This is a genomic window from Shimia sp. SK013 (assembly GCF_001292625.1).
Taxonomy (GTDB): Bacteria; Pseudomonadota; Alphaproteobacteria; order Rhodobacterales; family Rhodobacteraceae; genus Shimia.
Genome location: NZ_LAJH01000016.1, coordinates 1 through 94,204, shown reverse-complemented (window position 1 = coordinate 94,204; position 94,204 = coordinate 1). Strand labels below are relative to the sequence as shown.

Annotated in this window: 110 protein-coding genes and 1 tRNA gene; 78 read left to right on the top strand and 33 right to left on the bottom strand. The window is 55.8% G+C overall.

What is annotated here, in order from left to right; all coding sequences use genetic code 11:
- Positions 1-129: 129 nt before the first annotated feature.
- Positions 130-1,101 (bottom strand): NAD-dependent epimerase/dehydratase family protein, encoded by a 972-nt coding sequence (locus SHIM_RS15140; protein WP_054003517.1) that lies wholly within the window; start codon positions 1,099-1,101, stop codon positions 130-132.
- Positions 992-1,939 carry a hypothetical protein gene (locus SHIM_RS15135; RefSeq protein WP_054003516.1) on the bottom strand — a complete coding sequence of 316 codons (948 nt, stop codon included), beginning with the start codon at positions 1,937-1,939 and terminating at the stop codon, positions 992-994. Before SHIM_RS15135 ends, SHIM_RS15140 begins: the two co-directional genes overlap by 110 nt.
- 395 nt (positions 1,940-2,334) lie before the next feature.
- On the opposite strand from SHIM_RS15135, the gene SHIM_RS15130 reads away from it, so the two are divergent.
- From SHIM_RS15130 to SHIM_RS15075, 12 genes are all read left to right on the top strand, one after another.
- A complete protein-coding gene (locus tag SHIM_RS15130) occupies positions 2,335-2,886 on the top strand; it encodes a hypothetical protein (RefSeq protein WP_206541367.1) in 552 nt (183 codons plus the stop codon).
- Positions 2,887-3,065: 179 nt separating this feature from the next.
- The gene (rpsJ, locus tag SHIM_RS15125; protein ID WP_054003514.1) at positions 3,066-3,374 is read left to right on the top strand and encodes a 30S ribosomal protein S10; all 309 of its coding nucleotides are present in this window, start codon (positions 3,066-3,068) and stop codon (positions 3,372-3,374) included.
- A gap of 12 nt (positions 3,375-3,386) precedes the next feature.
- Entirely contained in the window at positions 3,387-4,112 is a 726-nt protein-coding gene (gene rplC / locus SHIM_RS15120) for a 50S ribosomal protein L3 (RefSeq protein WP_054003524.1), read from the top strand.
- Positions 4,109-4,726 carry a 50S ribosomal protein L4 gene (rplD, locus tag SHIM_RS15115; protein ID WP_054003513.1) on the top strand — a complete coding sequence of 206 codons (618 nt, stop codon included), beginning with the start codon at positions 4,109-4,111 and terminating at the stop codon, positions 4,724-4,726. Before rplC ends, rplD begins: the two co-directional genes overlap by 4 nt.
- Positions 4,723-5,019 carry a 50S ribosomal protein L23 gene (locus tag SHIM_RS15110; RefSeq protein WP_054003512.1) on the top strand — a complete coding sequence of 99 codons (297 nt, stop codon included), beginning with the start codon at positions 4,723-4,725 and terminating at the stop codon, positions 5,017-5,019. Before rplD ends, SHIM_RS15110 begins: the two co-directional genes overlap by 4 nt.
- 163 nt (positions 5,020-5,182) lie before the next feature.
- On the top strand, positions 5,183-6,751 hold the full coding sequence (locus SHIM_RS15105) for an alpha/beta hydrolase (RefSeq protein WP_054003511.1): 1,569 nt from the start codon (positions 5,183-5,185) through the stop codon (positions 6,749-6,751).
- 283 nt (positions 6,752-7,034) lie between these two features.
- Complete coding sequence (rplB, locus tag SHIM_RS15100; protein ID WP_054003510.1) at positions 7,035-7,877, top strand: 50S ribosomal protein L2; 843 nt, start codon at positions 7,035-7,037, stop codon at positions 7,875-7,877.
- A 3-nt stretch (positions 7,878-7,880) separates the two neighbouring features.
- Complete coding sequence (gene rpsS / locus SHIM_RS15095) at positions 7,881-8,159, top strand: 30S ribosomal protein S19 (protein ID WP_054003509.1); 279 nt, start codon at positions 7,881-7,883, stop codon at positions 8,157-8,159.
- Positions 8,160-8,162: 3 nt separating this feature from the next.
- Positions 8,163-8,543, top strand: a complete 381-nt coding sequence (gene rplV, locus SHIM_RS15090; RefSeq protein ID WP_054003508.1) for a 50S ribosomal protein L22 — start codon at positions 8,163-8,165, stop codon at positions 8,541-8,543.
- A complete protein-coding gene (gene rpsC, locus SHIM_RS15085) occupies positions 8,543-9,250 on the top strand; it encodes a 30S ribosomal protein S3 (protein ID WP_054003507.1) in 708 nt (235 codons plus the stop codon). The genes rplV and rpsC overlap by 1 nt, the downstream gene beginning before the upstream one ends.
- Before the next feature lie 13 nt (positions 9,251-9,263).
- On the top strand, positions 9,264-9,677 hold the full coding sequence (gene rplP, locus SHIM_RS15080) for a 50S ribosomal protein L16 (protein ID WP_054003506.1): 414 nt from the start codon (positions 9,264-9,266) through the stop codon (positions 9,675-9,677).
- A 189-nt stretch (positions 9,678-9,866) separates the two neighbouring features.
- On the top strand, positions 9,867-10,067 hold the full coding sequence (locus SHIM_RS15075; protein ID WP_054003505.1) for a hypothetical protein: 201 nt from the start codon (positions 9,867-9,869) through the stop codon (positions 10,065-10,067).
- A 76-nt stretch (positions 10,068-10,143) separates the two neighbouring features.
- Here the strand turns inward: SHIM_RS15075 and SHIM_RS15070 are convergent, their stop codons facing one another.
- Positions 10,144-12,243, bottom strand: a complete 2,100-nt coding sequence (locus tag SHIM_RS15070) for a methyl-accepting chemotaxis protein (protein ID WP_193749937.1) — start codon at positions 12,241-12,243, stop codon at positions 10,144-10,146.
- Positions 12,244-12,561: 318 nt separating this feature from the next.
- On the opposite strand from SHIM_RS15070, the gene SHIM_RS15065 reads away from it, so the two are divergent.
- The 15 genes from SHIM_RS15065 (at position 12,562) to SHIM_RS20030 (ending at position 20,240) form a co-directional block, all read left to right on the top strand.
- Positions 12,562-13,182, top strand: a complete 621-nt coding sequence (locus SHIM_RS15065) for a 2OG-Fe(II) oxygenase family protein (protein ID WP_054003503.1) — start codon at positions 12,562-12,564, stop codon at positions 13,180-13,182.
- A gap of 138 nt (positions 13,183-13,320) precedes the next feature.
- Entirely contained in the window at positions 13,321-14,931 is a 1,611-nt protein-coding gene (locus SHIM_RS15060) for a BCCT family transporter (RefSeq protein WP_054003502.1), read from the top strand.
- Between the two features lie 256 nt (positions 14,932-15,187).
- Positions 15,188-15,388 (top strand): 50S ribosomal protein L29, encoded by a 201-nt coding sequence (gene rpmC / locus SHIM_RS15055; protein WP_054003523.1) that lies wholly within the window; start codon positions 15,188-15,190, stop codon positions 15,386-15,388.
- 14 nt (positions 15,389-15,402) lie between these two features.
- Positions 15,403-15,633: a 30S ribosomal protein S17 gene (gene rpsQ / locus SHIM_RS15050; protein ID WP_054003501.1), complete on the top strand. Its 231-nt coding sequence runs from the start codon at positions 15,403-15,405 to the stop codon at positions 15,631-15,633.
- A gap of 96 nt (positions 15,634-15,729) precedes the next feature.
- Positions 15,730-16,098 carry a 50S ribosomal protein L14 gene (gene rplN / locus SHIM_RS15045; protein WP_048863755.1) on the top strand — a complete coding sequence of 123 codons (369 nt, stop codon included), beginning with the start codon at positions 15,730-15,732 and terminating at the stop codon, positions 16,096-16,098.
- A 1-nt stretch (position 16,099) separates the two neighbouring features.
- Positions 16,100-16,411: a 50S ribosomal protein L24 gene (rplX, locus tag SHIM_RS15040; protein WP_054003500.1), complete on the top strand. Its 312-nt coding sequence runs from the start codon at positions 16,100-16,102 to the stop codon at positions 16,409-16,411.
- On the top strand, positions 16,404-16,964 hold the full coding sequence (rplE, locus tag SHIM_RS15035; protein WP_054003499.1) for a 50S ribosomal protein L5: 561 nt from the start codon (positions 16,404-16,406) through the stop codon (positions 16,962-16,964). Before rplX ends, rplE begins: the two co-directional genes overlap by 8 nt.
- Positions 16,965-16,982: 18 nt before the next feature.
- Positions 16,983-17,288: a 30S ribosomal protein S14 gene (rpsN, locus tag SHIM_RS15030; protein ID WP_054003498.1), complete on the top strand. Its 306-nt coding sequence runs from the start codon at positions 16,983-16,985 to the stop codon at positions 17,286-17,288.
- 12 nt (positions 17,289-17,300) lie between these two features.
- A complete protein-coding gene (gene rpsH / locus SHIM_RS15025; RefSeq protein ID WP_054003497.1) occupies positions 17,301-17,690 on the top strand; it encodes a 30S ribosomal protein S8 in 390 nt (129 codons plus the stop codon).
- A gap of 11 nt (positions 17,691-17,701) precedes the next feature.
- Positions 17,702-18,235 (top strand): 50S ribosomal protein L6, encoded by a 534-nt coding sequence (gene rplF, locus SHIM_RS15020; protein ID WP_054003496.1) that lies wholly within the window; start codon positions 17,702-17,704, stop codon positions 18,233-18,235.
- Positions 18,236-18,246: 11 nt separating this feature from the next.
- Positions 18,247-18,609, top strand: a complete 363-nt coding sequence (rplR, locus tag SHIM_RS15015; protein ID WP_054003495.1) for a 50S ribosomal protein L18 — start codon at positions 18,247-18,249, stop codon at positions 18,607-18,609.
- A 115-nt stretch (positions 18,610-18,724) separates the two neighbouring features.
- Positions 18,725-19,291 (top strand): 30S ribosomal protein S5, encoded by a 567-nt coding sequence (gene rpsE / locus SHIM_RS15010; protein ID WP_054003494.1) that lies wholly within the window; start codon positions 18,725-18,727, stop codon positions 19,289-19,291.
- A 12-nt stretch (positions 19,292-19,303) separates the two neighbouring features.
- Positions 19,304-19,492 (top strand): 50S ribosomal protein L30, encoded by a 189-nt coding sequence (rpmD, locus tag SHIM_RS15005; RefSeq protein WP_054003493.1) that lies wholly within the window; start codon positions 19,304-19,306, stop codon positions 19,490-19,492.
- Positions 19,493-19,710: 218 nt separating this feature from the next.
- Positions 19,711-19,920 (top strand): DUF1127 domain-containing protein, encoded by a 210-nt coding sequence (locus tag SHIM_RS15000; RefSeq protein ID WP_054003492.1) that lies wholly within the window; start codon positions 19,711-19,713, stop codon positions 19,918-19,920.
- A gap of 104 nt (positions 19,921-20,024) precedes the next feature.
- On the top strand, positions 20,025-20,240 hold the full coding sequence (locus tag SHIM_RS20030) for a DUF1127 domain-containing protein (protein ID WP_082358416.1): 216 nt from the start codon (positions 20,025-20,027) through the stop codon (positions 20,238-20,240).
- Positions 20,241-20,304: 64 nt separating this feature from the next.
- Here SHIM_RS20030 and SHIM_RS14995 read toward each other — a convergent pair whose 3' ends face one another.
- Positions 20,305-20,808, bottom strand: a complete 504-nt coding sequence (locus SHIM_RS14995) for an SMI1/KNR4 family protein (protein ID WP_054003491.1) — start codon at positions 20,806-20,808, stop codon at positions 20,305-20,307.
- Between the two features lie 191 nt (positions 20,809-20,999).
- On the opposite strand from SHIM_RS14995, the gene rplO reads away from it, so the two are divergent.
- The 23 genes from rplO (at position 21,000) to SHIM_RS14875 (ending at position 40,847) form a co-directional block, all read left to right on the top strand.
- Positions 21,000-21,473 (top strand): 50S ribosomal protein L15, encoded by a 474-nt coding sequence (gene rplO / locus SHIM_RS14990; RefSeq protein WP_054003490.1) that lies wholly within the window; start codon positions 21,000-21,002, stop codon positions 21,471-21,473.
- A 107-nt stretch (positions 21,474-21,580) separates the two neighbouring features.
- Positions 21,581-22,945, top strand: coding sequence for a preprotein translocase subunit SecY (gene secY / locus SHIM_RS14985; protein ID WP_054003489.1), 1,365 nt, complete (start codon positions 21,581-21,583; stop codon positions 22,943-22,945).
- The gene (locus SHIM_RS14980; RefSeq protein ID WP_054003488.1) at positions 22,942-23,517 is read left to right on the top strand and encodes an adenylate kinase; all 576 of its coding nucleotides are present in this window, start codon (positions 22,942-22,944) and stop codon (positions 23,515-23,517) included. The genes secY and SHIM_RS14980 overlap by 4 nt, the downstream gene beginning before the upstream one ends.
- 72 nt (positions 23,518-23,589) lie before the next feature.
- Positions 23,590-23,961, top strand: a complete 372-nt coding sequence (locus SHIM_RS14975; protein WP_054003487.1) for a hypothetical protein — start codon at positions 23,590-23,592, stop codon at positions 23,959-23,961.
- 817 nt (positions 23,962-24,778) lie between these two features.
- Positions 24,779-25,006: a hypothetical protein gene (locus tag SHIM_RS14965; protein ID WP_152926565.1), complete on the top strand. Its 228-nt coding sequence runs from the start codon at positions 24,779-24,781 to the stop codon at positions 25,004-25,006.
- 156 nt (positions 25,007-25,162) lie between these two features.
- Complete coding sequence (locus tag SHIM_RS14960; protein ID WP_152926564.1) at positions 25,163-25,564, top strand: hypothetical protein; 402 nt, start codon at positions 25,163-25,165, stop codon at positions 25,562-25,564.
- A gap of 125 nt (positions 25,565-25,689) precedes the next feature.
- On the top strand, positions 25,690-25,929 hold the full coding sequence (locus SHIM_RS14955; RefSeq protein WP_152926563.1) for a hypothetical protein: 240 nt from the start codon (positions 25,690-25,692) through the stop codon (positions 25,927-25,929).
- A 108-nt stretch (positions 25,930-26,037) separates the two neighbouring features.
- Complete coding sequence (locus SHIM_RS20205; protein ID WP_152926562.1) at positions 26,038-26,724, top strand: hypothetical protein; 687 nt, start codon at positions 26,038-26,040, stop codon at positions 26,722-26,724.
- A 221-nt stretch (positions 26,725-26,945) separates the two neighbouring features.
- Complete coding sequence (gene rpsM, locus SHIM_RS14945; protein WP_054003481.1) at positions 26,946-27,314, top strand: 30S ribosomal protein S13; 369 nt, start codon at positions 26,946-26,948, stop codon at positions 27,312-27,314.
- A 15-nt stretch (positions 27,315-27,329) separates the two neighbouring features.
- Positions 27,330-27,719, top strand: coding sequence for a 30S ribosomal protein S11 (rpsK, locus tag SHIM_RS14940; RefSeq protein WP_054003480.1), 390 nt, complete (start codon positions 27,330-27,332; stop codon positions 27,717-27,719).
- 114 nt (positions 27,720-27,833) lie between these two features.
- Positions 27,834-28,850 (top strand): DNA-directed RNA polymerase subunit alpha, encoded by a 1,017-nt coding sequence (locus SHIM_RS14935; protein ID WP_054003479.1) that lies wholly within the window; start codon positions 27,834-27,836, stop codon positions 28,848-28,850.
- Positions 28,851-28,989: 139 nt separating this feature from the next.
- Positions 28,990-29,409 carry a 50S ribosomal protein L17 gene (gene rplQ / locus SHIM_RS14930; protein WP_054003478.1) on the top strand — a complete coding sequence of 140 codons (420 nt, stop codon included), beginning with the start codon at positions 28,990-28,992 and terminating at the stop codon, positions 29,407-29,409.
- Between the two features lie 157 nt (positions 29,410-29,566).
- Positions 29,567-30,949 (top strand): trypsin-like peptidase domain-containing protein, encoded by a 1,383-nt coding sequence (locus tag SHIM_RS14925; protein ID WP_054003477.1) that lies wholly within the window; start codon positions 29,567-29,569, stop codon positions 30,947-30,949.
- A gap of 5 nt (positions 30,950-30,954) precedes the next feature.
- Positions 30,955-32,286 carry a replication-associated recombination protein A gene (locus tag SHIM_RS14920; protein ID WP_054003476.1) on the top strand — a complete coding sequence of 444 codons (1,332 nt, stop codon included), beginning with the start codon at positions 30,955-30,957 and terminating at the stop codon, positions 32,284-32,286.
- 7 nt (positions 32,287-32,293) lie between these two features.
- Positions 32,294-32,683, top strand: coding sequence for a fluoride efflux transporter CrcB (gene crcB, locus SHIM_RS14915; protein ID WP_054003475.1), 390 nt, complete (start codon positions 32,294-32,296; stop codon positions 32,681-32,683).
- Positions 32,680-33,726: an RluA family pseudouridine synthase gene (locus SHIM_RS14910; RefSeq protein ID WP_054003474.1), complete on the top strand. Its 1,047-nt coding sequence runs from the start codon at positions 32,680-32,682 to the stop codon at positions 33,724-33,726. The genes crcB and SHIM_RS14910 overlap by 4 nt, the downstream gene beginning before the upstream one ends.
- Positions 33,727-33,903: 177 nt before the next feature.
- Positions 33,904-34,581: an HAD-IA family hydrolase gene (locus SHIM_RS14905; protein ID WP_054003473.1), complete on the top strand. Its 678-nt coding sequence runs from the start codon at positions 33,904-33,906 to the stop codon at positions 34,579-34,581.
- Positions 34,578-35,288, top strand: a complete 711-nt coding sequence (locus SHIM_RS14900; RefSeq protein WP_054003472.1) for an ATP12 family chaperone protein — start codon at positions 34,578-34,580, stop codon at positions 35,286-35,288. The genes SHIM_RS14905 and SHIM_RS14900 overlap by 4 nt, the downstream gene beginning before the upstream one ends.
- A gap of 201 nt (positions 35,289-35,489) precedes the next feature.
- Positions 35,490-36,506 (top strand): amino acid ABC transporter substrate-binding protein, encoded by a 1,017-nt coding sequence (locus SHIM_RS14895; RefSeq protein WP_054003471.1) that lies wholly within the window; start codon positions 35,490-35,492, stop codon positions 36,504-36,506.
- Between the two features lie 124 nt (positions 36,507-36,630).
- Entirely contained in the window at positions 36,631-37,863 is a 1,233-nt protein-coding gene (locus SHIM_RS14890) for an amino acid ABC transporter permease (RefSeq protein ID WP_054003470.1), read from the top strand.
- Position 37,864: 1 nt separating this feature from the next.
- Positions 37,865-39,160, top strand: coding sequence for an amino acid ABC transporter permease (locus SHIM_RS14885; RefSeq protein WP_054003469.1), 1,296 nt, complete (start codon positions 37,865-37,867; stop codon positions 39,158-39,160).
- A gap of 15 nt (positions 39,161-39,175) precedes the next feature.
- Positions 39,176-39,967, top strand: coding sequence for an amino acid ABC transporter ATP-binding protein (locus SHIM_RS14880; protein WP_054003468.1), 792 nt, complete (start codon positions 39,176-39,178; stop codon positions 39,965-39,967).
- 94 nt (positions 39,968-40,061) lie between these two features.
- On the top strand, positions 40,062-40,847 hold the full coding sequence (locus SHIM_RS14875; protein WP_054003467.1) for an SDR family NAD(P)-dependent oxidoreductase: 786 nt from the start codon (positions 40,062-40,064) through the stop codon (positions 40,845-40,847).
- Between the two features lie 6 nt (positions 40,848-40,853).
- Here SHIM_RS14875 and SHIM_RS14870 read toward each other — a convergent pair whose 3' ends face one another.
- The 6 genes from SHIM_RS14870 to SHIM_RS14845 form a co-directional block, all read right to left on the bottom strand.
- Positions 40,854-41,363, bottom strand: a complete 510-nt coding sequence (locus tag SHIM_RS14870; protein ID WP_054003466.1) for a SixA phosphatase family protein — start codon at positions 41,361-41,363, stop codon at positions 40,854-40,856.
- A complete protein-coding gene (locus SHIM_RS14865) occupies positions 41,360-42,010 on the bottom strand; it encodes a hypothetical protein (RefSeq protein WP_054003465.1) in 651 nt (216 codons plus the stop codon). Before SHIM_RS14865 ends, SHIM_RS14870 begins: the two co-directional genes overlap by 4 nt.
- Positions 42,007-42,801, bottom strand: a complete 795-nt coding sequence (locus tag SHIM_RS14860) for a sterol desaturase family protein (protein WP_054003464.1) — start codon at positions 42,799-42,801, stop codon at positions 42,007-42,009. Before SHIM_RS14860 ends, SHIM_RS14865 begins: the two co-directional genes overlap by 4 nt.
- Positions 42,802-42,861: 60 nt before the next feature.
- Entirely contained in the window at positions 42,862-43,725 is an 864-nt protein-coding gene (gene argB / locus SHIM_RS14855) for an acetylglutamate kinase (protein WP_054003463.1), read from the bottom strand.
- 257 nt (positions 43,726-43,982) lie between these two features.
- Positions 43,983-44,996, bottom strand: a complete 1,014-nt coding sequence (locus SHIM_RS14850) for a zinc-binding alcohol dehydrogenase family protein (RefSeq protein ID WP_054003462.1) — start codon at positions 44,994-44,996, stop codon at positions 43,983-43,985.
- A 61-nt stretch (positions 44,997-45,057) separates the two neighbouring features.
- Positions 45,058-45,345 (bottom strand): putative quinol monooxygenase, encoded by a 288-nt coding sequence (locus SHIM_RS14845; RefSeq protein ID WP_054003461.1) that lies wholly within the window; start codon positions 45,343-45,345, stop codon positions 45,058-45,060.
- Between the two features lie 129 nt (positions 45,346-45,474).
- Here SHIM_RS14845 and SHIM_RS14840 point away from each other — a divergent pair, with 129 nt between their 5' ends.
- Positions 45,475-45,834 carry a winged helix-turn-helix transcriptional regulator gene (locus tag SHIM_RS14840; protein ID WP_054003460.1) on the top strand — a complete coding sequence of 120 codons (360 nt, stop codon included), beginning with the start codon at positions 45,475-45,477 and terminating at the stop codon, positions 45,832-45,834.
- A 20-nt stretch (positions 45,835-45,854) separates the two neighbouring features.
- Here SHIM_RS14840 and rnpA read toward each other — a convergent pair whose 3' ends face one another.
- Entirely contained in the window at positions 45,855-46,271 is a 417-nt protein-coding gene (rnpA, locus tag SHIM_RS14835; protein ID WP_054003459.1) for a ribonuclease P protein component, read from the bottom strand.
- Between the two features lie 22 nt (positions 46,272-46,293).
- Positions 46,294-46,428, bottom strand: a complete 135-nt coding sequence (rpmH, locus tag SHIM_RS20025) for a 50S ribosomal protein L34 (RefSeq protein ID WP_048599009.1) — start codon at positions 46,426-46,428, stop codon at positions 46,294-46,296.
- 363 nt (positions 46,429-46,791) lie between these two features.
- Here rpmH and SHIM_RS14830 point away from each other — a divergent pair, with 363 nt between their 5' ends.
- The 4 genes from SHIM_RS14830 (at position 46,792) to SHIM_RS14815 (ending at position 50,493) form a co-directional block, all read left to right on the top strand.
- Positions 46,792-47,523, top strand: coding sequence for a TVP38/TMEM64 family protein (locus SHIM_RS14830; RefSeq protein WP_193749936.1), 732 nt, complete (start codon positions 46,792-46,794; stop codon positions 47,521-47,523).
- On the top strand, positions 47,523-48,941 hold the full coding sequence (locus SHIM_RS14825; protein WP_054003458.1) for a dihydrolipoyl dehydrogenase family protein: 1,419 nt from the start codon (positions 47,523-47,525) through the stop codon (positions 48,939-48,941). Before SHIM_RS14830 ends, SHIM_RS14825 begins: the two co-directional genes overlap by 1 nt.
- A 27-nt stretch (positions 48,942-48,968) precedes the next feature.
- Positions 48,969-50,357, top strand: a complete 1,389-nt coding sequence (locus SHIM_RS14820; protein ID WP_054003457.1) for a sensor histidine kinase — start codon at positions 48,969-48,971, stop codon at positions 50,355-50,357.
- 59 nt (positions 50,358-50,416) lie between these two features.
- Positions 50,417-50,493 (top strand) — tRNA-Arg (locus tag SHIM_RS14815).
- Positions 50,494-50,753: 260 nt separating this feature from the next.
- Here SHIM_RS14815 and SHIM_RS14810 read toward each other — a convergent pair.
- The 17 genes from SHIM_RS14810 to SHIM_RS14730 all read right to left on the bottom strand — a co-directional run bounded on the left by SHIM_RS14810 (position 50,754) and on the right by SHIM_RS14730 (position 69,313).
- Positions 50,754-52,262, bottom strand: coding sequence for an aldehyde dehydrogenase (NADP(+)) (locus SHIM_RS14810; protein ID WP_054003456.1), 1,509 nt, complete (start codon positions 52,260-52,262; stop codon positions 50,754-50,756).
- A 78-nt stretch (positions 52,263-52,340) separates the two neighbouring features.
- Positions 52,341-53,021 carry a GntR family transcriptional regulator gene (locus tag SHIM_RS14805; protein WP_054003455.1) on the bottom strand — a complete coding sequence of 227 codons (681 nt, stop codon included), beginning with the start codon at positions 53,019-53,021 and terminating at the stop codon, positions 52,341-52,343.
- Positions 53,022-53,128: 107 nt separating this feature from the next.
- Positions 53,129-54,160: a trans-3-hydroxy-L-proline dehydratase gene (locus SHIM_RS14800; protein WP_054003454.1), complete on the bottom strand. Its 1,032-nt coding sequence runs from the start codon at positions 54,158-54,160 to the stop codon at positions 53,129-53,131.
- Positions 54,161-54,169: 9 nt separating this feature from the next.
- Positions 54,170-55,273: a cis-3-hydroxy-L-proline dehydratase gene (locus SHIM_RS14795; RefSeq protein ID WP_054003453.1), complete on the bottom strand. Its 1,104-nt coding sequence runs from the start codon at positions 55,271-55,273 to the stop codon at positions 54,170-54,172.
- Between the two features lie 12 nt (positions 55,274-55,285).
- On the bottom strand, positions 55,286-56,545 hold the full coding sequence (locus tag SHIM_RS14790; protein ID WP_054003452.1) for an NAD(P)/FAD-dependent oxidoreductase: 1,260 nt from the start codon (positions 56,543-56,545) through the stop codon (positions 55,286-55,288).
- Complete coding sequence (locus SHIM_RS14785) at positions 56,542-57,474, bottom strand: 4-hydroxyproline epimerase (protein WP_054003451.1); 933 nt, start codon at positions 57,472-57,474, stop codon at positions 56,542-56,544. Before SHIM_RS14785 ends, SHIM_RS14790 begins: the two co-directional genes overlap by 4 nt.
- On the bottom strand, positions 57,465-58,424 hold the full coding sequence (locus SHIM_RS14780; RefSeq protein WP_054003450.1) for a dihydrodipicolinate synthase family protein: 960 nt from the start codon (positions 58,422-58,424) through the stop codon (positions 57,465-57,467). The genes SHIM_RS14785 and SHIM_RS14780 overlap by 10 nt, the downstream gene beginning before the upstream one ends.
- A gap of 36 nt (positions 58,425-58,460) precedes the next feature.
- Positions 58,461-59,183 carry an amino acid ABC transporter ATP-binding protein gene (locus SHIM_RS14775; protein ID WP_054003521.1) on the bottom strand — a complete coding sequence of 241 codons (723 nt, stop codon included), beginning with the start codon at positions 59,181-59,183 and terminating at the stop codon, positions 58,461-58,463.
- A complete protein-coding gene (locus tag SHIM_RS14770; protein WP_054003449.1) occupies positions 59,180-59,842 on the bottom strand; it encodes an amino acid ABC transporter permease in 663 nt (220 codons plus the stop codon). Before SHIM_RS14770 ends, SHIM_RS14775 begins: the two co-directional genes overlap by 4 nt.
- 11 nt (positions 59,843-59,853) lie before the next feature.
- The gene (locus tag SHIM_RS14765) at positions 59,854-60,516 is read right to left on the bottom strand and encodes an amino acid ABC transporter permease (protein WP_054003520.1); all 663 of its coding nucleotides are present in this window, start codon (positions 60,514-60,516) and stop codon (positions 59,854-59,856) included.
- A gap of 59 nt (positions 60,517-60,575) precedes the next feature.
- On the bottom strand, positions 60,576-61,376 hold the full coding sequence (locus tag SHIM_RS14760) for a transporter substrate-binding domain-containing protein (RefSeq protein WP_054003519.1): 801 nt from the start codon (positions 61,374-61,376) through the stop codon (positions 60,576-60,578).
- Between the two features lie 284 nt (positions 61,377-61,660).
- Complete coding sequence (locus tag SHIM_RS14755) at positions 61,661-63,496, bottom strand: BCCT family transporter (protein WP_054003448.1); 1,836 nt, start codon at positions 63,494-63,496, stop codon at positions 61,661-61,663.
- 60 nt (positions 63,497-63,556) lie between these two features.
- Positions 63,557-64,567 (bottom strand): Ldh family oxidoreductase, encoded by a 1,011-nt coding sequence (locus tag SHIM_RS14750; protein ID WP_054003447.1) that lies wholly within the window; start codon positions 64,565-64,567, stop codon positions 63,557-63,559.
- 12 nt (positions 64,568-64,579) lie between these two features.
- On the bottom strand, positions 64,580-65,206 hold the full coding sequence (locus SHIM_RS14745) for a DUF3726 domain-containing protein (protein ID WP_054003446.1): 627 nt from the start codon (positions 65,204-65,206) through the stop codon (positions 64,580-64,582).
- The gene (locus tag SHIM_RS14740) at positions 65,203-66,888 is read right to left on the bottom strand and encodes a hypothetical protein (protein ID WP_054003445.1); all 1,686 of its coding nucleotides are present in this window, start codon (positions 66,886-66,888) and stop codon (positions 65,203-65,205) included. The genes SHIM_RS14745 and SHIM_RS14740 overlap by 4 nt, the downstream gene beginning before the upstream one ends.
- Positions 66,885-67,862, bottom strand: a complete 978-nt coding sequence (locus SHIM_RS14735; protein WP_054003444.1) for a membrane dipeptidase — start codon at positions 67,860-67,862, stop codon at positions 66,885-66,887. Before SHIM_RS14735 ends, SHIM_RS14740 begins: the two co-directional genes overlap by 4 nt.
- Entirely contained in the window at positions 67,862-69,313 is a 1,452-nt protein-coding gene (locus SHIM_RS14730) for an aldehyde dehydrogenase family protein (protein ID WP_054003443.1), read from the bottom strand. The genes SHIM_RS14735 and SHIM_RS14730 overlap by 1 nt, the downstream gene beginning before the upstream one ends.
- 116 nt (positions 69,314-69,429) lie before the next feature.
- Here SHIM_RS14730 and SHIM_RS14725 point away from each other — a divergent pair, with 116 nt between their 5' ends.
- From SHIM_RS14725 to SHIM_RS14705, 5 genes are all read left to right on the top strand, one after another.
- On the top strand, positions 69,430-70,299 hold the full coding sequence (locus SHIM_RS14725; RefSeq protein WP_054003442.1) for a LysR family transcriptional regulator: 870 nt from the start codon (positions 69,430-69,432) through the stop codon (positions 70,297-70,299).
- Positions 70,300-70,547: 248 nt separating this feature from the next.
- Positions 70,548-72,332, top strand: coding sequence for an alpha/beta fold hydrolase (locus SHIM_RS14720; RefSeq protein ID WP_054003441.1), 1,785 nt, complete (start codon positions 70,548-70,550; stop codon positions 72,330-72,332).
- A gap of 167 nt (positions 72,333-72,499) precedes the next feature.
- Positions 72,500-74,047 (top strand): trimethylamine methyltransferase family protein, encoded by a 1,548-nt coding sequence (locus tag SHIM_RS14715; protein ID WP_054003440.1) that lies wholly within the window; start codon positions 72,500-72,502, stop codon positions 74,045-74,047.
- Positions 74,048-74,112: 65 nt separating this feature from the next.
- Positions 74,113-75,090: an ATP-grasp fold amidoligase family protein gene (locus tag SHIM_RS14710; protein WP_054003439.1), complete on the top strand. Its 978-nt coding sequence runs from the start codon at positions 74,113-74,115 to the stop codon at positions 75,088-75,090.
- Positions 75,091-75,238: 148 nt separating this feature from the next.
- Complete coding sequence (locus SHIM_RS14705) at positions 75,239-77,488, top strand: ATP-binding protein (protein ID WP_054003438.1); 2,250 nt, start codon at positions 75,239-75,241, stop codon at positions 77,486-77,488.
- Between the two features lie 9 nt (positions 77,489-77,497).
- Here the strand turns inward: SHIM_RS14705 and SHIM_RS14700 are convergent, their stop codons facing one another.
- Positions 77,498-78,424 (bottom strand): carbohydrate kinase family protein, encoded by a 927-nt coding sequence (locus tag SHIM_RS14700; protein ID WP_054003437.1) that lies wholly within the window; start codon positions 78,422-78,424, stop codon positions 77,498-77,500.
- A gap of 125 nt (positions 78,425-78,549) precedes the next feature.
- Positions 78,550-79,464, bottom strand: coding sequence for a pca operon transcription factor PcaQ (gene pcaQ, locus SHIM_RS14695; protein ID WP_054003436.1), 915 nt, complete (start codon positions 79,462-79,464; stop codon positions 78,550-78,552).
- 92 nt (positions 79,465-79,556) lie between these two features.
- On the opposite strand from pcaQ, the gene pobA reads away from it, so the two are divergent.
- From pobA to SHIM_RS14635, 12 genes are all read left to right on the top strand, one after another.
- Positions 79,557-80,726: a 4-hydroxybenzoate 3-monooxygenase gene (gene pobA / locus SHIM_RS14690; RefSeq protein ID WP_054003435.1), complete on the top strand. Its 1,170-nt coding sequence runs from the start codon at positions 79,557-79,559 to the stop codon at positions 80,724-80,726.
- Complete coding sequence (gene pcaD, locus SHIM_RS14685; protein WP_054003434.1) at positions 80,726-81,514, top strand: 3-oxoadipate enol-lactonase; 789 nt, start codon at positions 80,726-80,728, stop codon at positions 81,512-81,514. Before pobA ends, pcaD begins: the two co-directional genes overlap by 1 nt.
- Entirely contained in the window at positions 81,507-81,917 is a 411-nt protein-coding gene (pcaC, locus tag SHIM_RS14680; RefSeq protein ID WP_054003433.1) for a 4-carboxymuconolactone decarboxylase, read from the top strand. The genes pcaD and pcaC overlap by 8 nt, the downstream gene beginning before the upstream one ends.
- Positions 81,914-82,642, top strand: coding sequence for a protocatechuate 3,4-dioxygenase subunit beta (gene pcaH, locus SHIM_RS14675; protein ID WP_054003432.1), 729 nt, complete (start codon positions 81,914-81,916; stop codon positions 82,640-82,642). Before pcaC ends, pcaH begins: the two co-directional genes overlap by 4 nt.
- A 2-nt stretch (positions 82,643-82,644) precedes the next feature.
- A complete protein-coding gene (gene pcaG / locus SHIM_RS14670) occupies positions 82,645-83,265 on the top strand; it encodes a protocatechuate 3,4-dioxygenase subunit alpha (RefSeq protein ID WP_054003431.1) in 621 nt (206 codons plus the stop codon).
- Between the two features lie 50 nt (positions 83,266-83,315).
- Positions 83,316-84,149 carry a 3-keto-5-aminohexanoate cleavage protein gene (locus SHIM_RS14665; protein WP_054003430.1) on the top strand — a complete coding sequence of 278 codons (834 nt, stop codon included), beginning with the start codon at positions 83,316-83,318 and terminating at the stop codon, positions 84,147-84,149.
- Positions 84,150-84,231: 82 nt separating this feature from the next.
- Positions 84,232-85,299 (top strand): 3-carboxy-cis,cis-muconate cycloisomerase, encoded by a 1,068-nt coding sequence (locus SHIM_RS14660; RefSeq protein WP_054003429.1) that lies wholly within the window; start codon positions 84,232-84,234, stop codon positions 85,297-85,299.
- Positions 85,300-85,353: 54 nt separating this feature from the next.
- On the top strand, positions 85,354-85,779 hold the full coding sequence (locus SHIM_RS14655; RefSeq protein WP_054003428.1) for a hypothetical protein: 426 nt from the start codon (positions 85,354-85,356) through the stop codon (positions 85,777-85,779).
- Complete coding sequence (locus tag SHIM_RS14650) at positions 85,776-86,639, top strand: hypothetical protein (protein WP_054003427.1); 864 nt, start codon at positions 85,776-85,778, stop codon at positions 86,637-86,639. Before SHIM_RS14655 ends, SHIM_RS14650 begins: the two co-directional genes overlap by 4 nt.
- Before the next feature lie 138 nt (positions 86,640-86,777).
- A complete protein-coding gene (locus tag SHIM_RS14645; protein ID WP_054003426.1) occupies positions 86,778-87,029 on the top strand; it encodes a helix-turn-helix domain-containing protein in 252 nt (83 codons plus the stop codon).
- 1 nt (position 87,030) lies between these two features.
- Entirely contained in the window at positions 87,031-88,332 is a 1,302-nt protein-coding gene (locus SHIM_RS14640; protein ID WP_054003425.1) for a type II toxin-antitoxin system HipA family toxin, read from the top strand.
- A gap of 270 nt (positions 88,333-88,602) precedes the next feature.
- A complete protein-coding gene (locus SHIM_RS14635) occupies positions 88,603-88,800 on the top strand; it encodes a hypothetical protein (protein ID WP_024096524.1) in 198 nt (65 codons plus the stop codon).
- A gap of 215 nt (positions 88,801-89,015) precedes the next feature.
- Here SHIM_RS14635 and SHIM_RS14630 read toward each other — a convergent pair whose 3' ends face one another.
- Together SHIM_RS14630 and SHIM_RS14625 are read right to left on the bottom strand one after the other, a co-directional pair.
- Positions 89,016-89,729, bottom strand: a complete 714-nt coding sequence (locus SHIM_RS14630) for a metallophosphoesterase family protein (protein WP_054003424.1) — start codon at positions 89,727-89,729, stop codon at positions 89,016-89,018.
- Between the two features lie 308 nt (positions 89,730-90,037).
- Positions 90,038-90,922: a LysR family transcriptional regulator gene (locus SHIM_RS14625; protein ID WP_054003423.1), complete on the bottom strand. Its 885-nt coding sequence runs from the start codon at positions 90,920-90,922 to the stop codon at positions 90,038-90,040.
- Positions 90,923-91,017: 95 nt separating this feature from the next.
- Between SHIM_RS14625 and SHIM_RS14620 the strand changes: the two genes are divergently transcribed.
- From SHIM_RS14620 to SHIM_RS14595, 6 genes are all read left to right on the top strand, one after another.
- Positions 91,018-91,332, top strand: coding sequence for a DUF2218 domain-containing protein (locus SHIM_RS14620; RefSeq protein ID WP_082358415.1), 315 nt, complete (start codon positions 91,018-91,020; stop codon positions 91,330-91,332).
- A gap of 21 nt (positions 91,333-91,353) precedes the next feature.
- Complete coding sequence (locus SHIM_RS14615; RefSeq protein ID WP_054003421.1) at positions 91,354-91,824, top strand: ester cyclase; 471 nt, start codon at positions 91,354-91,356, stop codon at positions 91,822-91,824.
- A gap of 28 nt (positions 91,825-91,852) precedes the next feature.
- Positions 91,853-92,344, top strand: a complete 492-nt coding sequence (locus tag SHIM_RS14610) for a nuclear transport factor 2 family protein (RefSeq protein ID WP_241488883.1) — start codon at positions 91,853-91,855, stop codon at positions 92,342-92,344.
- A gap of 23 nt (positions 92,345-92,367) precedes the next feature.
- Complete coding sequence (locus SHIM_RS14605; RefSeq protein WP_054003420.1) at positions 92,368-92,910, top strand: luciferase domain-containing protein; 543 nt, start codon at positions 92,368-92,370, stop codon at positions 92,908-92,910.
- Positions 92,911-93,109: 199 nt separating this feature from the next.
- Positions 93,110-93,595, top strand: coding sequence for a sulfite oxidase heme-binding subunit YedZ (locus SHIM_RS14600; protein WP_241488881.1), 486 nt, complete (start codon positions 93,110-93,112; stop codon positions 93,593-93,595).
- 15 nt (positions 93,596-93,610) lie between these two features.
- Entirely contained in the window at positions 93,611-93,904 is a 294-nt protein-coding gene (locus SHIM_RS14595) for a PepSY domain-containing protein (protein ID WP_193749935.1), read from the top strand.
- Positions 93,905-94,204: the final 300 nt, after the last annotated feature.

Here is a 94,204-nt window from a genome sequence, read left to right as displayed (position 1 = left end):
CGATCCGCGAAGGCGGCCGCACTGTTGGTTCCGGCGTTGTGTCCAAAATTGTTGAATAATTAGCTCACGCTGATTGCAGACTAGAATAGGGCGTCCTTCGGGGCGCCCTTTTTGCTTGCCGTGGGGGAGTTATCCTACAGCGGTGGTTTCGACCTGTTGCGCAACCCAGTTGTAGGTCTGCTCCATCCCGAGCCGAAGCGGTTGGGTCGGCGCCCAGCCAAGTTTAGCCCGGATCATGGCGTTATCGGAATTCCGCCCACGCACGCCCTCGGGGCCGGGGATGTTGTCGATGGCAAGGTTTTTACCAGAGATGTCGATGGCCATACGCGCAAGGTCGTTGATCGACACCATTTCGTCCGATCCGATGTTCACAGGTCCTGCAAAGTCGGAACGCATCAGGCGCATAACAGCCTCGACCGCTTCGTCGACATAGAGGAAAGAGCGGGTTTGATCACCAGCGCCCCAGACTTCGACGGTGCCACCGTCCGCGGCTTGCGCCACCTTGCGGCAGATCGCAGCCGGTGCCTTCTCACGCCCACCCTGATACGTGCCTAAGGGACCAAAGACATTGTGGAAGCGGGCGGTTTTCACATTCAGACCATGATTCCGATTGTAGCTTTCATAAAGCCGTTCCGAGAAGAGTTTCTCCCAACCGTATTCACTGTCTGGATCGGCGGGATAAGCGGAGGCTTCGGCGCAGTTCGGGTTCTGCGGGTCGGTCTGATTTTCTTTGGGATAGATGCAGGCCGAAGAGGAGTAGAAGATGTTGCGATTGTCAGTTTGGCGTGCGGTTTCCGCGACGTTGAGGTTCACTTGTGCTGAGTTGCGCATCACCTCGGCGTCGTTCTCGCCGGTGAACAGATACCCTGCGCCGCCCATGTCGGCGGCGAGTTGGTAGACCGCGTCAAATTGGCGGTCCATGGCGCGTCGCATGACTGTGAGGTCTTTGAGATCACCGAGGAAAAAGTCATCAGCCGGACAGCCTGCGAAATCATGCGGTTTCAGGTCGACCCCGCGCACCCAATAGCCGTCCGATTGCAGACGTTTCACCAAGTGTCCACCGATGAAGCCGCCGGCCCCCAAAACCAAGGCTGTTTTCATGTAAGTCGCTTTCTCGTCCAAGTTCATAAAGGCAATGCCGCCCGCGTTGCGGCGTATCAAACCACATGCGTTCCGTTTCGCATGTCGTGAGGTAGATCGTACCATCCTGCACATAGAGCGCTGTCGGGTCCACGATCTTATAAGTGTCGGGGAAATCGAAGGGGAATGCGTCGATAGAGAGTGCCTTGCCCGGTTCGTAAGTGAAGACAAAAGGCCGGTGCTCGATGGAGATGCGGCTGTTTTCCGGTGCATTATTGCTGTGGCCGATACCGATCACGCGGTCGCCCGTCCAGAGCGCATTGGCTCCGCCGCGGAAAATAGAAAACTTGTCGATTGTCTTGGGCGTGCGGGTTTTGAAGTTTTCGACGATGTCCAGAAGCATGAAGTTGTCATTCTCATGCTCCAAACGCCCGCGCAACACAATGAACGGATCAAACCCGTGGATGAAATAGAGTGTGTCGTCACGCACGAAGGGCATCCAGTTTTTGCCCTTGCGAATGGAGTGTGGTGGGATCAGTTGAATCCAGCGATCTTCGCGGGCGACATAGATCTTGTTGATAAAGCCAAAGCCCGGAAAGAAGGACTGTGCCGTGATGCACGGGCTGTCGCGCCAAATGAAAGGACGGGGATCTTCGCCTGTGCCGACGACGGTGTCGCCGTTCATTAGGATTGTGTTGTTCAGCCAAGCTTCCGACATTTTGGGGATGTGGCGGCCAAAGCGTGTGATCCCGAGATCAGGGTGAAAGGTTTGGCTTTCGAAAACGAGGTGATCGGCGCCGGCTGGAGCGTCTTCGAGGACGGAGAATTCGCGGAGAACGGAATTGAGTTTGGGGGGCATTGTTTGTCTTCAAATGGTTGCCGGAGATTTTTGCAGACTTTAACGTGTCGCCGACATCCTTGCACGCACTAGGTTTTGCACTTGAAATTGATTATTCGCCCCATTCCTTGCCGCTTCGTCCGCCTTGCCCTGAGTTTTGGGGCAACGAGAGCGTAGTGACACGGCGAAGCGACATTCCGAAAAATCGTAGGTTTGACCATTTAGGACTGTCTGGAGCGCGGCTCCTATTGGTCAAAGTGGCTAGATTTGCCGTCGTGCTTGCCCTACCTTTGTGGGCGTTTTTTCTGCTGCCCTTAATGCGCTGGGTGCCTTGGTAGGCCTTTTTTGTGCTCAGATATCATTTTGCAAACCAAGGCTTTCAAGAGTGGGGGGCGCAACGCGCGATGCGGGTGGCCATGGCAATGGCAGAAGTCAACGGGCCATCGCCCGCTGTCGCGTTGAAGCGGTTTGGTGCCTCAACGCAAGTGGAACGCAGGTCTGAAGTGGCCGTACGGGGCGTGCCTTTAAGAGGTGGCGTGGTCTATCAGGTCAAAGGCGAAAAGGTCATGCATTATGCATTTGTGCCATTCTCCGAAACGGCCGATGGGGACGTTCAGCTCATCGCGATTGACGTGGCTTATGATGGCGCTGCAATGCAGGCGTGGGTGAGCGGATTGGACGCTGTGGAGGGTGCGGTGACGGTTCGCGGCGAATTCGACCCGGCAACACCCTGGTTAAGCAACGCGGATTTGATCCGTGTGCTTGAGGCGGATGGCCACCGCGTTGCCGAACAGTTTCATTTGGTCGCGCCGTTTCTGGAGGGCAGGCTGGCCTGGTGGCAGGAAAAGCTTTCGCTGGGGTGGTGGTTTGTATTCATGTTCTTGAGCTTTGCGGTTACCTTTTTGTGGGTGGGTGTGCGAAAGCTCTGGATGTGGCTGTCGAGGATACAGTCAGCGCAGTTGCGGTAAGTACCGGTTTCTATCCCGCCGCGATTAATCCCTTGCCACCTGACCGAACCCCCGATATATCGCGCGGGTTCTCATTGAGAATCTCAAGGCGGGGTGATTCCCGCCTTTTGGGTTCGATGAGGGTTTGCGGTGGTCGCAGGTCCTCCTCTCAACTCCCACGCCTATAAAAGGCTGACGTAATGCAAAGTCAAAACATTCGCATTCGGCTGAAGGCTTTTGATTACCGTGTCCTGGATGCCAGCACACAGGAAATCGTAGCAACCGCAAAGCGCACTGGCGCAACGGTTCGCGGCCCGATCCCGCTTCCGAACAAAATCGAGAAGTTCACCGTTCTGCGTGGTCCCCACGTTGACAAAAAATCCCGCGATCAGTTCGAGATCCGTACGCACAAGCGTCTGCTCGACATCGTAGATCCGACCCCGCAGACCGTGGACGCGCTGATGAAGCTCGACCTCGCGGCCGGCGTGGACGTCCAGATCTCGGTTTAAGGAGAGTATATGATGCGCTCCGGTATTATCGCGAAAAAAGTGGGCATGACCCGCTTGTTCATGGAAGACGGTAAACAGATTCCTGTCACCGTTCTCCAACTCGACGGCCTTCAGGTTGTTGCACAGCGTACAATTGAGAAGGATGGCTACACTGCTGTTCAGCTCGGTGCTGGTGCAGCCAAGGCCAAACGCACCTCCCAAGCCATGCGTGGCCACTTCGCAGCAGCGAAAGTGGAACCTAAGCGCAAGCTGGCCGAGTTCCGCGTGTCCGAAGAAGGTCTGATCGAAGTGGGTGCGGAAATCTCCGCAGAGCACTTCCTTGAAGGCCAGAAAGTGGACGTTGCGGGCACATCGATCGGTAAAGGTTTTGCCGGTGCTATGAAACGCCACAACTTCAGCGGTTTGCGCGCGACACACGGTGTCTCGATCAGCCACCGTTCGCACGGCTCGACTGGTCAGTGTCAGGATCCCGGTAAGGTTTTCAAAGGCAAGAAGATGGCCGGTCACATGGGCGCAGTCCGCGTGACCACGCAGAACCTGGAAGTCGTCAAAACTGACGCCGACCGTGGTCTGCTGTTCATCAAAGGCGCCGTCCCTGGCCCGAAATCCGGTTGGGTTTCTGTCAAAGACGCTGTGAAGAAAAAAGCTCCTGAAGGTCTGCCTTTCCCGGCTGGTCTGAAGTCAGCTGCAACTGAAGCACCTGCGGAAGAAGTTGCCGCGGAAGGTGGTGAAGCATGAAACTTGACGTGATCAAACTTGACGGCTCCAAAGCCGGTTCAGTTGAACTGTCTGAAGACCTGTTCGGTCAGGAGCCCCGCGCGGACATCCTGCACCGTGTGGTTCGCTGGCAGCGCAACAACGCTCAGGCGGGTACTCACAAAGTGAAAACCCGTTCGGAAGTGTCCTACTCCACCAAGAAGATCTATCGCCAAAAAGGCACCGGTGGCGCACGCCACGGCGCTCGCTCGGCACCGATCTTCCGCGGGGGTGGCGTCTACAAAGGTCCAGTTGTGCGTTCGCACGGCCACGACCTGACAAAGAAGTTCCGCAAACTTGGCCTGAAGCACGCTCTGTCTGCTAAAGCCAAAGCTGGTGAACTGGTTGTCATTGAGGACGCTGCAACAGAAGGCAAGACTGCCGCTCTGGCCAAACAGGTTGCAAACCTGGGCTGGAAACGCGCTCTGGTCATCGATGGCGCATCCGTTAACGAGGCGTTCCTGAATGCATCGCGTAACATCGAAGGTTTGGATATCCTGCCAACGATGGGTGCTAACGTTTATGATATCCTCAAGCGTGACACTCTGGTGATCACCAAAGCGGGTATCGAAGCTCTGGAGGCTCGTTTGAAATGAGTGCGAAGGCAGAACATTACGACGTGATCCGCAAGCCGATCATCACCGAGAAATCCACAATGGCGTCCGAGAACGGTGCCGTGGTTTTTGAAGTGGCGATCGACAGCAACAAACCGATGATCAAAGAAGCTGTTGAAGCGCTCTTTGGTGTAAAGGTCAAAGCGGTCAACACCACAATCACCAAGGGTAAAGTCAAACGTTTCCGCGGCCAGCTTGGCAAGCGTAAAGACGTTAAAAAGGCTTACGTGACCTTGGAAGAAGGCAACACAATCGACGTGTCCACCGGTCTGTAAAGACTGCTTTCTTTGAGAAATTGAAAAGCCCCCTGCCAGTGATGGTGGGGGGCTTTTTGCCGTGAAATTCTTTTGGTAAATACAACTATGTGTTGACTTTTTTTGTGCTCATTCATTTTAGTTTATTCTATTGTATGGAAAAATCTGGATGGTGACCTGACGAATGGCAAATTCTTGGCATGTAGATTGGTTGAAGGAAGGTGTGGCCAATTGGAACAAGCGTCGCAAGCGTGTTTCATTTGAACCTGACTTGGCAGGCCTGAATTTTTTTGAAGTTCTTCCTCCGGACTTCCGAGATGAACCGAAAACGTCGAGGTACTTCGAAAAGATTGATCTATCAGGAGCAAACTTACGTGGCGCGGACCTTTCCCGGCTGAATTTTTCTAGGGCAAAATTTGATCATGCGCAGCTTTCAGAAGCGGATCTCACTCGCTCAAATTTCGAGCAGGCGAAATTCGTTGGTGCCGATCTAAGTGGTGTTAGTTTTGAGGGCTCTTATTTGACGTCCGTAGAATTCGAGTTATCCAATCTAACAGAGACTTCTTTTGCTGGCGCGGATTGTGACCAAATAACCGTCATTGGTATTCAGTTGACCTCTACTCAACGCAATCAGATTGGGCCGCAGGCAGTTCGAGAATACAGCTCTCGGGCGTTGTATCGTAAGGCGATGTATCTTGAACCCTCCACGAGATATTCAAGGACTGCTGCGGTTGCCGATGAAGCTGTAGTCGCCGATGAAAAGGATGAGCGCACCAAAAAGAACGCCTATGAGGTCTTTTTTGGAACAACTCGGAATCCAATTTTCCGGCAGGGTAAGATAGACGACTTCGGAACGGAGCAAGGGAGCAGTACACGCTACGGAATTGCTAAAGTGATTGTTCCTGAAGGTCACAGGTTGGGTGGAATTGGGCGCCGGCTGTGGAGGTCGTTACTCAACAAGAAAAGTACCAGCCTGAGATTAGAAGATCTTATGGCACTCAATTCCGATTTGTTTTTTTTGACTTTGTCGGAAGTGAGCCGCGCAGGAGGAAGGAACCAGCGCCCGACTATTTTTGTGCATGGTTTTAACACCTCATTCGAAGCGGCCGTCCTTCGCGCGGCTCAATTTGGGCACGACCTTGGTGTAGCTCAGGGAATAGGTTTGTTTAGCTGGCCCTCAATGGGCAAAAAGCGGGGGTATGCTTCAGATGAGGCTGCTGCGGAGAGAAACAAGTATGCGTTATCAGAATTCATAGAGGGGTTTGTGGATGCGTTTCCCGAAAACGGCGTGAACCTAGTTGCGCATAGCATGGGGTGTCGGTGTCTGTTGGGGGCAATCGAAAACTTGGAGAGTAGAAACCCGAAAGCGGCAAAATCTATTCATCAAGTGATTCTTGCCGCTGCAGACGTTGACGTTGGGATTATGCCTAGACAGGGCACATTCGCTGTGTCCAGTGCTGATCGAGCTACGTCTTACGTCGGCGATAAGGATATAGCGCTCAGGTTATCTGGCTTACTCCATGGTTTCGACCGCGTCGGTCTTGTGCCTCCAGCATTTACAATGCCGGGTCTTGATACTGTGTTAGTCAATGACACTGATTTGGGTCCGCTAGCGCATGGCTACATTGCGCAAAGCCGTGCAGTTTTAGCCGACATTCACGCGTTGCTAAGCAGTAATGATCCGCCTGAAATTCGCTTTTCCTTGGGTGAGCACGTGATCGGGGGAACGCGCATATGGAAAATCGCCGACTGAGAACTTCCCAGGTGCGCGGCTTACGGCTTGGCTGGACTATGCGCCAACAAAAACAGCCCTTCCACTTGCCACCACCCACCAACCAAGCTATATCGCGCAAGTCGTGTGGCCTCAGATTCGTTCTGGGGCTATTCACATTTTGAACCGGGCACCTACGGGGGCCTAAACACTTGGCACCTTAGTAGTCGGTTTTCATTGAGAAACCAGCGAGCGGGGGCCTTACACATAGCGGGCCTTGGGACACAAACCTTAGGCTCTGCACGCTAAACGGAAGACAGAAAGCATGGCACTTAAGTCGTATAAGCCGACGACGCCGGGCCAACGTGGATTGGTGCTGATCGACCGTTCGGAGCTCTGGAAAGGACGCCCCGTCAAAGCCCTCACTGAGGGTCTGACGAAATCGGGTGGCCGGAACAACACCGGACGGATCACATCGCGTCGCCGCGGTGGTGGGGCGAAACGCCTTTACCGTATCGTTGATTTCAAACGTAACAAAGTAGATGTCGCGGCAACCGTCGAACGGATCGAATATGACCCGAACCGGACCGCCTTCATCGCACTGATCAAATATGATGACGGTGAGCAGGCATACATCCTTGCGCCTCAGCGTTTGGCCATTGGTGACAAAGTTGTCGCTTCAGCCAAAGCCGACATCAAGCCGGGCAACGCAATGCCGTTCTCGGGCATGCCAATCGGTACGATCATTCACAACATCGAGCTGAAGCCAGGCAAAGGCGGCCAGATCGCCCGTGCTGCTGGTACTTACGCTCAGTTTGTGGGTCGTGACGGTGGGTACGCTCAGATCCGCTTGTCGTCTGGTGAACTGCGCCTCGTGCGTCAGGAATGCATGGCCACCGTTGGTGCCGTGTCGAACCCCGACAACAGCAACCAGAACTACGGTAAAGCCGGTCGTATGCGCCACAAAGGCAAACGTCCGTCGGTTCGTGGTGTTGTTATGAACCCGATCGATCACCCACACGGTGGTGGTGAAGGTCGTACGTCTGGTGGTCGTCACCCGGTTACTCCTTGGGGTAAGCCGACCAAAGGTGCACGCACTCGCAATAAAAACAAAGCGTCGCAGAAGCTTATTATCCGCTCGCGTCACGCCAAGAAGAAGGGACGTTAATCTATGTCTCGCTCTGTATGGAAAGGCCCCTTTGTTGACGCTTACGTCCTGAAGAAGGCCGAAGCGACACGTGAAAGTGGCCGCAACGAAGTGATCAAGATCTGGTCGCGTCGCTCCACCATCCTGCCCCAGTTCGTGGGCCTGACTTTTGGCGTTTACAACGGTCAGAAACACGTTCCGGTGCTGGTATCCGAAGACATGATCGGTCAGAAATTCGGTGAATATTCGCCGACCCGTAACTACTACGGGCATGCTGCCGACAAAAAAGCGAAACGGAAGTAAGTCATGGGCAAGGCAAAGAACCCCCGCCGCGTGGCTGAAAACGAAGCAATGGCGAAAGTCCGCATGCTTCGCACCAGCCCGCAGAAACTGAACCTCGTGGCCGGCATGATCCGCGGCAAGAAAGTCGAGAAGGCGTTGACCGACCTGACTTTCTCCAACAAGCGGATCGCAGCAGATGTGAAGAAATGTCTTCAGTCCGCAATTGCCAACGCTGAGAACAACCACAACCTGGACGTCGACGAGCTGATCGTTGCCGAAGCCTATGTGGGTAAAAACCTGACTCTGAAACGCGGTCGTCCGCGGGCACGGGGTCGCTTCGGCAAGATCCTGAAGCCGTTCTCGGAGCTCACGATCAAGGTGCGTCAAGTTGAGGAGCAAGCCTAATGGGTAATAAAGTCAATCCGATTGGCATGCGCCTTCAGGTGAACCGCACCTGGGACAGCCGCTGGTATGCAGACACCAAAGACTATGGTGACCTGCTTCTTGAAGATCTCAAAATTCGTGAGTTCATCAAGACCGAGTGTAAGCAAGCCGGTATCGCACGCGTGATCATCGAGCGCCCACACAAGAAATGCCGTGTGACTGTTCACACTGCACGTCCGGGCGTGATCATCGGTAAGAAAGGCGCAGACATCGAAACACTTCGTAAGAAGATCGCTTCGATGACTGACAGCGAGCTGCACCTCAACATCGTTGAAGTGCGCAAGCCTGAGCTCGACGCAACGCTGGTTGGCGAGTCCATCGCTCAGCAGCTGGAGCGCCGTGTGTCTTTCCGTCGCGCGATGAAGCGCGCCGTTCAGAACGCTATGCGCATGGGCGCCCTGGGTATCCGGGTGAACGTCGCTGGCCGTCTGGGTGGAGCCGAGATCGCACGTACCGAATGGTATCGTGAAGGTCGCGTTCCGCTGCACACACTGCGTGCCGACATCGACTACGCACACGTGGAAGCCACGACCGCTTATGGGATCATTGGTATCAAAACCTGGATCTTCAAAGGCGAGATCATGGAACACGATCCACAAGCGCGTGACCGTCGTTCGCAAGAAGTCCAGGATGGCCCAGCACCTCGCGGTGCAGGCGGTCGTCGCTAAGGGAGACTGATCAATGCTGCAACCAAAGCGTACAAAATTCCGCAAACAGCACAAAGGCCGTATCAAAGGTCTTGCTAAAGGCGGTTCGGATCTGAACTTCGGTTCTTATGGTCTGAAAGCAACCACACCTGAGCGTGTGACTGCTCGTCAAATCGAAGCGGCGCGTCGTGCTATGACCCGTCACATGAAACGTCAGGGTCGGGTATGGATCCGTATCTTCCCAGACGTGCCTGTGACCGCCAAGCCGATCGAAGTTCGTATGGGTAAAGGTAAGGGTTCCGTGGACCGTTGGGTCTGCAAGGTGAAGCCTGGCCGTGTACTGTTCGAAATCGACGGTGTGTCCGACGATGTCGCACGTGAGGCCCTGCGTCTTGCTGCCATGAAGCTGCCGGTGAAAACCCGCGTCGTGGTTCGCGAAGACTGGTAAGTCTTTGACGGAGTAACCCGTTTGAAAACCTAAAAGCCCCCGTCGAGAAATCGGCGGGGGCTTTTTGTTTCAAACCTATGTAAAAAGCCCGCTAAATAGATGGGTCATCGGCGGGCGCGTCGGCAATTTCGCCTTTTGAGGAAAACACTCTTTGTGTTAACCTTTGTTAATTCAAAAGGCTGATTGCTCATGACACCAGACGGTTTGAAAGTTTCCGACATCCTTCAGGACTTCCCTGATTGCCCGCAAAGAGAGATGGCGTTGCGTGCATTGCGCAAAGGCCATGAGGATCTGGCGGGTGAATGGCTGAAAGCTCTAACGGATATGGTTAGCGAAGGGCGTGCCCGCATAGAGGCTGACCGGCTGGTAGATCAAAAGCGCCGAGCCTGACGGCCAAGGCTAATCGAAAAACAAAAAGCCCCGACACATTGCTGTGTGGGGCTTTTGTGTTGTCATGACGTCGGTATCAGGCGGCGCGGATGGTTGACCGCTTGGCCGACTGGATCGGCGTTTTTGGGCTGGCTTTTTCGCGCAAACGGAAGCGGGACATGGCCTCAACCAGGTTTTGGGCCTCGGTGCGCAACACCTGTCCGGCGGCCGAGGTTTCTTCGAGCATTGCCGCGCTGTTTTGGCCGTCGCGGTCCAGCGACTCGACAGAACCGTTGACCTCGGTGAGGCTGGCTGATTGCTCAACAGTGTTCTCCGCGATGTCTTTGACCTTGCCCACAACCTTTTCGACAGCACCGACGATGTCTTCCAGTGCATTGCCGGTTTGATCCATCAATGCGACGCCGTTGGTGACTTCTGAGGTCGAGCTTGCGATCAGTTCGCTGATATCATGCGCGGCGCCGGAAGAGCGTTGCGCCAGCGCGCGGACCTCGGAGGCGACGACGGCAAAGCCACGCCCTGCATCGCCAGCTCGCGCGGCCTCGACACCGGCGTTGAGGGCCAGCAAATTGGTTTGAAAAGCCACGTCTTCGATCATGTCGGTAATCTGGGAGATGGCGTCGGAGCTGTCCTTGATGCGCTGCATGGCGGTCAGGCTCTCTTCGGCGATGCGGCGGCTGTCGTTGGCTTTGTCTTGCGCCAAATCGACGTGTTCGCGGGCAGATTGGGCATTTGCCGCCGTGTCGCTGACGGTTGCACTGATGTTTTGCAGTGCAGCGGAGGTTTCCTCAAGCGAGGCTGCCGCCACTTCTCCACGGCGGGAGGCGTCGTCGACGGCAGACGCGATTTCGCCGGCTGTCCGGTTCAGGACGCTGCTGGAGTTGGTCAGCTGACGCACCATATCATCAAGGCTGCTGTTGAGGTGGTCAATGGCCGAAGAGATCTCCTTGAAGACACCTTTCTGTCCTGCGGGCATCTGGTGGGTGAGGTCGCCTGTGGCAAGAATGCTGAGCGCGGATTTGATGTCGCCGAGCCCTTTTTCTGCGACTTCGCCAATAAGATTCACGCCGTGAGCCAGTTCGGTGAAGCCGTTTTCTTCATGTGTGACGTCAATGCGCATGGAGAAGTCCCCATCTGCGCAGGCTTCTATCACGGCAGAAACGTCGTGCATGAGGGCCTGTTTTTGGACTTCTTCTTCGCGGTTTTGCGACGCAACATCAACGATCGCGGAAATTTCCCGAATAGCCGCTTTTGGCACATCGACAGAGAAATCACCTGCATTCATCTTCTTCAGGAAATTGTCCAGAGCGCGCAGCGGGCGGGAGATGGCGCGCGCCATAAGAAGCGAGCAGAGCACATAAAACAATCCGCCGATGGAGCCGACGAGGACAGTTGTGTTGCGAGCGGATTGTGCAACGGCGGCGTCTTCTGCCTCAAGAAGTGTGCGCACGGAACCGGCAGTTTCCACAATTTTTTGCATGGCTGGCTGGGATGCGGCAAAGGCTGCCGACACGTTTTTGCGAGCGGCCACTTCAACGGTAGTTTCATCTGCAAAGGCGACGAATGCGGTTTCATATTCGTCAAGCGCCTGGTCAATTTTCGTCTTTTGCTCTGCAGAGTTGTACAAGAAGACCGGTAGAGCGCGAAATTCCTTGAGGCGCTGGAGAACCGCATCAACGTAAGCTGTGTCACTGGTCAGCATGAAATCCTTTTCGGATTGGCGAGCGGTTAGGATTTTGGCGTGCAAAACCGGGACTTCGATGAATTTGAGCTCCCCCTCTACGGCACTAACAGCTGCGTTGAGTGCGCCGTGAAGACCTTCGGTTCCGGTCAGACCAAGGCGTTGGTTTGAAGCAACCAGGGCGGCAAAGCTCTCTTCGTATTGAAGGATGTGCTCCTGTAACTCTGGCAGGGCCGCTGTGGCCTCCGCCATTTCAGGCAATTCGTCCAGATGGATAGACAGCGTTTCGAAGTCGGCGGTCATCGCGTTCATCGTGGCGGCATGCTGATCGATGTATTTGGTGGTCTTGCGCAGAAGGAAGTCCTTCTCGTGACGCCTCGCCATGAGGAATTTGATTTGAAGTCCTTCTGTTTCCAAATTGATATTGTCGATCGCAAGAATGCGGTGCTGAGCAATGTCGCGCTGGTTAAAGGCGGTCATGGCTGTGCTGGCGATCACGAATAGGACTCCTAAGGCGAGACCAATGATTACAAATATGGCAAGTCGGATTGAAATTTTCATTTTCATGTCTCGGCAAGTCCTGATGCGTTCAGATTGACCAAATGGCTATCAGCCAATGGTTAAAAGTTCGTAGGCGCCTTTGTTGCAAGGGTTTGGCCATGGTATGAAGGTCGGGGGCCTGAGATTGATTTTCTCTTTGTGTCTCGGGCTTTACGTAGCGGAATCCTGATCCGGGAGTGGCGGACCCTTGCTGGCGCAGCGGAGGCACTGGAGAGTGAACTCGCTTCTTCTGAGGCCTTGCGGTAGGAGAAAGACATGAGCCAAATCGAATCCCTCTTTGTGACCCGCCTGTACCGTGCCCGTTTGTCTGAGATTGGTCCGGACATCGACGCCTCAGAGCTTGAAGCCTCTTGTTACTCCATCGCACAAGACGATGAAGCAGGGCAAAACTGGTGCGAGGAGAAGGGCTATCCCGGCTACACATCTTATGCGTCTTTGACGGACTTGCCTTGGCGGTTCCCGATTTTTGCGGACATTGTTGCCGCACTGGACAAGCATGTCGCCGCTTTCGTCGAAGATCTGCAATTTGATCTGGATGGGCGCAGTCTTGTTCTGGAAGACCTGTGGATCAACATCCTGCCAGAGGGCGGGATGCACAGTTCGCATCTACATCCACATTCCGTGATCAGCGGCACGACATATGTGGCCATGCCGGAAGGCGCCAGCGCGCTCAAACTCGAAGACCCGCGGTCTGGTCGCATGATGGCCGCACCGGTTCGGCGCAGTGGCGCCCGACGAGAACTGGAGCCGTTCATTTATGTCAAACCGGACGTGGGTGATGTGTTATTGTGGGAAAGTTGGCTTCGCCATGAAGTGCCTATGAATATGGCTGAGGACGACCGCATCAGCGTGAGCTTTAACTACAAGTGGGAGTGACACGCCGGTGGACAAGCCAACGCAGGGTCCACTTTTTGCTTACTTAAGCCGCAAACAGAATGGCGAGGGTCGCAAGTTTCCTTTTGGTTAAGCATGTTTCTCTCATAGGGTGACATATCCAACCAACGGGAGGCTGCAATGAGCAATGCCAATACCGACCAAAAGGCCAACACCGATTATGAGGTGGGCCAAGACAACGTTCAAATTTTTGGGTTAGACATTCACAACCCGGTGTTTGCTGTCTCCGGATTGACGATTGTCGCATTTGTTTTCTTTTCGCTGGTGTTCAAAGAGCAAGCCGGAGTCTTTTTCGGTGAATTGCGGGTCACGCTGACAAGCAACTTTGACTGGGTGTTCATGCTGGCCACCAACGTCTTTGTGCTGTTCTCGCTGGTGCTGATGATTTCCCCATTGGGCAAGATCCGACTGGGCGGCGAAAATGCCAAAGCGGACTACAGCTATGGCGCGTGGCTTTCGATGCTGTTTGCCGCTGGCATGGGCATCGGATTGGTGTTCTGGGGCGTGGCAGAGCCGATTTCTCATTACGGATCATCGGTTGGCGGCGTGGTCGTTGGCGAAGACGGTTTGCGAACCGACTGGGCGCCGTTGCTTGGGGCCGAAGGCGACGTGCAGGGCGCGCGCGATTTGGCGATGGCGGCCACGATTTTCCATTGGGGGCTTCACCCCTGGGCGGTCTATGCCATCGTGGCGTTGGCGCTGGCGTTTTTCAGCTTCAACCGCGGACTGCCTTTGACCATGCGGTCTGTGTTCTGGCCGATTCTGGGCGAAAGAACCTGGGGCTGGATGGGGCATGTTGTCGACATTCTGGCGGTGTTTGCCACGATTTTTGGTCTTGCGACCTCGCTTGGGTTGGGCGCGACACAGGCGCTTGCCGGATTGAACTATCTGTTTGATGTGCCGGTCACCGACGGCATGAGTGTGCTGCTTGTGGTGCTGATCACGGTTTTTGCGCTGGTGTCGGTGGTGGCCGGTCTGGACAAGGGCGTCAAACGACTTTCGGAGGCCAACATGATACTGGCGGCTGTTTTGCTGGTTCTGGTGCTGGTTCTCGGGCCGACGCTTGCGATTGTATCGGGCTTCTTTAGTGGTATGGCGGACTATGTCGTGAATTTGCCGACCCTGAGCAACTGGGTCGGGCGCGAGGACACCAACTTTATGCAGGGTTGGACCACATTCTATTGGGCGTGGTGGATTTCCTGGTCGCCTTTTGTGGGCATGTTTATCGCGCGGATCTCCAGAGGTCGTACAATTCGCGAGTTCATCTTTTGCGTTTTGATCATTCCGACTTTGGTGGGCGCGATTTGGATGGCGACATTCGGGGGTGCCGCATTGGAGCAGACCGTAGACGGTGCTGAGGCATTGGCTGGCGCGAGCACGGAACTGAAGATGTTCGTGATGTTTGAGGGTTTGCCCATGACCAGCGTGCTGTCCTTTGTGGGCATTGTCCTTGTGATTGTCTTCTTTGTGACGTCGTCGGACTCCGGCTCGTTGGTGATCGACACGATCACGGCCGGCGGGAAAACCGATGCGCCAACCTCGCAGCGGGTGTTCTGGTGTATCCTTGAAGGGGCGATCGCGATTGCGCTGTTGCTAGGCGGCGGATTGGGCGCGCTTCAAGCAGCGTCGATTGCCACCGGCTTCCCTTTTGCCATTGTGCTCTTGCTGATGTGCGTCTCTGTGACCATCGGTCTGTTGCGTGAACGCAAGCGCAATCTGGCGAAGAAGTGAGTTCGAGATCTCTGTGGGGATCAGCTTTGACACATGAGGTGCCGCTCCTAAAAGGGGCGGCACACTTGCCTTGCGAGGCAGAACGCAACTAAAACGCCAACAACCGCTTGCCATTTCTGAGTGTGGACCGTATATGGCTCCATCTCGCGGATTCTGTTGTTACGGGATTCGTGTGTTTTATCATTTGTCCATCAGGTCAAAAGGTAACCCTGCATATAACCCGGGGGCCTTCTGGTGTATGAGAAAGGAAGAGGCGATGAACGCCAACGAACTGCGTGAAAAAACGCCGGATCAGCTTCGTGAAGAGCTGGCCAATCTGAAAAAAGAATCGTTCAACCTGCGTTTCCAACAGGCTACTGGCCAAATGGAAAACCCGGCCTTGATCCGTGAAGCGCGTCGTAACGCTGCACGTGTTAAGACCATCCTGAACGAAAAAGCCAAGTCGGCAGCAGAATAATAGGAGCCTGATAGATGCCCAAACGTATCCTGACTGGCACCGTTACTTCGGATGCCAACGCACAAACAGTCACCGTTTCCGTAGAGCGCCGCTTTACGCACCCGGTTCTGAAGAAAACCATTCGTAAGTCCAAAAAGTACCGGGCTCACGATGAGAACAACGCCTACAAAGTAGGTGACAATGTTCGCATTATCGAATGCGCTCCGCGTTCGAAAACCAAACGCTGGGAAGTTCTGGAAGCTTAAGAGCCGCAAGGCTCCCAAAGCGACTAGACTTAACAGTTAGTCGAAACCCTGGGGATCTCGCCACGCATCGGCGCCCCATAGGTCGGGAGAAACCACATGATCCAGATGCAAACCAACCTGGATGTTGCTGACAACAGCGGCGCTCGCCGTGTTCAGTGCATTAAGGTTCTGGGTGGTTCCAAGCGTAAGTACGCATCCGTAGGCGACGTTATCGTTGTCTCGGTTAAGGAAGCCATACCACGTGGTCGCGTAAAGAAAGGTGACGTCCGTAAGGCCGTCGTCGTACGCACCGCTAAAGAAGTCCGTCGTGAAGATGGCACAGCGATCCGTTTTGATCGCAACGCGGCTGTTATTTTGAACAATGCCAATGAGCCTGTAGGTACTCGTATCTTCGGCCCAGTTGTTCGTGAGCTGCGCGCCAAGAACTTCATGAAGATCATCTCACTCGCGCCGGAGGTGCTGTAAGATGGCTGCTAAGCTGAAAAAAGGCGACAAAGTCGTCGTATTGGCCGGTAAGGACAAAGGCAAAGAGGGCTCGATTTCCTCTGTTGACCCCAAAGCCGGTAAAGCTGTTGTGGAAGGCATCAACATCGCCATCCGCCACACCAAACAAAGCCAGACCAATCAGGGCGGTCGCATCCCTCAGGCGATGCCGATCGAACTGTCTAACCTGGCTCTGCTGGACGCAAATGGCAAAGCAACACGCGTTGGCTTCCGTATGGAAGGCGACAAGAAAGTGCGTTTTGCCAAAACCACGGGGGACGTGATTGATGCTTGATACCGCAAACTACACCCCGCGTCTGAAGGCGCTTTATGCGGATTCCATCCGCGCCGCTCTCAAAGAAGAGTTCGGTTACAAAAGCGACATGCAGATCCCGAAGCTGGAAAAGATCGTGCTGAACATCGGCTGTGGCCGTGCAGCCGTGAAAGACAGCAAAAAAGCCAAGTCGGCGCAGGCTGATCTGACCGCTATTGCGGGCCAGAAAGCACTGACCACTGTTGCTAAGAACTCCATTGCCGGCTTTCGCGTTCGCGAAGGCATGCCAATGGGCGCCAAAGTAACACTGCGCGGCGACCGTATGTACGAATTCCTCGATCGTTTGATCACCATTGCGATGCCTCGCATCCGCGACTTCCGTGGTGTGAACCCGAGCTTTGATGGCCGCGGCAACTTTGCCACCGGCTTGAAAGAGCACATCGTATTCCCAGAAATCGACTTTGATAAAGTCGACGAAAACTGGGGCATGGATATCGTCATCGCCACCGATGCCAACACCGACGCTGAAGCGAAGAGCCTGTTGAAGCATTTCAACATGCCGTTCAACGCATAAGCGCAGGAAGGATTAGACATGGCTAAAAAATCTATGATCGAACGCGAAAAGAAGCGTGAACGTCTGGTTGCGAAATACGCAGTCAAACGTGCAGAGCTGAAAGAAATCGCCGCCGATGAGTCCAAGCCAATGGAAGAGCGTTTCAAAGCGCGTCTGAAACTGGCCAAACTGCCGCGCAACAGCTCGGCAACTCGTCTTCACAACCGTTGTCAGCTGACCGGTCGTCCTCACGCTTACTACCGTAAGCTGAAGGTCAGCCGTATCGCGCTGCGCGAGCTGGGTTCTGCAGGTCAGATCCCCGGCATGGTCAAATCTAGCTGGTAAGGAGAGAGTATTATGAACGATCCTATCGGTGATATGCTGACCCGTATCCGCAACGGCCAGATGCGCGGCAAGTCGGTGGTTTCCACACCTGCTTCCAAATTGCGCGGCTGGGTTCTGGATGTGCTGGCCGACGAAGGCTACATCCGCGGCTATGAAGCATCTGAAGAGAACGGCCACCCGGCCTTCGAAATCAGCCTGAAATACTACGAAGGCACTCCTGTTATTCGTGAATTGGCTCGGGTTTCCAAACCTGGCCGTCGCGTTTACATGGGCGTCGATGACATCCCAACGGTCCGTCAGGGCCTGGGCGTGTCGATTGTCTCCACCTCTAAAGGTGTGATGTCGGATGCAAGTGCTCGTTCCAACAAAGTTGGCGGCGAAGTACTCTGCACGGTCTTCTAAGGAGAGCTGTTATGTCTCGTATTGGTAAAAAACCGGTCGAGCTGCCCAGCGGCGTTAGCGCTTCTGTCTCCGGCCAGACCATCGAAATCAAAGGTCCGAAGGACACCCAGTCTTTCACTGCAACTGACGATGTCACTGTTGCGGTAGAAGACAACGTTGTGACTGTGACACCGCGCGGCTCGTCCAAGCGTGCACGTCAACAATGGGGTATGTCTCGCACTGTCATCTCTAACATGGTGACCGGTGTGACTTCGGGCTTCAAGAAAGAACTCGAGATCAACGGTGTTGGTTATCGTGCACAGATGCAGGGCAATACCCTGAAGCTGTCGCTCGGTCTCTCGCACGAAGTGAACTTCGACGTGCCGGCCGGTATCACCGTGACCGCACCGAAGCCCACGCAGATCATTGTCGAGGGTACCAGCAACCAGCTTGTAGGCCAAGTCGCGGCGAACATCCGCGAATGGCGTAAGCCCGAGCCCTATAAAGGCAAAGGCATCAAGTATAAAGACGAGTATATCTTCCGCAAGGAAGGTAAGAAGAAGTAAGGACCAGACAGATGGCAAACAGCAAACGGACACTGTTCCTCAAGCGCCGCCTGCGCGTCCGGAACAAACTTCGCAAGGTCAATGGCGATCGCAAGATGCGCCTTTCGGTACACCGTTCGAACAAGAACATCAGCGCTCAGCTGATCGACGATCGCAATGGCGTCACCGTGGCCTCGGCCTCGACCCTCGAAAAGGATCTTGGCGTAATCGGCAAAAACAACATCGAAGCAGCCACCAAAGTGGGTGCCGCGATTGCCGAACGTGCCAAGAAAGCCGGCGTGAGCGAAGCTTATTTCGACCGCGGTGGTTTCCTCTTCCACGGCAAAGTGAAGGCCTTGGCCGAAGCTGCGCGTGAAGGCGGCCTGAGCGTATAAGCAACTTGTGGGGGACGGCAACGTCCCCCCGATGATCCGGGAGGTCCGGCCTTGGTTGGGCCTCACTGGGATCGAGATAAAGGGCGCCACGCGCCAGTAGATAAAGGAATGCCAAATGGCAGAACGTGATAATCGCCGGGGTCGCGGTCGCAACCGCGAAGATGAGACACCGGAATTTTCTGATCGCCTAGTTGCGATCAACCGTGTTTCGAAAACCACCAAAGGTGGTAAGAACTTTGGCTTCGCAGCACTGGTTGTTGTCGGTGACCAAAAAGGCCGGGTTGGCTTTGGCAAAGGTAAAGCGAAAGAGGTCCCTGAGGCCATTCGTAAAGCCACTGAACAAGCCAAGCGCCAGATGATCCGCGTGCCTCTGCGCGAGGGTCGTACCCTGCACCACGACATGGAAGGCCGTCACGGCGCCGGTAAAGTGGTTATGCGTACCGCACCGGAAGGTACCGGTATCATCGCGGGTGGTCCAATGCGTGCCGTTTTCGAAATGCTCGGCGTCAAAGACGTTGTTTCGAAATCGCTCGGTTCGCAGAACCCCTACAACATGATCCGCGCAACCATGGACGGGCTGAACAAAGAAGCCAGCCCACGTCAGGTTGCCGCACGTCGTGGTAAGAAAGTTGCCGACATCCTTCGCAAGGATGAAGCACCTTCCGAAACCGCAGACGCGTAAGGAGACTGAGTTATGGCTAAAACCATCGTTGTAAAACAGATCGGCTCCCCGATCCGTCGCCCCGCAGACCAGCGCGCCACACTCGTGGGCCTGGGCCTGAACAAGATGAACCGCACCCGTGAGCTGGAAGATACACCTTCTGTCCGCGGCATGGTCAACAAGATTTCGCATCTGGTTGAGATCATCGAAGAGCGCGACTAATAAGCGGTAACGCTTTGAAGACATTGGGAAACGCCCTCGCATTTGCGGGGGCGTTTTTCGTTGGGCTGCACGCACACAAAGCGCCCCATGCATAAACTGCATAACGGAGATGCAGTTTTAGACGTTGTTTGCTTAATTAGTCAGCTTATTTGACCTGCATGATTTAAACAAACGCGCTTGGCCCGGAGTGGCGCACCGGAGCTTATAGGATTTAGAAAATGCAACATGTTCCCGCACTTCATATTGAACCCGTCGATTTCGTTGGCCACATCCAGCACGCTATCGAAGATTTCCGTATCAATCGCGCACGCGCCAAAGCTTTCAAGAAGACCGTTCGCGAATTGTCGACACTGACTGATTACGAACTGTCAGACATCGGTCTGGCCCGAAGCGAAATCATCACCGTCGCTCGTCAGAGCGCAATCTAAGACATTCGACCAACACCGCAACAAAGCCTCAGGCAGTTGCTTGAGGCTTTGCCGTTCCAAGGGGGGCGTGCAGGGTCGAGCAAGAGAAAAACAAGGACACGACAATGGCACTTATCGACCAGACAGTACGTACGACACCATCCCTGATGGCCCGCTTTATCGAGCTATGGCAATCCAACAAGAATGCCTGCCTCGTACGGATCAAACACAACGCAACTGTGCGTCAGCTTAACAGCATGACCGACCGCGAGTTGGATGACATTGGCGTGTCGCGCTACAACATCCATGACGTGGCACGAGACGCCGCTATGCGCGGCTGAGCCACTCAGGTTGACGAATGCTCAGCGCCTCCGCTTTGCGGGGGCGTTTTTTTGTTTTGGATGCCTAAAGATAAAGCCTCAAAAATTCTGTGAAGTTTTCTGCTAAGGCTTCAACCTGTCCGAATTCGTGATCCCAGATCACTACAGACGGCATTGTGGGTTCACCGTTAGAGATGTCTGGGTAGCTAAAGCAAATCAGGTTTCCTAGGCTATCGTTGGCAAATGGGACAAGGCGGTCAGGCATTCCCCGACCGCGCCAATTGAGGGCCTGAAGGACTTCTGGTGGTGAAAAGAAGTCGGAGATATGTGGCACCTCTGTCGCAAACAAGAGCAGAACTTTCCACCCCGTTCGCTCGCTGAGCCGGTTCCAGAAGGAACGTTTGTCGACCCAATCCCAGAGGTCGGTTGTTGGTCGCGGCAAACCGGTGGATAGCACTTGTTGGAGGTCGTCTTCTGGTAGACGAACACCAATCTCGGCTTCCAGACCGACAAGTTCTGGCCGGAACACTTTCTCCGGTGGGTAGTTGGGAACGGACCACCTGTCTGCAAAGACTTGGAGCGCTGACATGGGTTTCCTCGAGTGTGTAGCCTTTTTCAGGTCATTGACGCCTCGGTTCTGATTACCTCTCAACGCTTGAACCTTTGCGCCAACCCGTCTATACGCGCCCAGTGGTCATTCTGACCATAGAATCAAAACCAAGAAAAGCCGTGTTTGACCCGACTACGCTTCGTGGGTCAGTTCCGGCAAGGAGAAGCGAAATGAAACTGCACGAACTTCACGATAATGAAGGCGCAACCAAGAAACGTATGCGCGTTGGCCGTGGTCCCGGTTCCGGTAAAGGTAAGATGGGTGGCCGTGGTATCAAAGGTCAAAAATCCCGTTCGGGTGTGGCTATCAACGGTTATGAGGGCGGTCAGATGCCTTTGTACCAACGTCTGCCTAAGCGCGGCTTCAACAAGCCGAACCGCAAGGCATTTGCCGTTGTAAACCTGGGTCTGATCCAGAAATTCGTCGACGAGAAAAAACTGGACGCCAAAGCTGCGATCACCGAGGACGCGCTGATTGCTTCCGGTCTGGTCCGTCGCAAAAAAGACGGCATCCGTGTTCTGGCAAAAGGCGAAGTTTCCGCCAAATTGACCATCGAAGTGACCGGTGCTTCCAAGGCAGCTGTGGACGCTGTGGAAAAAGCAGGCGGCTCTCTGACGGTCAAATCCGCGCCAGCGGCTGAATAAGAGGTTGTGAGCGGGCGAATACCCGCTTACATAAACTTCCAAGTTTTCCAAACGCCGCCAAACCGGAAAACGGTTTTGGCGGCGTTTTTAGTCACAGAGAGATCCTAATGGTATCTGCAGCAGAGCAAATGGCGGCCAACACAAGCTGGGCCGCACTTGGAAAAGCCACCGACCTGCGCAACCGCATCCTGTACACGCTGGCGCTTTTGATCGTTTATCGCCTCGGCACATGGATTCCGGTGCCCGGCATTGACGGTATCGCGCTTCGTGAGTTCATGGAGAGCGCGGCACAGGGCATTGGCGGCATCCTTTCGATGTTCACCGGCGGCGCGCTGGGACGTATGGGCATCTTTGCTCTGGGCATCATGCCATACATTTCGGCCAGCATTATCGTGCAGCTTCTGGGCTCCATGGTGCCTTATCTTGAGCAACTCAAGAAAGAAGGCGAGCAGGGCCGCAAGAAGATGAACCAGTACACGCGCTTCGGCACGGTGGGTCTGGCGATTCTGCAGTCCTACGGCCTCGCCGTCAGCCTCGAAGCTGGCGATCTGGTCACCGATCCTGGCCTGTTCTTCCGCTTTAGCTGTATGGTGACGCTGGTTGGCGGCACGATGTTCCTGATGTGGCTGGGTGAGCAGATCACCGCGCGTGGTCTGGGCAACGGTATTTCGCTGATCATCTTTGTTGGCATCATTGCCGAACTGCCTGCTGCGATGGCGCAGTTCTTCTATCAGGGCACCACCGGCGCGATCAGCGGTTTTGTGATTGTTGGCGTGATTATAATGGTCATCGCGACGATTGCCTTTGTGGTCTTTATGGAACGCGCCCTGCGTAAGATCCATATTCAGTATCCACGCCGTCAGGTTGGCATGAAAGTCTATGACGGTGGGTCCAGCCACTTGCCGGTCAAAGTGAACCCGGCAGGCGTTATTCCGGCGATCTTCGCCAGCTCTCTGTTGCTGTTGCCGACCACAATTTCGACCTTCTCCGGCAGCCAGACTGGCCCGATAATGTCGACGCTGTTGGCCTACTTCGGCCCCGGTCAGCCGCTCTATCTGTTGTTCTTTGCTGCGATGATCGTGTTCTTCGCCTATTTCTACACCTTCAACGTCAGCTTCAAACCTGATGAGGTTGCGGACAACCTGAAGAATCAGAACGGCTTTGTTCCGGGCATTCGTCCAGGCAAGCGCACTGCTGAGTATCTGGAGTACGTGGTTAACCGCGTGCTGGTGCTTGGCGCCGCTTACCTTGCGGCAGTTTGTCTCCTTCCTGAAATTCTGCGTGGCCAGTTCTCGATTCCCTTCTACTTTGGCGGCACGTCGGTTCTGATTGTTGTGTCGGTGACTATGGACACCATCCAGCAAGCCCAGAGCCATCTGCTGGCCCATCAATACGAAGGGCTGATCGAAAAATCGCAGCTGCGCGGCAAAGGTAAAAAGCGCGGCGCACGCAAGGGAGCTGCTCGTCGATGAATATTATCCTGCTTGGCCCACCTGGTGCCGGTAAAGGCACACAGGCTGGTCGTCTCGTTGAAAAACGTGACATGATCCAGCTGTCTACCGGTGACATGCTGCGCGCCGCGAAGACATCTGGCACAGAGATGGGCAAGCGCGTGGCCGAGGTTATGGACCGTGGCGAGCTAGTGACCGACGAGATCGTGATCGGCCTGATCCGTGAGCAGCTTGAGGGCGACAAGAAGGGCGGCTTTATCTTTGACGGCTTCCCGCGCACGTTGGCACAGGCCGACGCTCTGGCGGCCCTGCTTGAGGACTGCGGCGAGACGCTGGACGCTGTGATCGAGATGCAGGTGAACGACGAGGTTCTTGTGGACCGCATCGTTGGTCGCGCCGCAGAAGCGGTTGCCGCAGGCGGCACAGCCCGTGCGGACGACAACGCCGAAAGCCTGAAAGTGCGCCTGATGGCGTATTACAAGCAGACGTCGCCGCTGATTGGGTATTACCACGCCAAAGGTGATCTGACCTCGATTGACGGTCTTGCGTCGATGGATGAGGTTGAGGCCTCGATTGCGGGCGTGTTGGGTTGACCTGACACTCATCTTCTGGATGTATTGAGCGGAGCGCCTTGGGGCGCTCCGTTTTTGTTTGGGGGCCAGAGTGTGGGTGAAAGCGAAACATTCGAATTCTTCGCAGCTTTGCTGATCCGAGAAGGGTTTATGAGTGCCGAGCAGATCGACGTGGCTTGTTCACATTTGGACGGTTACGAGGGTGTTTTGGCGGATCGGGCTTTTACAATTGGCCATGAGGCTTTGGGACGTTTCCTTCAAACTTCGCTCGACGGCCCCGCCAGACGGACGTTTCTGGAGCGGTTCAGGGAAGAACTGTATCGTGACCCGGGGAGCCAGTGTTACTTCGTTGAGAGCTTTATTGACGGTGTAGAGATCGATGATGATCTACGACGGACTATGATTTTGGCGGCGCCAGCAAGCTATCAAGTTCACCTTGAGAGATTGAATTTTGGAAGCGTGTAGAATGGGCACATGTCTCTCACTTGTTAGGTTCGGAAACCGACTTGCGAAATGGAAAATTGCATGACTCGCAAAGTGGTTTTAGGGAGCATTGTCGTATTGCTGACCCTATTCATTTATCGGGACTATCTGTCGATCTCGTCGAACTCGACGCGCCTGACAAAGGAGGGTCGAACGCCGCCGGAAATTGAGGTCGGTCTTCAATGGTATCCAATCCCCCGTCAGTTTGTGGTGAAGGGACCGACTTTTTTGGGCTCGTATTACCGGGACCCACACTTTCGCGTCACGGGATTCCAAGAAACGCGTCTAAACGGTGGGCTGCTTGCTGTACAAACCCTGAAGGTCAATCAAGCGTTCGATGTGGGTTTGGAACGCGAAGTTGTGTCCTTAAAATTGGTAGCGACGTGCGGACCTTTGATGTTGACCCGTTTCTGGTTGATCTGTCTCTGGTATCACCACCGATTATTCTCTCACATGGGCAAGATCGGGTGTGGGTTTTTATGCAGCCCTTGTTGTCGGATCCCACAAACAGCTCTTGGGACTATGTTCCCATAGTTTTGGAGCTGCGTCTTGATGGCGGACATGTCGTGCATGAAGTGGATTTGATTAACGCCACTGGTGAGAAAACCGTTTCGGCTATCCGTTCTGGAAGACACCACAAATACTGGCGCGAACAGTGTGCGAATGTGCATCAGTCGGTTCGCGAGGCGTATTGGCGGGTGCTTGGGGTGTCTTGTGAAACACCATAGAAATGCCATGCGTTCAACAACAGCCTGCGAACTTTAGAAGGGGCGATGACGTGGATAGCTGTGACTCGTTAATGAATGAGATAGACCGGATTTCGTCGTTGAGAGAGGCGGAAGACTTGTCGCTTCGCATTTCGAAGTTGGCGCAGCGCGATCTGGACGTAGAGTACCCCGAGGCGTCGGCCTATATCGAAGCCGTGGGTGCCTATCTGACCACGTATGACAAGTTTCATGAAACCCTCGATCTGCAGCAGGTCAAAGTTTTTTGCAGGGTGATGCTAGGCGGGCTTTATTTTGAGTGAGTGCGCAGAAAGCGCCTTCGGACGCGGGCGAAAGCCGGAAATGGCGGTGCAAGGTCCAATTGGTTTCGTCTCGTGTTTGGGTGTCCACGCTCCTGCGACGGTTTTTTTGGCTATCGGGGATGCGTTATGAAGGACCCTCTTGAAAAAGCCGGGGTCGTGTTTTTGGTAGTATTGCTCGTTGGGACACCGCTGTTTCTTTACGCGGCCTCGCGCGTGATCATGTTCACCACTTATTTCACAACCGAGGTCGAAATCTCTCGGGTAGACGTGAATGTTTCTTCAGCCGACGTGTACGGGGCGCTGAACCGGATGGATGAGTTTCAAGCACATCCGCGTGAATGTCCGAACAGCATGGACAGCTGTTGGTCGATGGGCGGGGAGGTGACGTTGAAGGATGCCCCGGCCACTGGCAGGCATAAGCGTTTGAAGCTTTCGACCGGCGAAACTACGGAAATTTGGACGCATCCAGCCAGCCCCGCGCGGCATGAGGCATTTGTGGAGAGGGTTTTGGAAGCGCTTCGGTCAGAAGGTTTCGTTGCGGTGGCGGTCGAAGAATGACGCTGACATGGGCGAGAGCCATTTCGTCAAACCAAAAAGCGGTGCTTATTGCCGCGTTTTACTGCCTGTGTCTCCACGCCATTTGGCTGCTGATCTGTAGTGTCAGCGTTGCAAACACTGGCGAGGTGAGCCTGATTTGGTTTGTGGCGAAGTGGTTGGTTCCGGTTCTCTGCGCGCTGATCGGGGTCCTCTGTTATCGCGGTGCCCACAGGGGTCGTCTTCTTGTCGCGGCGCTGTTCTTTTTGTTTTCCTGGTTGGCTTTTGATCCGACCACAAGGATCGGCGCGATGATTGGATGGCAGTTTAATGAAAGCTCGGAGGACCGCCGGATGCTTTGGGACGGTTCACTTGAATTCAAAGGCTGACAGAGGGGAAAGTGGAGCGGTGAGCAAGGCGTTTGTTGTGTCAGCACTCTCATCGTCGACCGCGCCTTCACAGGTTTCGTCACAGCACAACGGACCCTGTTTCAGACAATGAAGAAACTGTTTTTTCTCCTTTTTCTTGTTCCCATCTTGCTCTTTGCAATAGCAAAGTGGCCTGCGCTCACGAGTTACAAAACGACAACAGGCGCAATGGAACACTTTTCTGGTGGGCGAATACCGCTAACGGTGCCGGTTGATAGGTACATGTTGCCCAGACAACTGGTTACATCTGGACCTACAATTTTTGGGTATCCGTATCGCGACCCTCATTTTTCGAGTGCTCAAAGTGTTGATCACCAGTCTTCAATGGAGCGCATCAAAGTTCAGGTTTTGCGCATAAATCCGGCATTTAAGAGGGAACTGCAGCGCGAAGTCATATCGTTAGAAAGGGGAGGAGTTGTCGTCCACTATGAGCTGGATGACCACCCCATTCACCTGGATACCAAACGCAAGCCAATGGTTTTGGCTCTAAGTGAAGAGACCGTTTTGCTTTTCATGCGCGCGTATACGCGGGGCGGGTCTGGTGAGGATGGTTCGGATTTTGAACTTCTGTTTATTTGGCTGGATAAAACAGGAGCCGCGCGAGTTGTCAGAAAAGGCGACGAAGTCGAATGGCGTAAGGCATTTGACTTCGTGGGCCAACGTCGTGACGTGCTATTGTGGGAAAGCCATTGCCCGTCAATCTATCGGTTTTATTGGCCGCTATACAAGGAACTGACTAATGTGCAGTGTTACTGAGTTTTTTGGTATGAGGGTAACCCCTTCCCCCACTTGACACCCCCCAGAAACCCTCGTAATTCACACCATCTCTTAACGGAGAATCAAATTCTTTGCTGGTGGGTCGCCCCCATTGGCAAGACCACCTAATCAGCTGAGGCCCGATCGCTCAAAAGCGTCGGGCTTACGTTGTGAAAAAAGGTTCCGGAACTACGGAACCGCAACGAAAAGGAAAGTGACACGTGGCACGTATTGCCGGCGTAAACATCCCGACCCACAAACGGGTCCCGATCGCCCTGACTTATATCACTGGTATTGGCACGACTTCGGCTGCCGAAATCTGCGAAAGCGTCAAAATTGACGTCACTCGTCGTGTAAACGAACTGAGCGATGCAGAAGTTCTGGCCATCCGCGAGCACATCGATGCGACCTATACCGTTGAAGGTGACCTGCGTCGTGAGACACAGATGAACATCAAGCGTCTGATGGACCTTGGCTGCTATCGCGGTCTGCGTCATCGTCGCAACCTTCCTGTGCGCGGTCAGCGTACACACACCAACGCTCGCACACGCAAAGGCCCTGCAAAGGCCATTGCTGGCAAGAAGAAATAAGGGAGGGTTTGATCAATGGCACGCGAAAAGACTCGTACCAAGAAAAAAGAGCGTAAGAATATTGCGTCGGGCGTAGCCCACGTGAACTCCTCGTTCAACAACACAAAAATCCTGATCTCTGACGTACAGGGCAACGCGATCTCTTGGTCGTCTGCCGGTACCATGGGTTTCAAAGGCTCGCGTAAATCGACGCCTTATGCCGCTCAGATGGCTGCAGAAGATGCAGGCAAAAAAGCACAGGATCACGGCGTCAAAACGCTGGAAGTCGAAGTACAGGGCCCCGGTTCGGGTCGTGAATCGGCTCTGCGCGCTCTGGCTGCTGTCGGCTTCAACATCACCTCGATCCGTGATGTGACCCCGATCGCGCACAACGGCTGTCGTCCGCCGAAGCGCCGTCGCGTCTAAGCACTAATTTACTGTCTGGGGCTGCGCCTTTCGGCACGGCCCCAGTTCGTCATTTTGAAACCTCGGGCGTCTGGTTCTTTTGGACATGAGATCCGGACAAGTATGGAGGGACGTATGATCCACAAAAATTGGGCTGAATTGATCAAGCCGACCCAGCTTGAAGTGAAACCGGGCAATGACCCCGCGCGTCAGGCAACTGTTGTTGCCGAGCCGCTGGAGCGTGGCTTTGGTCTTACGCTGGGCAACGCGCTGCGTCGCGTTCTGATGAGCTCGCTGCAAGGTGCGGCCATCACATCTGTACAGATCGACAACGTTCTGCACGAGTTCTCTTCTGTTGCCGGTGTGCGCGAAGATGTGACTGATGTAATCCTGAACCTCAAAGGCGTGAGCCTGCGGATGGAAGTCGAAGGCCCTAAGCGTCTTTCGATCTCTGCCAAAGGCCCGGGTGCTGTGACTGCCGGTGATATCTCCGACAGCGCGGGCATCGAAGTTCTCAACAAAGACCACGTGATCTGTCACCTCGACGATGGCGCGGACCTTTACGTTGAACTGACCGTCAACACTGGCAAAGGCTATGTGTCGGCAGATAAGAACAAGCCGGAAGACGCGCCTATTGGTCTTATGCCAATCGATGCGATCTACTCGCCTGTGAAAAAAGTGTCTTATGACGTGCAGCCGACCCGTGAAGGTCAGGTGCTGGATTATGACAAACTGACCATGAAGGTTGAAACCGACGGATCCATCACACCAGAAGACGCCGTGGCATTTGCTGCGCGCATTCTGCAGGATCAATTGTCGATCTTCGTGAACTTTGATGAGCCTGAGTCGGCTGGTCGCCAGGAAGAAGACGATGGTCTTGAGTTCAACCCGCTTCTGCTGAAGAAAGTGGACGAGCTGGAACTGTCTGTGCGTTCGGCAAACTGCCTGAAGAACGACAACATCGTTTACATCGGCGATCTGATCCAGAAAACCGAAGCAGAAATGCTGCGCACACCGAACTTCGGCCGCAAATCTTTGAACGAGATCAAAGAAGTGCTGTCGGGCATGGGTCTGCACCTTGGCATGGACGTCGAGGACTGGCCGCCGGACAACATCGAAGATCTGGCCAAGAAGTTCGAAGACAACTTCTAAGAGTTTCGGGCGGGGGCAACCCCGCCCAATTCTACAAATGCCCGGAATTGCCGGGGAATACGTGGGCACATGCCCCAAGGAGAGTAGCTGACACGCATCGGCTGCCGGACAAAGCAAAAACGCAAGTAGGAGAATTGAAATGCGTCACGCTCGTGGTTATCGCCGCCTGAATCGTACACACGAACACCGCAAGGCATTGTTTGCCAACATGGCGGGTTCGTTGATCGAACACGAACAAATCAAAACCACTTTGCCAAAGGCCAAAGAACTGCGCCCGATCATCGAAAAGATGATCACGCTGGCAAAACGTGGTGACCTGCACTCCCGCCGTCAGGCCCGTGCGCGTCTGAAAGAAGATCAATATGTTGCCAAACTCTTTGACATTCTTGGCCCACGTTATGCCGAGCGTCAGGGTGGTTATGTCCGCATCATGAAAGCCGGTTTCCGTTATGGCGACATGGCACCGATGGCGATCATCGAATTTGTTGATCGTGATCTGGACGCGAAAGGCGCAGCTGACAAAGCCCGCGTCGCAGCGGAAGACGTTGCCGAAGATTAAGTTCCGGTTTTTGCCGGTTGTTCAAAGCCCCTGCCATTTGGCGGGGGCTTTTTGCGTTGAGCCAAGGGGCGCCTGTTGGCAAAAAGACATTGCGAGCGCCGGTTGAAATCAGCGCATCTGCTCCGCATATGCTGACAAAAGCAAAAAGGACGCCATCATGATCCGCCCCCTAGCGATTGTTCTTTCAATCGTGCTCGCAGTACCCGCCGTCGCAGAAACCCGCGTGCCTCAGACGCAGGCTGAAATCAGCCTCGGGTTTGCGCCGCTGGTTGCAGAGGCCGCGCCGGCTGTGGTCAACATCTATGCGAAGCAAGTGGTGCAGGCGCAGCAAAGCCCGTTCTCGTCGGATCCGTTTTTCAATCAGTTCTTCCGCAACTTTGGCAATACCGGCCCGCAGGTCAAAAACTCGCTCGGATCCGGCGTGATCTTGTCCGAAGACGGGATCGTCGTGTCCAATTATCACGTTGTGGGAATGTCGACAGACATTCGCGTTCAGCTGAACGATCGCCGGGAATATAAAGCACGGGTTTTGTTGGCGGATGAGGAAAGCGATTTGGCGATCCTGCAGATGGAGGGCGTTGAAAGCTTGCCGTATCTGGAGTTGCGCAACAGTGACAACGTCGAAGTCGGAGAGTTGGTTCTGGCCATTGGCAACCCGTTCGGCGTGGGCCAGACCGTGACTTCGGGCATCGTGTCGGGGTTGGCGCGGTCCGGGATTTCCACGGGAAGCGCGCGCGGGTATTTTTTGCAGACCGATGCAGCGATCAACCCCGGCAACTCGGGCGGGGCGTTGATTGATGTGAATGGTGATCTGGTGGGCATTAACACGTCGATCCTTACGCGGTCCGGCGGATCCAACGGGATCGGCTTTGCGATACCCTCCAAGCTGGTGGGTCAGTTTGTGGATCAGGCACGCGCCGGTTTTGACAGTTTCCAACGACCTTGGGCCGGTATGTTCGGGCAGCCAGTTGACGCAGATATGGCGGACGGTCTTGGCCTTGATCGACCCGGTGGTATCGTCGTGTCGGACATGCACGCGGTCAGCCCGTTTTTGGCTGCTGGATTGGAATCCGGCGATGTGATCCTCGAAGTCGAAGGCCAACCGGTCAACACACCCGCCGAGATGGTTTTCCGTATGTCCGTCGTTGGACTGGGCGAAGCCGCCGAAGTGCTGGTATTTCGAGATGGCGTTCAGAGCATCTATGAAGTGGCTTTGGCGCTGGCCCCTGAAGAGCCGTCGCGCATGACAGTTGAAACCAGCGCGCGCTCTGCCATTCCAGGAATGGTCATGAGTAACATCAACCCTGCGGTTCTGGGGCAGTTCGGTCTGCCGCTGGGCATCACCGGTGTGGTGGTGGAAAAACCCGGTCAGGTTGGTGCGCGATTGGGGCTGACGCCGGGCGATGTGTTGCGGTCTGTTGATGATCAGGACGTGACCACAACCGAGGAGGCAGATCAGGCTTTGCGTGATGCGCGCAAACGCCTTACGTTAGAGGTTCAGCGCGGCACACAACGTGTCGTGATGCGTTTCCGACTCTGAGGGCCATGGCCGACCTTTTTGACATTCCGAACTCCGCTGATCAGACCGGCAATGCGAGCGCAGGCGAAAGCTCGGCACCTCGCCCGTTGGCAGATCTTTTGCGTCCGCGATCTCTTGGTGAGGTCATAGGGCAGGAGCAGGTGCTTGGCCCTGAGGCGCCTTTGGGCGTGATGTTGGCATCCGGCTCGCTGTCTTCGTTGGTATTTTGGGGGCCGCCCGGCGTGGGCAAGACCACCATTGCGCGCCTGCTGGCGGATGAAACGGATCTGCATTTTGTGCAGATTAGCGCAATTTTTACCGGCGTGCCGGAACTGCGCAAAATGTTTGAGGCAGCCAAAGTGCGTCGCGGCAATGGCAAAGGCACGTTGCTGTTTGTGGACGAGATCCACCGGTTCAACAAAGCGCAGCAAGACGGGTTTTTACCCTATATGGAAGACGGCACGATCCTTTTGGTTGGCGCCACCACCGAAAACCCGTCGTTTGAGCTTAATGCCGCTGTTCTGAGCCGCTCACAGGTTCTGGTACTTGAGCGCCTAGGCCTCGCGGATCTCGAACGGCTCGCTCAACGGGCCGAGCGCGAATTGGACCGTGGCATACCTTTGGACGGCTTGGCGCGCGAAGCGCTCTTGGAAATGGCTGACGGGGACGGGCGTGCGCTGCTGAATTTGATCGAACAGGTCATGGCGTGGCGTGTGGACGGCAAGCTGGACACAGACGCATTGTCGACGCGACTTATGCGGCGCGCGGCGAAATACGACAAATCCGGCGACGAGCATTACAATCTAATTTCGGCGCTGCACAAATCAGTGCGCGGATCAGATCCTGATGCGGCGCTTTATTGGTTTTCGCGCATGTTGGAAGGCGGAGAAGATCCCCGTTTTTTGGCGCGGCGTATTACGCGGATGGCGTGTGAGGACATTGCCTTGGCTGACCCGCAGGCGCAAAGCGTGTGCCTGAATGCTTGGGAGACATATGAGCGACTGGGCAGCCCGGAAGGTGAATTGGCATTGGCGCAAGCGGTGATCTATCTGGCGCTCGCGCCGAAAACCAATGCGGGTTACATGGCGTACAAGGCGGCGCGGGCGTTGGCCAAAAAAACCGGATCCGAACCACCGCCCAAGCATATTCTGAACGCGCCAACCAGTTTGATGGCGGATCAGGGCTATGGTGATGGATATGAATATGATCACAACGCCGAAGGTGGATTTTCCGGGCAAAACTATTTCCCTGAAGGGGTTAAACGGCCGGTTCTTTACAGTCCGGTGGAGCGCGGGTTTGAGCGTGAATTGAAGCGGCGGCTCGATTTTTTCACGACGCAGCGATTAAAGAAGAAGTAGGCGCCAGATGATCCTGAACGTGGCATATGTGGCTTTGGGCGGCGCGGTTGGCGCTGCATTGCGGTATCTTGTGGGGCTCAGCGTCGTGCGAACCTTGGGGCCGGGTGCTGTGTCCGGGTTCCCGGTGGCCATCATCACAGTGAACATCATCGGATCGTTTCTGATGGGCGTTTTTGTCGTGGCTGCTGCCAATCGCGGGCTGACCCACCTTTCGCCACTTGTCATGACTGGCCTATTGGGCGGTTTCACGACCTTTTCTGCGTTTTCATTGGAAACTGTGACGCTGATTGAGCGTGGACAATGGGGCGCTGCTGGTGTTTATGTCGCGCTTTCCGTTGTTGGGTCGGTGGGAGCGCTGTTTTTGGGCGTTCTTGTCGCACGTGGAGTTTTTGCATGAGCCGGGTTCAGACTATTACAATCGAGGATAACGATGCAGACCAGCGGCTGGACCGCTGGTTCAAGCGTGTGTTTCCTCATGTTGGCCAAGGCCGCGTCGAAAAGATGTGCCGCAAGGGCGAGATCCGCGTCAACGGTGGACGAGTGAAAGCCTCGACCCGACTGGAAGCAGGCAATGAAGTGCGTATTCCGCCGATGCCTGCGCCCGGGGAGTTGCCTCCGCGGCCGGTAACGATGCGCGTCACGGACAAAGACGCCAAAATGATCCGCGATTGCGTGATCTACAAAGACGACCACGTGATTGCGTTGAACAAGCCGCCGGGTTTGCCGACGCAGGGCGGCAGCAAACAAACCAAACATGTGGATGGCCTTGCAGAGGCGCTGCGGTTTGATTTGGACGAAAAACCGCGATTGGTGCACCGATTGGACAAAGACACGTCAGGTGTTTTGTTGCTGGCGCGGACGCGGCCTGCGGCGCAAGCGTTGACGGCGGCGCTGCGTCACAGAGAGACCCGCAAGATTTACTGGGCCGTGGTGGCTGGTGTGCCTGTGCCGTATCTTGGCGAGATCAAATACGGTCTTGTCAAAGCGGGAGGTCATGGCGCACGCGGTGAAGGCGAAAAGATGCACGCGGTACATCCGCGCGAAATCAACAGCACGCCCGGAGCAAAGCGGGCGCATACGCAATATGCCACGCTTTATCGGGTGGCGAGTCGCGCCAGCTGGGTGGCTATGGAGCCTTTGACAGGCCGCACCCACCAATTGCGTGTGCATATGGCAGAGATCGGTCACCCGATCATTGGTGACGGAAAATACGGTGGGTCTGGCCAGGAAAATCTTGGCGATGGCTGGGGTGCAAAGCTGGGTGGGATTATTTCCAACAAGCTGCACCTGCACGCCCGCACGATGTCATTTGAGCACCCTGAAACCCGCAAGACCATCACTGTGCATGCGGATCTGCCCGAGCATATGGCGCTCACGTGGGACACCTTTGGATGGACTGCTGATCTGGCGGCTGAAGACCCTTTTGAGGAATTGCGCTGACGCCTCTTCGTGTTGGGCGAATTCCCCAAAGTCGAGGGCACGCCGGCCCCGTTTCGGAATCTCATTGAATTCTGCAGCCACTCTTATGAACTCGCTTATTCCAGTGGGGCATATACTGGCTGAGCTTGACGTCGGTCCTTTTGCGTGGTGAAGCATCGCCAAGCAAAAGGACGACAGATGCGGCTCAAACTGGTGATATTTGACGTGGACGGCACACTGGTGGACAGCCAGGCGGACATTCTGGGATCGATGCGCGGAGCGTTTGAGGGGCAGGGCATGCTGTCGCCGTCGTGCGCAGAAATACTGGGTATCGTCGGGTTGTCACTTGATGTGGCGATGTCCAAGCTCGCGCCCAATGCGGATGCGGCCACATGCGCATCTTTGGTCGAAGGTTACAAACAAACGTATATGCGTCGCCGCGAAGCAATTGGCACCAAGGAAAGCTCGCCGCTTTATCCGGGCGCGATGGCGACGCTGGACCGGCTGAAGGCGCGTGATGATGTATTGTTGGGCGTGGCGACCGGAAAATCGCGGCGCGGGTTGGACAAGTTGATCGAGGGGCATGCACTGGACGGGTATTTCCTTACTCGGCAAGTGGCGGATGACCATCCGTCTAAGCCACATCCATCGATGATCCTGACTGCTATGTCTGAAATGGGTATTGACGCCTGCGATGCGGTAATGATCGGCGATACTTCTTATGATATGGACATGGCGCAGTCCGCCGGGGTGCCGGGATTGGGCGTGAGTTGGGGATATCACCCGGCCAGTGCCCTGACAGCTGCACACCAAATTATTGATGATTTCCCGGCGCTGGACAAAGCGTTGGAACGGATGTTCGGAGAGTTGACATGAGCGGTTGGGCAAAGAAACGATTTTGGAAAGAAGCCTCGATAGAAGAATCCGGCGAAGGCTTCGGTATCTTGCTTGACGGCCGACCGGTGAAGACGCCAGCCAAAGCGCCTTTGACGTTGCCGACGCGGCCAATGGCCGAGGCTGTTGCGGCGGAATGGGCTGCGCAGGAAGAAAAAATCGACCCCACAACCATGCCGGTGACACGCTCAGCCAATGCTGCGATTGACAAAGTGACGATCCAGTACGGCGAAGTGGCGGACATGCTGGCGGAATATGGCGGCACGGATTTGCTGTGTTATCGCGCCACTGCGCCTGAGGCATTGATCGCGCGGCAGGCGGAAAGTTGGGATCCGATCCTTGACTGGGCTGCGCAGGAATTCGGGGCGCGGCTGGTGGCAGTGGCTGGTGTGATGCACCACGCGCAGGATGCCAGCGCATTAGAGAAACTGCGCACCGAGGTGCACAAGCTGTCGGTCTTTGAAATGGCTGCTTTTCATGACCTTGTCGGCATTTCGGGGTCACTGATTCTCGGGTTTGCCGCGCTGCGCGAGCTGCATGACGCGGACGAAATCTGGCGCCTGTCGCGTGTTGATGAGCAGTGGCAGGAAGAACAGTGGGGCGTTGACGAAGACGCATCCAAGGAGGCGCGGGTCAAATATGAGGCGTTCCTGCACGCAAATCGCTTTTATAAACTGGCAAATATTTAGCAGATTAACCTTTTTTGCAGGTGGTTTGTGCGGCATTCACCCACCGATTGAATCCCGTGATGGGCCTCTTGACGTTTGGCGATGAATGCGCCCAAACTGTGCCATGATGTAAATGGGGTGTAATCCTTAAACATCTAAAGGGCCGGGAGTGGCCTACTAAAACCGCCTCGCAAAGGGGCGGGTAATCAGGAAGAGGTAAAAATGAAAAAATCCGTATTCTTTGGTGCGCTGACTGTTGCTGGCCTTGCGGCTGGTGCTGCGGCTGCTGGCACGCTGGATGACGTGAAAGCACGCGGCAAGCTGAACTGTGGTGTGACCACCGGTTTGGTTGGTTTTGCTGCACCAGACGCGAACGGCGAATGGATGGGCTTTGACGTTGGCATTTGCCGCGCAGTTGCCGCCGCTGTTTTGGGTGACCCGAAAGCTGTTGAATTCGTGCCGACCACCGGCAAGACCCGCTTTACTGCGCTGGCGTCTGGCGAAATCGACGTGCTGGCACGCAACACCACATGGACATTCTCGCGCGACGTGGACCTGAAGTTCACATTCGTAGGCGTGAACTACTATGATGGTCAGGGCTTCATGGTTCCAAAAGATCTGGGTGTTTCCTCAGCTAAGGAACTGGACGGCGCAACTGTGTGTATCCAGACTGGTACAACTACAGAGCTGAACTTGGCGGACTTCTTCCGTTCCAACAACATCAGCTATGAGCCAGTGCCAATCGAAACCAACGCTGAAGCACAGCAGCAGTACCTGTCAGGTGCTTGCGACGTGTACACAACGGATGCTTCCGGTCTGGCCGCTACGCGTGCCACATTCGAAGATCCAGCTGGTCACGTTCTGCTGCCAGAAATTATCTCCAAAGAGCCTCTCGGCCCACTGGTTCGTCACGGCGACGACAACTGGGGTGACGTAGTTCGTTGGTCTCTCAACGCTCTGGTAACAGCTGAAGAGCTGGGTGTGACGTCTGCAAACATCGGTGAGATGGCTGCTGGCACCAACAACCCAGAAGTTAACCGCCTGCTGGGCACCGAAGGCACTCTGGGCGAAATGCTCGGTCTGGACGCCGGTTGGGCCAAAGCAGCCATTATGGCTGGCGGCAACTATGGTGAGCTGTTTGAAGGTAACATCGGTGAGTCCACTCCGATCGGTCTGGCCCGTGGCCTGAACGCTCAGTGGACAAACGGCGGCCTGATCTACTCGCCTCCTTTCCGCTAAACACTTCACGGAAAGGGCGCGGTACACACCGCGCCCTTTTCGCATTTACGACCCACAACAATAATCGGCCACGGCGCATCCATGACGCCACCAATAATAGGCTGAGTAACGGGGAAAATCCTTCATGACCACTTTGACCGACCCTCCTAAGGAGTCGTTCCGGCTGTCTATGCTGCTTAATGACACGCGCTACCGCTCGCTGACGTTTCAGGCGGTCGCGGCTATCGCATTGGCATTGGCAATCTGGTATCTGGGCAACAACCTGATCCAGAACCTGCGTGCCGCCGGACTCAACATATCATACTCTTTTCTTGGTGACTCCGCTGGCTATGACATCAACCAGCGTTTGATCGAATACGACAGCCAGTCTTCGCACGCGCGTGCGGCCCTTGTCGGGCTTCTCAACACGCTGTTGGTGGCCTTTCTGGCTTGTATCACCGCAACTGTTTTTGGCGTGATCGCCGGCGTACTGCGTCTGTCCAACAACTGGATCGTGTCCAAACTGATGGCCGTGTATGTGGAAATTTTCCGCAACATTCCGGTGCTTATCTGGATCATCATCATCTTTACAATCATGACCGCAGTCATGCCGGGTCCACGGGAATTCCGTGGTGACACCCCGACAGCGAGCATGGCGTTGGATCTTTTCGCCTTCACCAACCGAGGCGTTTATACGCCGATGCCATTCTTTGAGAATGGTTTGTTTGGAAGTGCGACGTTGAACTGGGTGCTGGTTCTGCTGGTGGCTGTCGGCTCTTGGTATGCAACTCGCGCTGTGAACACGCGTGCTACGAACACTCAGGCCGAGACCGGTGTACGTCCAAACACGCTTTGGACCAATCTGGCGATCTGGCTGGTTCCGTTCATCGCTTTGATGTTCATCATGGGTCTTGCTTGGGAAGTGCCTGAGCTAAAGGGCTTTAACTTCAAAGGCGGCATCAAGATCGGTGGACCACTGATTGCACTTTGGTTCGCATTGTCGATCTACACCGGCGCCTTTATCGCGGAAAACGTGCGAGCGGGTATTCAGGCTGTGTCTAAAGGCCAAACCGAAGCGGCTTCGGCTCTTGGATTGCGTCCGAACAAAGTGATGAACCTCGTGATCCTCCCTCAGGCACTTAGGGTGATTATCCCGCCGCTGATCTCGCAGTATCTCAACATCACCAAGAACTCATCATTGGCGATTGCTGTGGGTTATGCGGATATCACCGCGACGCTTGGTGGCATCACGTTGAACCAAACCGGTCGCGCGATTGAATGCGTGCTTTTGCTGATGCTGTTCTATCTCACCGCGTCGTTGCTCATCTCTATGGCGATGAACGTGTACAACGCATCCGTTAAGCTGGAGGAGCGTTGAGATGGCTGATCAAGACAAAAACTCAATTGCCTTTGTGTCAACCGAAGTCATTCCGGAAAGCCCGCCGCCGGCGCGTGAAACCGGTGTGGTTAAGTGGATGCGGGAGAACTTGTTCTCTTCCGTATCCAACGGTGTTTTGACGGTTCTTGCGCTGCTTCTTATCTACGGGGCGCTGTCCAGCACGTTGCCATGGATCATGAATGGCCTTTGGACAACATCATCGTTGGCAGAATGTCGCGAAATCCTTGCCGGTAAATCCGGCGCGTGTTTCTCGGTTCTGACAGAACGCTGGCACCAGTTGATTTACGGCTTCAAATATCCGAGCGAAGAGTACTGGCGCCCAAACCTTACGCTTTTGCTGATGCTGGTTGCGATTGCGCCTGTGCTGTTCTTTGACTTGCCACGCAAACTGTTGATCTTCACCGGTTTGTTCCCTTTCATCGCTTTCTGGCTGATCTGGGGTGGCACAATTCTTGCTCCGCTGGTTGCGTTGGTGGGCTTTGTTGCGGCAGGTGCATTCTTCCAGAGGTTCGGACGCTCAAGCTTTGCGGTTGGTTTCTTTGGGGCGATTGTGATTGCTCTGGTCGTTTGGTCGATTGGCGGCAGTCTCATCCCTGATGGGGCCTCTGATAACGCAATGCTGCCTGCAGTGCCGTCCCGTGATCTGGGTGGGTTCATGCTGAACATGATGCTGGGCCTAACCTGTGTGTCACTGTCGGTACCGTTGGGCATTGCGCTGGCGCTTGGACGGCAGTCAAATATGCCGTTGATCAAGGGCATCTGCGTTGTCTTCATCGAATTTGTGCGGGGTGTGCCACTGATTACGCTGCTGTTTGTGGCGTCGGTCATGTTGTCCTACTTCTTCCCGCCGGATGCGACAGTGGATCTGTTCTTGCGCGTTGTGATCATGATCACACTCTTCTCGTCTGCCTATATTGCCGAGGTTGTGCGTGGTGGTCTCGCGGCGTTGCCAAAGGGGCAGTATGAAGCTGCGGACAGCCTTGGGCTCGATTACCCACAGGCGATGCGTCTTATCATTCTGCCACAAGCGTTGAAGATCTCGATCCCGGGCATCGTCAACGTGGCAGTGGGCCTGTTCAAGGATACAACGCTGGTGTCGGTCATTTCGATGTTCGACCTTGTTGGAATGATCCGCGGGCCGGTTCTGGCATCGACTGAATGGAACGGCGTCTACTGGGAGCTCTTCGGCTTTGCCGCGCTCCTGTTCTTCGTCGTCTGCTATGGTATCTCACAATATTCACAGTGGCTCGAGCGCAAGCTCCACAAAGGCCACTAAGGAGGGGTTCACAATATGTCTGAACTTATCACAGAACGTCAAATCGACCGATCCAAGATGCAAGTCTCTGATGAGGTCGCTATCAGGATCTCGAACATGAACAAGTGGTACGGCTCGTTCCACGTGTTGCGAGATATCAACCTCACGGTGAACGAGGGTGAACGCATTGTTATTGCAGGGCCTTCCGGGTCGGGGAAGTCAACGCTCATCCGCTGTATCAACCGTCTGGAGGAACATCAGTCCGGTGACATCGTGGTCGACGGGATCGAGCTGACAAGCGATCTTAAAAACATCGACAAGGTCCGCTCTGAGGTTGGCATGTGCTTTCAGCACTTCAACCTGTTCCCGCACCTGACTGTGCTTGAAAACCTGACGCTTGCTCCGATTTGGGTGCGCAAAACACCCAAGAAAGAAGCCGAAGAGATCGCGATGCACTTCCTTGAGAAGGTCAAGATCCCCGAGCAGGCAGGCAAGTATCCCGGCCAGTTGTCCGGTGGTCAGCAGCAGCGTGTGGCGATTGCCCGCTCGCTGTGCATGAAGCCGCGGATCATGTTGTTTGACGAGCCGACCTCAGCACTTGATCCCGAGATGATCAAAGAGGTTTTGGACACTATGATCGAACTCGCGGAAGAGGGCATGACCATGCTTTGCGTGACTCACGAGATGGGCTTTGCCCGTCAGGTTGCGAACCGCGTGATCTTTATGGACCAAGGCCAGATCGTTGAACAAAACGAGCCGGAAGAGTTCTTCAACAACCCGAAGAGCGAGCGCACACAGCTGTTCCTGAGCCAGATTTTGGGTCACTAAGACGCGTGTCTCAAAGAGTTAAAGAGGCCGCGGTGGAAACACCGCGGCCTTTGTTGTTAGGTACGGTGCAGTATTTGCGTTGAAAGGGTAGGCCATGACGAAGACGATTTTGATCACCGGGGCGACAGATGGGATCGGGTATGAAACCGCCAAGTTGCTGGTATCTGAAGGTCACAGGGTTCTGGTGCATGGGCGCAGTGCCGAAAAACTGGGTCGGGTGACGCAAGACCTTGTTGTTAAGGGCTATCGCGCGGATCTTTCATCGTTTTCCGACACCGCCGCGTTCGCGCAGGCGATGAATGCGGACTTCGGCACGATTGATGTATTGATCAACAACGCAGGCGTGCTCAAAACGCCGAAAGCACAAACCGCCGACGGATTGGACGTGCGGTTTGTGGTGAATACACTGACGCCATATCTACTGACGTGCGCGCTGTTGGATCAGATGCCGCCGGATGGCCGGGTGGTGAATTTGTCGTCAGCCGCGCAGGCGCCCGTGGATCTGGCGGCAATGAGGGGCCAGCGGGAACTTAGCGCAATGGAGGCTTATGCGCAGAGCAAGCTGGCGATCACGATTTGGAGCCGCGAATTGGCAGTAGAGTTGCCAAACGGGCCCTTGGTGGTGGCGGTCAACCCCGGGAGCTTGCTGGCCTCTAAAATGGTCAAGGAAGGGTTCGGCGTGGCCGGAAATGACCTAAGCATTGGCGCCGAAATTTTGCGGCAGGCGGCGCTTTCTGACACCTTTTTGGGCAAGTCAGGAGCATATTTTGACAATGATTCCGGCCGCTTCGCCGATCCGCATCGTGACGCGCTGAACACCGAGAAATCGGCAGCAGTCTATGCCGAGATCAAAGCGCTGGTGGCGCAGTATGGCGGGTAGAAGTGGTTAGTCGCCAGTGCTGTTCAAAAGGTCGCGTGGAACCTTAAAGTCGATGGCTTCGGCTTGGCCAAACTGCACCTCTTGCCACGAGGCGGCGTCGAAACGAAAGATCGTTGTCGCGTTTGTTGGATAGTCAAAAAATCGAGGATGGTCAGGGCGTTGGCGGGCCAGAAGCTCCGCGAAATGGCCTATCCCCGGATTGTGTCCGAGCATTAGAACGGTGGTGCCAGTTGCCGCGTGCAAGTGCCGCAACATGGTGTCTGCACCCGCATGATAGAGCGCGTCCTCAAAGCGCGTGTTCGCGACACTTAGACCAAGGCGAGCGAAGGTTTCGCGGGTGCGTTCCGCAGTCGAGCACAGCAGTTGATCCGGTAGGATTTCATTTTCGACCAGCCATGCCCCGATTGCGTTGGCCGAGGCCCGACCGCGTTTGTTAAGCGGGCGGTCGTGGTCTGATTGCAGCGGGTCATCCCAGCTTGATTTGGCATGGCGCATCAGGATCAGGGTGAGGCTCATGGATGGAAGGCTTTCATATGTAAGGCGGATTGGGCGTTGGTGCGGGCTGCACCCACGCTAAGCGGGCAAGCACGGCGGGCGATGCAGCCGCGCGCCATACAGCCCGCTCCGTCAGATGTGTCGAGAAAATCATGACAGGCTGAAAGGTTATAGGGCGCTTCCGCGCTTAGTGCTGAGACTGGGCAGGCGGTGGTGCAAGGGGCGGAGCAAGTGTTGCAGGGAGACGTCCCTGTGGGCGCTGGCAAGAGGATTTCCTGTCTAAGATGCAGCGCGCCCCGTAGAGACACCATCAGGCCAACCGTGTTATGCACCATCACGCCAACCGGGCTTTGAAAGAAGCGACCAGTGTTCAAAGCCCACGAGATAAACGGTGGGTATGGTGGGCCGTCAGAGGGAAAAGAACATTCCGCGGCAATCGGTTGGGCAATCTCACCCACAACGCGCTTGGACCAGCGGTCCACTGGATTTGGCGCGGCATCGAGGTGTTCAGGAGCTTGGGAAAACACAGGCCAGAAATCCGCTCCGGTGCCAAGTAGAACGATTGTGCCAACTTTGTCGTCTGCAGAATACGCCGCGCGAGGGTGCAATGCGCCCATCACAATCAAGCCGCGATTTTTGGCCTGTTTGGCTATCTCGGCGTAACTCATTTGCGGCCGAACGGCAGAAGAAAGCTCCAGCCGAGACGGGTTGGGCGCTTGTCTTGCCATGCCAATCCGATAGTCATCTTATCATGTCCTTCGCGGGGTTGCGCAACATAGGTTCCGAGCGTTCGGTCCCAGATTGATAAAGCAAACCCATAGTTGCTGTCGTGTTCGTCCCGATGCACGGAATGATGCACACGGTGCATGTCCGGTGTGACCAACGCAAGGCGCATGATGCGGTCCAAGGCAATCGGCAGGCGAATATTGGAATGCGTGAAAAGCGCGGTCGCGTTCAGAAGGATTTCAAAGATGAGCACTGCCAACGGTGGGGCGCCAAGCGCGTAGACAAGGCCGACCTTGAGGCCCATGGACAACGCAATTTCCACCGGATGAAATCGGATGGCCGTGGTGACGTCCAGGTCCGGATCGGCGTGGTGCACCCTGTGCAGACGCCAGAGCAAGGGCACCTTGTGGGTGACCAGATGTTGCAGCCAGATGGCGAAATCCATGACCAGCACGGCCAGAATTAAACCAAGCCAATCAGGCAGTTGGATCTGGTTGAAGAGACCCCACCCTCGGGATTGCGCATCGAGTGCAGCGCCGATAGCGAGCAGTGGCAGCGCCACAGCAACCAGCCGTAACGTCAGCGTGTTGAGCAGAGAAAAACCCCAGTTTGTCAGCCAGCGACGCGGGCGGGACCACCGCAGCTTGCGACGGGGGAGCAGGCGTTCGGCGATGGCCAAAAGGACAAAGAGACCGAGGAAAACCAGCAGGCGGATCAGAAGGTCATCAGACATTGAAAACTCCACAAGACATCTTCAATGTATTCTGTTTTGAGAATATGTGAAGGGCGCGGTTTAATCCGCGCGGATCATCGAGCCTGCGCCGTGTTCGGTGAACAGCTCCAAAAGGCAGGCGTTGGGGGCGCGGCCGTCGAGGATGACCACAGCGCGCACGCCTTTGTCGATGGCGTTCAACGCGGTTTCCGTCTTTGGGATCATACCGCCGGCAATGACGCCTTCGTCCGTCAGGTCTTTGATTTTCTGCGCTTTTAGCTCTGTCAAAATTTCACCGGCCTCGTTCTTCACGCCTTCCACATCCGTCAACAAAAGCAGGCGGTCGGCTTGTAGAGCGCCTGCGATCGCGCCAGCAGCGGTGTCACCGTTGACGTTGAAGGTTTCGCCGTTGCGGCCAGCGCCCAGAGGCGCGATGACAGGAATGGTGTCATTGGCAAAAAGATCGGTCAGGACGGTGGCATCCATGTCCGAAGGTGTGCCAACAAAACCCAGTTCCGGATCGGTTTGGTCGCAGATCATCAAGTTGGCATCTTTGCCTGACAGGCCAACAGCTTTGCCGCCCTGACGGTTGATTGCCTGCACGATGCGCTTGTTGACGGCGCCAGAGAGTACCATCTCGACCACCTCGACGGTTGCTGCGTCGGTGACACGCTTGCCGTTCACAAAATCTGATTTGATTTCAAGACGTTCCAGCATCGCGTTGATCATCGGACCGCCGCCATGCACGATCACAGGGTTGATGCCGACATGACGCATCAGAACCACATCGCGGGCGAAATCTTCCATGGCTTCGTCGCTGCCCATGGCGTGGCCGCCAAGCTTGATCACGACGATCGCGCCTGCGTAGCGCTGCAAGTAAGGCAGGGCCTGAGAGAGTGTGCGGGCAGTTGCGATCCAATCGCGGTTCATGTCTTGCTTCTTCATGTCTGGGACCTCTTCTGGAGGCCGTTGTTACCCGCTTGGCAGGAGCCTGCCAAGGGTGGGGCGGGCAGATCATGGAGAATCGTGGTTAATCACCTTGTTTTTCGGGATTTCACCCGTCTGCATAACGTCGGTATTGCGTTGGTGCGATTTGGTGCCGAAATTGAGCTAACGGATCGCGCGTTGCGCAACGGGCAAAACCTTTGGCAAGCTGGTCGGCGTGTGCAGCTGCGCCCACCGAGGCGGACGCAGCCTTTCGGTCAGAAACCTTCGAGGACGATCTTGCCTTTGGCTGTGCCGCTTTCGATCAGGGCGTGCACTTGCTTGAGCGTCTCGGCATCAATCTTGCCGGCCACGTCGGTCAAGGTGGTGCGCAATTTGCCCGCATCGACCAGATCCGCCACTTCGTTCAGCAGATCGCGCTGTGCGTCCATGTCGGCGGTGCCAAACAGAGAGCGGGTGAACATCATTTCCCAATGCAGCGAGATAGCCTTGAGCTTGAGCGGCATGGCGTTCAGCGTGGCGGGATCGTCGATCAGGCCAAAGCGGCCTTGAGGTGCGATAAGCTCGATGATGTCGTCAAAATGCGCATCGGTCATGGTGGTGGAAAACACATAGCCTGGGGCGCCAAGACCAAGGGCCGCAACTTGCGGTGCAATAGCTTCGCGGTGATCGATCACGTGATGCGCACCCAGGTCTTTGACCCACGCCTGCGTTTCGGGACGCGACGCGGTGGCGATGACCGTCATGTCGGTCAGTGCCCGCAGCAGTTGGATGGTAATCGAGCCGACGCCACCTGCGCCACCAATCACGAGGATTGTGTTGCTGCCCTCAGGCGTTGCGTCGCGAACCTTCAGGCGGTCAAACAGCATCTCATATGCGGTGATGGCCGTGAGTGGCAGAGCCGCGGCTTCGGCGTCGGTCAGCGTGGTCGGTTTGCGGCCAACGATGCGTTCATCCACCAGATGAAATTCGCTGTTGGTGCCTGCGCGCGCAATGGATCCTGCGTAAAACACCGCGTCGCCCAGTTTGTAGTAGGTGGCGTCGGGGCCGACGGCCTCGACCACACCAGCGGCGTCATATCCCAGCAATCCGAATTCGGCGTCTGCTGCCAATGGACGCTGACGGACTTTGGTGTCTACGGGGTTCACTGACACGGCGTTGATTTTGACAAGAATGTCACGGCCGGTGGGGGTGGGTTTGTCCAGAGTGATGTCGATCAGGCTGTCGGGGCGGTCAATCGGACCTGCGGCTTTGAAAACGACGGCTTTCATGGGGTGTTCCTTTTTTGAGTGGGGAGCAGAGTGGCCAACGGTGGGGACGACCCAAGCCTAGTTAGTCGATCTTGGTCATTTCATTTAACACGAAGCTGTCCACGGCGCCGTCGGTGGCGGCCATATACGCGGCGAGGTGCGGGGCATTCATGTGGGTTTGCCACAGTTCGCGGCTTTCCCAGTTTTCATAAAACACGAAGAGGCCCGGATTTTCGTTGTCCTGATGCAGGTCGTAGTTGATGCAGCCTTTTTCGGCGCGGGTGATGTCGATCAGCTTTTTCAATTCAGCCTCGACAAGGGCTTCTTTTCCGGCGGCAGCGGTGATTTGGGCAAGAATGGTGAGGGACATGACAATCTCCGAGAGGGTGTAAATTTGTTGTGTCGCTCTTATGTGTGAGTCGCGACAATTTAAGCAAGTACGCACCTTTTGGACATATAGGGGCCAAAAGGATACCGTGACCGCGATTGCGAGGAAGAAATGAACCGGTTTGAAGATTATGACTGTAGCGGCGGATGCCCAGTTGAAGGCGCGCTGGAACAGATTTCGGGCAAGTGGAAAGGGCTGGTGATTTATCACCTGCTGGGGGGCACGCTGCGGTTCAATGAATTGAGCCGACGTTTGGGAACTGTGACGCAACGCACGCTGACAAAGCAACTGCGCGAACTGGAAGACGTCGGAATACTTCATCGCGAGGTTTTTGCGGTGGTGCCGCCGAAGGTCGAATATTCGCTGACAGAGAAAGGCCGCAAACTGGAGGATGTCGTTGTGGGATTGCACGCGTGGGGGCGGGAGTTTCCATCACGCAAAGTTCCGCTCTCGCCGCAAACCAGCGCCTAGGGCCGCCGCGAATTAGAACGTCACGAGGCGTGCAATTTGCGCAGGGCGTATCTGAGATCACCTTGCAGGGTGACAAAATCGCGCTGGTCAGTTTCGTCTTTGCGGCCGATCAGGACATAGTCCCAGCCGGGTTTGCCAAATTCGGGCAACATCAGGCGGGCCACTTCGCGCATGCGCCGCTTGGCGCGGTTGCGGGCGACGGCGTTGCCAACTTTCTTGGAACAGGTATAGCCGATGCGGATCGCGAGAGGATCAACGTCTTCGGTGTCGCGGCGTTTGCGAGCCTGCACCATCATCGCCTTGGTGCCCTGTTTACGGGCGCGGGCGGCGGCGAGGAAATCGCTGCGCTTTTTGATGACCTCAAGACGAACGGAAACCGCCGGAGACTCGCTCCCTTGGTTGGCTGGGCCATCCTTGGGGGTCTCCGGCGGTGTCATTCCGTCAAAACGGTCGGTGAGCTTATGCGCTCAGCGACTTACGACCGCGTGCGCGGCGTGCGTTCAGGATCTTGCGGCCGGCTTTGGTGGCCATGCGCGAACGAAAACCGTGGCGCCGTTTACGAACGAGGTTCGATGGTTGGTAGGTGCGTTTCATCGCTCCGTCTCCGATTGTGTGTGTGCTGGGCTCCGGCGACAGATTCGCGGTGCCCGTTCTATTGGAAGCCCGGTCAATAGACCTGTGGGCGGGATAAGTCAAACGGGTGATGGCGGTTTTGTGTCAAAAAGACAAGCGTCGGCAGGGATAATCCGCGTTTGACAGATTTGGGGCCTGATAACATTTCAAAATCGGCATTTGGAGGCGTGAAATCCGGCTGCGAAGCGGTCAATTGTTACGCTTCGCGCGCCATTCGTCACGAAACGCCCCGTCACGATCAAGCGCCCGTGAGGTCCCTGTTGTTTTGGCAGTCACTGCCGCATGTTTAAGGCAAGCAACAAGAAGAGGCCGGATGTGGCTGATATGACAAATACCGAGACACCCCCTAAATCAGGTTTGGCACGGTTGTTGCCATTGGCGGTGATAGGCGTTGTGGCGCTGGTCGGCGCATGGCTGTTGGGGGATTACCTGACGTTTGAGGCGTTGCGGGACAATCGCGAAATGCTGATTGCCTATCGTGATGCGAATTATTGGGCGGCGGTGGCGGCATTCATGACGGTTTACGTAATGATTGCGGGGTTTTCGCTGCCGGGCGCAACGATTGCGACGTTGGCGGGCGGGTTCTTGTTCGGCACCTTTCCCGGAGTTCTTTATAACGTTGGTGCGGCGACGATGGGCGCGACGATTGTGTTTCTGGCCGCGCGTTGGGGGCTTGGAGAGAAGTTGTCGGCGAAGATGGATGCCAGCGAAGGGCGCATCAAGGCGATCAAGGCAGGCATTGACGAGAATCAGTGGTCGATGCTGTTCATCATCCGGCTTGTGCCATTGGTGCCGTTTTTTGTCGCCAACTTGATCCCTGCGTTGGTTGGGGTGTCTTTGTGGCGCTATGTGGTGTCGACTTTTGTGGGCATCATTCCGGGCGGGTTGGTTTATACCTCGGTCGGGGCAGGGTTGGGCGAAGTGTTTGCCCGTGGCGAGACGCCGAACCTAGGCATTATCTTTGAGCCGCATGTGTTGTTGCCGATTCTCGGGTTGGCGGCATTGTCGGTGTTGCCGGTGGCATTGAAATATATTCGCGGCAAGGAAGCGATCTGATGGACGAAATCAAATGTGATTTGCTGGTGATTGGCGCCGGCTCTGGTGGGCTGTCTGTTGCTGCGGGGGCCAGCCAGATGGGGGCCAGTGTGGTTCTGTTGGAAGGCCACGAGATGGGTGGCGATTGTCTTAACTTTGGCTGTGTGCCGAGTAAGGCGCTGATCGCGAGCGCCAAGGCAGCGCATGGGCAGTCGACAAGCGCGCAGTATGGCGTGGCCGATCAGGTGCCGCAGGTGGATTACGCGGCGGCCAAGGCGCATGTGAAAGACGTGATAGCCCAGATCGAGCCGATGGACAGCCAAGAGCGGTTCGAAGGGTTCGGCGTGCGGGTGATCCGTGAATTTGGAACATTTGTCAGTCCGCGCGTTGTGGAAGCCGGCGATCACCGCATCACCGCGCGGCGGTTGATTGTCGCAACAGGGTCCAGCCCGCTGGTGCCGCCGATCCCGGGCTTGGACAGCGTGCCTTACCTGACCAACGAGACGCTGTTTGATCTGACCGAGACGCCGGAGCATCTTTTGATCATTGGTGGTGGGCCGATTGGCATGGAAATGGCGCAAGCGCATCAGCGGTTGGGCATCAAGACCACCGTTATTGAGGGCGCCAAAGCGCTGGGTCGAGATGATCCGGAAATGGCGGCGATTGTGTTGGACAATCTGGAGGCCGAAGGCGTGGAGATCGCCGAAGACGCGCTGGCCAAGCAGATCAGCGGTGCGGCCGGCAAGATCACCGTGGAAACGCAGGACGGGCGTAGTTTTGTTGGCTCACACTTGTTGGTGGCCGTCGGGCGCAAGGCCAATATGGAGCGGCTGAACCTTGAGGCCGCAGGAATTGAGACCACGCGCACGGGCATCAAGGTGGACGCGAGCCTGAAGACCACCAACAAGCGGGTCTATGCGATTGGCGATGTGGCGGGCGGCGCGCAGTTTACCCATGTGGCGGGTTATCAGGCCGGGGTGATCATCCGATCCGCGCTGTTTGGACTACCGGCCAAGGCGCGCACAGATCACATCCCATATGCGACCTATACCGATCCCGAGTTGGCGCAGATTGGTCCAACCGAAGCTGAGGCGCGCGAAATTTATGGGGAAAAGGTGACGGTGGTGCGGTTTGACATCGGGCACAACGACCGCCTGATTGCTGAACGTAAAGCCAAGGGGTTGATCAAGGCGATGGTCGTTAAAGGCCGTCCCGTGGGCGTGTCGATTGCTGGCCCACAGGCGGGTGAGTTGATCAATCTTTGGGCCCTGGTGATCGCCAATAAGCTCAAGATGAGCGCGGTTGCAGGCATGGTGTCGCCCTATCCCACGGTAGGAGAAATCAACAAGCGGGTTGCAGGGGCCTATTTCTCTCCCCAACTGTTTGATAATCCTAAGGTCAAACGGGTGGTCGGCTTGGTTCAACGCTGGCTACCGTAATCGCCGAAATGTAAAGGGCGGGCACAGATGCTCAACACACTTTCAGGTCGTTTCCTGATCCTGACCATCGTCTTCGTGATGCTGGCGGAAGTGTTGATCTTTGTGCCGTCGATTGCGCGGTTCCGTCAGGATTATCTGTTGAGTCGTCTGGAGCGGGCCCAAATCGCGTCGCTGGCGTTGCTGGCGGATGACATGATCGACATGGACCTCGAAGAGGAACTGTTGCGCAATGCCGAGGTCTATAACGTCGTATTGCGCCGCAACGAGGTGCGGCAGTTGATGTTGTCGAGCCCGATCCCCAACCCGATTGCAGCGACTTATGACATGCGCGACCCAACTGCGGGTATGTTGATTCGCGATGCCATGATGCAGCTTTTAGACCGCGAGGACAGGGTGATCCGTGTGATTGGTGCGCCTGTTCTGGAGGCCGGATTGCTGATCGAGGTGACGATGGGCACCAAAGGGTTGCGCATGGCGATGGTGGATTACGGCGTGCGTGTTCTGGTGCTGTCGGCGGTGATTTCCGCCTTTACCGCGTTTTTGCTGTTCATCGCTGTGCGGGCCATTCTGGTGAAGCCGATCAAAGGCGTCGTCGGCTATATGCAAAGCTATGCGGCCGCGCCGGAGGATGCGCGACGGATCATTCAGCCAACGGCTGGCGTGCGCGAATTGCGGGAAGCCGAGGAGGCCTTGCAGACCTTGCAGACCGAGTTAACCGCCTCGCTCAAACAAAAAGAGCGGTTGGCGCAGCTGGGCGGTGCGGTGGCCAAGGTGAGCCATGATTTGCGCAATATCCTGACCTCGGCGCAGTTGTTTACGGATCGTATTGAAACCAGCGAAGATCCGTTGGTGAGCCGTCTTGCGCCGAAATTGGTGGGATCAATCACGCGGGCGGTGAACCTGTGTGAAAGCACGCTGGCCTTTGGCAAAGCCGAAGAGCCGCCGCCCAAGCTGTCGCAGGTGATGTTGGCAGATCTGGTGAGCGATGTTGTGGACAGCGAGCGGCTGGCGGTAGCGGAGTTCGATCTGAGCTTTGCTGAAGACATTCCCGCCGGACTTGCGGTTCGGGCGGACTCCGAGCAGCTGTTTCGGGTGATTTCCAATCTTGTGCGCAATGCACGGCAGGCGATTGTCGCATCGGGGCAGGCGGCGGAGATCGCGGTTGCTGCGCGCGAGGATGATGACGCTTGGTTCATCGAAGTGCGAGACACGGGTCCGGGCCTGCCACCTAAGGCACAAGAACATCTGTTCACACCGTTTCAGGGCGGAACGCGTAAAGGCGGCTCTGGACTCGGTCTGGCGATTTCGGCGGAACTGGTGCGCGGCCACGGTGGGAATTTGATGCTGAAAGAGACTGGACCGGCGGGAACCTGCTTTGAAATCTGCTTGCCCAAAGGCGATGTGGCGGCAATCTGATTTTTCTTTCGTTTTGCCCTTGCGCTTGTCCGGTGTAGGCTCTAAATCCCCCTCACCGCGCTCTGGTAGCTCAGCTGGATAGAGTACCTGACTACGAATCAGGGGGTCGGGGGTTCGAATCCTCCCCAGAGCGCCATTACTTCAGCTAACTCATTGGTATCGCTTCAGCTTTTAGCCATTGCTAGAAGGCGTAGACCGTGTCGCGCCGTTCACCTTTGTCAAAGAGGGTGTTTTCTACTTCAGTCGTCGTGTCTTGAGGGAGCTGAACCTCTGTTGATGATCAGCGGGCCTTTGGTGCCCATTCACACCGCGGGGCAGCGTGAATGGGATGGTCTTTTGTGCGCCCGTTTGGCGGAAGGGGCGGCCAGCATGGCTGGCGACCCCCGTGATAGTCTTTTATTGGCGAGGCAAAAGGCTTGGTGGCACGTTTTGAAAACATACGGGTCGCAGGAAACGGCGAATGGACAGGGTGCCCACCGAGGTGGCGCCGAAATTGGTCGAAGCGGGATAAGGCCCGCCGTGCACCATGCTGTCGGCCACTTCCACGCCAGTGGGGAAACCGTTCACCAAAACGCGACCGGCTTTGCGTTCCAGAATTGGCATGAGGCCGCGCGCCGTGTCGGTGTCTGCCTCGTCCATCTGCAAGGTGCAGGTGAGTTGCCCCTCCAATTGGATTGCGATTTGGAGACGCTCAGCGTCTGTGGCGACGGTGACCAGAATTCCAAGCGGCCCAAAAACCTCCTCAGACAGAGAGGGGTTGGACAAAAAGGTCTGAGCTGTGGTGCGGTAAAGCGCCGGAGTGGCCGTGCGCGGGGCGCTTTCTGAGGTCACAAGCACGTCCAAACCTTCGGTGTCTGCGAGTGTTTTTTGTCCGGAGTGGTATGCGTTAGCAATCCCGTCGGTCAGCATGGTCTGCGGCCCGCTCTCGCCAAGGGCGTGTGCTGCGGCACTGGAAAAGTCATCAGCCATTGGGCCTTCGGACACGAAAGTGATGCCTGGATTGGTGCAGAATTGACCGGCGCCCATAGTTAGCGACGCTGCCCAGCCTCGGGCAATGTCATCGCCACGTGCTCTAAGAGCTGCGTCGAGCACAAACATCGGGTTGACCGAGCCCAATTCGCCAAAGAAGGGGATTGGTTCCGGACGTCGTGCACATAGGTCAAACAACGCACGGCCACCTTTGAGAGATCCGGTAAACCCAACCGCTCGGATCAGCGGGTGTTGCACCAGTGCTGCGCCTACGTCACGCGTATTGCCCTGAACGAGATTGAACACGCCGGGATGCAGATCGCATTTGGTGGTCGCGGCGTGAATGGCCTCGGCGATGATTTCGCCGGTGCCAGGGTGGGCTTCGTGGCCTTTAACGACAACCGGACAGCCTGCCGCCAAAGCCGCCGCCGTGTCGCCACCGGCTGTGGAAAACGCCAAGGGAAAGTTGGATGCGCCAAAGACCGCGACTGGGCCAATTGGGCGTTGCACAAGCTTTAGATCTGGGCGCGGCAGGGGCGCGCGATCCGGCAATGCAACGTCGTGTCGCAGGTCAAGATGGCCGCCTTTGCGAATGTGCTGTGCGAAAAGCCGAAGTTGCCCTGTGGTCCGGCCACGTTCCCCGTCAAGGCGCGCTTTTGGCAGTCCGCTTTCCTGACAGCCTATTTCGGTGATGGCTTCGGCGCGGGCCTCTATTTCGTCGGCTATTGCGTCCAGAAATGAGGCGCGGCTTTCGCTGCTGCTGTATCCGTAGCTCCAGAAAGCGTCTTCGGCTGCAGAAACGGCCGCATCAACGTCTGCCACCGACCCAACGGAAAACTTATGGGCGGGACCGTGCGCAGGAGAAGAGGAGAATTTGGCCGCGCTGTCGCGCCATTGGCCGGCAATTAGATGGTTTCCACGAGGGGCAAATGTCATCGGAGAGGCTTTCTATGAGGGGTTTGGATTTTGTATCCATTTCTGGCGGATACAATGAAGTTTCCGGTGCAGGCGAGGTTAGCCGTTTTCGGCGGCGCGATTGGCTGCAACAAGCGCCAGCAGTTGGTCTTTGGTGCGGCCAATGTGGTTTGCGAGCAAGGCGCATCCCTGGTCAATCTTTCCGGACCGCGCGCACTCCAAAAGGCCACGGTGTTCCTCTTTGGCGGGCTCGCGCTGTTTCATGACGCTGAGGTGCATCCGCACATATCGGTCTGTCTGGATGCCGATCCGGTCCAGAAGTTCGCGGGTTAGGCCGCGATGTGCTGCCGCATAAAGCGCTGAGTGATAGCTGTGATTGAGCGCCCCCCATTTGCCGACGTCGTCTTCGTCATAGGAGGTTTCCATGCGCGTCAGAATGTCTTCGCAGGCGGCAAAATCTGTAGACGCCATCAGCGGAATTGCGCGACGGAACAAGTCGACTTCGATCAGGATCCGCAAATCAAACATCTCGCCAATTTCTTCGAGAGAGTGTTTCATAACGGTGCCGCTGCGATTGTTTGACCAATGCACCAACCCTTCGGCGCTGAGACGTTTGAGCGCCTCGCGGATCGGCATGCGGGACACGTCGTATTCTTCGGCCAAGGCCTCTTGGCGGATCAGCTCGCCTTCGGCCATGTCACCGCTCAAGATCCGCTCACGCAGGTCACTGGCAATCACTTCCGGCAGGCTCTGTTTTTTTACGGCGCGTTTTCCAACCAAGGGGACGGTCCTTTGTCGAGTTTGGCTTTTGGATACATGTCCGAAGGCAAGTCGTCCAGTGCGCCGCCAAAGGGTCATACTTACATTCGGTTGCGAAATTGTTTGCCTCATACTCCCGCGCCCCAGGTGTCGCTGAGCCGATAGCCGGTTGGCCACGGATCGCTGGGGTCTAACATGTGCTGGTGCGTACCGGTGATCCAGCCGCGTCCGCTGATCTCGGGGAGAATTGCGGGCGTGTTGCCCACTTGGGTGTGACCCAGAATACGGCCTGTGAAGGTGGAGCCGATGATGGAGCGCGCCTCAAAGGTTTGGCCTTCGTGCATTTGCCCCCGTGCGGCCATCAGAGCCATACGGGCGGACACCGCCGTGCCGGTTGGTGAGCGGTCCACTTTGCCCGGCTGAATGGCCACTGCGGATTGGCCTTTCCAGCCAGTTGGGGTCGCCTCCAATGGGCCGCAGAAAGCACAAAAGGAAATGTGGTTCCAATCAGGGTTTTCCGGATGGTGAAAGCCAAGTTGATCGTTTGCTGCGTTGGTGATCTGCACGCCAAGCCGGGCAATGTCGCGGGCTTCGCTTTCGGTGATGTCAAACCCGAGTGACGCGGCATCCACAACGACAAAACTGTCGCCGCCATAAGCCGTGTCAACTTTGATCGTACCCACGCCTTCAACATCAAGGGACGCGTCCAGCTTGTCGACGAAGCTTGGCAGGTTTTGCACAAAAATCCTTTCGGCCTTGCCGTTTTTGCACTCGGCGCGCACTCGGACCAACCCTCCCGGTGCCTCAAGCGTCAGGTGGGTTTCGGGTTCTTGCATGGGCAAAATGCCCCCGTCCAGCAACACGGTCGCGACGCAGATAGAGTTGGACCCAGACATCGGCGGCGTGTCTTCAGGTTCCATGATGATAAAAGCGGCGTTAGCGTCGGGGTGTTTGGGTGGCACAAGCAAGTTCACATGTCGAAACACACCGCCGCGTGGCTCATTCAGCATAAAACGGCGCAGGGTATCGTCATGCGCGATGAAACTGCGCTGTTGCCACACTGTGTCGCCGGGCGGCGGGGTTACGCCTCCGACAATCACATCGCCGACTTCGCCTTCGGCGTGGGCAGAAATTACGTGAATGGTCTTGCTGCTGCGCATTTCGGACTCTCAGGAATAGCGGGCGACGGGTGTGCCCAAGGCGTCATAGATCGGAGTGATGCCCAAACCGGGACGGTCTGCGGCGGCCATCCGACCATTGACACGTTTTGGTGCGCCCTCGGCAATGTCAACGGTGCCATAGGAATTGAAGTCGGTCGCCGAGAAGGTGAACTCTGCGGGCGTGGAGCAGGCGAGATGTGCGATGGTGGCGGTGGTGATGTCGCCGCCCCACGTGTCCTCGATGGTCATGGGAATGCCATGTGAAATGCAAATATCCCGCATCAATCGCGCCTTGGTCAGCCCGCCGACCTTGGAGATTTTGAGGTTAATGACGTCCATCGCATCCTCGGCGATGCCGCGCACCAAAGTGGCCGGTGTGTCGATGACTTCGTCCATCACAAAGGGAAGGCCGGTGCGTCGCCGGATAGACATGCTTTCCTCGTAACTCGGGCAGGGCTGTTCAATGTAGACGTCCAGATCGGCCACCGCTGAAACAACGCGGGCGGCCTCGTGGCGGGTCCAGCCGGTGTTGGCGTCGGCCACGAGAAGGTCAGACGGTTTCAGAACCGCGCGGGTGGCGCGAATGCGGGCAATGTCCTCATCTGCGTCTCCGCCCACCTTGAGCTGGAACTTGGTGTAGCCTTCGGCGGCGTATCCTTCGATCTTGCGGGCCATAATGTCGGGGTCTTCCTGACTGATGGCGCGGTACAGCGCCACGTCGTCCTGAGCGGCGCCGCCAAGCAGCGTATAGAGCGGCAGGCCGGTGGATTTTCCCAAAAGGTCCCAGCACGCGATATCGACTGGCGCTTTGGCATAAGGGTGACCCCGAAGCGCGGCATCCATGATACGATTGATACCGTTGATATTCAGCGGATCCTGCCCGATCAGATGCGGCGCGAGTTCTTCGATACCCGCGCGGACGCCACGTGCAAAAGACGGCAAATAGGCTGACCCAAGGGGGCAACATTCTGCATAACCCGTCAACCCGGCGTCAGTTTCGATTTCCAGAACCGTGCTGTCAAACACGTCAATGAAATTGCCGTTGGACCAAGAATAGCGGCCCTCCTTTAGCGGCAGGTCAACTTGAAAGACGTTCAAACCAGTGATTTTCATAAGATGTCCTTTTCAGAAACGGCTGGGCGCATAGGCGCGCAGGTCAATTGCAGGAGTGTGTCGCGTAGCAAGGTCCGCGACAAGTTCCGCTGTTGCAGCAGATTGGGTCAGCCCAAGGTGGCCGTGGCCGAAGGCATAGATGACATTTGGCGTCGCCGAGGACGGCCCGATGACGGGCAAGCTGTCCGGCATAGAAGGGCGAAACCCCATCCATTGGGTGCCGTTTGATGTGTCCAGATCCGGTAGGAATTGCGCGGCTTTGTCCAACAGGAATTTGGCGCGGCGGAAATCCGGTTTTCGGTGCAAGCCGCCCAACTCGACTGCGCCACCGACCCGCACATCGCCGTCGATTTTGGTGACCACAAAGCCATGCCGACCAAACGTCAGGTGTGTGCGTAAATCAAATGCGCCAGCCGGCAATGTGGTGTTGTAGCCCCGTTCGGTTTCAAGCGGGAGGCGGTCGCCCAGTTGTCTTGTCAATTGATGGGACCAAGCGCCTGCTGCGATTACGGCTTTGCGTGATGACACGGTTCCTGCTTCGGTCTGAAGGGTGACGGTGCCCGCGTCGTGTTGCAGGTCAACGACATTTTGAGTTTCGATTGTCCCGCCTCGATTGACGAAAGTGCGGGCCAAATGCTGGGCCCATGACAGAGGATTGACTGTGTTTAACCAATCCGGCGTAAACACTGCGTGGGTAAATTGATGTGCCAAACCTGGTTGGATGTCGGCGATCGCCTCGGGGCTTTCCAGAAGTTCAAAGGCAATTCCGTGCGCGCGCCGCAGGGCCCAACCTGCTTGGCTTGCGGCAAACTGCGCGGTGCCTTCGTAAAGTTGCAGCTGTCCTTCATGTTGCAGGAAAGGTGCGCCCCCTACATCCGATATTTGCCGTTCCAGTGCCGCGCGCGAAAGTGTCATCAGTGCAATTTGCGCCGTGACAGCAGCGGCGTATCGGTCCTGCCAGCTTGCTCGCCAAAAGCGCAACATCCAAGGCGTGATCCTTGGCGCATAGGTCGGCGGAATGGACAGCGGGCCAAGGGGATCAAAAAGCCAGCGAGGGGCTTTTCGCAGGATTCCGGGCGTTGCCAGCGGTTCAATGTCGCTAAACGCAAATGCACCGGCGTTGCCCTGACTTGCGCCTGCGGCCACGCCTTGGCGGTCCATTAGACACACAGACAGTCCCCGACCTTGTAAAGCCAGCGCCGCGCTGACCCCTATGATGCCTGCGCCAATGACTGTGGCATCATAAGATTTCGAGCGGGGGGTGTTTTTCATGGGGTGCAGCCTTGGGAGAATGAATCCTTTTCAGAAAACACCAACGTGCTGTCGGCCATCACAAATGCAGACCCTGTGATGTGGGGGATAACGCCGCCTTTGGCGCCGTTTTCATACGATAACTTGTAGGGGCTGCCGATCACACTTTTCTGGATGATTTCGGTTTTTGGAGCCAGCCGTTTGTCGGCTGCCAAACAGGCGAGCCGCGCCGAGCTGCCGGTGCCGCAAGGAGAGCGATCATACGTGTCGTCGGGACATAGCACAAAGTTGCAACTGTGGACGTCGGCGGTGTCGCCCGGATCTTGAAATATCACGTGATCAATCGGTTCACCGTTTTCTCCACCCAATCCAGCGGCCAGTGCGGCCGACCGCACAGCAACAGCCACATCTGTCAAATCACGGATATTGTCGGCACAGACCGTGATCGGAGACGGCTCGACAATGAAGAACCAGTTGCCGCCAAAGGCCACGTCACCGGTGATTGTACCCAGGCCTTCCACCTCAACGCGCTTTCCCTGCGCGACACGGCGACTTTCGACATTTGTCACCGTGACTGTGTTTGCGTCATGTAAGGTAATTCTCACCACGCCGACTGGCGTTTCGATTTTGTGCTCGCCTGTGTTTAGGCGGTCCAGCGATGCCATGGTCACCGCCATTCCAATGGTCCCATGCCCGCACATGCCCAACACGGCCTGGGCGTCAAAAAAGATCACACCGTATGCACAGGTTTTGTCCGCAGGCGTCACCAACAACGCGCCGACCATACCGTCTTGACCTCGAGGTTGAGCCAGAACGCTGCGGCAGAATTCGGGGTGATCCTGTGCCAGTCGCCGCGCGCGATCGGTAATTGGCCCGTCCCCGAGATCGGGGCCTCCCGACAGGATCACCCGTGTGGGCATCCCGCCGGTATGGCTGTCGATCACATGCATTGCGCGATGATCCCGCCTTGCGCGCTCCAGTCCGCAAACCACGCGCGGAACTGCGTGTAATGAGCCTCGCAATAGCGGCGCTGGGCATCTGACAAAGCGTCAGTTTCGACAAAATGCAGCCGGTATTCTTCTTCGCCGTTCAGCACCAGAAGGTGCTTGTAATAAAGCACCAGATCCGTGCCTTCATCAAAGCTGGCCAACACGCCAAAGGCCTCTTCCAGTTCCAGCGCCCGCACCCGCGCCTCGGCGTTGCCGTCTGCAGCCTTCTGCGACAGCGCCGCCAGCAACAACGCCTCTTTGGGCAAAGCCGTACCGATGCCGGTGATCGACCCTGTCGCGCCACAGTTTACGAACCCGTGGTAAACTTCGGTGTCTACGCCAACCATCAACGTGACCTGATCGTCGCGGCTGGTGATGTGTTCGGCGGCATACCGCAGGTCATCTTTGCCGCCAAATTCCTTGAATCCGATCAAGTTGGGATGCGCGGCGCGCAAGGCAAAAAACAAATCGGCCTTGGTCGCGAACCCGTAGACGGGGCTGTTGTAGATGATCGCAGGCACGTCAGGTGCGGCGGTCAGGATCGCTTTGAAGTGGTTTTCCTGTGCTGCAGCAGACGCACCGCGCGACAACACACGCGGGATGACCATCAACCCGACTGCGCCAACTTTCTGTGCGTGCGCCGCGTGCGCGACGGCGGATTTCGAGTTGATTGCGCCAGTGCCCACGACAACCGGTACACCAGCGTCGACCAGACGTTTGACGCCGGTCATGCGCTCTGCGTCCGTCAACAGGGGCCAATCGCCCATCGAACCGCAATAAACCACCGCCGACATGCCCGCCGCGATCATCTCGTGCCCTTTGCGCACGAGGGCGTCATAATCCGGTGTGCGGTCGGCTTTGCACGGGGTCATCAGCGCCGGCATGGTGCCGGTGAAAACGTTCTTCGACATTGGGAGGTCCTTCTTCGTGTTCAAATGGCCGCGCGTTTAGCGCACGTTGGCCAGAAATTTCTGTGTGTGTTCGGATTGCGCATCGCCAAAGATTTGCGCGGGCGGGCCGATCTCTTCCATCACGCCCTGATGGAAGTAGGCCACGCGGTCGCTGACATCGCGGGCAAAGCCCATTTCATGGGTGACGCAGATCATGGTCATGCCTTCCTCGGCCAGCATGCGCATGGTCTCCAGCACTTCGCCGACCAGTTCGGGGTCGAGCGCCGAAGTTGCCTCGTCAAACAGCATGTATTCAGGCTCCATCGCCAAAGCGCGGGCAATGGCAAGGCGCTGCTGTTGTCCACCGGACAAAGCCGAAGGATAGACGTCTACTTTCTCACCCAACCCGACATGTGCCAATTGCTTTGCCGCAATCTCACGCGCCTCAGCCTTGGTCTTGCCTTTGACCAATTTAGGTGCCAGCGCCACGTTTTCCAGCGCGGTCAAATGCGGGAAGCTGTTCCATTGTTGAAAGACCATGCCCAGTTTCTGACGCAGCTTGTTGATGTCGGTGCTCTTGGCGTGCACGTCGGTGCCGTCGACCTCAACCGCGCCTTGCTGAATGGGTTCAAGCCCGTTGATGCAATACAGCAGCGTCGATTTGCCGGACCCGGACGCGCCGATCACAGACAGCACCTCGCCCTTGTCCACATCAAGGTCGATGCCTTTAAGAACGTGCAGTTTGCCAAAGTATTTGTGGAGATCTCGGATCTGGATCACTGGATCCACCTTTTTTCAAGAAACGCGGCATAGCGCGAAATTGGATAGCTGAGCGCGAAGTAGAAGGCGCCCGCGATAGACAGGATCAGGAAAGGCTCTTGTGTGCGGGTCATTAGGATTTGGCTCGCCTTGAGCAGTTCGACATAGCCAAGTACGGACACCAGAGCGCTGTCTTTCATCACGCCAAGCGCCACGCCGACCCATGCCGGAAACACTGCGCGTCCACCGATGGGCAACACGACATGGCGCAGGTCTTGCCAGTAACTCATGCCTAGGCTGCGGGCCGCGCGGCGCATCGGGGTGTCTACCGCCTCGATCCCGCCACGGGCGACATTCGCCACCAGTGCGGCCGTGTAGACCGTCAGGATCACCACGCCTGAGGCGAATGGCCCAAAGTTGAGGCCAATGATGGGCGCAAAATTATAAAACAGCACCAACTGGATGATCAGCGGCACAGACCGAAAGATGTCCAACACAGGTGCGATGGTCAGAGCGGCCGCCCATTTGCCTTCGAACAGGATCCAGCCAAAGGCCACACCCAGCACTGTGCCGATGCTGATCGACAAGACCGAAATCCACAGCGTGCGCAACGCAGCCTCGCCGAGAAAGAGCAGATCGTTTGGAGTAAATCCGCTGAAGAAGCTGACGGTGGGTTCCATAAGCGGGCTCCTTAGTAGCGGAAGAGGCGCGTCGCCAAAAGGCGCGACCCCAACAGGATGAGTTTGACGATCACGTAGTAGATCACTGCGGTGACGGCGAAGTATTCAAAGATACGGAAGGTGCGGGAGGCAAAGAACTGGGTCTCGCCGGAGAGTTCGCGAAAGCCGACCAACATGCCAAGCGAGGACATCAGAACTGCCCAGACCATCTGGTTGGTGATCGGGTGATAGACAATGCGCAGCACCTGCGGGATCACGATACGGGTATAAGCCTGCCATGCCGTCATGCCCAAGGAGCGTGAGGCGCGCAGCTGCGTATCTGGCACTGCCTGAAAGCCGCCGCGAAAGTTTTCCGCCAGATAACCGGCGCAGTTGAACGTCAACCCAACCAGCACAATCATATAAGGCGACAGGTGCAAACCAAAGGCGCCCAGACCGAAGCCAAAGAAAAAGAGCTGGAACAAGGCGGGCGTGTTGCGGGCCAACTCTACCCAACTGCTGGCGAGCCAAAGAAGCGGGCCGCGCATGTGCAGGCGGATGAGGGCCAACGCCAAACCGATGACGATGCCAAGCGCCATCGCCAGAACCGCCACCTGAAGCGTCAAAAGCGCCGCTTCAAGCAGATCCGGCAGGCTTTTCATCACTGGCCGCCAGTGGAAATTGTAGTCAAACATCATAAGACCTCATGACCCCCGCCGCCCATGTTCGGCGGAGGTCGTCGTGAGTGGTTGCGTCAGTACATCACGCCGGGAATGCGCAATTCTGGCGCGTCACCGCCCACGTATTTGCCCCAAAGCGCGTCGTAACGACCCGAGCGCACCTGATGGGTGACAAACAGGTTGAGATAGTTCAGCCACGTTACGTCCTGGCGCTTGCCCACAACCGAGGTGTAATCCGTGGTCCACGGCATGCGAGGGCCGGCCAGAACGCTGTCATATTGTTGGGTGATCGGCAGAACGGCGGTGTTGGTGGTGATGCCGATGTCGGCCTTACCCTGCGCCACAGCAAGGAAGACTTCGTTTTCCGACTGATAGCCTTGGTATAGGTTTTCTTCGCCCCATTCGGCGGCGATCTTGAGCCATTCCTGTTCGGGCACAGTGCCGATGGCGGCTGCGACGCGTTTGCCGCGGATGTCGTCAAAGGATGTGATGCCGCTGTCCGCATTCACGACGCCTTGCGCATAATAGATCGCGTAAGGAATGGTGAACCCAACCGTACGAGCGCGGGCCAGGCTGTCGGATGTAGCGCCAAACACTACATCTGCGCGACCAGTTACAATCACCGGCAGGCGTTCGGCCCAAGTCACGGGCAACACTTCGGCTTCAACCTCCAGTGCTGCGGCCAGATCGTTGCAATACTCTACATCAAAGCCGGCGGGCTCATTGTTGGCGTCCCGATAGCCAATCGGCGGAAAGTCCAGAACAACGCCGCAACGCAGGGTGCCGCGATTGACGACGTCATCCAAAGTGTCCGCGATACCGGTGGTGGCGGACACGCTCATAAGCGCCGCGATGACGGCAAATCTCTTCAACATTTTTCTCTCCCAGTTTGAGTGATTCATTCTCTATGGGATATTGTATCCAAAATCCATAAGTAAATTGAAAGAGCCGATGGCAGGGATATTTGTGTTTAAAGACAAGGGGATTTTTCATTATCGGTGAAGCGCAAGAGACGGCGGGCTTCGATAGTTGGTGGCCGTGTGGCTATGGCGTAGCGCCGAATCGCACTTTTCTTCTCGATTTAGCGGACACGATCGATGAACGGCAGCAGTGCAAAGTCGCCGAACGAAGCAATGTGCTCCGTTCGACGTAGAATCATTTATTCACCAGCAGCTGGCTGGGTGTTTTGGAGCCGGTCCCGTTGACCATCGCGAAACAGCGCCTTGGCCAATGAGATGCACATCAACCCCATCACCATTGTGAAGGGTAGAGCGCCAATGATCATGGCGCTTTTGAGGGCTTCCATTGGGTCGGCGCCGCCATTGGTTTTGCCTGCGATGAGCAGGGTTCCGATGACAGCTGTCAGGATGACACCCCAAACCACTTTGTGTTTGTTGCCGACTTCCTGATCGCCGCCGGACATGATCGTATTCATGACCAGAATTCCGGAATCCGCAGAAGTCACCAAGAAGGTCATGATGAGCACCACACACATCACGGTGATCGCAGTCAGCAATCCGCCAGACAGCATTTCACCCAAGGTGACAAACAGTTTGGCTGTATTGGAGGCCCCGATGATGGCCCCTTCTGCGCCACCGGTGAGTTCCAGATCAATCGCAGTGCCGCCCAAAATGGTCATCCAGGCAAAGCAGACGAGAGCCGGCGCAAACATGCAGCCAACGATGAACTCACGTACTGTGCGACCGCGCGAGATGCGGGCAAGGAACAAGCCAACAAACGGTGAAAAGGCGATCCACCAAGCCCAATAGAAAGTGGTCCATCCGGCTTGCCATCCAAATTGACGCCCGGGTTCGCCAGCGGCGTAGGCGGCTTGTAGCACGCCGTCAGACAACGCCGCCGCGTCCCCTTCAAGCCCGGACTTGAAGCCATCAAACGAGCCCCAAGCATTGGTTGCACCACCGCGGAGCGCATCGGCAAACGGAGCCGCTTCGCTTGGAAGAGCCGCTGCAAACCCGTCTGCGGATTGAGGGCCAAATGCGCCGAAACTCAGCGACACAAAATGCAGCAGATAGTCGACCAAAGCCGTCGCATAGGTGGTCATGGCAAACATGAAAGAGCCAAAGACCACAAAGGTGAACAACAAGATCAGCGACATTACCAGATTGAGGTTCGATAGATATTTCACCCCTCTGCCAACGCCGGAGACGGCAGACACAATGGACAAAGCCATGATGACAAAAAGACCGGCAATCAAGCCGACAGTGCCGGGCGCAGGTGCGTCGCCACTCATATCCATCATCCATGTCATGCCGGTGATTGCATACATACCGTCAATGAACTGTGACACACCAAAACCGATCGTCACCGAGACGCCAAGGATCGTGGCCACCACACCCAACACGTCGACCACATGACCCAAGGCGCCATTCATGAGCGAGCCAAACAGCGGGGTAAGAGCCGAGCGGATTGTGAGTGGCATGCCGCGCGTGTAGGCATAATAGGCGAGAGACAATCCCGTCACCACATAGATCGCCCAGGCATGAAAGCCGTAGTGGGCAAATGTGTAGCGGTATGCCGACTGCAGCGCCTCTTCGGAGTTGCCAGCTACGTCGCCGGCCACCACAACAGGGTTTGACCCCCAAAGTCCGAGCGGTTCAGCCGTGGCAAACACCATAAGGCCGACGCCAAGACCCGCACCGAACATCATGGAGAACCATGAAAAGTTGGAGAACTCGGTGCCTTCGCCGGGTCGCCCCATAATGCGCTTTCCGGTTTGGGGCAGGACAGCGAGCACCACGAGAAAGAAGGCAAAGATGCCAACAATGATGATGTAGAACGTGTTGAAGTTTTCCAGCAGTTGCCAGTTCAGGCTGCCAAGAACGCCGTTAGCATTTGCCGGCCATACAAGTGCCCAAAGCACCAGTCCGACGAGAATTGCCTTGGAAAACAGCGCGATTTCCACGCTGTGCCCTTCGTAAAATCCGGACGCGGCTCTTTTGACCTCGACCTCTGTGAACGGTGGTTTAATTGACATGCGTTTCCTCCCTGTATGTCAAATTCCAGCGGCTTGTTCCTGCGTCCTCTCCCCACGAGGTCAGCCGATGATGTTGTGGATTTTTTCCAGCGTGGTCACATTCACCGCCACCCCGTCTATGCGGGCCTGAATGCGGTTTCTGTTGCGACCATCGCCGGGAAGTCTTGCGCCTTCTTGCGCGTGAATTGTGTCCGCAAGCCGGGACACCAAAGCGGCAAATCCGCCGCCCGATGTGGCCTTTGGATCTATTGCGATAAAGAATTGCCCTGTGCGTGGCGGACCCCCTGCGGTTCCTGAAAACGGCGAGGCATCGATGCCCAAGGTTGCCCCGGTGAGGGCCACTGCCATGAGTTCAACCAACAGGGCCGTTCCCACACCTTTGTATCCGCCGGACGGCGCCATGGAGCCTTTGAGCCCTACAGCGGGATCAGTTGTTGGCTGTCCTTCGCTGTCCAACGCCCATCCAACAGGAATGGGCTTGCCTTCGCGGGCGTGCTTCATGACCTCGCTTTTGGCGATGGTGCTGGCGCTCTGATCAATCAAAATGGCGGGTTCACCGCCTTCGCCCGGGGCTGCAACCGAGAACGGGTTGGTTCCGACCACGGGTTTAGAGCCTCCGGAAGGCGCGATTGACGCAGGTGCGTTGGTGAATCCGAGACCAAGCAGGCCCGCCTTGGCGAGTTGTTGGGTGTGGTACCCGAGAACGCCGCAATTGTAGCTGTTTTTGATCGCGAGCGCCGCGATACCCTGGCTGCGCGCCAGCGGGATCAACGCCTCAAACCCTGTGCCAATGGCGGGGTGGGCAAATCCGGTGGCGGCGTCGACCGTTATCACAGATGGGGCGGTGGTCTGCAGGCGTGGCGTAGCCTGTCCATCGACTTTGCCACATTGAACGTGCTCACAATAAATGGGGATGTAGGCGAGGCCGTGGCTGGAAATTCCGTCGGCCTCTGTCGCAGCAGTTGCCACCGCCAAAGGCCGCGCATTTTCTACAGACGTACCCGCGGCCACAAGGGCGCGCAGGCTTAGGTCTTCGATTTCCGAAAGGCTAAGTGTTTTGGTTTCTATCATGATTTCCTCGACTTAATCATTGTCAGTCATCCCCGCTCCGGCGCCTTTGAGGCGCGACGCTTCGGTTGCGGGTGCGTATGTTCGGTGCGCCAGCGATTGCAGCGTTTCCCAATCGCGTTTGTCAGGATTGGCGCGTGTGCAAACTTTTGAGGTCTCACCAGTTTCGTTTGTCGTTTGGAGAGTGATACGGTTTGCGTGCTCTTTCCATACACCGCTAAGTGTTAGGGTCTTGCCGTCGGTCACGGCTGAGAAATTCGATGCAGATAAAGCAACCGACTGTCCCGCCCGTGTCGCAATTTGCGCTGCGAACGGGACCAGCAGGATCGGGCTAACTACGTTCTGAAGGTGCCAGCCATCCGATCCAAAGACCTCCGCCCGATCAGCGATGCAGGCGCCGGCGATCAGGGGGCATAGCGATCCGTCCTTTGATCGCAAGGTGTCGGTTTCAAGGGTCAGAGAGCTTCCGGTTTCAACGTCGTCAGCGGTGAGGAGCCGCGCAAGGTTGCCACATCCATCTATACCACGGCTGCAAAGCCAACGCGTCGCCTTGGCAGCTTCTTCGGCAATGCCCCAAGTGTGGCCAGCCCCGCGGGCGGCTTTTTTTGCAGTGGCCTCGATCTCGTTTAAAGACAGGTTCATAGCGCCACCTCTGGATACACCCAGTCGTCCGCGTTTTGCGTCGAAAGCTCTTCGGGATAGGGGGCGCCCGCAAACATGCAGATGCGAACCCAACGGTCTGAGCGTGGGTCAAAGTGGGTGGCGCCAAAAAACGACAGTTTGGCGCGCAGCATGTCGATCGGCAGCACATCGTGAGAGATCGTGTTGTCCCGAATTTCGCCGTAAGGCGCGATACGGCTGAGTTGGGCGCGGCGTACGGTGTGGCGATGCTCTGGATGGCGTAACAGAAAGTCAGCGACTGTGTCCGTCGTGGCCCAGCCTTGGAGGTCCGATATGGCGAGAGCGGCATCGCGTGCCGGAGCCAAAGGTTGCTCATATTCTGCAATCGGTTCTTCGAACCGTTCGCCCAGACGTGGTTCCAGCTTCTCCTCGGACACATACCAAGCCCGCGCGCAGTTTTTCGGATCCTGCCAGTCAAGGTCAGCTGCCCAACCAAAGCTTGCCTCAAGGAGATTTCGCATGTCGCCAATCGGCATGGCGCCGTTGATGCTGGAAACCTCGGCGCCGTCATCAGCCATGCAATCTGCGAGGCCATCTACCAATTCCGGATAGGGTTCCAATATGAGGGACGCCAAAAGCTCTTGGCCTTCGGCGCTGAGATTGGCCTCCGCCCAGATCATCATTTGATTCCAAGGATACGCGTTTGCAAAATCTATTTGTTCAAAATGCTTATTGAGGCGTCGCAGGTCGTCGCGTAGTGCGTCAATCTTTCGTATCTGGATCGGATGTTCTGAGGTCCATTTGGAAACTGACAGGACGCTGCGCTTGAGGCGATCAGAGAAGATTTGCACCGCTTCGTGGCTGGCCGTCATCACCGAGCGGGCGCGGGAGATAGCTTCTTCGCGCGCCATGATCCAGTTGTTAAACAGCACCGGATGATTGACCACAAAAGGTGCCATGCCCAAGCCGGTGGAATTTCCTATTCCCAAGCCGCGCGCAATGGATGCGTCCAATTTTGCGGCTTTGGCGCCCCCTTTTGCCGCCGCGGCATGTTCAATCAGATCGCGCACAAAGGTTCGCGTCAGGTAGACCGACAACATCTCTAGTTGGAACGGAGGGTGCAGTTCCGCGCGATCAGAAATCGTTTCACGGTCAGCCGCGCCAAATTTTCCGGATCCGTACACGGCGGTCGTGCGCATTAAGTAGCCGACTTGTTCGATTGTGGATTGGTCAGGTTGCTGTCCGGCGGCCAAAGCCGACACAACATGGTCCCAGAGGCGCACAGACCGGTTTGCCCGGGACAAGGACAGTTCACTTCCGGTGATACGGCCGGCTTCTTGGCGTGGGACATTCTGTTTCAGGCGGGCAATGTCGTCAGGCGAGGGAACCCCGTCAAATAAAGCAAATGTCGCATCCCAGGCTTCGGCGATCACCCGATCAGACCGCAACGCGTCGGGCAGATCATGGGCAAAAGCCACCAGCGAATAGCTGCGGTCCGGACCAGTGGCTGTGTAAACGGCCGAGCCCACGCCGGTATCGTCAATATCAAAGACCGGGCGGGAGAAACGCCAGTTGTCCTCCGCCAAGCGGCGCATCAAGATCCGCATGAAACTTAGGCGGCATTGATGCAGAGAGCCAAGGCGTTCCAGCCGCATGACCTGTGACGGCGGGCGTCTTGTGATATGTGGCTGGCTGGATGTCATGACGGTCGAGGGCCGAAGTTGTCATCAAAGAAACGGTACCAGTTGCCGCCCATGATTGCCGCGACGTCGTCGGCGCTCATGCCAACGTCTCGCAGGCCGGTTTCGATGTTGCCGAAGTCTCTGTTGTCTTCAAACCAGTTCGGCATTGCAGGGAAGCCAGGTGCTGCGGCTGAACCTTCGCCAAAATCAATTTCCTTGCTCCAGCGGCCAGTACGCATCCATTCAACGATGCTGTCCGGCTGATCCTGGCACAAATCCGAGCCAATTCCCAAATGCGCAACGCCGTAGGCATCAGCCGCGCGGGCGATCATTTCGCAGAAGCTCTGAAGGGAACAGTCGGATTTATGCTTGAGATGATGAGGATAAAGCGAAAAACCCAGCATACCGCCGTTTTGGGTGACGGCCCGGATCACGTCGTCTTTTTTGTTGCGCAGGGCCGGGGACCACTCAAACGGGTTGGCATGGGTGATGGCAATGGGGCGCTCGGACAAGTCTGCGGCTTCAATCGTGGAGCGGTCTGCAGAATGGCTCATATCAATCACCACACCGACGCGGTTCATCTCTTTGATGACTTGCTTGCCCATGCGGGTGATGCCGGTGTCGTCGTCTTCATAACATCCCGTCGCGAGCAGGGATTGGTTGTTGTAGGTCAGCTGCATGAACCGCGCGCCCAAAGTGTGCAGGATCTCAATCAAGCCGATGTCGTCTTCCATCGGGCTGGGGTTCTGAAATCCAAAGAAAACTGCCGTGCGGCCTGTCGCCCGCGCAGTGTCAATGTCCTGCGCGGTTGCGCCTTTCATGATCAGATCGCTGTGCAGCTCAAACCAGCGGTTCCAACGCTCAAAGTTCAAAACCGTTTCGCGAAATGTCTCGTGGTAAGCAATCGTCACGTGGATTGCATCGACGCCGCCCTCACGCAGTTGGCGAAATATTTTTTCGGACCAATTGGCGTATTGTAGACCGTCAATGCGCATCAGGTGGGCACTCCGGCGCTGATGTAGGCGGTTTTTACGGTTGTGTAGAACTCGGCTGCGGACTTGCCCTGTTCGCGGGGGCCATAAGAACTGTCGCCACGTCCACCAAAGGGCACGTGATAGTCGGTGCCTGCGGTCGGAAGGTTGACGGTCACGACGCCGGTGCGCGCATTGCGCCGGAAGTGCGTTGCTCGCGCGAGATCGCGGGTAACAATGCCCGAGGTAAGACCGAAGTTGGTATCATTAACGGTCGCAATCGCTTGATCGTAGCTGTCGACTTTGATCACAGACGCCAATGGCGCAAACATTTCCTCGCGGTTGATGCGCATGTCGTTTGAAGTGTTCAGAAAGATGCCCGGGGACATGTAAAAGCCGTCCTGAGGCATGTCCAAACGTACACCTCCGCAGGCGAGTTCCGCCCCTTCAGATTGGCCCAATGCGACGTAGTCGAGGTTTTCCTTGAGCTGTCGTTCGCTGACAACGGGGCCCATTTGCGTGCCATCGTGCAGGGCATGACCGACTTTCATAGCCTGGGCGCCAGCCACTAGTTTTTCCACGAAAGCGTCGTGAACCGCTGCGTGAACGATCAAACGGGAAGACGCTGTGCATTTTTGGCCAGTGCCACCAAATGCCCCGCCAAGCGCAACAGAAACCGCAAGATCCAGATCGCCGTCTTCCATGACCGCCAGCGCGTTCTTGGAGCCCATTTCCATTTGAACTTTGGTCAGGTTTTGAATGGCAGCCGCGGCAATGCCCTTGCCGACCGGCACGGATCCGGTGAAGGAAATAGCGTCGATAGACGGGTGTTCGACGAGGCGTTGACCGATGGTGCCACCTGCGCCCATCACCAGCGAAAAAAGCCCCTTTGGAATGTCTTGTCTTGAAATGATTTCGGTGAGCGCAACGGCAGACGCTGGTGTAATGTTGGCTGGTTTCCAGACCACCGCGTTTCCATAGCAAAGTGCCGGGGCGATTTTCCAAGACGCTGTCGCCGTCGGGAAGTTCCATGGGGAAATAACCGCGACCACGCCAACGGGTTCCCGCCGCACATCGATTTCGACCCCGTCGCGTACGCTGTCCGCGTTCTCTCCCAATTGGCGCAAGCATTCGGCGGCGTAGTAGGTGAAAAACTGGCCAGCGCGGAAGACTTCTCCGCGCCCTTCGGCGAGCGGCTTGCCTTCTTCGCGACTGAGCAGGCGGCCGAGCTCTTCGGCGCGTTGCATCAACTCATTGCCGATGTTCATCAGGACTGCTTGTTTGCGCTCCATGCCATAGGCCGCCCATTCGGTCTGTGCTTTGCGGGCTTGCTCGAGCGTCGCGTCCAGCTGGTCGTGATCGGCTTGTGCATAAAGACCAATGAGTTCGCTGGTGTCGGAGGGATTGCGATTTTCGATTTCTTGCGCGCCACTCATCCATTCGCCAGCGACAAAATTGCGATTGATATCCGACATACTGTGTTCCCCTAGTGAAGGCCGCAAAGACCCCAGATTGATGAGACACCGTGGACTTCTTACTTTATGTCAGTCAAACTTAAACTTCTTAACTCAATTACAGAAAAATTGAAGTCATGATGAAAATTGATGCGTTGAGATGCTTTAGCACTGTTGCTCAGTTGGGAAATTTGTCGGAAGCGGCCGGAAGGCTAGGACGCACGCCATCCGCGCTGTCTATGTCGTTGAAGCAATTGGAGGCGCATCTTGGCGCTCGGCTTTTTGAGACAGAACGTAAAAACAAACTCACGCCGCTTGGGTTGGAAGTTTTTCGCCTAGCGCAGATTCAGTTGCGCCAATTCGACGAAACGGTGACCTCAATCGAAAGTGCGGCGAAAGCTCCGCAAGGTTTGATCAAAGTGGCGTCAATCCCTTCCGCAGCGGGGCTCGCATTGCCCCGGTCCATCGCTTCTCTCATGGATTTACATCCCCATCTCAAAGTTGAGTTGAGAGACATGGACAGCGCCATGGTTGCTGAGGCGCTTTTGAATGGCAAAGCGGACATCGGAATTGCATCGGGCAACCAGTCGCTAAACGATGTTGAATGCATCACTCTTTTTGAGGATTCATTCGGGCTGCTGTGCGGCGCCGATCATCCGTTGGCTCTCCGAACAAAACCGCCAACTCTTCAAGAGGTTTTCGAGCACCCGTTCATGAGTAACAAGCTTTGCGGTCATATAGACTTAGCGGCCGTGAGATACGCGCTGGCTGACGCTAAACTTACGGTCCACAACACACACTCACTTATCGCCATGGCGCAGACCAACAACTGGGTGACTATCCTTCCGAAAAGTGTGGCGTCAAATTTGTCAGGTAAGCTGAGTTTTCGCGCCATCGATGGCTTGAACGATAGGCGGACGGTGTCCCTTCTTATTAGTCAGCGGGCGCGGTTTCCCAATGTGTTGCAAGATTTTGCTAACTTGTTGCTTCAGTCTGACTGGACTTGAGGGAGGCTTACGCCTCGCTGTGAGCTTTCCTAAAACGCAACCTGCCGTGAGATTAAAGACAACGGAGGGCGGATTTGGTCACCTAGCAGAACCCATCCTAAAAAAAACGGTTTCGCGCCGATAGTTCGTGTCATCGGCAGGTTTCAAGTAGAGGAATTATGACTTGATCAGTCCACGAAAATGGTGACTGTGGGCAAATTATTTCTCGGACTATTTGTATTTGAATTCTTAGCTGATTGTGAAAATTGATGACTGATGGGGATGTCTCAGAGACGAACCAGCAACGTCCTTCGTTGCCTGAACAAACCTGGGACGCGGCAATTGAACGCTTGTATGATGTTGCGCTAGACCCGACGCGGTACGAAGCCCTTCTTGACCTGTGGGAAGACGCAATGGGGCCGTTGCGCAGCGAAGCCGACTTTGCGGCCCCGCATCTAATGGACAACCAAGTCATCACCAGCCACTTTCAACGGGCCAGCAGGTTTCTGGACCTTGTGGAAAGCTCGGGAGCACATGATGAACTCGACCAAATCCTGCGGCCTTTCAATCGTGTGCCTGCTTTCTTGGTGGACGGAACTTTGCGGGTCCGAGCCGCAAACACTGCGGCGCGGGGAACTTTCGGGATCGTTGAGCAAGCCTCGTTAAGTCAACTTAACGTCATGGACGCCGAAGCCTCGGTTCTTTGCAATGCTGTGGCGGGGCTTCTGTCGGGCAAAGGTGAACCTACGGCCATCCTGCGCATTCCTGCGCAAGAAGAGAGGAAATTTCTGATCTTGCGATTGCAGAGATGTCAGACTTCTGAAGGCACGCCGATGGTCCTGGCGGCTGCCAACGAGTTGTTTTTCCCTGAGGACGGAAAAGAGATTTTGCGTGACGCGTTTGGCCTGACGCGGGCCGAGGCAGATGTCCTTTGCGGTTTGGTTGAGTGTGGGTCGCTCGCGGAGATAGGCGCGCGCCGAGGACGTTCGGTGGACACGATCCGATCGCAAATCAAGGCGATAATGTCCAAGACCGAAACCCAGTCGCAGGTCGATCTTGTCCGCCTCGCACTGTCGGTCGTTGATATGGCAAGCCCTGCTTTGTCGGCGTCCGGCTCCTCACAGCCGCCAAGCGGTGGAGGCGCGTCCTTGGAGCCACAGGAGTTCAAGACCTTAGCCCGTCCGGACGGCAGGCGTCTGGATTACTTGATTCTAGGGGCGTCACAGGGACCTGCGGTTCTGTATTTACCTTTAACGTATGGTCTTACGCGGTGGCCTGCCTCCGCAGAGGCCGAGGCCCGCAAGCGCGGCTGGCGGATCATCGTTCCGATACGTGCGGGATACGGATTTTCCGATCCGCTGCCTCGAAGTGAAAACTATGATCTGGCGATGCTTGGCGATGTTGTCGCGATCCTTGACGCCGAAGGGGTGCGCCGTTGTCCCTTGCTGACGTTGGCGGCGGAATCTTACTACGCAGTACAGTTTGCGCGACACTTTCCAGATAGGTTCACGGCGCTTGTGTGCACCGCCGGGGCGTTGCCATTGAGAGATCGCGAAGCGTATGAGCGGATGGATAAATGGCACCGGTTTATTCTGGCAGGCGCGAAATACACGCCGCATCTTTTGCCGTTCATGGTCAAGTCGGGGTTTTTCTTGGCCCGCCGGATCGGCAAACACGGGTTTCTGAACGCGGTTTACGGCGCCTCGGAGGCCGATGTCGCAACGTTTGAAATCCCCGAGGTGTTTGAAGCTTTGGCAGTCGGTTCTCAAGTATCCCTTTCCAAAGAGCATTCGGCGCACGAGGCGTTCTCCCGCATCCTCACCGGTGGCATGTTCGGCGACTGGCGTGCCGACCTTGAAGCTTTGCGCGGTCAGATCCCAATCACCTTTCTGAACGGCCTTCAGGATCCGATGGTGCCGCCGGAGACTTTGGACGAGTTCCAACGCGACTACGACTGGATAGATTTTCGTATTTACGAGGACGCCGGCCAACTGCTGTTCTTCCGACACTGGATGGATGGTATTGAGGCCTTGGCTCCGTTTGTCTGGGAGTGAATTCTTGCTCGAGCGGGACATGTGCAAATTTTGGCACGGCTATTTGGGTTGTGGCGCACTTTCCGCGCAATGTCGTTTCTTGCAACCCCAGTTCGTAATTAGGGAAAACACACGCCACTTTGGTCGCTAACTTCTCATTAACACACTCACGTTGAAGGAGAGGCCAAATGGCTTTGGACACACGTCGCCGGTCAGGTGGACGTAGCGCCCGTCGTGCTGCGCGGACCGCTTTTGATTTTACTATGCTGCCGGGGCTCACAAATCGATTGCCGGTTTGCGAGGTCATGGACGGGTCGCAGGTTGAACGGATCGACGCGGCATCAATGGACATTCTGGAAAATGTCGGTGTCGTTTTTCGCGATGACATCGCGTTGGCGGACTGGCGAAAGGTTGGCGCCAAGGTCGTCGGAGAGACCGTTTTTCTGGATCGGGGTTTGGTGCGCGAGCTGATTTCGACGATCCCTGAAACATTCACTTATCACGCCCGAAATCCTGACAATAATGTCGACTTGGGAGGCAATAAGTCGGTGTTTGTTCCGATGACTGGCGCGCCCTTTTTGCGTGATTTGGATGATGTGCGGCGCAATCCGATGCTTGATGATCTGGCGATGTTTCACAAGCTAAGCCACATGATGCCGGCTTTGCACAGTTCGGCACATCACATCGTGGAGCCATACGATCATCCGATCAGCCAGCGACATCTGCGTATCACCTATTCGTCGATGAAGTATTCCGACAAAATGTTCATGGGAATGACCACCAGTCCAAAGAACGCCGAAGATGTGTTGGACATGTGCGCGATCCTATTTGGTGACGACTTTATCGAAGAAAACCCAGTTACGACCGGCAACTGCAACGGCAATAGCCCTTTGGTTTGGGACGAAACCATGCTGGGTGCGATGCGCGCGTTTTGCCGACGTAATCAACCTGTGTTGTGTTCGCCTTTTGTGTTGGGTGGGGCCAACACGCCCGCCAGCGTGGCCGCGTCGGTGGCGCAGTTAAACGCCGAAGCGCTGAGTGCTTTGGCCTATACGCAGGTCATTCGCAAAGGGTGCCCTGCGATCTATGGGCACTATTTGTCGACGGTGAGCATGAAGAGCGGCGCGCCGATGGCGGGCACGCCGGAAATCAGCCTGATGAACTTTATGATTGGTCAAATGGCGCGCCATTATGGGGTGCCGTGGCGGACATCAAACACGCTTGGTGGGGCCAAGACGTTTGATGCGCAAGCCGGTTATGAGAGCGCCACAACGCTCAGTTCCGTGATGCACGCAGGGGCGAATTACATCTGGCACAGCGCCGGGTGGAACGAGGCAGGCATGCATTGTTCAGTTGCGAAGTTCATCGTTGACGCGGAGCAATGCGCAATGGCTTACCGCATGGCCGAAGGCGTGAAGTGGGGTGATTTTGACGAAGCATTGGCGGCGGTGCCGGATGTGGGGCCGGGGGGGCATTACCTTGGGCATCCACACACGCATGAGAACTTCCAAGAGGCGTTTTTCATGCCGGAGATGTTTGACAACAACTCGATAGAGCAATGGGCGGCCGAGGGTAGCGTGGAGATCACCAAGCGGGCGCTCGATCACGCCAAGCAGTTGTTGCAAGCCTATGAGGAGCCAAGGCTGGACTGCGGCGTGAACGACGCCTTGCTGGACTATATCGCACGGCGGGAGCGAGAAATTCCGGCTGCGGATGCGCTCAATCAAGAGTTTTGAGCAAAAATTTTGACATCAAGGGGTTATGCTCCCACACAAATGGGTGGACTGTGGGAGATAAGCTTATGATTGGTATTCGGCTGAGAGCCTTGAGCGATTGGGTCGTTCTTTATGTGGTGACTTGGGCCGTGTGTTTGCGCGAGTGGCAGGCCATCAGCAAAAATTACCATTTTCGGCGCAGCCTGCCGCAACTGGTGTTGCCGGAGACTTACAACGGTAAAGTGTTTTGGCGAAAGCTGTTTGATCACGATCCAGAATTAACAATTTTGAACGACAAGGTTTTGGTACGGGATTGGTTTGCGGAACGCGAGCCCGACGTGGCGCTGGTGCCGATGGTTTGGCATGGGCCCGATCCACTGGGGCTGCCGGATGAGCTTTTGACCGAAGACTACGTCATCAAGGGCAACAACGGCTCGGGGCGCAATTACTTCTGGATCGAAGGGCACTCCACTCGGGAAATGGTGGAGGAGCGCACGGTCAACTGGATGACCAAACGCTATGGCAAAAAGCTGGGCGAGTGGGGCTATAGAGACATCCCGCCACAAATTTTGGTTGAGAAGCGGCTGTCGTTTGACGAAGGGCTGTCGCCATATAATTTCAATGTGCACTGCAGCCGCGGCAGAGTTTTATGCATTGGATCACACCGGCAGATTGCCGACGGGTCGCGCCAGCTGGGCTATTTCGCTGCCAATCTGGATCGCATTGACCTTTATATGCTGAACGGACCTGCACCCATGGATAAGGATTGGCAACCAAGCGACGTGGTCAAAGAAACACTGGAGGTCGCGCGGCGAGTGAGTGCGGATCATGACTATTTCCGGCTCGACTTTATGGCGGCGGAGGATCAGTACTGGTTCAACGAAGTGACGACCTATCCCGGCAGCGGCATGAACGGGTTCACCAATCCGCAGCTAATGGATCAGCTGACCGCAGCGTGGGACTTGCGGGACAGTTGGTTTATGAGGTCGCCACAAAGCGGTTGGCGTGGCATTTATCAGCGGGCGCTTTTCAGAAGGATGGAAGGGCGCGCCGCGGCGACCTGAGGCGCCTTGAGGAAGAAGTTAGAAGTGAAATTTCGGGGCATTTGATGCACTTTGACCGGATGATTTTTGTTGGCTGTGAACCAATTGTAAACCCCTATAGAGTCACAACATTCTGAGTATCCGCAACGCACAAGCGACTTAGACCGACATGAGACCTCAGAACACCTCAGATGGCGCCCCGCGTTCCATTCAAGATGCCATTGCCGCAACTCGGCGCGACAAAGAACAGCTGGATATTTATGTGACGGACAGGGTGAAACGCACTCGCGTGCGTATGCTTTTGTACGTCTTTGGCTGTGTTGTGGCTTATGGCTCAATTGGATTTCAGCTGAGTCTTGCCGCTTTTGCTTTGTTGGTTTCGTCTGATCTTTTGGACGTGTTCTTGCTCCGACGCTATGCGAGTCCATTGTCGTTGGCAGGGCAGGTGCGAAAGGCGCAGAAAATCGCTTTGATTGGGGGAATCGCGCAGGGAGTAGGATTTGCCTTTGCGCCCGCTTTCTATTTTTTCACCATAGAAAATCCAGACATTGTTTTTGTGGTTGGGTGTATTGGTTTGGGCGCAGTGAACGCTGCTATGGTGTTGCCGCAAAACCTTACGGTTGGGGCAACCCGTCTGACGATTCACGGCGCGACACCAGCCGTGATGCTCTTGGTTGAAAGGATCTTGTCCGGAACTTGGGAGCTGGACACGTTGGCAAACCCGGCGACGGTGATGTTGTTGGGGTGCATGATTTACATGCTTTATACCTTTTCAAAGGCGGGCATGGTTAATCACAGTGTCAACCGAGCGCTGTTTCGCAGTCGGGAAGATTTGAAGCTCGCCAATGCGCGTATGGCTCGCCAGCAAGCAGAAATGGGGCGTCTCTCACAGGTTACACAAAAAGCAAACGACACAGTAATTATCACAAATACGGATCGTGAGATCGTATGGGTAAACGAGGCATTTGAGCGAAGCACAGGGTATACATCCAAAGAAGCGATCGGCCAAAATGTTGCCGCACTACTGACTCAGAGCAAGCCGGAGTTGCTTGCAGATGATTCAATAGACCGTGCGGTGAAACAGGGAACTCTGTTCCGCGGAGAGGTGCAAAGCCTGCGCAAGGACGGCAGCCAGTTTTGGGTTGATGTGAACCTGTTTCCCATCCGCGATGAAGACGGTGCGATTGAATTCATTGTGACGATTGAACGAGATGTGACCGAAGCGCGGAAAATTGCGCGTGAACGGGATGAAGCGCGAGCCTTGGCCGAGGCCGGGGCTAAAGCAAAAGCAGAATTTCTTGCAAATATGAGTCATGAAATCCGCACGCCGCTAAGTGGCGTGATGGGCATGGCAGATTTGCTTGCAGAGACTGAACTGGACGATGAACAACGCCGGTTTGCAGATACCATTCGCGGATCTTCTATGTCCTTGATGGCCATCATTAATGACATCCTCGATTTGTCGAAACTGGATGCCGGTCGCATGGAATTGCACGCCGTTGCATTTTCGCCCGAGGCTTGCTTTCGGGAAACCGTGGATTTGCTGACTCCGATGGCGCGCGCCAAAGACCTGACGTTGGATCTAAGCATTTCGCCGGATTTGCCGGGTAGAGTTTGGGGGGATGATGGGCGCATCCGGCAAGTGGCAACGAACATCATCGGAAACGCCATAAAATTTACCGAAACCGGAGGTGTGTCGCTGCGGCTCTTTGCGGATGCAGATGGCTGTATGTGTTTTGACGTGCGCGACAGTGGGATCGGCATTGCGCAAGACAAGCTGGATCGGATTTTCGATCACTTTACTCAGGCTGAGGCATCTACAACGCGTCGATTTGGTGGCAGTGGGCTTGGATTGTCCATTTCGCGCCACATCGTGCAGGCGATGGGTGGTGAGGTTGTCGTGACCTCCGAGCTTGGAATGGGGTCGACATTTAGTGTGCGGGTTCCTGTCGAGGCAATCGAGCAGACCGCAGATGAGCTTGCGCTGCAGGCCCAACCAGTAGAGCGCGAAGGGCAAATCACGTTGGACAGTGGGCTGTCGATATTGATTGTCGAGGACAACAAAACCAATCGCTTCTTGTTGAGTAGATACCTGAAGGATCAACCGGTTGAAGTCGAGTACGCAGTAGATGGCTTGGACGGGTTGGAAAAAGCCACGCGCGGCGGATTTGATCTCGTGTTCATGGACATGTCGATGCCGCGCATGGGTGGGATCGAAGCAACGCAGGAAATTCGCAAGCTGACCATGGTGCAACCCAGGATCGTGGCGCTGACGGCCCATGCCTTTGATGACGAAAGACAGGCTTGTTTGCAGGCCGGCATGGACGACTTTTTGACAAAGCCGATCCGAAAATCAGAGTTTCTTTCATGGATCGCGACTTTTCAAAGTGCCAAGGCAAGTCGTTCGGACGCCGCTTGAGGCAAGAGGTCAAGACAGCTCGTTGCGCCAAGGCGGATTTGCCCCAGCACGGCTGACGGTGTGGGCTGCGACAGCCGCACCAAAAGTCAGCGCCCCTACGAGGCAGTCCGGCGACGTCAGCTTGTCTTCGTCAGACGCCAAGCATCCCAGATCGGCCAAACCGGCCAAGAAGCCGGCATTAAACGTGTCACCGGCCCCAACAGTGTCGCGCACCTCGACAGAGGGCGCCGGCACGCTGGTTGTGCCGTGCCGGGTAAAGGCCGTCGCCCCTTCAGCGCCCCGCGTAACAATGACCACCTTTGAGCCTTTGGACAGCAACGCTTCGACCTGGGTATTCAAGTCGGGCTGATCTGGGATCAGCCAATCAAGGTCTTCATCAGACGTTTTGACAATGTCGGTGTGCTTAAACATTGCGGCCAAACGGTCACGATATCGAGCTTCGTCCTTGATGAAATCGGGGCGAATATTTGGATCAAGCATCACCAGCCGGTTTTGCCCCTCGCGCGCCAACAAGGTTGCATATGTGTCCGCCGCGGGCTCTGCCGCGAGGCTGATGCCACCAAAATATAGCGCCTGAATGTCGTCAGGAAGCGGCGGCAGATCCTCAGCCAGAATCATCCGACCAGCGGAGTTTTCATCGTAGAAGGAATAAGTCGCGCTGCCGTCTTTGAGATGGACAATTGCCAACGTTGTCAGGTTTTCGCTCCGGATGAGATGTTCGGTAGACACTTTGCTGGCGGCCAGATCGGTGCAGAGCTGTTGTCCAAATGTGTCCGTGCTGACCCCGCTGAGAAAGCCGGTGGGAACATCCAAACGCCCCAAAGCGATGGCAGTATTAAACACCGATCCGCCGCTATGCGGAACGAAGGCCGTTTGGCCCGGTGTCGCGGCTGTCGGAATCATGTCGATCAGGGCTTCGCCACAGCAAAGAATCATGGAGGGGGCTTTCGATTGAGGCGCCTCAGCGGCACAAAGTGAACACAAGCGGGCAGGTTTACACGGACTGTTGAGCCGGTCAATTGTGACGGTCTATAAAGCGGTGGTAATGCGCACCGGCAAAGCTAGGAGTTCAGACGTTTGGCCACCGTGTTGACGGCAATGCGAAAGATGTGCTCGGCGGGAGATGGCTGGTTGTCAGGACGCGCCATCAATCCGACCGGCCCTTTGGTGAGCGATGTGTCAAACGGCAGCCTTACCAATGTGCCATCGGCGATTTCCTTTGCGATCACGCCGTTAGAGATGATCCAGACCGCATCATGGTCGCGGACATAGTTGCGTCCAAACGCACCGGAGACACTTTCAATCCGGCTTTCGATTTCACCCACACCGTGCGCAATGAGAACCCGTTCTACCAGCGGTCGGATTGCAGATGCTTCGGGCGGGAAAACGACTGGCCATTCGCGGATGCGCCGCATGTCGACGTCGCCTTCCATAGGGTGCCCTTTCCGCACAACAAATTCGACGAATTCGTCGTAAAGTTGCGTGAAGGAGACGCCCTTCATCATTTCCGGCTGTCCCAAGCGACCGATCACAAGATCAAGGTTACCGTGGCGCAAGAGATCGATCAGATAGCCGTGTGGACCGTCTATGATGTGCAACGTGATATCCGGCGCGAGGGCGGTGAACTCCTGTGCGACATCTGGCATAAGTCGAGCAGCGACACTGGGCAGTGCGCCGACCGACAAGGTGACCTTGCCGTCTTTGCCAATCTGCTCAACGCCGTCCAACCCTTGTTGCAGCGCCGCGACGCTCATTTCCGAAAAGTGCAGGAAGACTTCTCCCTGACGGGTCAATGAAACGCCGCCACGATTTCGGACCAAGAGTTCTGATCCGATGATGTCTTCCAGTTCTTTGAGGGTTTTGGAGATAGACGGTTGCGTCAGAAAAAGGTGCTCCGCCGCGCGCTTCATGCTTTTATGGCGCACGATTTCAACAAAACACTGGATGTGACGAAACTTGATGCGCCGATCAATCATGAGATAATTGCCAAATTTGGAAACTTAAAAGCAAAAATACTCATTTTACATTGGTAATTCAATAATTCAAATTGCTGACAGGAGGAATTTCCATGCGTACTCAAGTTTGTATCATTGGTGGTGGGCCATCTGGTTTGCTTTTGTCTCAATTGCTGCACCGCAAGGGCATCGATACGATCGTTCTGGAGCGCAAGACGCGGGATTACGTGCTTGGGCGCATCCGTGCGGGCATTCTTGAAGTTGGGTTTACTGATCTGATGCGAGAAGCTGGAGTCGGTGCGCGTATGGACGCCGAGGGTTTCAAACACGACGGCACCGTCATTGCCTACGGCGAAGAAGAATTTGGCGTGTCCTTTCACGAGCATACCGGCACCGATGTGCTGGTTTATGGGCAGACCGAGGTGACCCGCGATTTGTATGACGCCCGCGAAGCCGAAGGTGGCAACCTTGTGTTTAACGTCGAGAATGTCGGAATTCACGATGCCAAAGGGGACGCGCCTTACGTAACTTATCAGGTGGATGGCAGCGAGCACCGCATTGACTGCGACTACGTGGCCGGATGCGACGGGTTTCATGGCGTCAGTCGCCAGACCATCCCGCTCACGGTGCGTCGCGAATACGAGAAGTTGTATCCGTTTGGCTGGCTCGGCGTGTTGTCGGAGACCCCGCCTGTGCACGATGAGTTGATTTACAGCTGGTCTGAACGCGGATTCGCGCTGTGCTCGATGCGCAATGCCAATCTGAGCCGCTACTACATTCAATGCTCGCTGAGTGACTCGCCGGATGACTGGAGCGATGAGGCTTTCTGGAGCGAACTCAAACGCCGGATACCGAGCCGCTATGCCGATGCGCTGGTCACGGGGCCGTCAATTGAAAAATCTATCGCGCCGCTGCGTAGTTTTGTGACCGAGCCCATGCGCTGGGGGCGTCTGTTCTTGTGTGGTGACGCGGCGCATATCGTCCCGCCAACAGGCGCTAAGGGCCTCAATACAGCGGCTTCTGACATTCACTACCTTTATCAAGGATTGACGCAGTTTTATCAGGACAGCGACAGCGCGGGACTTGATGCTTATTCCGAAAAGGCGCTTGCTCGTGTCTGGAAGGCAGAGCGGTTCAGCTGGACAACCACCAACCTTTTGCACCGTTACCCCGATCAATCGGAATTTGACCTCAAGATGCAGCGCGCCGACATCGAGTTTCTGCGCAGCAATGAGGCCGCGCAGAAGGTTTTTGCCGAAAACTACGTCGGGTTGCCGTACTGATGCGGATGATTTCGGCAAACGGTGTCGCGCATCATGTGCGCGAAGAGGGCGACGCAGCGGGGCGGCCCATCGTTTTTGCCAACTCTTTGGGCACCGATTTGCGCCTTTGGGACAGTATTTTGCCGCTGCTGCCTGCGGGGATGCGGGTGATCCGGTTTGATATGCGCGGGCACGGGTTGTCCGACGTGCCCGCCGGCCCTTATCAGATGGGCGATCTTGTAGCCGACACAGAAGCGCTGTTGGATGCGCTGGATGTCCGCGGCGCTCTGTTCGTGGGGCTTTCAATTGGCGGAATGATCGGAATGGGGCTTGCTGCGCGTCGTCCTGACGTCGTCGCGGCCCTTGTGTTGTCCAACACCGCTGCGGCAATGGGGACAGCGGATATGTGGCAAGCGCGGATCACGGCGGTTGAAAATAACGGGCTGGAGAGCATTTCAGACAGTGTCATGCAGCGCTGGTTCAGCCCCGCGTTTTTGCGCACGCCCGAGCTTGCAGCATGGCGTAATATGATGGTGCGCACCGCGCCGGAGGGCTATGCGGGATGCTGCGCAGCCATCGCCCATGCAGATATGACATCACAGGTCGCGTCGCTGGCGCAACCTGTGATGGGCATCGCTGGTGAGATGGACGGCGCCAGTCCGCCGGATCTGGTGGAAAATACTGTTCGCCGCGCAAGGAATGCACGGTTTGCGACCATCCCTGCCGTTGGCCATTTGCCTCATGTCGAAGCGCCACAGGCCTATGCGCATTTGATCACTGACTTTATAAAGGAGACCGCTCATGTCTGACAGAATTGCAGCCGGTATGACTGTGCGTCGTAAGGTGTTGGGTGACGCTCATGTGGATCGCGCTGAAGCGGCCAAGACTGATTTTGACAAACCGTTTCAGGACCTGATCACGCAAGGTGCCTGGGGCACGGTTTGGGCCAGTGACGGCATCAGCCTGCGGGAGCGTTCGATGCTGACACTTGCGCTGTTGGCTGCAACCGGCAACTTTGAGGAAATCCCGATGCATATCCGCGCCACAGCCAATACAGGCGCGAGCAAGCAGGATGTTCTGGAGGTTTTTCAACATGTTGCGATCTATTGTGGTGTGCCACGCGCGAACCACGCGATCAAATTGGCCAAACAGACTTACAGCGAAATGGAAAAAACTGAAAACGCGCCTACCCAAGGAGGAGAGCCAAGATGACAAAACCTGGCGAATTCTACCAGCGTGACCGCAATTGGCACCCGCCAGCAGTCACGCCAACTTACAAAACGTCGGTGGCCCGCTCGCCTCAGTATTCGATGATCAGTTTGGAGCAGTCTGCCAGCGAAATCACCGGCCCAAAGTTTGGCCACAGCGACATCGATCCGATGGATCGGGATATGATCCACAATTATGCCGCGTCAGGCGAAAGTGCGATTGGCGAGCGGATTATCGTTCATGGCCGGGTGTTGGATGAAAACGGCCGCCCTGTACCGAATACGCTGGTCGAAGCCTGGCAGGCCAACGCCGGTGGCCGGTATCGCCACAAGAAAGATACCTATCTTGCGCCAATTGATCCGAACTTTGGCGGGTGCGGTCGCACGCTGACGGATGAAAACGGATATTACTTTTTCCGCACTGTGAAACCTGGTGCCTATCCTTGGCGCAATTGGGTCAACGACTGGCGTCCGGCGCATATCCACTTGTCGATTTTTGGCACTTCCTTCTCGCAGCGCCTGATTACGCAGTGCTATTTTGAAGGCGACCCGCTGATTGCAAAATGTCCGATCGTGAACACGATTCCCGATCAGGCCGCGCGTGGCCAGTTGATCGCAGCGTTGGACATGAATGCCACGATCCCGCTTGATACAATCGCATACAAATTCGACATCGTGCTGCGCGGACGCCGTTCGACGCTGTTTGAAAACCGGATGGAGGGGAACTGATCATGGTACAGAAATTGGAGTACCTCAAAGAGACCCCGTCCCAGACAGCCGGCCCCTACGTGCACATCGGCCTCGCGCCCGGCGCAGCCGGATTCGACATATATAAGAACGAGTTGGGGCGCGACATCGCCGGTCCTAATGCCAAAGGCGAACGTATCCGCGTTGAGGGCGTGGTTATCGACGGCACCGGCAGTCCGATCAAAGACGTGATGCTGGAAACCTGGCAGGCCAATTCCGACGGGGTCTATGCGCATCCTGAACATGATGGCGAAGTGGAGGCCGGTTTCAGCGGGTGGGGGCGAGTCATTACCGATTTTGACACCGGTGAATGGGGCTTTGACACGGTCAAGCCGGGCGCTGTTATGGGGCGCAATGGCCAGAGGATGGCACCACATATAACCCTTTGGATTGTGGCGCGCGGTATCAATGTCGGGCTGAATACACGGGCCTATTTTGACGACGAGGCCGAGGCAAACGCTGCCGATCCGGTGCTGAACGTCATTGAATGGGAGCGGCGTCGCGCGACGTTGATCGCCAAGCGTTCGGAACGTGATGGGCAAATCGTTTATCGGTTTGATATCAAGCTTCAAGGCGAAGATGAAACTGTGTTCTTTGATATTTGACACCCTTGGAGTGTCGCCCTTTTGGGCGGCACTCTGACTGGAGAAAACGTATGACCAAACCCTGCATCCTATGCTGCGCAATCACCGGTTCTGTGCCGACCAAGGCCGACAACCCGGCGGTGCCCACCACCGTTAGCGAACAAATTGAAAGCAGCCACGCGGCTGTAGAGGCCGGGGCCTCGATCATCCACGCGCATGTGCGCAACGACGATCAGACGCCGTCTTCTGATCCCGACAAATTTGCGCGTCTGAAAGAAGGGTTGGAGACGCACTGTCCCGGCGTGATTATCCAGTTCTCGACCGGGGGGCGATCCGGTGCGGGTAAGACTCGCGGTGGCATGCTGTCGCTGGCGCCTGACATGGCCTCGCTGTCAGTGGGGTCAAACAACTTCCCGTCTCGAGTGTATGAGAACCCACCGGACTTGGTTGACTGGCTGGCAAGCGAGATGCGCAGCCATGAAGTTATGCCGGAGGTCGAAGCATTTGATCTTTCCCACATTTTGCAGGCGATCCGGCTGCACGAAAATGACCGACTTTACGGCAAGCTTTATGTGCAATTTGTTTTGGGCGTGAAAAATGCCATGCCTGTGGACCGTGAGGTTTTTGATTTCTACGTTAAGTTGATGCAAGACCGTGCGCCTGCTGGTGAATGGTGTGCCGCAGGCATCGGCGCCGGACAGCTGATTGTAAACGAATGGGCCATTGCCGCCGGAGGACACACCCGCGCAGGTCTAGAAGACAACGTTCGGATTGATCGCAATACGCTCGCGCCGTCAAATGCGGCGCTGATTGCCCGCGCGGCCGAGCTGTGCGAAAAATATGAGCGTCCAGTGGCGACACCTGCGCAAGCGCGTGACATTCTTGGCCTGCGCCGCGTAGCTTGAACCAGTGTTTGACGAACGGATCGTCGTTGGCCTCTATAGAGGCCGACGACGCCAACAAATCAGTGACAGTAGAGGCCCATCAATGAATCCGCTGACCCGTTCCGACCACCTCTTTGGCCCACTGTTTTCTGACGCTGACACAGAAGATCTCTGGAGCACGCAGCGATTTATCCGAGAGTTCACACAATTTGAAAGCGCGCTCGCGGGCGCACTGGCGGATGTTGGCGTTGTCTCGCGCGATGTTGCAGACAAGGCCATGACCGACATTGGTACGTTCTCGCCGGACCTGGCTGAAATTCGGAAGCAGGTTTCTGTCGACGGGTTGCCTGTTCCGGATTTTGTACGCCAGCTTAAAGCCCATGTCAGCGCCGAGGCCCTTCCTGCAATCCATAAAGGCGCGACAAGTCAGGATTTGATCGACACCTCTGTTTCGCTGATCTTGCGCGACGTTAGTGAGAGGCTCACGGAGGGGTTGGTGGCTGTTTGTCTGGCGTTGGAAGCGCTGGATCGGCAATGGGGCGAGACGCCGATGATGGGACGGACGCGTATGCAGGCGGCTTTGCCAATCACAGTGCATGATCGCCTTGTTACATGGCTGATGCCGTTGCAATCTCACCTCGCACAATTGCCGAAGCTGCGGCCGCGCGTTGAGATACTGCAATTTGGTGGTCCCGTGGGGAATCGTGCAGGGCTTGGCAACAATGGAAACGCTGTGGCGGCTGCGCTGGCGCGGCGTTTGAATTTGGCCGAAGAAGCGCGGGCATGGCATGTCACGCGTAGCAACCTTGGTGACTACGCGAATTGGCTTTCGTCGGTGACCGCGAGTCTTGGAAAAATGGGGCAAGACTTGGCGTTGATGGCGCAACAGGGCGTCAACGAGGTACGGTTTTCTGGCGGTGGTACCAGTTCCGCGATGCCTCATAAACTGAACCCGGTTCTGGCCGAAACGTTGGTGTCCCTTGCTCGTTTCAACGCCACTCAGATGTCGTTGATCCATGGCGCGATGATACACGAGCAAGAAAGGTCCGGCATCGCATGGACCACGGAATGGATGACATTGCCAGCCATGGTCACTGCATCCACGATTGCTTTGAAGCACGCGAGCTCTGTGTTGCAAAACATAGAAAGTCTTGGGAGCCGTCCGGACTAATGCCGCACGGACTTGGATTGCGGAGCAATCGGGCTAGCAGGGTTGAAAGTTGGGATGCGTTTTCGCGAGCGCTACCTATTGCGACCGTTGGCAGAGCCGATTGCATTGCCAACTAATTTTTTGATCGGGGAAACCCTGCGGCTGCTTGACAGTGCGTTACCCAAAATATCGGAAAAAGGTGGAGGCGAGTACGAGAATCGAACTCGTGTACACGGATTTGCAATCCAGAAAGACAAGAAGCAAAAACAACGGCTTAAGGGTGCAAAACACCCCCTGACAAAAAGTGAACAAAAAGCGAAAGTTTCAAAGCCAAATTTGCCGGTTCAAAACGAAAAAGGCCCCGTCACAGCGGCAACTGTGAACCGGGGCCAAATAGAAAAAGCCTGTCAGCTTTCGAAGCACATTAGTACAGGCCAGCGCCGCACCGCAAACGCTCAGCCCGCATTTTCGTGGCCTCTGACAGGCGAGGTGGTCCAATGAGCTGGCGCATCGCAAACGAATGCGCCGAGCGCCGCTTTGGCAGCGCCGCTCGCAAGCAGATCATCATGTTCCTTGCCGACAAGGCGAGCGATGACGGCTCGGGCATCTGGTGTTCCAAGGGGACGATCCAGCGCCACACAGAGCTCAGCGAGAGTACGGTCAAGCGCACCATCATCGACTTCCTGCGCGAAGGCATCTTGAACGAGACAGGGCGGCGGCACTGCAAGAATGGCTACACCGTCATTTACCGCATCGTTCTGGAGCGCGTGGCCGCGCTAGAACCCACGGCTGAGCCCGACATTGAGGCGGGGGTCACCGTGAACCCCGTCCAGTCTGAACCCGGTACGGGGTCCACGGTGAACGGGGTACGGGGTTCACGGTGGACCCCAAACCATCCTAAAACCATCCATAAACCACCTACGCGCAGGCGCGAGGCGGCGGAGGAGGTTGAAGATGTTGAATCTGAGAAGATCCTGGCGGCCTATCCCGGGGACAGGGTCCGAGACCGGCGAACCAGTCTGCGCTTGATCGCAGCCGCCGTGAAAGCCGGGGTAAAGCCCGATGATCTGCTGCAGGCGGTCAAGGCCTATGCGAAGGAAAGTGACGGCTACACGCGCAGCAAGGTTTGTTTCTCAGACAACTGGTTCAAGATGCGCCGGTGGGAGAAGGGGCTTGCCCAGATGCAGGCGGACCGAGTGAAGGCACGAGAGGCCGAAGTCAAAGGCCGTGCGAGCCTCACCGAGTGGATCCACGAACGCCATCCCCTGTGTCGTCACATCACCAACCGGCAGGTCGAGGACTTAATTGCATCGAAGCTGGTGACACCTGAGCAGGTGCGCGCGGCGGGACTGCAGGCGTGAGTGCATTGGCGAAGTCTGGGAGACAGCTTGCAGCGCTGTTGAGATTATGATGCACAGATCATACTGTGCTCTTATGATTTGGGGATCATATTGACAATTTATGATCCAGAGGTCATATGGAGTGGCAGGAGAACCGCCATGAAGCACCTCGTTCGTACATCAAAAAACTTGGGCCACGCAATTCGCCAGGCTCGGAAGGCCAAGAACCTGACCCAGAAGGAGCTCGCCTCAATGAGCGGTGTCTGGCAGGAAACGATCTCCAAGATCGAGAACGGCAGCGGTGGCACCAAGCTGGAAACGCTATTTGACTTGATCGCGGCACTCGACCTCGAGATTACAGTGACCGAACGCAGCAAAGGCACATCAGACGGGTTAGAGGACATTTTCTGACATGGGTCGCAAACGCAGCTACACACCGCTGAACGTCTTTCTGAACTCGCGGCTCGTGGGTCAATTGGTACGTGAGCCCTCAGGCGGCGTCAGTTTTGCCTATGCACGAGACTGGCTCGACTGGGAGCACAGGATGCCGGTGTCGCTATCGTTACCATTGCAGGAAAACCGCTACATCGGCGCACCTGTGATGGCCGTCTTTGATAACCTGTTGCCCGACAGTGACCTCATCCGTCGAAGGGTCGCAGAACGCGTCGGGGCAGAAGGCGTCGATGCCTTCAGCTTGCTGTCACAAATTGGGCGCGACTGCATTGGTGCGCTGCAGTTCCTTCCCGACGGGCAAGAGCCACAGCCAATGTCCGAGCTGACTGGAGAAGGTGTGAATGAAGCTCAGATTGGGGCAATTCTGAGCGACCTCGATCTCGCACCACTGGGTATCCGCCGCGAGAATGACTTTCGCATTTCTGTCGCGGGCGCACAGGAAAAAACGGCGCTGCTCCGAAAGGATGGCCAGTGGATTGAGCCAACCGGTACGACGCCAACCACGCACATCATCAAACCGCAAATCGGCAGACTACCTAACGGCATGGACCTGTCCGACAGCGTTGAGAATGAATACTTGTGCCTCAAGCTGATGGAAGCGTTTGGGCTTCGGACCGCGAATGTCGAAATGGCTCAGTTTGGCGACAAGAAAGCCTTGGTGGTTGAGCGTTTTGATCGGCGCTGGACGACTGATGGCCGCTTGATCCGTCTGCCGCAGGAAGATTGCTGCCAAGCATTGTCCGTTGTGCCTACCCAGAAGTACCAGAACGAGGGCGGCCCAGGGATCTCAGATATCATGAATCTATTGTTGGGGAGCGATGATCCCAACAAAGACCGGCACGACTTTTTCAAAGCGAACGTCCTGTTCTGGTTGCTGGGGGCGACCGACGGGCATGGCAAGAATTTCAGTATCAGCCTCTTGCCCGGCGGGCGTTTCCGCATGACGCCGCTCTACGACGTCCTGACGGTTCAGACGACGGTCGACGCCCGGCAGATCGAGCGGAAATACTTCAAACTGGCCATGAATTTTGGCAACTCGAACCACTACAAGGTGGCGAACATCGTTGGCCGCCACATCGTGGAGACCGGAGTTCAATCTGGCTTATCCCGCACAGTCGTGCAGGGCCTGTTCGAAGAACTGCGGGAGACCTCGCCCGCGATCATTGAGGCCACGTTCAACCAGCTTCCAGAGGATTTCCCAGAGGCGTTGCTTGCTTCGATCGACGGCGCGCTGAAAGCTAGGTTGCATCTGTTGCACTAATGCTGGTCGCCCTTGCTTGGTGCGAAGATGCGTCTTTTCCGGGTCAAACGAAATCAGGTCAGGTCGCTGTCGCCATAAGCAGTTCCTCAATGATGTGTTTCTGATTGCTGAACATAAGCGGGCAGCCGTGTCAGACGCGGTGCATGCCCTGCTTCAACAAGAAAATTCCCCTGCGCCAGCGCATTCCTCGCCAAGCAAGTTTCTAGCTGACAGCCCCTTGGTACCAGCTTTGGTCATGTTCATCGAAACACTCAAAGTGAGGATCAAAAAATGGCTACTCAAACTCTGAAACTGAACGTCAAATCCGGCGAAAAAGACGGCAAGAACTTCTGGGACCGCTGCGGCGTGCTCTTCGTCAACACCGACGACCGCGGCAACATCACGTCGATCAACGTCAAACACAGCATGTTCCCCGACGTCGAGATGGTCGCCTTCCCACGCCGCGATGACGATCCGGTTACCGAGTGACCGGTGCGCCGGGGCGGGTTTTCCGCCCCGGATAAGCCCGAAGCTGAGTGTGGATCGCTGCCAATTGGACTTCAACAAGTATCCGATGTCGCATCGGTGCAACTCCTCAGACCGGACCTTCGCTGCAAGTGCAAAATCGGCAGTTGGGGGAACTGGTGCTCTGCGGACAAAGCGCCAATTCGCTGCGGCTGTGCAAATGGCGGCTTTCGGTAGTCCTAAGCGGTTTTTCCGGGGCGACCGACTGCGCGCAAGAAAACCGGAGCGGCGGTTCCATGCAAAACAGCCGCGCTCAACAGTCCGTTCGAAGTTGCACCTGTATCAATGCAAATCCGATTGGTCTTAACCACAGGTTCGTCGCCAGGCGTATGACCGTGCACGACGACGTATCCATGATCTTTTTCGCTTTCTAGGAAGCGCGATCTGATCCAAAGCATATCCTTGGGTTGCTGTTCATCGATTGGTACGCCCGGAGCGATCCCGGCATGAACAAAGAGATAGGGGGCGATGGTTTTGTAGAGAGGCAGCGACTTCAGCCAAGCAATTCTTTCTTCACCCAAGCATGCACGAAGCTCGTCTGGATCATAACCACCAAAGCGAAGAGACATTCCGAAGGACGCCAGCGTTTCCTCGCCTCCGTTGGAAAGCCAAGTGTACCAAGCCTGTCGATTGTCCGTGGCCAGACATTCCAGCAGCATCGCCTCGTGATTTCCGAGAAGGCAAGTCATCTGAAAATCGCCTAGCCCGGACATCAGCCGATCAATGACTTCGCGACTATGAGCGCCACCGTCGATATAATCGCCAACGTGGATGAACTCAGCATCTCTGCCAGAGTGCATCAGTTTGTGGTAATCGCGAATGTGTTCATGCAAGTCGCGAAGCAGGTCGTCCCGACCATGCACATCGCCAATGGCGTAGATAATTTTGTCCATGATTTCATATTAGAAGCTCAAAACAGCCAACGCCATCGATTTCAATGAGCGGCCATTCGTTCAAGCCGCAGCATCGGTTAAAATGGGCTCGGAGTGGGCTTTCACTGCGCATTGCACTAATGTCCGTTGTTGGAGGTGCTTTTGGCTAGGCCAATATGAGGTCAATTACCTCCGATCTTGGTCGCCGTTGTATGCAAAATATTCTCTTTTTGGACTTTGGGTGCCTGCGCGTTTCCCCTTTATCACCGAAAGAGCGAACCCCTAGAATGGAAATCGTGCGGTGATCGTTTCAACTGTCGATATCGTTTTCAGTTGTCGAAGTTATCGGCAAGGAAACGGACGAACAGGACTGTTAAGTTTTCCCGTCTCAATTGATCCGGCCAAACCGCAAATACGCCAAGTGGCTTAAGCTTCCAATCGACTATCACCTCTGCATATTTTCCCCGCTTTATTGCGTCTTCGGCAAGGTAACGGGGCATCACGGTGGCCCCCAAATTTTGGGATGTTAGGTGCCTAAGGGCGTCAACGTTGTCGACTTGGATTTGGGAATTCCCGGAAACTCTTACCACTTCCCCGGCTTGGTTTTTGAAGGCAATGTTGTCCGACCGCTGTGCGTAGCTAATCCAATCCCAAGTCTCTAGGTCAGTGGGATGTTTCGGAACGGGTCGACTGGCCACGTAGTCTGCGCCCGCAACAAGAACGCGTTCAAGATGTCCAAGTTTACGTGACATCATCGAACTGTCATCCAGCCAACCCACGCGAATACTAAGGTCGAAACCATCTTCGATTAGGTCCACCGGAACGTCCGTGAACGAAATGGAAAGCGCGACATGCGGATGCTTGGTCGCGAAGTCCCCCATAGACGTCATTAATCCCGATGACGACATAAAGGCTGGAACAGATATCCGCAAAGCGCCGACCGGATCCAATGCCAGCGCGTTCAGCTCGTTCAACCCGGTCTCGGCGCTGCGGACCATTTCAACGGCGCGCGCGTAAAAAACACGTCCCTCATTGGTCAGCGCAATCTTTCGCGTGGTCCGATAAAGAAGGGTCGCACCAAGGTAGTTTTCCAACTCAGTCACAATTTCGCTGACCCGTGACGGTGCAAGTCCCACACTTTTCGCCGCAGCACGAAACGTTCCTTCGTCCACGACGCGTGCAAACACAGCCATATGTTTTAGGCGATCGATCATTGTTCTGTTCAGCCTAATTATGATTTCTGAAATGGGTCAATTTTCAAAACAATGCAGCCGAACTAATTGTTTTTCAAGCGCAAAGGAACAGCAAGATGAACGCTCGGGCAACTTTAGAAACCGAAAAGGGCAGCAGGTATATGGCCGCGCTGTGCCATCACTTCGGTCGCAAACTGGAAACCGGGTTGGACGGCGGTTCAGGTTGGATCAACTTCCCATTCGGGCGCTGCGAACTTCTTGCAACGGACAGCACGCTCAACTTGCGCGTTGCCGCCCAAACCGCGCCAGAGCTGGGGAAACTGAAAGGGGTCGTCACGAGCCACCTTGAACGGTTCGCTTTCCGTGAAAATCCACAACTCGAATGGATCGGCGCACCACAGGGCGACGGACCAACTGACCTAGATCAATAAAACCAAACCAAGGAAACCAAAATGAAACTTCATCACATTGTCACCACTGCGGCATTCGCAACGTTCGCGTCTAGCGCGTTTGCCAGCGACACCGATACAGTTCAGAAATTTTATGACCTTCTCAGCAACCCAGGGTCTGAGGCCCATGTCGCAGCTTTCCAAGAAACTGTGACAGACGATTGGGAAAGCGTCGGGGACTATTCGGGCAAGAACAAAGACACCGCAGGTTTCCTGGGTCAGATCGGTGGCTTTGGAAAGCTGGTTCCCGATTTGGAATGGTCCGTTCAGGCCATGCATCAAGACGGCGATTTTGTTGTCGTACGTAGCCGCGCAACCGGCACCCCGGTTGGCCCATTATTTGGGGTCGACGGTCAAGGTCGCAGCTTCGACATCCTGACAATCGACATTCACGAATTGGACGATGGCAAGATCATTCGGTCCTACCACGTCGAAGATTGGGCCGGCGCCCTGCAACAACTTGCAGGCCGGTAGTACCACAACAACGAAAAGGAACAAAACAATGGATAGAAGAAGCGCAATTAAGGCCGCAGGCCTAGCCACTTTGGCCACGACTTTGGGAACCAAAGCCGTACTCGCCAGCAACGATGACATGACTAAAGCCACATTTGACACCGTTATGTCCTTCATGGGGGCTATGGGTGGTGGCGATATGGAAACCATGGCAAACCTGATGGCAGACGACATGGTCTGGATGAACGAAGGCGATCCTAGCTTGCCATGGATAGGCGGTGCGACTGGGAAAGAAGCAATTTTTGAATTCTTGGGTGTTTTCTCTTCGAACTTCAAAACCACAATGTGGGAAAACACAGATGCCTTTGCATCTGGGGATACCGTAGCGGTCTTTGGAAAAATGAACGGGGTAACAACCAAATCGGAGCAGGAAATTGGCGACTTCACTTTCGCACTTCGCGCCAAAGTCCGCGACGGAAAAGTCGTTCTTTGGCACTGGTTTGAGGACAGTTTCGCCGTAAGCCAAGCCTACCACGGCTAGACAATTAGATCGGAGGCTAGAAGATGAAAAATCGGATAATCCTTAGCGTTGCGACGCTTTTCACCAATCTTCTGGCCTCTGCTCTGCTGGCGGAATCGTTGATTTTGCCACTGCGGGACACGCCAATACCGCGGACCACCAACTCCGTTCCCCATATTCAGATCGGCGTCGAACCGAACCCGGAACTTTCCAATGAACTGGTGGCGCGCGTCTCGGCCATTCCCGGCATAGAACTTCGCCGAACCGTGATTTCATTGCCGGGCGCACGTGGGTTTTGGATTTCCGACGATGTTACAATTCAGCATCCCGAAGTCATCGTGGGCGGACGAGAATTCGCGCACCAACACCCCGACGGAAGTCTGCATGCCTCGTTGTCCCCGGAGCTCGCAGAACAGGCGATTTCGGCAGGTTGGGCTGTAAGCCACCCATGGGCTGACCAAAGGCCCGGCTGGGAAGGCTTTGTAATGATCTTTACACCGCTCAATCGCGAAGAACTGGATGTTGTATTTGATCTGGTCGTTGCATCATTTGAATACGTGACCGGCCAATCCGTTGAAACCAAGTAGCTGCAAAGCAAACTCCGACGGAAACGGCTCGCCCGCCCGTATTAAGTAAAACGTATCGCCAATTCGCGAGGAACCAATGTTTCGAAAAATCCTAAATTCTCGGCTTTTTATCTGGGGACTTCTTGCACTGCCTTCGGTCCCCATGGTCCTTGCCTTGTTATCTGGGGCACCAGGACCGGGTGGTCAGCCAGTTACAGAAATGCTGCTTCATCCTACGGGTGAATTCTCAGCGCGGTTTCTCATCATTGCCATGATCCTTACGCCGATGCGTATGTTGTTCCCCGGCTCTGGATTTTGGCGTTGGATGATGAAACGACGCAGATATTATGGCGTCGCGGCCTTTGCTTACGCGGCGTTTCACACACTCCTCTATGTCTTGGACATTGGAAGTTTGGAGGCGATCCTTGGCGAGGCCCTGGCCCTTGGGATCTGGACCGGATGGCTGGCATTCTTCGTCTTTGTCCCCTTAGCTGCCACGTCAAACGATTGGTCGATACGCCAAATGGGCCCAAACTGGAAAACCCTACAGCGCTGGGTCTACGTAGCCGCGATTGCGACATTGTTGCACTGGATATTTGTGCACAACAACTTTGGTCCGGCGCTTGTTCATTTCATCCCTTTGGCAGGGCTTGAAACCTATAGACTTTGGAAAAACTTCAAACACGGCCGTGCATTGGCCGCCTGATCAATGGAATATGCTATGAGAAATCTGATTATCGCACTCACCCTCGCGGCGCCAACGATGGCGCATTCTACGGGAATGTACCAATGTGAACCGATCGCGGCCGAGGCCTGGTTGACCGAGGCCGAGCTCACGGAGTTAATGGTTGCCGAAGGTTGGACCGTTAACCGAATGAAAAAGGACGGAGGATGCTGGGAGGTTTACGGAAACATGCCCGACGGCAAACGCGTTGAGGCTTACGTTCATCCAGAAACAGGTGAGGTTTTGCTGATAAATCAACGGGGAAGAATCCTTTTTCGGGCTGACGACTGATTTTGGTGTCTCATATCGAGTATCGCCACATTTCGCCCAAAGCGAACGAACGTCAGAAACCATAGTTGCGCCTAAGGGTCTTATATAAACGACCTTTGCTGCCTTATGGCTACCGCTCGCCGCTCAACTGACGGAAGGGTACCTATTTCTAGGAAATATCTATGGTTACACGAACATTTCATTCCGGCGGGTTTTAATGTCACTTGGAAATTCATTTCGGCAAGGATTTTCAATCACGATTAGTTTGTAACCCGTCATGGCTTTTGAGACAGATGGTGTTGTTTTGCTAAGCGAGTGTCT

Excerpts from the sequence above, each read along its gene's own strand:
- rplC (WP_054003524.1), top strand. The coding sequence starts at position 3,387 with ATGCGCTCCGGTATTATCGCGAAAAAAGTGGGCATGACCCGCTTGTTC.
- SHIM_RS15075 (WP_054003505.1), top strand. The coding sequence starts at position 9,867 with ATGACACCAGACGGTTTGAAAGTTTCCGACATCCTTCAGGACTTCCCT.
- rpmD (WP_054003493.1), top strand. The coding sequence starts at position 19,304 with ATGGCTAAAACCATCGTTGTAAAACAGATCGGCTCCCCGATCCGTCGC.
- SHIM_RS14810 (WP_054003456.1), bottom strand. The coding sequence starts at position 52,262 with ATGACATTTGCCCCTCGTGGAAACCATCTAATTGCCGGCCAATGGCGC.
- SHIM_RS14705 (WP_054003438.1), top strand. The coding sequence starts at position 75,239 with ATGAGACCTCAGAACACCTCAGATGGCGCCCCGCGTTCCATTCAAGAT.
- SHIM_RS14635 (WP_024096524.1), top strand. The coding sequence starts at position 88,603 with ATGGCTACTCAAACTCTGAAACTGAACGTCAAATCCGGCGAAAAAGAC.
- SHIM_RS14785 (WP_054003451.1), bottom strand. The coding sequence starts at position 57,474 with ATGCATGTGATCGACAGCCATACCGGCGGGATGCCCACACGGGTGATC.
- SHIM_RS14875 (WP_054003467.1), top strand. The coding sequence starts at position 40,062 with ATGACGAAGACGATTTTGATCACCGGGGCGACAGATGGGATCGGGTAT.
- rplE (WP_054003499.1), top strand. The coding sequence starts at position 16,404 with ATGCTTGATACCGCAAACTACACCCCGCGTCTGAAGGCGCTTTATGCG.
- SHIM_RS14900 (WP_054003472.1), top strand. The coding sequence starts at position 34,578 with ATGAGCGGTTGGGCAAAGAAACGATTTTGGAAAGAAGCCTCGATAGAA.
- SHIM_RS14845 (WP_054003461.1), bottom strand. The coding sequence starts at position 45,345 with ATGTCCCTCACCATTCTTGCCCAAATCACCGCTGCCGCCGGAAAAGAA.
- SHIM_RS20030 (WP_082358416.1), top strand. The coding sequence starts at position 20,025 with ATGGCACTTATCGACCAGACAGTACGTACGACACCATCCCTGATGGCC.
- SHIM_RS14920 (WP_054003476.1), top strand. The coding sequence starts at position 30,955 with ATGGCCGACCTTTTTGACATTCCGAACTCCGCTGATCAGACCGGCAAT.
- rnpA (WP_054003459.1), bottom strand. The coding sequence starts at position 46,271 with ATGACACCGCCGGAGACCCCCAAGGATGGCCCAGCCAACCAAGGGAGC.
- SHIM_RS15135 (WP_054003516.1), bottom strand. The coding sequence starts at position 1,939 with ATGCCCCCCAAACTCAATTCCGTTCTCCGCGAATTCTCCGTCCTCGAA.
- SHIM_RS14720 (WP_054003441.1), top strand. The coding sequence starts at position 70,548 with ATGACTGATGGGGATGTCTCAGAGACGAACCAGCAACGTCCTTCGTTG.
- SHIM_RS14600 (WP_241488881.1), top strand. The coding sequence starts at position 93,110 with ATGCTGCTTCATCCTACGGGTGAATTCTCAGCGCGGTTTCTCATCATT.
- SHIM_RS14620 (WP_082358415.1), top strand. The coding sequence starts at position 91,018 with ATGAACGCTCGGGCAACTTTAGAAACCGAAAAGGGCAGCAGGTATATG.
- SHIM_RS14730 (WP_054003443.1), bottom strand. The coding sequence starts at position 69,313 with ATGTCGGATATCAATCGCAATTTTGTCGCTGGCGAATGGATGAGTGGC.
- rplX (WP_054003500.1), top strand. The coding sequence starts at position 16,100 with ATGGCTGCTAAGCTGAAAAAAGGCGACAAAGTCGTCGTATTGGCCGGT.
- rplP (WP_054003506.1), top strand. The coding sequence starts at position 9,264 with ATGCTGCAACCAAAGCGTACAAAATTCCGCAAACAGCACAAAGGCCGT.
- SHIM_RS14710 (WP_054003439.1), top strand. The coding sequence starts at position 74,113 with ATGATTGGTATTCGGCTGAGAGCCTTGAGCGATTGGGTCGTTCTTTAT.
- pcaD (WP_054003434.1), top strand. The coding sequence starts at position 80,726 with ATGCGGATGATTTCGGCAAACGGTGTCGCGCATCATGTGCGCGAAGAG.
- SHIM_RS14830 (WP_193749936.1), top strand. The coding sequence starts at position 46,792 with ATGACAAATACCGAGACACCCCCTAAATCAGGTTTGGCACGGTTGTTG.
- SHIM_RS14890 (WP_054003470.1), top strand. The coding sequence starts at position 36,631 with ATGACCACTTTGACCGACCCTCCTAAGGAGTCGTTCCGGCTGTCTATG.
- pcaC (WP_054003433.1), top strand. The coding sequence starts at position 81,507 with ATGTCTGACAGAATTGCAGCCGGTATGACTGTGCGTCGTAAGGTGTTG.
- rpmH (WP_048599009.1), bottom strand. The coding sequence starts at position 46,428 with ATGAAACGCACCTACCAACCATCGAACCTCGTTCGTAAACGGCGCCAC.
- SHIM_RS14700 (WP_054003437.1), bottom strand. The coding sequence starts at position 78,424 with ATGATTCTTTGCTGTGGCGAAGCCCTGATCGACATGATTCCGACAGCC.
- SHIM_RS14995 (WP_054003491.1), bottom strand. The coding sequence starts at position 20,808 with ATGTCAGCGCTCCAAGTCTTTGCAGACAGGTGGTCCGTTCCCAACTAC.
- rpsE (WP_054003494.1), top strand. The coding sequence starts at position 18,725 with ATGGCAGAACGTGATAATCGCCGGGGTCGCGGTCGCAACCGCGAAGAT.
- SHIM_RS14640 (WP_054003425.1), top strand. The coding sequence starts at position 87,031 with ATGGGTCGCAAACGCAGCTACACACCGCTGAACGTCTTTCTGAACTCG.
- SHIM_RS14630 (WP_054003424.1), bottom strand. The coding sequence starts at position 89,729 with ATGGACAAAATTATCTACGCCATTGGCGATGTGCATGGTCGGGACGAC.
- rplR (WP_054003495.1), top strand. The coding sequence starts at position 18,247 with ATGGCAAACAGCAAACGGACACTGTTCCTCAAGCGCCGCCTGCGCGTC.
- SHIM_RS15110 (WP_054003512.1), top strand. The coding sequence starts at position 4,723 with ATGAGTGCGAAGGCAGAACATTACGACGTGATCCGCAAGCCGATCATC.
- SHIM_RS14725 (WP_054003442.1), top strand. The coding sequence starts at position 69,430 with ATGATGAAAATTGATGCGTTGAGATGCTTTAGCACTGTTGCTCAGTTG.
- SHIM_RS14780 (WP_054003450.1), bottom strand. The coding sequence starts at position 58,424 with ATGTCGAAGAACGTTTTCACCGGCACCATGCCGGCGCTGATGACCCCG.
- SHIM_RS14760 (WP_054003519.1), bottom strand. The coding sequence starts at position 61,376 with ATGTTGAAGAGATTTGCCGTCATCGCGGCGCTTATGAGCGTGTCCGCC.
- SHIM_RS14880 (WP_054003468.1), top strand. The coding sequence starts at position 39,176 with ATGTCTGAACTTATCACAGAACGTCAAATCGACCGATCCAAGATGCAA.
- argB (WP_054003463.1), bottom strand. The coding sequence starts at position 43,725 with ATGAAGAAGCAAGACATGAACCGCGATTGGATCGCAACTGCCCGCACA.
- SHIM_RS15065 (WP_054003503.1), top strand. The coding sequence starts at position 12,562 with ATGAGCCAAATCGAATCCCTCTTTGTGACCCGCCTGTACCGTGCCCGT.
- SHIM_RS14850 (WP_054003462.1), bottom strand. The coding sequence starts at position 44,996 with ATGAAAGCCGTCGTTTTCAAAGCCGCAGGTCCGATTGACCGCCCCGAC.
- SHIM_RS15105 (WP_054003511.1), top strand. The coding sequence starts at position 5,183 with ATGGCAAATTCTTGGCATGTAGATTGGTTGAAGGAAGGTGTGGCCAAT.
- rpsQ (WP_054003501.1), top strand. The coding sequence starts at position 15,403 with ATGCCCAAACGTATCCTGACTGGCACCGTTACTTCGGATGCCAACGCA.
- pcaH (WP_054003432.1), top strand. The coding sequence starts at position 81,914 with ATGACAAAACCTGGCGAATTCTACCAGCGTGACCGCAATTGGCACCCG.
- rplF (WP_054003496.1), top strand. The coding sequence starts at position 17,702 with ATGTCTCGTATTGGTAAAAAACCGGTCGAGCTGCCCAGCGGCGTTAGC.
- SHIM_RS14895 (WP_054003471.1), top strand. The coding sequence starts at position 35,490 with ATGAAAAAATCCGTATTCTTTGGTGCGCTGACTGTTGCTGGCCTTGCG.
- rpmC (WP_054003523.1), top strand. The coding sequence starts at position 15,188 with ATGAACGCCAACGAACTGCGTGAAAAAACGCCGGATCAGCTTCGTGAA.
- rpsS (WP_054003509.1), top strand. The coding sequence starts at position 7,881 with ATGTCTCGCTCTGTATGGAAAGGCCCCTTTGTTGACGCTTACGTCCTG.
- SHIM_RS15130 (WP_206541367.1), top strand. The coding sequence starts at position 2,335 with ATGGCAATGGCAGAAGTCAACGGGCCATCGCCCGCTGTCGCGTTGAAG.
- SHIM_RS14665 (WP_054003430.1), top strand. The coding sequence starts at position 83,316 with ATGACCAAACCCTGCATCCTATGCTGCGCAATCACCGGTTCTGTGCCG.
- crcB (WP_054003475.1), top strand. The coding sequence starts at position 32,294 with ATGATCCTGAACGTGGCATATGTGGCTTTGGGCGGCGCGGTTGGCGCT.
- SHIM_RS14735 (WP_054003444.1), bottom strand. The coding sequence starts at position 67,862 with ATGCGCATTGACGGTCTACAATACGCCAATTGGTCCGAAAAAATATTT.
- SHIM_RS14625 (WP_054003423.1), bottom strand. The coding sequence starts at position 90,922 with ATGATCGATCGCCTAAAACATATGGCTGTGTTTGCACGCGTCGTGGAC.
- SHIM_RS14870 (WP_054003466.1), bottom strand. The coding sequence starts at position 41,363 with ATGAGCCTCACCCTGATCCTGATGCGCCATGCCAAATCAAGCTGGGAT.
- SHIM_RS14795 (WP_054003453.1), bottom strand. The coding sequence starts at position 55,273 with ATGAAAATCACTGGTTTGAACGTCTTTCAAGTTGACCTGCCGCTAAAG.
- SHIM_RS14965 (WP_152926565.1), top strand. The coding sequence starts at position 24,779 with ATGAATGAGATAGACCGGATTTCGTCGTTGAGAGAGGCGGAAGACTTG.
- SHIM_RS14715 (WP_054003440.1), top strand. The coding sequence starts at position 72,500 with ATGGCTTTGGACACACGTCGCCGGTCAGGTGGACGTAGCGCCCGTCGT.
- SHIM_RS14800 (WP_054003454.1), bottom strand. The coding sequence starts at position 54,160 with ATGCGCAGCAGCAAGACCATTCACGTAATTTCTGCCCACGCCGAAGGC.
- SHIM_RS14650 (WP_054003427.1), top strand. The coding sequence starts at position 85,776 with ATGAGCTGGCGCATCGCAAACGAATGCGCCGAGCGCCGCTTTGGCAGC.
- SHIM_RS14645 (WP_054003426.1), top strand. The coding sequence starts at position 86,778 with ATGAAGCACCTCGTTCGTACATCAAAAAACTTGGGCCACGCAATTCGC.
- rplV (WP_054003508.1), top strand. The coding sequence starts at position 8,163 with ATGGGCAAGGCAAAGAACCCCCGCCGCGTGGCTGAAAACGAAGCAATG.
- rplB (WP_054003510.1), top strand. The coding sequence starts at position 7,035 with ATGGCACTTAAGTCGTATAAGCCGACGACGCCGGGCCAACGTGGATTG.
- rplD (WP_054003513.1), top strand. The coding sequence starts at position 4,109 with ATGAAACTTGACGTGATCAAACTTGACGGCTCCAAAGCCGGTTCAGTT.
- SHIM_RS14865 (WP_054003465.1), bottom strand. The coding sequence starts at position 42,010 with ATGAGTTACGCCGAGATAGCCAAACAGGCCAAAAATCGCGGCTTGATT.
- secY (WP_054003489.1), top strand. The coding sequence starts at position 21,581 with ATGGTATCTGCAGCAGAGCAAATGGCGGCCAACACAAGCTGGGCCGCA.
- pcaQ (WP_054003436.1), bottom strand. The coding sequence starts at position 79,464 with ATGATTGATCGGCGCATCAAGTTTCGTCACATCCAGTGTTTTGTTGAA.
- SHIM_RS14660 (WP_054003429.1), top strand. The coding sequence starts at position 84,232 with ATGAATCCGCTGACCCGTTCCGACCACCTCTTTGGCCCACTGTTTTCT.
- rpsN (WP_054003498.1), top strand. The coding sequence starts at position 16,983 with ATGGCTAAAAAATCTATGATCGAACGCGAAAAGAAGCGTGAACGTCTG.
- SHIM_RS14740 (WP_054003445.1), bottom strand. The coding sequence starts at position 66,888 with ATGACATCCAGCCAGCCACATATCACAAGACGCCCGCCGTCACAGGTC.
- SHIM_RS14980 (WP_054003488.1), top strand. The coding sequence starts at position 22,942 with ATGAATATTATCCTGCTTGGCCCACCTGGTGCCGGTAAAGGCACACAG.
- SHIM_RS15060 (WP_054003502.1), top strand. The coding sequence starts at position 13,321 with ATGAGCAATGCCAATACCGACCAAAAGGCCAACACCGATTATGAGGTG.
- SHIM_RS14790 (WP_054003452.1), bottom strand. The coding sequence starts at position 56,545 with ATGAAAAACACCCCCCGCTCGAAATCTTATGATGCCACAGTCATTGGC.
- SHIM_RS14840 (WP_054003460.1), top strand. The coding sequence starts at position 45,475 with ATGAACCGGTTTGAAGATTATGACTGTAGCGGCGGATGCCCAGTTGAA.
- SHIM_RS14655 (WP_054003428.1), top strand. The coding sequence starts at position 85,354 with ATGCGTTTTCGCGAGCGCTACCTATTGCGACCGTTGGCAGAGCCGATT.
- rplQ (WP_054003478.1), top strand. The coding sequence starts at position 28,990 with ATGCGTCACGCTCGTGGTTATCGCCGCCTGAATCGTACACACGAACAC.
- SHIM_RS14820 (WP_054003457.1), top strand. The coding sequence starts at position 48,969 with ATGCTCAACACACTTTCAGGTCGTTTCCTGATCCTGACCATCGTCTTC.
- SHIM_RS14935 (WP_054003479.1), top strand. The coding sequence starts at position 27,834 with ATGATCCACAAAAATTGGGCTGAATTGATCAAGCCGACCCAGCTTGAA.
- SHIM_RS14905 (WP_054003473.1), top strand. The coding sequence starts at position 33,904 with ATGCGGCTCAAACTGGTGATATTTGACGTGGACGGCACACTGGTGGAC.
- rplO (WP_054003490.1), top strand. The coding sequence starts at position 21,000 with ATGAAACTGCACGAACTTCACGATAATGAAGGCGCAACCAAGAAACGT.
- SHIM_RS14745 (WP_054003446.1), bottom strand. The coding sequence starts at position 65,206 with ATGAACCTGTCTTTAAACGAGATCGAGGCCACTGCAAAAAAAGCCGCC.
- SHIM_RS14885 (WP_054003469.1), top strand. The coding sequence starts at position 37,865 with ATGGCTGATCAAGACAAAAACTCAATTGCCTTTGTGTCAACCGAAGTC.
- SHIM_RS14860 (WP_054003464.1), bottom strand. The coding sequence starts at position 42,801 with ATGTCTGATGACCTTCTGATCCGCCTGCTGGTTTTCCTCGGTCTCTTT.
- SHIM_RS14610 (WP_241488883.1), top strand. The coding sequence starts at position 91,853 with ATGGATAGAAGAAGCGCAATTAAGGCCGCAGGCCTAGCCACTTTGGCC.
- rpsC (WP_054003507.1), top strand. The coding sequence starts at position 8,543 with ATGGGTAATAAAGTCAATCCGATTGGCATGCGCCTTCAGGTGAACCGC.
- SHIM_RS15000 (WP_054003492.1), top strand. The coding sequence starts at position 19,711 with ATGCAACATGTTCCCGCACTTCATATTGAACCCGTCGATTTCGTTGGC.
- rplN (WP_048863755.1), top strand. The coding sequence starts at position 15,730 with ATGATCCAGATGCAAACCAACCTGGATGTTGCTGACAACAGCGGCGCT.
- SHIM_RS14595 (WP_193749935.1), top strand. The coding sequence starts at position 93,611 with ATGAGAAATCTGATTATCGCACTCACCCTCGCGGCGCCAACGATGGCG.
- SHIM_RS14615 (WP_054003421.1), top strand. The coding sequence starts at position 91,354 with ATGAAACTTCATCACATTGTCACCACTGCGGCATTCGCAACGTTCGCG.
- pcaG (WP_054003431.1), top strand. The coding sequence starts at position 82,645 with ATGGTACAGAAATTGGAGTACCTCAAAGAGACCCCGTCCCAGACAGCC.
- SHIM_RS14825 (WP_054003458.1), top strand. The coding sequence starts at position 47,523 with ATGGACGAAATCAAATGTGATTTGCTGGTGATTGGCGCCGGCTCTGGT.
- SHIM_RS14925 (WP_054003477.1), top strand. The coding sequence starts at position 29,567 with ATGATCCGCCCCCTAGCGATTGTTCTTTCAATCGTGCTCGCAGTACCC.
- rpsJ (WP_054003514.1), top strand. The coding sequence starts at position 3,066 with ATGCAAAGTCAAAACATTCGCATTCGGCTGAAGGCTTTTGATTACCGT.
- rpsH (WP_054003497.1), top strand. The coding sequence starts at position 17,301 with ATGAACGATCCTATCGGTGATATGCTGACCCGTATCCGCAACGGCCAG.
- SHIM_RS14605 (WP_054003420.1), top strand. The coding sequence starts at position 92,368 with ATGAAAAATCGGATAATCCTTAGCGTTGCGACGCTTTTCACCAATCTT.
- pobA (WP_054003435.1), top strand. The coding sequence starts at position 79,557 with ATGCGTACTCAAGTTTGTATCATTGGTGGTGGGCCATCTGGTTTGCTT.
- SHIM_RS14770 (WP_054003449.1), bottom strand. The coding sequence starts at position 59,842 with ATGGAACCCACCGTCAGCTTCTTCAGCGGATTTACTCCAAACGATCTG.
- SHIM_RS15140 (WP_054003517.1), bottom strand. The coding sequence starts at position 1,101 with ATGAAAACAGCCTTGGTTTTGGGGGCCGGCGGCTTCATCGGTGGACAC.
- SHIM_RS14755 (WP_054003448.1), bottom strand. The coding sequence starts at position 63,496 with ATGTCAATTAAACCACCGTTCACAGAGGTCGAGGTCAAAAGAGCCGCG.
- rpsK (WP_054003480.1), top strand. The coding sequence starts at position 27,330 with ATGGCACGCGAAAAGACTCGTACCAAGAAAAAAGAGCGTAAGAATATT.
- SHIM_RS20205 (WP_152926562.1), top strand. The coding sequence starts at position 26,038 with ATGAAGAAACTGTTTTTTCTCCTTTTTCTTGTTCCCATCTTGCTCTTT.
- SHIM_RS14765 (WP_054003520.1), bottom strand. The coding sequence starts at position 60,516 with ATGTTTGACTACAATTTCCACTGGCGGCCAGTGATGAAAAGCCTGCCG.
- SHIM_RS14910 (WP_054003474.1), top strand. The coding sequence starts at position 32,680 with ATGAGCCGGGTTCAGACTATTACAATCGAGGATAACGATGCAGACCAG.
- SHIM_RS14750 (WP_054003447.1), bottom strand. The coding sequence starts at position 64,567 with ATGATAGAAACCAAAACACTTAGCCTTTCGGAAATCGAAGACCTAAGC.